Origin of the sequence: Salmonella sp. SAL04157, assembly GCF_046551635.1 — a bacterium.
Taxonomy (GTDB): Bacteria; Pseudomonadota; Gammaproteobacteria; order Enterobacterales; family Enterobacteriaceae; genus Salmonella; species Salmonella enterica.
Genome location: NZ_JBGDVS010000006.1, coordinates 113,908 through 228,078, shown reverse-complemented (window position 1 = coordinate 228,078; position 114,171 = coordinate 113,908). Strand labels below are relative to the sequence as shown.

Here is a 114,171-nt window from a genome sequence, read left to right as displayed (position 1 = left end):
AAATTAAAAGTGATACGGCCTTTTATTAATATGGTGACGATCCCTCGCCAGACAATGTTTACCGTCTATGTGACGACCTCTACCGGCGACGCGTTGAGCACGCCGGTATATACCATTAGCTACAGTGGCAAAGTAGAAGTGCCGCAAAACTGCGAAGTGAATGCCGGACAGGTCGTGGAGTTTGATTTCGGCGATATCGGCGCGTCGTTATTTAGTCAGGCGGGAGCGGGTAATCGTCCGCAAGGCGTCACGCCGCAAACGAAAACCATCGCTATCAAATGTACCAACGTCGCGGCGCAGGCCTATTTATCGATGCGGCTTGAAGCCGAAAAGGCCTCAGGGCAGGCGATGGTGTCCGATAATCCGGATTTAGGTTTTGTAGTTGCTAATAGCAACGGTACGCCGCTCACACCCAATAATTTGTCGAGTAAAATTCCGTTTCATCTTGATGATAACGCCGCCGCTCGCGTAGGTATTCGCGCCTGGCCGATCAGCGTGACGGGGAATAAACCGGCGGAAGGGCCGTTTACTGCGCGCGGCTATCTACGAGTCGATTATGATTAAGGAGGCATAATGATCCTTCGGCGCGTTTTCATCGCTATCGGTTGTGTTTTGTTAAGCCCGCTGAGTCAGGCCACCTCATCTCTGGGCGAAGTGAATATTGAACTGCGCGGTAACGTGGTGGATTTTACCTGCGCCGTGGTGGCGGGCGACAGTAACAAGTCGGTTAATCTCGGCACCTGGCCGACAAAACAGCTTCACGCCGTCGGTGACGCCACGCAACCGGTAGCCTTTAGCCTAAAACTTGAAGGCTGCCCGCCGGGGTCGGCGTCTATAACGTTTTCCGGGACGCCAGCGCCCGGCACGGCATTACTGGCGCTTGCTGATACGGAAATGGCGCAAAAACTGGCGATTGAAATTCGCGATGGCGATCAACGTCGATTGCCGCTTGAACAGGCCAGCAAGGCCGTCGATATTGACAACAACGGCAATGCTACCCTGAAATTCTATGCGAACTATATCGCCTTAGCCGATGGCGTGCAGCCCGGACTTGCTAACGCGGATGCGACCTTCCTGATCAATTACAATTAGTGTCCGTTATTGTGGCTCCCGAACGATAATTCGCCGGGAGTACATTTACAATAATTCGTGTGATTTGGCGTAATCGATAAGCTCAACGATAGAGTGAAGGCCAAGTTTAGAAAATATATTGGCCTTATGCGCGCTGATAGTCTTGTTACTCAATAAAAGTTGCTCGGCAATTTCTTTGTTAGACATTCCATTGGCCAGATAGCGCAGCACGGTGACTTCGCGGTTAGAAAGTGGCATATCATGGTGCCCGCCTTTGGGGGGACGGGTATTACTGATAAAGTTAAGCGTCTCAGATGGAAAAAAAGAATAGCCGGATAAAATCATTTTTACCGCATTATAAATATCATTGAGGTCTTTGCGTTTACTTACAAATCCGTTTGCGCCCGCTCTTATTGCTCTTCCGGCATAAAAAGCCTCTGATTTCGACGATAAAAAAAGTATCCGGGTATGTTCCTGGATAGATTTGATTCGTTTAAGTAAGGTAAAGCCGTCGGTGCCCGGTAATTCAATATCCAGAATGACAAGGTCAACAGGATAAGTGCGCAGATACTCTATCGCTGTTCGGCTATCATCCGTTTTCAGGACAACCTGAATATTGCTATTTTTACCGAGTAAAACTTCGATCGACATTCTTACAATAGGGTGTTCGTCCATAATGATAACAGATGCAGGTTTCATTGTTGTATGCCTCAGACTGTTATGCGTCCTTCGTTTTAGAATAAGCGTCAGACACCTTAAAGATTGTGAAATAGCCAGATCTACACACCACACAGTGGAGCAATAATAAAGAATGAGACTTCCCTGTTGACTGGCTATTTTGCGTAAGAGTAATAAATATGTGGAATGTCCATTTCGCACCAACAAAAAAGAAATTTCTGATTAAGTAAAAACAATATGGATTATACCTGGTCTGATTTCTCGGAAAAGTCTTGCGAAATGCGAATTATGGATAGCGGGTAGGATGTTCTGTGGCGTTATAGAAAATTTGTTCGTGGTGGAGCTATTTTCTTTGGAGTTGACATTGAGTAGTTTAAACTGTTGTTTTTAAGTATAAAAATAATATGAAAGACTAATTGTTTAGTATTTGTTATGTAATAACAGAAAGATGTTGACGCTGGAGACCTCAAAAAACGAGGAGGGACAGGGGACGATGTAAGAAAAAAATTTTTATCGCTTACCAGGACGAGTTGTAAATATTAATTTTATGTGAAATATTTACATTTAATGGAAGTGAAAATAAGTAATTTCTTAAAAAATCTTATTCGCCAAAACGTTACTCCGTTAAAAAATATCGTGGAAAGTAACGTTTAGCTGCTGGATCAGCCGAAGAAAACTTTGCCTGTGGGGAAGGTTAAGGAGGGTGATAAGTTGTTTAAGCCGGTAAACTACACGATGATAAGATACGCTTTGCTGACGTGCTATTTCTTTTAAAGAGGCACCTTGCGCTAAAGTTTCAATCATCAACCAGTCAGTACGGCTAAAGCTTTCCGATAAGCGAGGTTCGGCGGCTGATAACAAGGCTTCGCGTACTGAAGCCAGATTTTGTCGTCGTGACAGAACAAAAAAACGCCCAGCCATACGGATAAACTGTGTTATAGCGGCGGTTTTATCTGATACCAGCAGGTAAATCTGGATATCGCTTTGTTGCCAACTGAGCGCGCGTAGCTGGTTAAGCGCCTCAATACAGGAGACAGGTAGCGTCTCCATATCTACAATCAGTTGTCTGAGCGACCCCTTTTCAATCCACAAAGAAATGTCATCTAATGAGCGGAATGCTGCGGTACGTTTTCCGGAAAATAAGTAGTGACTCAATGAATAGCCGAGGTAGTTATCAGTTGTAATTATTGCCTGGGAAATGATACCAACCGGCAAGGCATAATTAAGCTGTTGGTCCAGTAACTCAAGGCGATCAAATATCTGCGGCGTTGGAGAGTGATAACGGCAGGCGCAGTCTTTGGCATTTCTTAAACGGCGGTGTCTTTCCCTGCGTGGTACGCTGCGCATCCTGCTTTTTCCATTGCTCTAATATATATCTGGTAATATGGCTGGCCATAAATAACCTTGTCCCATCGTTGCACCAGCGTAAAAAGCAATGCTTCGTTGCTCTGATGTTTCAATGCCTTCCATCAGCATTAACTGCTGAAAAAAAACTTCGCTATCATGTTCTGACGGAAATTGCGTCAGGTCCTCATAGCCGATTAATTGCGCAGTTGAGAGATGAACGATTGGCTCAGATTTTAACAATCCGCTGTTGAGATATGAATGGCGTGTTGGCGAAGATGCCAGGTGTGGGGGATTTATCCTTTCCTTTAATAAAGTACCCTGTGCCACCAAACACTCCTCCAGGCATTTATGATACAGTCATATATTTTCGACCCCTGAATCTATCAGGATATTATGAGCATCATTGTGGCAGCGTTAAAAAAATGCCTGTAGGTATCGTTACTTAATTATTGGTGAGATATTTCGTAAGCCTTGTAAAAAGTTAAGTGAGTTTACTTACTGAGTAAGAAATGAAGGTTAACTCTAATATACTTTAAAAACTGCTGCTCCGTTCTAACATGTAATTTGCGCATAATGCTCCGGCGGAGTGACTTTGTCTGCTCTTCAGAAAGTGAAAGTAAAGCAGCCGTTTCGCTTAAATGATAACCGCTGGCGATCAGTTTTAACAGGTGACGTTCTGTTACTGAAAAATGACGAGTCGTGCAGTAGTGGCAAATGCCAGAAGGGACGCTATGTCGAAGCGCTCGCTTATGTAAGATCAATATCATTTTCCGGGTAATTTCTTCAACATCATCTTCCCGATAAATATGCGGCAGCATATACAGACATGGTCTGAACATGAGCTTTTCTTTATCGCATTTATTACAAATAATTACCCGTAGCTGATGTTGGGTATGCATAGGTATCTGGTAACAGCCTGCGCTGAACCAATCATCATCCAGGGCCAGGAAAGCGATATCGGCATTATCTATCTCTTCTGGCGGCAGAAAGTCAATTTTCTGCTGCCATTGATTCGCCAGACGCGTCATGATGATTTTCAACCCATGCTCAAAGTGACTGTTTTGTTCCTTAATAGCGATACTCAGCATAAAAAATATCCTACACGGCAGGTGAATCATGGTGAAATATTAAAGAAACTGATTGATTATCTAAATACTGGCGGCCTTAATTCCCACTTTATGCGTGCTGAGATGTGTCCAGGCGATTTCCTGGAACCTGGCATTGCGCCAGAAAAGACGATATTCGTACACTTAGTCAGCAACCAGAACAAAAGCCATTGACTCAGGAGTACCTGACCGTATAATTCTCGCGTTTCGTCTACACGAAGTCTTCACTTCACAAGGCGCCCTTAGCTCAGTTGGATAGAGCAACGGCCTTCTAAGCCGTGGGTCGCAGGTTCGAATCCTGCAGGGCGCGCCACTTATATATCAACTGGTTACGCCTCTTTAATTCTCATATGGGACATCATCACCAAAAATGTCGTCTATTTTCCTCGCGTGTTCCGTTAAATGATTAGGCGCAAGGTGAGCATATCTGTGAATCACCACGGATAACCTGGACACTTCTGAGTCGTTGATGATATAGGTTTTCATATTCAGCCGGTGGCATCTGTTCGCTCGAACCATGCCGGCGTCTACTGTTATAAAACATTTCTATGTAATCAAAAATATCGCTTCTGGCTTCGTCTCTCGTTCCGTAGATCTTTTCCTTTATCCGTTCACGCTTCAGTAGCTGGAAAAAGCTTTCTGCAACCGCATTGTCATGACAGTTGCCACGACGGCTCATTCTGCTCTCCAGTCCGTGCGATTTCAGGATCGACTGCCATTCATAGCGGGTGATTACGTCGCCACACGGCCATCAGAAGCGCATTCAGGACTCTATCTTTTGTCATTCATGGTTGCAGTGACCAATTGAATCTATTGCGGCTTTTTTTAATATGTCCCGTTCGTCAGTAACCCGCTTCAACTCTTTCGGGAGTCGGCGGATTTCGGTCTGATCATCTGACTGCTCTTTATTTCTTTATTGGTGGAGGAGTTCGACCCGTACTTCTTTATCCTGGCGTAAAGACTGTGGGTAGTAATATCGAGATGTGTTGCGACGCTGGAAACAGAATGGCCACGCTCAACAACCTGTCTTACCGCTTCAATTTTAAACTCTTCGGGATAACGTTTACCGCTCATGGGCACCTCTCTTTAAGTCATCTTAAATGGCTCTGAGGTGTCTGTTAAACCTGTGGCGATTCACATTGACCGCAGATTGTCAGGTTCCTTTACCCGGTAGTGAAACCAGTAGGGGGCAGTTTATCCGCACTAAAAGACGGTGTTCCTGCATCTGTGGTGGAGTTGAACCGGATGGGCTTTGGGCACATGCGTATCCTTGCGTGTATTGGTCAGTTGCCGGAGTCTGGATTAATGCACTATGGCTCCGTTGGGTTCTTTTTTGGGACTGATGGTGCATTGCGACTTCTTGCTAAGAAACCTGATGGGGCATTTGTGACATACGATATGTAGGAATCCCCGCCGCCCGTTACCCATTGGTGGCGGGGAACATTAATTATACATGAATGTTATTTAATTATTTCCGTAATATTCTCATTTGTCCTCGCCCCTGTTCTAACGTCCCATGTCCCAGATGTAATTGATTCTAATTCATTTGAATCTATGCCGTTAATCGCCCGCCCGGAAAGCCATCTTCCGTCTATTTGGAATGTCTTCTTGTCGACATCTGCATTTATAATTTTTCCATCCTTTGTTTTAAAGCTAATGAACATCGCTGTATTCTCATCAAGAGAATCAGCAGGATTCTTATTAAACTCAAATATTACAAATGTTTTAATGCCCATTTGCTGTTTATATATCCATAATGATTTTATATAAACGTTGTTACATATTTTTGCGTTAATATTAAGAGGCTTGAAATTAAAGGCTCGTGAATAGTCGAAAAATCCTGGAGCAGTTATTTTCAAATCAATCCCGTAGTATCTAGACATTGCTTCACTGTTAAACGTATCAAGACTTGGGCCTGCATGCAGTACCGGTGGAAAGTAATAATCAGGAATTATCGCTTGATCTTGTTTGTTATGTTTCGCCCTGTCTATTATTTCTTCCCTAATCTCCGTTTGTTTGCTTATTGATTTAATTGATGAGTAATAGAGGATGTATGATGGAATGAAATATAAAAAAGCCATTGCATATGTAGTAACAGATAAATAAATGGAAGCCTTGTTAAATTTCGTAAATGCAGAATGAGCAACAAAGGAAATCGAAAGAATCATAAAGCAGAGTGCTCCATTGAGAGCCCTGCTGGGCATTGCAGGAGATGCAAGGAACGCAACATTTGCAGCAATTGCACCCAGTATGAATAAAAAGCTTCCAAACATAAGTTTGCTGCTACTATTCCTTGATAACACTACAGAGATTAGTAGTATTATAAATGCAATATAGACCTGCCAATATGCCCCCATTGCTGATGGCAGCCTTTCTGAAAAGTGCTCAAGAACCCTCCATGCAATTGGTTGATTGTACCAGTCTTGTATTGTAGACGCACGGGATAGGTTTCCCGGAGCCAGCAGGAGAACCCCCGCGCCTATTGCAGATCCGAATACGCCAATCAGTAAATATTTATTCCTATTCATTATAAAGAAATATACTACAGAAATTAATACAACTACAAGAGATGTATTTTCATTTGAGCAACCTGCAAATATCGATGATATGGCATATACAAAGAGTATTACATTGGATTTTTTACCATTGCTTAAATATATAGAAATTAGTATATAAATGGCAATGAACATGTTGGTCCATAAGTAATTTGCTGACCCAACAAGCCAGAAGTTAGTTTGACCGAGGGCTGGATTTGCAATGAAGTATAAGAAAAATAAGAAAATCATCACATATGGGGACGGTGACGACTTTGTTAATGTAGCTGGGATCATTGTCCAGCACAACACCATTAATGTTAGCGCTGCTGAGTTTATTGCATTGTAAATATGCGGGGAGAAAAACTTTAATAGAGATGTGCTGATCGTATCTGACACAACCCTTCCGCTCCATCCTAAATAGTGCATTTTTACGCTAGAAAGCGAAAGCTCTCTTAGGGCATAAGTATAGTCATCAGAGTTCATTGGTGTGATAAATCCTATTGAATACACCAACGAGAAAACTATAAGGATAGCAATTACCATTTTTAATCTATTGTTAACCATTTTTCTTCTCATTCTTAATTATGTACTTAGGCCTTTTTTTTGTTTCTATGTAAATCCTTCCAATATATTCCCCAAGAATACCTATTCCTATCAATTGAACGCCACCCAGAAAAAGTACAGAAACAAGAAGAGACGGGTAGCCAGGAACATTATTTCCAAATATTAATTTATCAATAATCATCCATGCACCGTAAAGGAATGACATACCTGCAATAAACAATCCAATGTAAGTCCATATACGGAGCGGAAATGTTGAGAAAGAAGTTATTCCTTCCAGCGCCAGATTCCATAATTTCCAGCCATTGAATTTTGAATCGCCGGCAATACGCTCAGCGCGGGCGTATTCAACTACATCAGTCTTGCCGCCCACCCATGACAGAACGCCTTTCATAAACAGATTACGTTCTGGCATCTGTTTAATATTTTCGACGACCTCACGGCTCATTAACCGGAAATCACCGACGTTCTCTTCAATTTTCGGATTGCTGATTTTATTATGCAGCTTATAAAACCATTCAGCTGTCTTACGCTTCATGCGCCCGTCAGTTGAGCGGTCTGAGCGCTTAGCCAGCACCATATCCGCGCCAGCCTGCCACTTCTCAATGAGATGAGGGATAACTTCTATCGGATCCTGTAAATCGACATCAATAGGAATGACCGCATCCCCGGTTGCATGGTCGAGACCCGCGAAAAGAGCAGGTTCTTTACCGAAGTTTCGCGTAAACGAAAGCGGAATAACGAGCGGATCAGATGCAGCTATTTTGTTAATTATTGATTCAGTCGCATCTTTGCTTCCATCGTTGATGAAAACAATCTCAACTTCATACGGTTTCAGCTCTTCAAACTCGCGAACCGTTTTATAGAAAATAGGTATCGTGGCTTCTTCATTGAAGACCGGAACGACTAACGAGATTTTCATTTCGCATCCCTAAAGACAATGAACTTTGAATAAATGAATCCGCATATCAGGCTGATAGCTGAAAAGGTGACAAGAGTAAGGAGTGGCGGCAGGGAACATTTGTCAGCCATCCAGCCAACAACGGCGCTCAGTGTTCCCATAAATCCCACGTACATCATGTAGCGAAGCGTGGTGGTGCTGGCGTTAAAGGTGAAGCGCGCATTGGCATAGAAGCTGAACGATACGGCGATAACAAAACCGGAAAAGTTCGCCAACGCCTGATGCGTATGCATCCCATACACACAAAAAGCAAATACGCCCCAATGAATAAGCGTGTTAAGAACACCGATCGATGTGTACTTAGCGAATAACTTCAACATTATGAAAATCAGCGGATTCGGAAAGGTCTGAAGTGTAGCACTACAAATTGCTTTGATCGATATAAACGATCAATAATGTGTTATTTGATAGTTTAAAGTTATTGTTATCTTATTAATTGATCGTTGTTACCGATCAATTGGGGCTGCTGATTGCTAAGTGGTTTGGGACAAAAACGGGACACACAAAGCTTTGCATCGGCTTGCAAGGCTTTGCATGTTTTTCGAGGATGGGACGAGTGTGAGTGCCGTAGTAATGGGATAACTTGTTGTTAGCTCAGGTAGTTCCAGAAACATCTAAGCCGTGGGTCGCAGGTTCGAATCCTGCAGGGCGCGCCATTTAACCTCTCAAAATTATGTTAATCCGTAAGCTTCTGCGGCGGCGACGTTGCGCCATCCGCAGTACGTGACGCTAATATGCAAATAACTAATTGCGTTTAATCTGTTTATGGTGCTCCTCAGCCTGGATCTCGTGGGCGAAAGAATGGGCATTATTCATCGATTGATGGATGACCATTGCTTTTTCATAGTCGTCCATTTCAGAAAAGGGTGTCGCATTTTCCACAGTAGCCGGGGCGCTGGGTTTCTGTGTCTGAGCCATTTGCTGATGCGCGAAGGCGTCACCGTTATTCATCATCTCATGCGCCGTGGCGGATAATTGGCGGGATTCCATTTTCTCTGCGGCGTTTACGCCAGCTGAAATAAAAAAACGACAGCTAAAAGGGATGTAAACTTATTTATCTTATTTCTCCGGTGTGGGTTAATAAGAGAAATAATAAAACAGTCGTTGGGTCTGGCGCGTGACGGGATAATGACGATGGATTTTACAATTGCCAGGCCTATACCGCTGCCTTCCCCTTTACGCTGGTGGGAGGGATCAATGCTATAAAAACAATCGAAAAGGCGCGGCAAATGTTCCGGCGCGATTGGCGTACCGGGGTTTTCAACAATAATATGTATCTGGTCGTCCGCTTCTTTTATCTGAAGAGTAATGGTTTTACCCGGCGGCGTATAGCGCATCGTATTAGAGAGTCAATTACTGATGGCTCTGCGCAGCATGATGGGATCGCCGGTGATCCAGTAGGCGCGGCCTTCAAAGCGCAAGCTCCCAACACCTTTTCGGCAGAAAAACTCGATGAGGCGCTTTACCACGGGGCGGTGCTCCGGGTGCGGCCAAAAGCCATGACGGTAGCGGTGATTATCGCCGGTCTGCTGCCTGTTTTATGGGGGACCGGCGCGGGTTCTGAGGTGATGAGCCGTATTGTCGCGCCGATGATCGGCGGCATGATTACCGCGCCGTTGCTGTCGCTGTTCATCATTCCGGCAGCCTACAAGCTGATGTGGCTGCGCAGGCATCGTCGCCTTGCGGCATAACGTGTGTCGCCCGCCTGCGGCGTCAAACTGCAGGCGGGTTCAGCCTACGTTTATCGTCCGAGTGCGTTGACCCGTTTGCGGTATTCGCCTGGTGTACAACCGAATTCACGGACAAAAGCTTTGTGAAAAGAAGATTCGCTCGCATAACCTACCGACTCGGCAATCACCATCACCGGCAGCGCTTCACGCGACAGGGTCTGGGCGGCGATTTGCAGGCGCAGCGTTGTTAACACGGCTAAGGGCGTCGTCGCGGACACGTCGCGAAATAGCTGGGCGAAGCTCGCCCGCGACATGTGTACCCGTTGCGCCAGCGTTTCGACCGTCCAGGGATGCGCCGGTGTTTCCAGCATGTGAAGGATCACGCGGCCCAGCCGGGGATGCAGCAATAAATTGAGCACGCTTTTCGCTGTGCCAGCCTGCGATAGCCAGTCGCGAACGGCGAGGGTAAACAGCGTGGCGCACTGCTGACTGTATAAGACATCAGCGCCAGGTAAATGGCCTTCTGACTCCTGCTGTAACAGCAAAATGGCGGCGTTAAGCCAGATACTGGCGGGGCTATGCGACGGCGGGGCAAGACATAACACTTCCGGCAACGCGGTAAGGAAATAACGCGACGTCGTGTGCAGACGTAGACTACCGCACACGATATGTGTCGGTGCTTCGCCAGACTGGCGCAAACGGTGGGCGGAGTTTTGCGGCAGAATCACCACCTTTCCCGGCGTAAGCGTCATGGCGTCGCCGGTAGGCATTTCCAGTTGCGCTTCGCCCTGCGTAACGGTATGCCAGCGAATCACCGATAGCTCGCCAGCGGCGTGCGGTAACTGCCAGTCGCCGCCTAACGGGCAATTCTTGTCGATTGAGCCCTGAGGGGCGTTAAGCGTCAATAGCCGACTAAGCGCATCCATATAGACTCCAGAACAGATTTATTTTCAAAAATAGGGATCACCATTTCTGTATCTGTTCACTATATTTCGGACTCAATGTCATTTCTACCCTTGTTTTTGCTAACCGCCAATTTAGACGATAAGACAAAAAATGACGCGTTGCGGATAACCCTGTCTTTTTTGACGTTATTTATACTTGTCCTGACAAACAGATGGTGATTTGGCGGAGAAAGAAGATGACACAGTATCAGGCGCTCATTATTGGTTTTGGCAAGGCAGGAAAAACGTTGGCGGCAACTCTGGCGAAGACGGGATGGCGCGTGGCGATTATCGAACAGTCCGCCAGTATGTTCGGCGGAACCTGCATCAACATTGGCTGTATTCCAACGAAAACGCTGGTGCATGATGCGGAACGTGAGGGCGATTTTTCTGTCGCCATGCAACGCAAAGCGGCGGTCGTAAATTTTTTACGCGACAAAAATTTTCATAATCTTGCCGACCTGGACAATGTCGATGTGATTGAGGGAAGGGCGGAGTTTATTGATAACCATACCTTACGGGTATTTCAGGCGGACGGCGAGCGGGTGTTACGGGGAGAAAAGATCTTCATTAATACTGGCGCAGAGTCGGTGATCCCGGCTATTACGGGCTTAACAACGACGGCGGGGGTGTTCGATAGTACCGGGTTACTCAGCCTGAGCCAGCGCCCGGCGCGGCTGGGGATTTTAGGCGGTGGTTATATTGGCCTTGAATTTGCCTCAATGTTCGCCAACTTCGGTACGAAGGTCACTATCTTTGAAGCAGCGCCGCAATTCCTGCCTCGTGAAGATCGGGATATCGCGCAGGCAATTATCCGTATTTTACAGGAAAAGGGCGTCGAGCTGATTTTAAACGCCAACGTACAGGCCGTATCCTCAAAGGAGGGCGCGGTACAAGTAGAAACGTCGGAAGGCGCGCATCTTGTGGATGCCCTGCTGGTGGCGTCGGGGCGAAAACCGGCGACGGCTGGCTTACAGTTGCAGAACGCCGGCGTGGCGGTGAACGAACGCGGCGGGATCATCGTGGATGATTACCTGCGTACCACGGCGGACAATATCTGGGCGATGGGCGACGTTACCGGTGGGTTGCAGTTTACCTATATTTCACTGGATGATTTTCGTATTGTACGCGACGGATTATTGGGAGATGGCAAACGCAGTACCCGCGATCGCCAGAACGTTCCGTATTCCGTCTTTATGACGCCGCCGCTCTCTCGTGTCGGGCTGACGGAAGAACAAGCGCGGGCAAGCGGCGCAACGGTGCAGGTGGTGACATTACCGGTGGCGGCGATCCCTCGCGCCCGTGTTATGAACGATACCCGTGGCGTACTAAAAGCGGTAGTGGACGTGAATACGCAGCGTATCGTAGGGGTGTCATTGTTATGCGTCGATTCTCATGAAATGATTAATATCGTTAAAACCGTTATGGATGCAGATTTACCTTATACGGTGTTACGCGACCAGATCTTTACCCATCCTACAATGAGTGAGTCTTTAAACGATCTCTTCTCTCTCATTAAGTAAAACATAAATAACGTAGCCCTGTTAATCAGGGCTTTTTTTTGCCTGTCAGGCTATAAAAATACGCCAGGACAAATATGCTGGCGTCTGAAAGAAAAGGCTTTAGTCAGGCGTAACGTATTATAACACCATTGAAATAACCCACGACTGGAAATCTCGATGTTAAAAGTTACCACACTTATTGTTTCATTATTGGCTGCGCCGCTGGCGTTTTCCGCCTCCGCCCAGCCGCTAACTGACGTTGAATATATCAGCGTTTCTGCGGTGTCAGCAACGCCGTCAATGCTTGAGGACGCTATTGCCAGACTGGCGCAAAGTAAACAGGCGTCGTCATGGAAAATTACGTCCATGCGTATTGATAATACGGGTTACGCCACTGCGATATTATATAAATAAGGAGAGCCTGAGATGGATAAATATCTTCGTCTGTTAAGTCAGGGGGATCGGCTGGGATTAACATTAATTCGCCTGAGTATCGCCATCGTTTTTATCTGGATTGGACTACTAAAATTTGTGCCCTATGAGGCAGACAGTATTACCCCGTTTGTAGCGAACAGCCCGTTTATGTCTTTTTTCTATGAACATCCGGAAGAATATCGTCAGCATCTGACTCATGAGGGCGAACTAAAACCGGAGGAACGCGCCTGGCAAACGGCCAATAATACGTATGCGTTTTCGGATGGTCTGGGCGTGGTGGAATTGATTATCGCGGCGCTGGTACTGGCTAACCCTGTTAGCCGCTGGTTAGGGCTGGCAGGCGGCGTGCTGGCATTCCTGACGCCATTTGTCACGCTGTCGTTTTTAATCACCACGCCGGAGGCCTGGGTTATGCCGCTGGGCGATGCGCATTATGGTTTTCCGTATTTATCGGGCGCCGGACGGCTGGTATTAAAAGATACGTTAATGCTGGCAGGTGCGGTGATGATCATGGCGGACTCCGCCCGTTCGTTACTTTTACAGCGACAGTAGCGACCCTCTTACCCTCTTTATGCCGCGATTCGTCGGATGGCGCTTGCGCCATCCGACAATGTGTTGATGAATGATGGACTACCCTGACAGAAGTTCCTGTTCCACCTGTTGAACCTGCGCCTCCAGCGTATTGCGAATTTCGGTTAGCGCCCGTTCCTGCTCGGAGAAATAGGCTTCCTTATCCGCAACGGAAGAGGCGAGCCGCCAGGCGTTTTCCGTTTCCAGTTGCGTTATCTCTTTCAACAGCGCGTCGATTTGCGTGCGGAGCTGGCGTATTTTATGGCGCAGATGTTCCAGGTTATTTAGCCTGTCGCTTGCCATCATCGGTTCCAGACCGCTTTGCAGCTGCGTCAATAACGCGCGAATTGCCGCCAGATCGGCATTCTGCCGCGCCTGATTAAGCTGTACCATCATCTGGTGCGCTTTTTCTTTTAATTCATCGGCGACCACATCCGGGTGACACAGGCGGCTGGCCTGACGCCACAAACGTTTTAATTCATTGCGTTCGTCAGCCGACAAACGTTGATCGCGGGCGTAGCGGAATTGCGCTTCCTGCTGCTGCTCCCGGTACTGGTGATAGTCCTGTTCCGCATTTTCCTGCGCCTGGCGGAATGCGCTGTCGTCCTGATGGGAAAAATCCGCTTCCAGCTCGCGAATTTCCGCCAGCAACGCGGTAATTAATTCCGTCTGCTGCTGGATTCGCTGACGGATGCCCACCGCTTCGCGCGAGGCGGCATTCAATCCTGTCCACTGCTGTTTTAGCGTTGCCAGTTGATCCACGGCCTGGGAAATAAATTGCAGGCAGGATTGATAATCCTTTTCCCGGCGTTTTATTTCGGCCTCTTGCTTACGCTGCATACTCACCGCGAGCTGTTTACGCAACTCCAGAATACGGCTCATCAACGGCCCGAGACGCAGATGATAGAGGTCGTTGAAATCGTCGAGGATTTGTACCCGCGCATTTCGTTTGTCAATCAGATCGCGAAGCTGGGCTTCAAGCGCTTTCAGCTCCAGTTTACTGGCGGCAATAGAGGGATCTTGCCACGTCGAGAGCGCCCGTTGAGCCTGTAGCCAGGCGGCGATCTCTTGCATGGCGTCACTGAATCGACGAGCTTCAATCGCCTGGGCAATCGCGCTGATTACGGCATCCTGCGGCTCATTTTTCAGGTAGATGAGCTGCTGACGGATAATCTCTTCGTCCTCAAGTTCAATGGCGCTTTTGATGATCTCTAAACGTTTGATGATCTTATTCATGACGTTGATGCCTAGCGTGGCTCAAAAACGGATAACAGATACCAGGTCTGATTCACCTTTTTGAAAATACTGAAAAAATACTAAATGTATTCTGTAGGGTGTCGTACTTTTCGTCCAGAGTTATTCACATGTTTTATACTCGGCGTCTGTCACCCGTAACGTTCTATATCGGCGCGCACTCTTTTCTTTTTACTCCCCGCGACATCTTTTTTTACACGATAACGTTAACGTCCGGAGTTGAGCCTTGACAAACGATTGCGCCTTGCGGCAGCGAGAGCGAAATGTTAAAAGGTGCCCCTCAATAAAAACGATACAGGGGTAGGACGTGAAAAACGCGTCAACTGCATCCGGCGCCAGCGTGTCGGATGCCGCGTCGAAGAATGAACCGACGCTTCAACGGGGGTTGCAAAACCGCCATATTCAGCTAATTGCGCTGGGCGGCGCCATTGGCACCGGACTGTTTCTGGGCATCGGCCCGGCGATTCAAATGGCGGGGCCGGCTGTTTTGTTGGGCTATGGCGTTGCCGGGATTATCGCTTTTCTCATTATGCGCCAGTTGGGTGAAATGGTTGTGGAAGAGCCGGTTTCCGGATCGTTTGCCCACTTCGCCTGGAAATATTGGGGGCCGTTTGCGGGCTTTTTGTCGGGCTGGAACTATTGGGTCATGTTTGTGCTGGTCGGGATGGCGGAGCTGACCGCGGCGGGCATCTATATGCAGTACTGGCTGCCTGACGTACCAACATGGGTATGGGCGGCGGTGTTTTTTATTATCATTAATGCCGTGAATCTGGTGAACGTTCGTCTGTATGGCGAAACGGAATTCTGGTTCGCGCTGATTAAAGTGCTGGCGATTATCGGCATGATAGGTTTTGGTCTGTGGCTGCTGTTCTCCGGCCACGGCGGCGAACATGCCAGCATTGATAACCTCTGGCGTTATAACGGTTTCTTCGCTACCGGTTGGCATGGTTTGCTTCTGTCGCTGGCGGTGATTATGTTTTCTTTTGGCGGACTGGAGCTGATCGGCATTACTGCGGCGGAAGCGCGCGATCCGCAAAAAAGCATCCCGAAAGCGGTGAATCAGGTGGTATACCGTATTTTGCTGTTCTACATCGGTTCGCTGGTGGTGTTGCTGGCGCTCTATCCGTGGGTAGAGGTGAAATCCAATAGCAGCCCTTTTGTAATGATCTTCCATAACCTGGACAGTAATGTGGTGGCTTCGGCGTTGAATTTCGTTATTCTGGTCGCGTCGCTTTCGGTGTATAACAGCGGCGTTTATTCGAATAGCCGAATGCTGTTCGGCCTGTCCGTACAAGGCAACGCGCCGAAATTTTTAACCCGCGTCAGCCATCGCGGCGTGCCGGTGAACTCGCTGATACTTTCCGGAGCGATTACCTCGCTGGTGGTGCTGATCAACTATCTGTTGCCGCAAAAAGCGTTTAGCCTGTTGATGGCGCTGGTTGTCGCGACGCTATTGCTAAACTGGATAATGATCTGTCTCGCGCATTTACGTTTTCGCGCGGCGATGCGTCGTAAAGGGCGCGAGACGCAATTTAAGGCGCTGTTCTATCCCGCCGGAAACTATTTGTGCATTGCGTTTCTGGCGCTGATTCTGGTGTTAATGTGTACGATGGACGATATGCGATTGTCGGCGATTTTGCTGCCGGTATGGATTGTATTCCTGTTTATCGCGTTTACAGTTTTGCGCCGTAAGGCTCATTAACTTTTTTGCCCGATCCCATGCTCATGCGATCGGGCAATCCATTAATGCCGCAATGTCCCTGACAGCGCGCGAATATCGCTGCCGGTCGGCGTCTGATGAATACGCAAGCCGAACTCTTCCACCACCGCAAATATATGGTCGAAAATATCGGCCTGAATGCTCTCATATTCCAGCCACACGACGGTATTGGTAAAGGCGTAGATCTCTATCGGCAAACCATGATCGTCAGGCGCCAGTTGGCGTACCATCAGCGTCATATCTTTACGGATGCGCGGATGGTGGCGTAAATATTCGTTCAGATAGGCGCGAAATGTCCCGATATTAGTCATTCGGCGGTGATTTAAGGCTGATTCCGGCGCATCCAGTTGTTTATTCCATTCATCGATTTCCTGATGACGGCTGGTAAGGTACGGCTTTAACAGTTGCGCGGTTAACAGCCGTTGTTTTTCATCATCATCCAGAAAATGGATACTGGTCGCGTCAATATTAATGCTGCGTTTAATCCGGCGTCCGCCGGACGCAGACATGCCGCTCCAGTTTTTGAACGAGTCGGAAACCAGCGACCAGGTGGGAATGGTGGTGATGGTATTATCCCAGTTGCGTACTTTTACCGTGGTTAAGCCAATATCAATGACCGCGCCATCTGCGCCATATTTTGGCATCTCCAGCCAGTCGCCCAGTTTGAGCATATCGTTGGCGGAAAGCTGTATACCGGCAACCAGGCCAAGAATCGGGTCTTTAAAGACCAGCATTAATACCGCGGCCATCGCGCCCAGCCCGCTGATTAAAATTGCTGGTGACTGGCCAATCAGCAGTGAGATCATCAGAATGCCGACGATAATTGCGCCGATGAGCTTAATACCCTGAAATATTCCTTTTAGCGGTAACTGAGAGGCGGCGGGCCATTTTTGCGATAGATTGAAAATCACGTCCAGCAGAGAAAATAACGACAGCAGGGCGTAGGTCATAATCCATAACTGCGCGCAGGTCGTCAGGATATCCGCAGCCTCACTGCCTTTTTGTAGCCAGAGCGCGGCCTGAATATTGACAATGATGCCTTGCAGCGTAAAAGCCAGACGATGGAATAATTTATTCTGGGTAATAATTTGCAGCCACAGGCGGGAACTGGCGCTGGCACGTTTTTCGAAAGCGCGCAGTACTATCCAGTGCAAAATAATATGCACGACAACTGCCGTCAGAAAAATAATACCAAATATCACCACCAGCGACGTGGTGTGATTCATTTCAATTCCCGCTAAATCTTCTACCTGGGATATCAATTCCTGCATAATCTCTCCTTTATAAACAGCAGCCTATGATGACTGCTGAATGGCATTTATGCAAATCAGGACGCTCGCGCTTCAGGCATAATCAGCAACAGACGGGTAAAAGCGCTTCAGGGGTTATCCATACGCTATATTTTATCCAGCGCCCCATAAACGTCGTTATTTTACGCCACCCCATTTTTTTGAACAGGCGCCAGTTCGTCAACAATGGATGAAAACATTTTAACCAGAATGCTTAAAACGATTGCAATGTTTCTGTCGGATGATGATTAGCACCGTCGTACCTCTCAACAATAACATTAAGGAACATCGGATGACCCAAAAGCGTACCCTGCTAAAATACGGCATACTCTCGCTGGCGCTGGCCGCGCCATTATCTGCCTGTGCGTTTGACTCTCTTACGGTATTTGGCGATAGCCTTAGCGATACCGGGAATAACGGTCGCTGGACCTGGGATAGTGGTCAAAATAAGCTCTACGACGAACAGTTGGCCGAACGATTTGGGCTGGCATTAAGCCCTTCCAACAATGGCGGTTCTAATTATGCCGCCGGCGGCGCGACGGCGACCCCGGAATTAAACCCGCAGGATAATACCGCGGATCAGGTACGGCAGTGGCTTGCCAAAACGGGGGGAAAAGCCGACCACAACGGTTTGTATATTCACTGGGTAGGCGGAAACGATCTGGCGGCGGCCATCGCGCGACCTGCCATGGCACAGCAAATAGCCGGTAATAGCGCCACTAGCGCGGCGGCGCAGGTAGGGATGTTACTGGATGCCGGCGCCGGGCTGGTCGTGGTGCCAAACGTACCGGATATTAGTGCGACGCCAATGCTTCTGGAGGCGGTAATCACCGCCGGGCTGGGCGCAGCGGCGCCCCCGGCGCTAAAAGCGGCGTTAGAGGCGCTGGCGGAGGGCGCTACGCCCGATTTCGCCAGTCGGCAACAGGCGATCCGCAAGGCGTTGCTGGCGGCGGCTGCAACGGTAAGCAGCAATCCGTTTATTCAGCAACTGCTCGTTGAGCAACTGCTGGCGGGCTATGAAAAGGCGGCAGGGCAGGCGTCAGCTCTGACCGATTATTATAATCAGATGGAAGAGAAGGGGCTGGAGCAACACGGCGGCAATATAGCCCGTGCCGATATCAACGGCCTCTTTAAGGAAATTCTTGCCAACCCGCAGGCGTTTGGTCTGACAAATACCGTAGGTATGGCCTGCCCGCCAGGCGTATCCGCTTCGGCGTGCTCCTCGGCGATGCCTGGATTTAATGCGTCGCAGGACTATCTGTTTGCCGATCATTTACATCCCGGTCCGCAGGTCCATACCATTATTGCGCAATATATCCAGTCGATCATTGCCGCGCCGGTACAGGCGACATACCTGAACCAAAGCGTTCAGTCGATGGCGCAAGGCAGTCGTACCACGCTTGACAGCCGTTATCAGCAGCTTCGCCAGGGGGAAAATCCTGTTGGTTCACTGGGCATGTTCGGCGGATACAGCGGGGAATATCAACGTTATGATAATAATGAGGCCGACGGGAACGGTAATCATAATAATCTGACGGTTGGCGTCGATTATCAGCTTAACGAGCAGGTACTGCTGGGAGGGCTGATAGCCGGTTCTCTGGATAAGCAACATCCTGACGATAATTATCGTTATGATGCCCGCGGTTTTCAGGCCGCCGTATTCAGCCATTTACGCGCCGGTCAGGCGTGGCTGGATAGCGATTTACACTATCTGTCCGCTAAATTCAGTAACATCCAGCGCAGTATAACGCTCGGTGCGCTAAGACGGGTGGAAGAGGGCGAAACCAACGGTCGGCTGTGGGGCGCGAGGTTAACCAGCGGTTATGATTTTGTCATGATGCCGTGGTTAACGACCGGACCGATGCTGCAATATGCATGGGATTACAGCCACGTTAATGGTTATAGCGAGAAGCTCAATACCAGTACATCAATGCGTTTTGGCGACCAAAACGCCCATTCGCAGGTGGGTAGCGCTGGCTGGCGTCTGGATCTTCGCCACAGCATCATTCACTCCTGGGCGCAGATTAATTATCGCCGTCAGTTTGGCGATGATACGTATGTGGCGAATGGCGGCCTTAAATCGACCGCGTTGACGTTTAGCCGCGACGGAAAAGCGCAGGATAAAAACTGGGTTGATATCGCGATTGGCGCAGATTTTCCGCTGTCGGCAACGGTGTCCGCTTTCGCCGGGCTGGCGCAAACGGCAGGGTTAAGCGATGGCAATCAAACCCGTTATAACGTTGGGTTTAGCGCCCGATTTTGATGACACGCCAGGGAGGGCCAACCTCGTGGTGACAATATCGCCATCGTAGGCGCAAACCGGTGTCACGCCGTTTTCTCCTTCATCCAGATAGGGGGTATCCAGATATGGCCAACGGCGTGCCAGTTTTAAATATTATTTATTTTCAATATGTTGAAAGATAAGGTTAACACTAGCGATGTAAAACCTGGCACTTCGCGCCATTGATCATTGGGGAACCTGGCAGAAAGGTGAAAAAAGCCGGACGGGCGTCCGGCTTAGGCAGGGGATTAGACTTCCGTCAGTGTGGTTTCAAGCGGCAGACGTGATTTCGGCAGCCCGGCGTTGAAATCCTCGACGCTATGATGGCCGACCGGCACCACGACCAGACTGGTATAGCCTTTTTCTTTCAGACCAAATTCAGCGTCGAGCACCTCGGCGTCGAAACCTTCAATGGGGACGGCGTCGAGACCCATCGCGGCGACGCCCAGCAGAAAGTTGCCGACGTTCAGATAGACCTGTTTCGCCATCCACTGGTGGTCATCTTTTAGCGAGACGCGGTGCATATCGGCGAAAAAGCGGCGACCTTTATCATTTGCCGCTTTAGCTTCCGGCGTAGCGAAACGGCCATCGGCATCTTCCTGATCGACCACCCGTTGCAGCCAGGCGTCGTCCATCGCGGTTTTCGCGCAGAAGACCACCACATGGGAGGCGTCCAGCATTTTGCGTTCGTTGAACGTGTAGTTTCCGGCAGCGGATTTTGCTACGCGCGCTTTGCCTTCTTCCGTACTGGCGACAATAAAGTGCCACGGCTGGGAATTGGTGCTGGAGGGGCTGTACTGTAGTAGTGTTTTTATTTTATCCGCTTCTTCGGCGGTCAGTTTTTTGCTGGGATCGAACGCCTTAGTGGAGTAGCGCTTTAAGGCGACAGAAACGATATCCATAAATGCTCCTGGTTGGTTTAGTACCCTTTTGTATCAGCAGGGTACCGGGTTATCGGTAAAAAGATAAGGGAGGAAAATGCGGAAACGGTTATTGCATCAGCGCGGCCGCAGGCGCAGTTGCTCTCTTTTAGGCAGCCCGTCTACGACCAGATTCCATGAGTCATTTATCAAATCGTTGAGTAGCGAGACGGTGATATCCTCGCCCGCATAGACTGAAATCCAGTGTTTCTTATTCATGTGATAGCCAGGCGCAATGCTGGGGTAAATTTGTTGATTTACCAGGGATTTTTGGGGATCCGACTTCAGGTTCACCACTGGACGGCAGTGATGTTCAGTGAAAAGCATGAATATTTTGCCGCCGACTTTAAACACATCGTACTGTGGGCCGAAAGGCCAGCAGTGTTCGGTAAAAGGCAGTTCCAGCGCAAAGCGTTTTGCACAGGCGTGCAGTGTTTGACCGTCCATTATTGCTCCTCGCGAGTCAGCGCGCGCCACATGGCTTCGAATCCCAGCGCAATATATTCGCCAGCGCGAGCGGGATCGCGCGCGGCGAAATCCATTGTTGTTTCAGCCAGCGCCAGAAAAAGGCCGTCGCCGAAGGCGCGGTACTCATCCGACATAAACACCATCAAAACGGAACGATGACATAAATCGCGCAATTCGGGGAACATATCGTCGGCCCGTTGTTCCGTCTCTTTGGTGAGCTTTTCGCTGACGGCCAGTTGACGGATCGCCCGATGGCGCGCGGGATGGTTCAGACCCCAACTGATGTAACTGTTCCAGATAAAACGAGTCATCATTTTGGCATCGGTAATGGATCGATCCAGCTCCATTATCATTGACTGGCAGAGATCCTGCTTTAAATGCAAATACAACGTGTTAATCAGCTCATCTTTGGTCGCGAAATAGCGAAACAATGTTCCTTCTGCAACACCTGCGTTACGCGCAATCACCGCCGTTGAGGCAGCGATGCCGGATTGCGCTATCGCCTGGGTTGCCGCTTCCAGTAATGCTTGTTTTTTGTCTTCACTCTTCGGACGAGCCACTACACGTTACCCTTATGTCTGGAAAAACATGATTGAATCATGCCCGTTGTCGCGTCGCAACGGTGAATGTCAACCTTTGAAAAGTACCTTGACGGCGTATCTTTGCTTTCTATAATGAGTGCTTACTCACTCATAATCAAGGGCTGCCGCATGAAGTGATAGAAAAGCATATTGCAGGCCATGCGATAAGCCGTCTCACAATTTGTGTGGTTATTACTATGCTTATTGCTGTTGCCGTAAATGTGCGGTGCGGGAGCCGCTGACGAGTTTGATAGAGGGGAGAGCACGATGACCATTTCCGCTCAGGTTATCGACACGATTGTCGAGTGGATTGATGATAATTTGAATCAGCCGTTACGTATTGATGATATTGCCCGTCATGCGGGGTATTCCAAGTGGCACCTGCAGCGCCTTTTTATGCAGTACAAAGGGGAGAGTCTGGGGCGCTACGTGCGTGAACGTAAGCTAAAACTGGCGGCGCGCGACCTGCGCGACACCGACCAGAAGGTGTATGATATTTGTCTAAAGTATGGTTTTGATTCGCAGCAAACCTTTACGCGCATTTTTACCCGCACGTTCAACCTGCCGCCAGGCGCTTATCGTAAAGAAAAGCATGGCCGTACGCATTGAAATGTTTAATCGGCCAGCGAAAACCAGCGCCGCCAGATAAAGCGAATAACATAATATTCCAGCGCGCCGAGCAAAAGAAACCATAAACAAAACAACAAAGTATAAAGCTGGTTGAGATCCATAAGATGAAAGATCCCGACCAGTTTTTGCGCCAGCGCAAGGCCGAGCGAAGGGGCGGGCAGCAGCAGGCTGGAGAGCAACGCCATCAGCAAAATACCGGCAGCGGTCATCAATGATTCAAGCGGGTGTTTCATGGCTTTGTTAAACGTAAGTTAAAACGCCATTGTCCGGGATATCGCCTGGTAAGGCAAATATGCTGTCTATTGTCCCGCCCAGATTTCACAATGTTTTTGTACCAGGCCTATCAGCGATCCGCCGTCGGCAATAAACTCCCGCATATATTGCGCTTCGTTACCGCCTTTTTTCACCTGCAGACGTAGTGCGTCAATGGCGCTGTCGGCGCCCAGCTTGCGCGCAGAGGGGGTAACGTTGTCCAGCAGACGCAGCGTATCATCTGCCAGGCGACGGCGGTCGCCGGTATAGGCATCGGTTAGCACGCCCTCCAGACCATAGCGGCAAGCCTGAAAACGGTTGAATTTATATAACAGATAGTCTTGTTCCTGCGGTTTAAAGGGACGCTCGGTCAGCAGCCAGTGCGCGGTCGCCTGAATCAACCCTGCCATATTGATGGCATGATCAAGGGTGAGCGGCGTATCCATCACCCGAACTTCTACCGTGCCAAAGGCCGGGCTGGGGCGGATATCCCAGTGCAAATCTTTGATGCTGTCGATCATCGTGGTGTAAGACAGACGACGAAATAGTCCGGCAAACTCTTGCCAGTTACTGACCCACGGCATGGGACCGTTATCGGGAAAAGCGGAAAAAATATTCAGGCGCGCGCAGGCAAAACGGGTGTCAGATCCTTGCATATAGGGAGACGCGGCGGAGAGCGCAATAAAGTGTGGCACAAAATGCGACAGCCCGTGTAAAAGATAAATCGCATCGTCGCCGTTCGCGCAGCCGACGTGGACATGCTGGCCGAAAACCGTCGCCTGTTGAATTAAGTAGCCGAAATTTTCCAGCGTGCGTTGATAGCGCTCATTATCACAGACCTCCTGACGCTGCCATTTTTGAAAAGGGTGCGTACCGCCGCCGCAAATGCCGAGATGGTGTTCCGACGCCGCCTGTAAAATAACGTGCTGCATGGCAGAAAGTTGGGCCGCCGCCTGGTCAATATCGCGGCAGACGCCCGTGGCCATCTCCAGCATACTTTCGGTGATATCGTGCTTAATTTCTCCCGCAGTAAGTTGGGGCTTAACGGCGTCGATCAGTGTAGAAGAGTCCTGACTTAAATCGTAGCCAGGTGGATTGATCACCTGCATCTCCAGCTCAATACCAAGCGTATAAGGTTCAGAAACGTGAAAATCATTCAGCGCCATAGTGATCTCATTTATCGGGGTATTGCGCTAAGTATAGAAGCGGGAGCGCTCCTGTCGTGGGGAAAGCGCGTTATTGCAGAAACAAGAGTAATAACGCTATTGCCACGTTGAAACCATTCTGTACGGACGGTACGTTCAGCCATCGTGGCGGCAAAGGCTGGCAGCAGATGTAACGAGATGTGCGTGGCGGTAAGCGAGGTAACTTTTGCGCTATCGAATCCCGGGAGCGTGACGCGGTCTGAAAAGGCTTTATAAACGCTCTCCTTGGCGGAGAAAGCCAGCGTCAGGGCAAGCGGAAAAGGGAGCGAGCTCGCCTGGAGAATTTGGCGCTCATCGCTATCAATAATGGACGGCGCCAGCTCTGTCGCCGTGTGCTGACTCATGATTTTTTCTATATCAATGCCGATACGCTGTCGGGATATGACGGCCAGCGCCGTTGACGCACAGTGGCTGATGCTGCCAAATAGGCCGTCCGGCCATAGCGGCTGTCGCTTGTCGCCAATACCGGGCACTGTCCTGACGCCCACCTCGCGTAGCGCATGAACGGCGGCGATGCGGCCTGCCAGATGTTCAGCTTTACGCTTGCGTCCGGCAGACCGGAGCCGATCGTGATGAGGCAGCCATAACAGGTCGTGCTCGTGAAAGCTGCTCGCATCAAAGTCGACGATATGCAGCCTGTGTCCGGCAAAGGGAAGGGGAAAATGAGATGTCCGCATCGTTTTTTGCTAATTCCCTCCCCGAATGAGGGAGGGAAGGTTGCCATCAGAAATGGGTATTAATGCTCATATACCACGTACGTCCCGGTTCGTTATAGGTGTACGCGCCAGCGCCCGCCATATAAGCGCCAGTTTGAGTATCCCTGACGGTTTGCGCGTTACCTTCACGCCACAGACGTTTGTCAAAGAGGTTATCCACGCCACCGGTCAGGCTGACATTTTTGGTCACGTCCCAGGTCGCGCTCAGGCCAACAATACTGTATGGGCTGACCGCTTGCTTATCTGTTCCGGTAACGGGGTTACCCTGATAATCATATTTCTTCGGCTCTTGTTTGCCGTACCAGGTGAAGGTCGATTGCAGAGAAACGTCCTGACGTACCTGCCAGCTCAGGGTTGAGTTAAGCGTGTACTGTGGAATAATCGACAGGCGTTCGCCGGTCTCTTTGTTTTTACTCTGCAGCATATACGTAACGTTATTCGTCCAGTTGACGGTGTCGCTAACCGGTACGTTTAACGTGCCTTCCAGACCTTCAACGACCGCTTTCGGCACGTTCTCCCACTGATAGACATCCGTTTTGCCGTTGTTGATACGCTGCAACGGCACCGTACCCGCTTCGATCTTATTGCGGTAATCATTGCGGAACCAGGTGATGCCGGCCAGCCAGCCATCGCGTTTAAATTCCAGACCGATCTCTTTATTGATGCTGGTTTCGGCTTTCAGATCATCGTTACCCATCATATAGCAGCCGATGCCGGTACCCGCGCCAGTCGCGTAGCAACCCTGACCTTTGCTATACAAAATATAGTTTGGGTTAGTCTGGTACAGACTCGGGGCTTTATAAGCGCGGGCGATCCCCATTTTCAGGGTAAAGTCATCCCCCAGACCTTGCGACAGGTTCAGCGACGGGCTCCAGTTATCCCCCACAATACTGTGATGATCGAAACGTAGCCCCGGCGTCAGCATGGTGCTGTCGGTCAGTTCCATGTTGTTTTCAGCAAACAGAGAGAAAATTTCCGCTTTTGAATAGGGGCTACGATTGGTACTGCTGTAACCCGGGATATTTCCCCCCATAAAGGTTTGCGAGTTGGAGAGCTCGTCTTTCATACGCTGTTGGGCCCATTCGGTACCCAGCGTCAGGTTTTGATTGACCAGCAGATCGAAAGGAAGGCTCACTTCGCTGTGTAGGGTGACGTCATTCAAATCGGCATCGGCATATTTTTGCGATGCTTTGGGATCGAAAATTCCTTCGGTGCCGCCTGCCAGGCCTTCCGGCATTCGGGAGTTACGGGTATGTTCGTATTGCACCCAGTTACTGGTGGTTACGCCATTATCCCAGCCGCCGTTCCAGGTCAGAGAGTAGTTCTGCCGATAGAGGCGGTTCGTCTCTTTTCCGTAATTATCTTTCACCAGTTGGTTCGTATTGGTGTTCTGAGTATCACCGGCATAGAGATTGCCCTGGCGACTGTATCCGGCCTCCAGCTCCAGAGACTGAAGCGGAGCAAAATCCCAACGAACTACGCCGTTGATATCTTTGTTAATGACCCCCTCGCGTCCTGCCGGTAGCGTGTCGGCGTAACTCCCGGTACGTTCAGACTGATGCCCCTGGTTAATATTACGCGCATCCGCCTGCGTTTTGTCGAGGTTGCCATACAGACGGAAGCTGAAATCCCCGCCCAGCGGGCCGTTCAGGCTAAAGTTAGTGCGTTTGGTCGCGCCTTCGTCTTTATGTTCCGGCGCGTTGAAATAGGTATTCCAGGAACCGTGCCACTCGCTACCGCCTTTTTTGGTAATGATATTGACCACGCCACCCGCCGCGCCGTTACCGTAGCGTGCGGCGGCAGGGCCACGCAGCACTTCAATGCGTTCGATCATCTCCGGCGGCACCCACGCGGTATCGCCGCGGGTATCGCGTTCGCCGCGCCAGCCCAGGCGCACCGAGTTACGGCTGGTGACGGGTTTACCGTCTATCAGGATGAGGGTGTTTTCCGGCCCCATGCCGCGAATATCGATTTGGCGGTTATTCCCGCGCTGACCGCTGGTGGAGTTGCCGGTCAGGTTTACGCCTGGCATGGTGCGGATGATTTCTGACACGTCGCGCGCGGGCGGATTTTTGCGGATCTCATCGGCGGTGATGGTGGATACGCCTGGCGCCTGTAGGTTTTGCTGGGCAGCGGTCACCACGATGGTGTCTTCATTGGTGAGCGCAGCGCTATCGGTTTTTTCTTCCGCCATCACGGGCAGAGCGGCCCCGTAAATCCCTAAATTGACCAGTAAGGTCAGGGAATGAATCTTCTTGTTCATTGTATATCCTGCTTTTCTTTAGCCACATAAGCCAAAGCGCCCGTCAAAGGCATTGGCCGGGTGGTGAAATTGTGTTCGCGCGTCCCATAGCGCGACAATACGCTATTGCAAATGCAAATAGTTATCAATAATATTATCAATATATTTCACCTTTTATATACAAAATTCATAATAAACACAGGGTTATAATGAAAGAGGCGCTGGCAACGGGAAGTGAGGCCTGGTGGAGGACGAAAACCGGGCCGGAATGGATACGGGAAAAAGACGGAAATTATCGGGTCACTTTTTGGTGGCGCGACCCGCAGGGAAACGAAACACACTCCCCGATACGGCATGTCTGGGTCTACATCACTGGCGTAACCGATCATCATCAAAACGCGCAGCCTCAGACGATGGCGCGTATTGCCGGAACGGATGTCTGGCGCTGGAGCACGGCGCTTAGCGCTAACTGGCGCGGCAGCTACTGTTTTATTCCTACCGAGCGCGATGACGCTTTTGCCGCTTTTGCGCCGGGCGAAACGCCCGATCGGAACGCACTGCGTGAAGGCTGGCGACAGCTATTACCGCAGGCAATTGCCGACCCGCTTAATTCGCAAAGCTGGCGGGGAGGACGTGGTCATGCGGTTTCAGCGCTGGAAATGCCGGATGCGCCCCTTCAGCCGGGATGGGATCGTCCTGAAACGCCGTACTCGCCGCCTTTGATGATGCAGTGGCATAGCGCACGTCTGGGCAATTCCCGCCGCGTATGGATATTGACGACCGGAGACGAGGCGCCGGAGGAAAAACCGTTGGCTATTCTGCTGGACGGTCAATTCTGGGCGGAAAATATGCCCGTCTGGCCCGCGCTCGCCTCGCTGACTCATCAACGCCTGCTTCCTGGTGCCGTCTACCTGCTGATTGACGCGATTGATACTCAACACCGCAGCCAGGAGTTGACCTGCAATGCCGACTTCTGGCTGGCGGTGCAGCAGGAACTGTTGCCGCAAGTCAGAGCCGTGACGCCTTTTAGCGATGATGCCGGGCGAACGGTGGTCGCCGGACAGAGTTTTGGCGGCCTGTCGGCGCTGTATGCCGGCCTGAACTGGCCGACGCGTTTTGGCTGTGTACTAAGCCAGTCAGGATCGTTCTGGTGGCCCCATCGCATCACCCCGCCGGAGGGGGAAGTCATTACCCGGCTGAAAACCGGCGCATTATGCGCGCACGGACTGCGTATCGTACTGGAAGCCGGCGTGCGTGAGCCGATCGTGTTTCAGGCGAATCAGGCGCTTTATGCCCAACTGAATACCTCGCAGCAGTCCATTTTCTGGCGTCAGGTTGACGGCGGACACGATGCGCTTTGCTGGCGCGGCGGGCTAACGCAAGGGCTGATGCTGCTTTGGCAGCCGCTTATCGACACGCTTTAACCGGGCACATGTCCATGACAGGAGTTGAGTATGGAATTCAGTAATCCCTTCGATAATCCGCAGGGACAGTTTTACATCCTGCAAAATGCGCAGCGTCAATTCAGCCTTTGGCCAGCGGCGTGCGCGCTTCCCGCAGGCTGGGACGTGGTATGCGAACCGCAATCGCAGGACGCGTGCCAGCAGTGGCTTAATACGCGCTGGACAACACTGAATCCGGCCCATTATGCCGATAAGCAGGAGGCGAAATGACGCAGCGTTTACCGTTAGTCGCCGCTCAGCCGGGGATCTGGATGGCGGAAAAACTCTCTGATTTACCCTCCGCCTGGAGCGTGGCGCACTACGTGGAATTGAATGGCGAGCTGGATGCCCCCTTGCTGGCAAAAGCGGTAGCGGTAGGGATGCAACAGGCGGATACGCTACGGATGCGTTTTACCGAAGAGAACGGCGAGGTCTGGCAATGGATAGATCCTGAGCACACCTTCGGCGAGCCCCCGATTGCCGATTTACGCGACCAGCCCGATCCGCATCACGCGGCGCTGGCGTTAATGCAGGCGGATTTACGGCAAAACCTGCGCGCAGATAGCGGTAAGCCGCTGGCGTTTCACCAGTTAATCCGCATTGATGATACCCGCTGGTATTGGTATCAGCGCTATCACCATTTGCTGGTGGATGGCTTTAGCTTCCCGGCGATAACCCGCCAGATTGCGGCGATTTATCGCGCCTGGCAGAGCGACGCCCCTACGCCGGAGTCGCCTTTTACCCCCTTTGCGGATGTGGTCGAGGAATATCAGCGCTATCACCAGAGCGAGGCCTGGCAGCGTGACGGCGCCTTCTGGGCGCAGCAGCGCCGCGAGCTGCCGCCGCCGGCGTCAATGTCTGCCGCGCCGCTGCCGGGGCGGTCGGCGAGTGCGGGTATTCTGCGTATGAAATTGAGCGCGCCAGCGGGGGCGTTTCGCCAGCTGGCGGCGCACATGCCTGAGATACCGCGAGCGGATCTTGCCCTGGCGCTGGTGACGTTGTGGCTGGGACGATTATGCGGGCGAATGGATTATGCCGCTGGATTTATCTTTATGCGGCGGATGGGATCGGCGGCGTTAACGGCGACCGGGCCTGTCCTTAACGTGTTGCCGCTGGCGGTTAACCTTCATGCGACGGAAGATCTGCCAACGCTGGCGAAGCGTCTTGCGGCGCAGTTAAAGAAGATGCGCCGCCACCAGCGTTACGACGCCGAACAGATTGTACGCGATAGCGGGCGAGCCGCAGGGGATACGCCGCTATTTGGCCCAGTGCTCAACATAAAAGTGTTTGATTATCATCTGGATCTTCCTGGCATACAGGCGCAAACCCATACCCTGGCGACGGGGCCGGTTAACGATCTTGAACTGGCGCTTTTTCCGGATGAAAACGGCGGTCTGGATATTGAATTGCTGGCGAATGCACAGCGTTACGATGACGCCACGCTCTCCCGCCATGCCTTACGGTTGATGGCGCTTATCACACAGTTTGCGGATAACCCGGCGCTGCGCTGCGGCGATGCGCAAATGCTGCTGGCGGAAGAACAAACGCAATTAGCACACCTTAATAATACAGCGGTAACGATTCCCGCCGCCACGCTTAGCGATTTGGTGGCGCAGCAGGCGCAAAAAACGCCAGAGGCTGCCGCGTTGGCAGATGCGCATTATCACTTTACCTACCGTGAAATGCGCGAACAGGTTGTGGCGCTGGCATACGCGCTGCGGGAACGCGGCGTTCAGCCTGGCGATAGCGTGGCGGTGGCGTTGCCGCGGTCGGTTTTCCTGACCTTAGCGCTGCATGGCATTGTCGAGGCGGGCGCCGCCTGGCTGCCGCTGGATACCGGTTATCCTGACGATCGGCTGCGAATGATGCTGGAAGATGCGCAGCCGAAACTGTTAATTACGACTCAGGCGCAGCTGGCGCGCTTTCACGATATTCCGGGGATGGAATATTTGTGTTATAGCCAACCGCTACCGGTCAGTGACGCCACTCCGCTGGGGCTGTCGTTACCGCATCATACCGCTTACATCATTTTCACCTCTGGCTCGACGGGCAGGCCGAAAGGGGTGATGGTGGGACAAACGGCGATAGTCAACCGGCTGCTGTGGATGCAGGATCACTATCCGTTGACGGCGGATGATGTAGTAGCGCAAAAAACGCCGTGCAGTTTTGACGTCTCAGTATGGGAGTTTTTCTGGCCGTTTATCGCCGGGGCGAAACTGGTGATGGCTGAACCGGAAGCGCACCGCGATCCGCTCGCGATGCAGCGGTTCTTTGCGCAATACGGCGTCACGACCACCCATTTTGTGCCGTCGATGCTGGCGGCCTTTATTGCCTCGCTCACGCCAGCGTCGGCTGGTAAAAGCTGCGCTTCCTTAAAGCGGGTTTTCTGTAGCGGCGAGGCCCTGCCGACGGCGCTGTGCCGCGAATGGGAGACGTTAACCAACGCGCCGCTACACAATCTGTACGGGCCAACGGAGGCCGCGGTGGATGTGAGCTGGTATCCGGCCTGTGGCGATGAGCTGGCGGCTGTTGACGGCAACAGCATCCCGATTGGTTATCCCGTCTGGAATACCGGTTTACGTATTCTCGATGCGCATATGCAGCCGGTGCCGCCGGGCGTGGCTGGCGATCTCTATCTTACCGGTATCCAACTGGCGCAGGGCTATCTGGGGCGTCCGGATCTTACCGCCAGCCGTTTTATCGCCGATCCTTTTGCGCCAGGCGAACGGATGTACCGTACCGGAGATGTGGCGCGCTGGCTGGATTCCGGCGCGGTAGAATACCTGGGGCGCAGCGACGATCAGCTCAAAATTCGGGGTCAACGTATTGAACTGGGCGAGATTGACCGCGTCATGCAAACGCTGCCGGATGTTGAACAGGCGGTAGCACATGCCTGCGTCTTTAATCAGGCGGCGGCGACGGGCGGGGATGCCCGGCAACTGGTCGGCTATCTGGTGTCGCACTCCGGTTTGCCGCTGGATTTACCAGCGCTGCAGGAAAAATTACGCCAAAAACTTCCCGCGCATATGGTGCCGGTTGTGCTGTTGCAACTTGCCAGCTTGCCGCTTAGCGCTAATGGCAAGCTGGATCGTAAAGCCCTGCCGCTGCCGGACCTGACGCCGCGCGTGAAAGGGTGTGCGCCGCAGTCCGCAACGGAGATTGCTGTCGCCGCGGCGTTTTCCCGCCTGCTGGGCTGTGAGATTAACGATGTTGAAAGTGATTTCTTTGCGCTGGGCGGACACTCGCTGCTGGCGATGAAACTGGCCGCGCAGCTAAGCCAGACGTTTAATCGCCAGGTGACGCCGGGGCAGGTGATGGTGGCGTCTGACGTGGCGCAGTTGAGTAAGCTGCTCGATACTGACGATGACGAACGCTCGCGCAATCTGGGGTTCGGGCCGCTGTTGCCGCTGCGTGAAAGCGATGGTCCAACGTTATTTTGTTTCCATCCGGCGTCGGGGTTCGCCTGGCAATTTAGCGTATTATCACGCTATCTCAGCCCGTCGTGGTCGATTATGGGGATTCAGTCGCCGCGCCCCGCTGGCCCTATGCAAACCGCAACCACCCTTGATGAGGTATGTGAACATCATCTGGCGACTTTGCTCGCCCGGCAGCCGCATGGCCCTTATTATTTATTAGGCTATTCGCTGGGCGGGACGCTGGCGCAAGGGATCGCCGCCCGGTTGCGCGCACGCGGCGAAACCGTAGCGTTTTTGGGGTTACTGGACACCTGGCCGCCGGAAACGCAAAACTGGCGGGAAAAAGAGGCGAATGGCCTCAATCCGGACGTATTGGCGGAAATTGAACGTGAACGCGCAGCGTTTGTCGCCGCTCAGCAGGGAAATGCCTCCGAAGCCTTATTTACCGCCATTGAAGGCAATTATGCGGATGCCGTCCGTTTGCTGACGACGGCGCATAGCGTACCGTTTGATGGACATGCTACGCTCTTTGTGGCGGATAAAACGGTGCCGGAAGGCGTATCGCCTGAACAGAGCTGGTCGCCGTGGATAGCGTCTTTGGCTATTTATCACCAGCCGTGCGCGCATGTAGATATTATTTCTCCCTCCGCTTTTGAAACTATCGGGCCCATCATCAGCGAGCTCATTAATAAATAACGGGCGTTGTTTCTGCCTTTAAAAAATTAAATCCTGAAACCCATAATAATTACTAATTATTATGGGTTTTTTATTGTAACGATTAATTCTTTTAACATAAGTGATACATGCTACAGGCAAGTTTAATTCCGAATATTTAGCTTTTCGGGCACTGGCGCGCAAAGAGTGTTTCGGATAATTCTGACTTGCTGTTAGAATCTCTGACAGGAATGTGTTCTTTCATTGGATAAAGTTTTCAGGTCATACGGCATGCCATCTCTTAATGTAAAACAAGAAAAACATCAGTCACTTGCAGGTTACTCACTGCCGCCCGCCAACAGTCATGAAATCGATTTGTTTAGCCTTATAGAGGTGTTATGGCAGGCGAAACGTCGTATTCTTGCTACCGTTTTCGCCTTTGCGTGCGTGGGGTTACTTCTGTCCTTTTTGCTGCCGCAAAAATGGACCAGCCAGGCGATTGTCACACCGGCGGAGTCGGTACAGTGGCAGGGACTGGAGAGAACGTTGACCGCGCTGCGCGTGTTGGATATGGAGGTAAGCGTTGATCGGGCCAGCGTCTTTAATCTGTTTATTAAAAAGTTTAGCTCGCCCTCGCTGCTGGAAGAATATCTTCGTTCTTCTCCGTATGTCATGGATCAATTAAAAGGCGCGCAAATAGACGAGCAGGATCTTCACCGGGCGATTGTCGTGCTGAGCGAAAAAATGAAAGCAGTGGACAGTAATGCCGGCAAGAAAAATGAAACATCATTATTCACGTCGTGGACGTTGAGTTTTACCGCGCCGACGCGGGAAGAAGCGCAAAAAGTGCTGGCTGGCTATATTCAGTACATCTCTGATATCGTCGTGAAAGAGACGCTGGAAAATATTCGTAACCAGCTGGAAATCAAAACCCGCTATGAGCAGGAAAAGCTGGCGATGGATCGGGTGCGTCTCAAAAACCAGCTTGATGCCAATATTCAACGTCTCCATTATTCGCTGGAAATCGCCAACGCCGCCGGCATTAAGAGACCGGTTTACAGTAATGGTCAGGCGGTAAAAGATGATCCGGATTTTTCTATTTCTCTCGGCGCGGATGGTATTTCCCGCAAACTGGAAATTGAAAAAGGGGTAACGGACGTGGCCGAGATCGACGGTGATTTGCGTAACCGTCAATACCATGTTGAACAACTGGCGGCAATGAATGTGAGCGACGTGAAGTTTACCCCGTTTAAATATCAACTGTCGCCGTCTCTGCCAGTGAAAAAAGATGGCCCGGGTAAAGCGATCATTATTATTCTGGCGGCGTTGATTGGCGGTATGATGGCCTGCGGCGGCGTATTACTGCGTCACGCGATGGTCTCGCGTAAAATGGAAAACGCGCTGGCGATAGATGAACGGTTAGTCTGATTTATATGAAAAGCCGGATAGCGATTATCCGGCTTTTTCATCTGTGTGAACGACTATCGCCGCCCCAGCGGTACCACCAGCGGCGTCCCGGCAACCGGATCGTCGATAATCATACAGCGCAGCCCATAGATTTTTTCGATAAGCTCTGCGGTAACAATCTCTTTCGGCGCGCCCTGCGCGACAATGTTACCTTCGCGTAATGCAATCAAATGCGTGGCGTATCGGCAGGCTTGATTCAGGTCGTGCAGGACGGCGGCGAGCGTATAACCTTTTTCGCGGTTGAGATCGCTTAACAATTCCAGCAAATCAATTTGATGGCTAATATCCAGCCACGTTGTCGGCTCATCCAGCAGCATGATGGACGTTTCCTGCGCCAGCACCATGGCTATCCACGCCCGCTGGCGTTGGCCGCCGGACAGAGTATCTACGCTTTGCGTCGCCAGTGAGGTGATACCTGTTGCACGCATGGCACTGGCGACGGCGTCGGCATCTTCCTTGCGCCAGCGGGTAAATAACGGCTGGTGCGGATAACGCCCTCTGGCGACCAGCTCTTGTACGGTGATATCGCCCGGCGTAGTGGCGTTTTGCGCCAGCAATCCGATGCGCCGCGCCACCTCTTTACTGGCGTAACGCTGTATTTGTTCGCCATCCAGCCAGACATGGCCGTCAACAGGCGTCATCAGACGGCTTAGCGTGCGTAGCAACGTTGACTTGCCGCAGCCGTTAGGGCCGATGATGGCGGTAAAATGGCCGTCCGGAATCGAAACATTAAGGTTTTTTGCGACGGTATAGCTGCCATAACCCAGCGTTAACTGGTCGCCGCGCAAACGGGCTACGGATTCGGTCATTTTTTGCGGGACTCCTGAATTAACAAGACGATAAGGTAAATACCGCCGAGGCTGACGGTGACCACGCCTACTGGAAGCTGATAAGGCATAAACAGTTGCTGCGCGCACGCATCGGCGGCCAGTAGTAACAACGCGCCGCACAGCGCCGACTGGGTTAATCCCCAGCGCGCTGTGCCGCTAAGACGGCGGGCGATGTGCGGCGCGACAAGGGCAATAAACGAGATGGGGCCAGCCAGTGCCGTTGCCGCAGCGGTGAGCGACACCGCCACCAGCATCAGCATCAGGCGTGACCGCTCCACGCTAACACCCAGCGCGCAGGCGCTGTCATCGCCCATCTCCAGCAGCCGCATACGACGCACCAGTAGCGCGGCGCCTGTCAGCATCACAATAATCAGCGGCGCCGAAGGCCAGGTTTTTGCCCATGTCAGACCGTTGAGCGACCCGGCGTTCCATAAGCCGGCGGTGAGCGCCGTTTCCAGCGACGCCTGCAACAGAAGCCAGGTATTAAAGGCGACTAACATCGCGCGGATGCCGATACCGATGATAATCAGCCGGAAAGTTTCAATCCCGTTACGCCAGGCGAGCAGCCAGACAAGCAATGACGTGACGATACCGCCCGCCATTGCCGCCAGCGCGATCGCGGTAAGATGCTGGCCAAACAGGACCATTGCGACCAGTACGCCGCTCCAGGCGCCGGTATTAAAGCCCATCACATCAGGGCTGCCTAGCGGGTTACGCATCAGCGACTGAAAAATCGCGCCACTGACGCCAAGCGCAGCGCCAATCAGCAACGCCATTAATACGCGCGGTAGTCGCCATTCGGTTACGACAAGGGTGATGTTACGCGGCGCGTCGCCCAACAGCGCGGCAATAATCTGCCCGGTCTCAAGAGGCACGGCGCCGCTTTGCAGGCTCCATAAACCAATGGCGAAGCAGCCAGCCGCCAGAAGCAGGCAGCTTACGATAAGCCGACGAGAAAGAAACATCACAGGCCGCCTCCGTTCGATTTACGGCGTACCAGAAAAATAAGTACCGGCGCGCCGATAAATGCACTGACAACCGATACGCGGAGTTCGCCCGGCACCAACAGACGACCAATAATATCGGCAAAAAGCAGCAGAGCAGGGGTTGCCAGTAGCGTCACTGGCAGCGACCAGCGGTGGTCTGCGCCCACCAGCCAACGCGCCATATGCGGCATCATCAGACCAATAAAGGCGATAGGGCCAACCAGCGCCGTTGCGCTGCCGCACAAGACGGTAATCGCCAGTAAACCGATAAGTTGGGTGCGCGCCACTTTACTCCCCAGCGCCGTCGCGGTATCGCTGCCGAGGCTCAGGCTGTTCAGCGCTCGGCTCAGAAATAGCGCCACGATCCCAGCGATAACCACGGGCGCAAGCGCGACTTTCAACGTTTGCAGGCTGCGAATGTCCAGCGATCCCGCCTGCCAGAAGCGAAGCTGGTCATAGACCTCTGGATTTAACAGCGCGATGCCGCTGGTCAGCCCTTCCAGTACCGCGCCAAGCGCCACGCCCGCCAGTGTCAGGCGGACCGGGCTTAACTGGCCGCCGCCCTGACTACCGGTGAAGGCGACAATCAGCGATGCGATAAGCGCGCCGCTAAATGCCATGAAAAGCTGTTCCAGCGGCGTGGAGAAACCAAACAGCGCCGCGCCCAGTACAATGGCGAAGCTGGCGCCGTTGTTAACGCCCAGAATCCCCGGGTCGGCGAGCGGGTTGCGAGTAAGTGTTTGCATGAGCGCCCCGGCGAGACCCAACGCGCCGCCTGCCAGTAATCCGGCCAGCGTACGCGGCAAACGCGCATCCAGGACGATGGTGCAATCGGCGCTTTGGCATACGCCGGTGAACGCCTCCAGCACGGCGGCGGCGGGCAGCGGTTTCGCGCCAATGACCAGGCTTAAAACCGCGGCGAGACTCAGTAATAACAACAATCCGGGCACGGCAAACGCGCGCGTCACGGAAAATGAGCATGACATAGTAACTTCCCTGATAATGATAGTAATTATCGTTATCTATCTTATTTGGTTATGTTAGCATGTGCAGCCATTGAATGGATATTTAAAAAAACTCGCATTAAGGCGTTGTAATGAATCGACAATCCTGGCTGCTCAATCTCAGCCTGTTGAAGACGCACCCTGCATTTCGCGCAGTATTTCTGGCCCGTTTTATCTCTATTGTCTCGCTGGGGCTGCTTGGCGTGGCGGTTCCGGTACAGATCCAAATGATGACGCACTCCACCTGGCAGGTAGGGCTGTCGGTAACGTTAACCGGCGGCGCCATGTTTATTGGCTTAATGGTGGGCGGCGTACTGGCCGATCGCTACGAACGTAAAAAGGTGATTCTGCTGGCGCGCGGTACTTGCGGTATTGGCTTTATTGGCCTGTGCGTGAACGCGCTGCTGCCGGAACCATCATTGCTGGCGATATATCTCCTTGGCCTGTGGGACGGCTTTTTCGCGTCTCTGGGCGTGACCGCGTTACTGGCGGCGACGCCAGCGCTGGTCGGAAGAGAAAATCTGATGCAGGCCGGCGCGATTACCATGCTGACGGTACGTCTGGGATCGGTTATTTCGCCGATGTTGGGGGGCATATTGCTTGCCAGCGGCGGTGTAGCCTGGAACTATGGGCTGGCGGCCGCCGGGACGTTTATTACGCTATTGCCGTTACTGACGCTGCCGCGACTGCCTGTCCCTCCGCAGCCGCGGGAAAATCCATTTATCGCGTTACTGGCGGCATTTCGTTTTTTGCTCGCCAGTCCGCTTATCGGCGGTATTGCGCTGCTTGGCGGCCTGGTGACGATGGCAAGCGCGGTACGCGTCCTCTATCCGGCGCTGGCGATGAGCTGGCAGATGTCGGCGGCGCAAATCGGTTTGCTGTATGCGGCAATTCCGCTGGGGGCGGCCATTGGCGCGCTGACCAGCGGACAACTGGCGCATAGCGTTCGTCCGGGGCTCATTATGCTGGTTTCGACAGTGGGTTCTTTTCTGGCGGTGGGGCTGTTCGCCATCATGCCGGTCTGGATCGCAGGTGTTATCTGTCTGGCACTGTTTGGCTGGCTTAGCGCCATCAGTTCGTTATTACAATATACCCTGCTGCAAACCCAGACGCCGGAAAATATGCTGGGGAGAATGAACGGCCTGTGGACTGCGCAAAACGTCACGGGAGACGCTATCGGCGCGGCGCTGTTAGGCGGTCTTGGCGCAATGATGACGCCGGTCGCTTCCGCAAGCGTGAGTGGATTCGGGCTGGTGATTATCGGTTTGCTGCTGTTGTTAGTGCTGGGCGAGCTACGTCGTTTTCGCCAGACGCCGCCGGTTAGCGATGCTGGCTGATAAAGAGGCGTTTATCCGACTGACCAAATCGTTCTGGTCAGTCGGATAAGACTCCGATAAGGCTAAAACAGGGCGGCCAGCCGGTTAAGCAGCAACGTTGCGCTGTAATAATCCAGACGGAACGTCTCCGTGCCCAGGGCATAGACGCGCTTATTTTGCACCGCTGGCAGGTGCGCCAGCAGCGGATTGGCGTAAAGGGCCGCGACATCTTTGTTGTCGCCGGCAAACAGGAAAAGAGATTGGCCGTTTAACCCAGCGGCCAGATTTTCACCGCCAAGCTGAATGATATCGTGGCGCTTACCCTGGCTTTTGCTGGTTTGCAGCCCTCGGGGCAATGTCGCCAGCGTAAAGCCTAACTGCGTCAATAGCTTGCCTTGTGCTGATTCTGGCGTCCACAAATTGGCGCTATGCGCGGCAGGGGTATACACCAGCGCGCTAACCGGTTGCGGCGGCAGGGCGATTCGCTGTTTAACCGTCGTCAGTTGCGCCTCAAATTCCGCTATTCGCGCGGCGGCCTGTTTCTCCTGGCCGGTGATCTCGCCAAGCTGCGTGAGCAAACTCTGCCAGCTTTTATCGTCATAATTGATGACGAGCGTCGGCGCGATAGCGGAGAGCTGATCGTAAAGCGCCAGCGCGGAGTCGCCGCCGGTGGCGCTAATCAAAATGAGATCCGGCATTTGCGCGGCGACCGTTTCGGCATTCGGTTCGCCGATATACAGCCGGGCGACATGGCGAGCCTTTGCTACGTCGCTCCACTGGCGCATAAACCCTTGATCGTCGGCAAAGCGGTTATTCGGCGTAGTGGCCCCGCTGGCGACGACGGGCGCATCAATCGCCAGCAGCGAGCCTGTTAACGTCACGCTGGTAGAGACGATACGCGCGGGCTTGTGGTCCAGAGTATGAACGCCGCGGCTGTCCTGGATTTGCCGGGGCCAACCGGCGTCCTGGGCTAAGGATATTCCTGAAATTGATAAACCAACCACTAAAAGCAGCCAACGATAAAAGGCGGGGAGTCTCACAATAGCGTCCTGTTATTAATAAAGTTAATGCTTCTCATTTTCATGTCAGCAGCAGCGAGATGCAAGCCTTAGTGCTATTTAACTCATGACCAGAGTTGACAGAGCGACGTTTTACTCTTAGGTTAGCGCACTAAAAATAGAAATAATAATCATTATTATACACAAAATCATTCAAGAAGCATCGCAACGGCAAGGGAAGAAATCCCCGCGAGCATAGATAACTGTGTGACCGGGGTTTCTGAGCGCAGCCAACAAAGAGGCAGCTTGAAAGATGAAGTGTATATAAGCCTTTATCATTGGAGGATGATATGGATATGTCACTGGCCGAGGACGCTCAGGAGACAATGGCAACGCTTGCTCCCGATCGCTTTTTCTTCATGTCGCCGTATCGCAGTTTTACCACTTCCGGGTGCTTCGCCCGTTATACCGAGCCTGCGGTTGCCGGAGATTCGCCGGATAGCCCTTTCCAGCAGAAATTGCGCCAGCAGTTTGCCGAGGCCAAATCGCAGGGCATCGCCAACCCTATCCTGGTGGGGGCGATCCCCTTTGATACCCGTCAGCCGTCGTCGCTATTTATCCCGATGGCGTGGCAGTCCTTTTCCCGCCAGCAAAAGCAGCGCACGGCGCGTTATTTTACTGACCATCAGCCACTGACGGTGACGGCGCGAAAGGCGATTCCGGAGCAGGATGCTTTTGAAGCAATGGTCGCACGCGCGGCTATGCTGACCGCCACGCCAGACGTCGATAAAGTGGTGCTTTCCCGGCTAATAGATATCACCACTGATGTGGCGGTGGATAGCGGAGCATTGCTGGAGCGGCTGGTTGCGCAGAATCCAGTTAGTTACAACTTCCATGTGCCACTGGCGGATGGCGGCGTTCTGCTGGGCGCCAGCCCCGAATTGTTGCTACGCAAAGAGGGCGAGCGGTTTAGTTCGCTGCCGTTAGCAGGCTCGGCACGCCGACAGCCGGATGACGTTCTGGATCGCGAGGCGGGAAACCGACTGCTGGCTTCACAAAAAGATCGCCATGAACATGAGCTGGTGACGCAGGCGATGAAGCAGATCCTGCGCGATCGCAGCACGGAACTGCAATTACCTTCCTCTCCGCAGTTGATCACCACGCCGACGCTATGGCATCTCGGTACGCCGTTTGAGGGCAAGGCCAACGCCGGAGAAAACGCGCTGACGCTGGCCTGTCTGCTGCATCCGACCCCTGCGTTAAGCGGTTTCCCCCATCAGGTCGCGAAAAAGCTGATTGCTGAACTGGAACCGTTCGATCGTGAACTGTTTGGCGGCATTGTCGGCTGGTGCGACGCCGAAGGAAACGGCGAGTGGGTAGTGACGATTCGTTGTGCGAAATTGCAAGGTAATCAGGTGCGCCTGTTCGCCGGCGCCGGGATTGTCCCTGCCTCTTCGCCAGTCGGCGAGTGGCGGGAAACCGGCGTCAAGCTCTCTACGATGTTGAACGTTTTTGGACTGCATTAAGGAACGATGATGCGTATACCTTTCACCCGTTGGCCGGATGAATTTGCCCGCCGTTATCGTGAAAAAGGCTACTGGCAAGACGTGCCGTTGACCGATATTCTGACCCGCCACGCTGATAGCGATAAGACGGCGGTCATTGAAGGCGAGCGCGCATTCAGCTATCGCCAGCTCAACCAGGCCGCGGATAATCTGGCCTGCTATTTACGCTGTCAGGGCATCAAACCTGGCGAAACCGCTTTGGTGCAACTGGGGAATGTACCGGAACTGTATATCACCTTTTTCGCCCTGTTGAAGCTTGGCGTAGCGCCCGTTCTGGCGCTGTTTAGCCATCAACGTACCGAACTTAACGCCTATGCGATGCAGATCGCGCCGACGCTGGTGATTGCCGATCGCCAACATACGCTGTTCGCCGGGGAGGACTTTCTCAACACGTTTGTGGCTGAACACCGCTCTGTGCGGATGGTGTTATTGCGTAACGACGACGGCGATCACAGCCTGGACGCGGCGATGCGGCAGGCGGCGGAAGATTTCACCGCCACGCCATCACCTGCTGACGAAGTGGCCTACTTTCAGCTTTCCGGCGGTACTACCGGCACGCCAAAGCTTATTCCCCGTACCCATAACGACTATTACTACAGCGTGCGCCGCAGCAATGAGATTTGCGGTTTCAACGAGGAGACGCGTTTTCTGTGCGCGATTCCCGCCGCGCATAACTACGCCATGAGTTCGCCGGGCGCGCTGGGCGTTTTTCTCGCCAAAGGAACGGTAGTGCTGGCGACTGATCCCAGCGCCACGCTCTGTTTCCCGCTGATCGAAAAACACCAGATTAATGCCACGGCGCTGGTGCCGCCCGCGGTCAGTCTATGGCTACAGGCTATCCAGGAGTGGGGCGGCAATGCGCCGCTGGCGTCATTAAGGTTATTGCAGGTTGGCGGCGCGCGGCTTTCTGCGACGCTGGCCGCCCGTATTCCGGCTGAAATTGGCTGTCAGTTGCAGCAGGTCTTCGGTATGGCGGAAGGGTTAGTGAACTATACCCGGCTGGACGATAGCCCGGAACGGATTATCAATACCCAGGGAAGACCCATGTGTCCGGACGACGAAGTGTGGGTGGCGGATGCCGACGGGAATCCACTGCCGCCGGGCGAGATTGGTCGTCTGATGACGCGCGGCCCCTATACTTTTCGCGGCTATTTCAACAGTCCGCAACACAATGCCAGCGCCTTTGACGCCAACGGTTTTTACTGCTCCGGCGATCTGATCTCCATTGATCAAGACGGCTACATCACCGTTCACGGGCGTGAAAAAGATCAGATCAATCGGGGCGGCGAGAAGATAGCCGCCGAAGAGATAGAAAACCTGTTACTGCGCCACCCGGCGGTGATCCATGCGGCGCTGGTCAGCATGGAAGATGAACTGCTGGGGGAAAAAAGTTGCGCATATCTGGTGGTAAAAGAGCCGCTGCGAGCGGTACAGGTACGCCGTTTCCTGCGAGAGCAGGGCGTGGCGGAATTTAAATTACCGGATCGCGTGGAGTGCGTTGCGTCACTGCCACTGACGCCGGTTGGTAAAGTCGATAAAAAACAATTACGCCAGCGGTTGGCGTCACGTTCACCGCTCTGAAGGAGAAAGAGAGATGGCCATTCCGAAACTACAGTCTTACGCGCTGCCCACCGCACTGGATATCCCGACCAACAAAGTGAACTGGGCATTTGAGCCGGAGCGCGCGGCGCTGCTCATCCACGATATGCAGGATTACTTTGTCAGCTTTTGGGGCCGCAACTGCCCAATGATGGACCAGGTGATTGCCAATATCGCCGCTCTGCGCCAGTACTGTAAGGAACATCATATCCCGGTCTATTACACCGCTCAGCCGAAAGAGCAAAGCGATGAAGATCGCGCGTTACTCAATGATATGTGGGGACCGGGACTGACGCGCTCTCCGGAACAGCAGAAGGTGGTAGAAGCCTTAACGCCGGATGAGGCGGATACGGTGCTGGTGAAGTGGCGTTATAGCGCGTTTCACCGCTCGCCGCTGGAACAGATGTTAAAAGATACCGGACGCAATCAGCTCATCATTACCGGCGTGTATGCGCATATTGGCTGTATGACCACCGCTACCGATGCGTTTATGCGCGACATTAAGCCGTTTATGGTGGCGGATGCGCTGGCGGATTTCAGCCGGGAAGAGCATCTGATGGCGCTGAACTATGTGGCGGGGCGTTCAGGTCGCGTCGTCATGACTGAATCGCTGCTGCCGACACCGGTTCCTGCCAGTAAAGCGGCGCTGCGGGCGTTGATTCTGCCGTTGCTGGATGAGACTGACGAGCCGCTGGATGATGAAAACCTGATTGATTATGGCCTGGATTCAGTACGCATGATGGGGCTGGCGGCGCGCTGGCGTAAAGTACACGGCGATATCGACTTCGTGATGCTGGCGAAAAATCCGACCATTGACGCCTGGTGGGCGCTGCTTTCTCGCGGGGTAGAGTAATGGCCAGCTTTGATTTTTCAGACAAAACGGTATGGGTGACCGGGGCGGGGAAAGGGATCGGTTACGCGACGGCGCTGGCGTTTGTTGACGCCGGGGCGCGGGTGTTCGGCTTCGATCGTGAATTTACGCAAGAGAATTATCCCTTTGCTACCGAAGTCATGGATGTGGCGGATGCCGCACAGGTTGCGCAGGTGTGTCAGCGTGTGTTGCAAAAAACGCCACGGCTGGATGTGCTGGTCAACGCCGCCGGTATTTTGCGTATGGGAGCGACCGATGCGCTTAGCGTCGACGACTGGCAGCAGACATTTGCGGTCAATGTGGGCGGGGCATTTAACCTGTTTTCGCAGACGATGACGCAGTTTCGCCGTCAGCAGGGAGGGGCGATTGTTACCGTAGCCTCAGATGCGGCGCATACGCCACGTATCGGTATGAGCGCCTACGGCGCCTCTAAAGCGGCGCTGAAAAGCCTGGCGCTAACCGTAGGGCTGGAGCTGGCGGGCTGCGGGGTGCGCTGTAATGTGGTGTCGCCCGGTTCGACTGACACCGATATGCAGCGCACTTTATGGGTGAGTGAAGATGCCGAACAGCAGCGTATCCGCGGTTTCGGCGAACAGTTTAAGCTCGGTATTCCGCTCGGTAAAATCGCCCGTCCGCAGGAGATAGCCAATACCATTTTGTTTCTTGCCTCCGATCTGGCCAGCCACATTACCTTGCAGGATATCGTGGTGGACGGTGGTTCAACATTGGGAGTCTGACGATGATCTGGAAACGGCATTTAACGCTGGATGAATTGAACGCTACCAGTCAGAACACGCTGGTGGCGCATCTGGGCATTGTTTACACCCGTCTGGGCGATGACGTGCTGGAGGCGGAAATGCCCGTCGATGCCCGCACTCATCAACCGTTTGGTCTGCTACACGGCGGCGCATCGGCAGCGCTGGCGGAGACGTTAGGATCAATGGCGGGTTATCTGATGACCCGCGACGGGCAGTGCGTGGTCGGGACCGAGTTAAACGCCACTCACCACCGCGCCGTCTCGCAGGGGAAAGTACGCGGCGTTTGCCTGCCGCTGCATCTGGGGCGGCAGAATCAAAGCTGGGAAATTACGCTCTTTGACGAGCAGGGGAGGCGCTGCTGCACCTGTCGCCTGGGAACGGCGGTAATGGGATAGTTCTGGCAAAGTAAAATGCAATTGCAGCGTCAACGAAGAAAGGAAGTGATCTGGTTAACACTGTAATGTAAAAAATGGGTAACGATACGGTTTTATCATGTTGTTGTGTTGTTAATTACGGTAAAGGTGTTATAGAAACAAAATGTAACATCTCTCTGGAACACCCAAACGGACAACAACTATGAATAAATCAGGGAAATACCTCGTCTGGACAGCGCTCTCAGTATTGGGTGCGTTTGCCCTGGGCTATATTGCGTTAAATCGTGGGGAACAGATCAACGCGCTATGGATCGTGGTGGCGTCGGTCTGTGTCTATCTTATTGCGTATCGTTTTTATGGGCTCTATATCGCCAAAAAAGTGCTGGCGGTTGACCCAACGCGTATGACGCCCGCGGTACGTCATAATGATGGTCTGGATTATGTCCCGACCGATAAAAAAGTGCTGTTCGGTCACCATTTTGCGGCCATTGCTGGCGCAGGTCCGCTGGTCGGGCCGGTACTGGCCGCGCAGATGGGCTATCTGCCGGGGATGATCTGGCTGCTGGCGGGCGTTGTGCTGGCGGGAGCGGTGCAGGACTTTATGGTGCTGTTCGTCTCGACCCGGCGCGATGGGCGTTCGCTTGGCGAGCTGGTTAAAGAGGAGATGGGCGCGACGGCCGGGGTGATCGCGCTGGTGGCCTGCTTTATGATCATGGTGATCATTCTGGCCGTCCTGGCGATGATCGTGGTGAAAGCGCTGACCCATAGCCCGTGGGGAACGTACACTGTCGCGTTCACCATTCCACTGGCGATTTTTATGGGCATCTACCTGCGTTATCTGCGTCCGGGGCGCATCGGCGAGGTGTCGGTCATTGGGCTGGTATTTCTTATTTTCGCTATTATTTCCGGCGGATGGGTGGCGGCAAGCCCAACCTGGGCGCCGTACTTTGATTTTACTGGCGTGCAGCTTACCTGGATGCTGGTGGGTTATGGTTTTGTCGCGGCGGTACTGCCGGTCTGGCTGCTGCTCGCGCCGCGTGATTACCTCTCTACCTTCCTGAAAATTGGTACGATTGTCGGTCTGGCGGTTGGGATTCTGATCATGCGTCCAACGCTGACTATGCCAGCGCTGACCAAATTTGTTGATGGTACAGGGCCGGTCTGGACAGGCGACCTGTTCCCGTTCCTGTTTATCACCATCGCCTGCGGCGCGGTATCCGGTTTCCATGCGCTCATCTCCTCCGGCACGACGCCGAAGATGTTGGCCAACGAAGGCCAGGCCTGCTTTATCGGCTACGGCGGGATGTTAATGGAATCTTTCGTCGCCATTATGGCGCTGGTCTCGGCCTGTATTATCGATCCGGGCGTTTACTTTGCGATGAATAGCCCGATGGCGGTACTGGCGCCAGCGGGGACTGCGGATGTCGTTGCTTCTGCTGCGCAGGTGGTCAGCAGTTGGGGTTTCGCTATCACGCCGGATACGTTACACCAGATTGCCAATGAAGTCGGCGAACAATCCATTATCTCCCGCGCAGGCGGTGCGCCAACTCTGGCGGTAGGGATGGCCTACATTTTACATGGCGCGTTGGGCGGCATGATGGATGTGGCGTTCTGGTATCACTTTGCCATTCTGTTTGAAGCGCTGTTTATTCTGACGGCGGTGGATGCGGGTACCCGTGCGGCGCGCTTTATGTTGCAGGATTTGTTGGGCGTAGTGTCGCCAGGGCTGAAACGTACCGATTCGCTGCCAGCGAACCTGCTTGCTACGGCATTGTGCGTGCTGGCGTGGGGGTATTTCCTCCATCAGGGCGTGGTCGATCCGTTGGGCGGTATTAACACCCTGTGGCCGCTGTTTGGCATCGCTAACCAGATGCTGGCGGGGATGGCGCTGATGCTTTGCGCCGTGGTACTGTTCAAAATGAAGCGTCAGCGTTATGCGTGGGTCGCGCTGGTGCCAACGGCCTGGCTGCTGATTTGTACGCTGACGGCGGGCTGGCAGAAAGCGTTTAGTCCGGATGCGAAAATCGGCTTCCTGGCCATTGCCAATAAGTTCCAGGCGATGATCGACAGCGGCAATATTCCGCCGCAGTACACCGAATCGCAGCTCGCGCAGTTGGTATTCAATAACCGTCTGGATGCCGGGCTAACCATCTTCTTTATGGTGGTGGTCGTGGTGCTGGCGATCTTCTCTATTAAGACGGCGCTGGCCGCTCTGAAGATTGATAAACCGACGGCGAATGAAACGCCGTATGAGCCGATGCCGGAAAATGTGGATGAGATCGTGACGCAGGCGAAAGGCGCGCACTAATCTTTTTACATCAATAGCCCTCTCCAGAATAAGGAGAGGGCATTTGAATGACAGGTGACAACGATGTTCGATACGCTTTCGAAAGCCGGAAAATATCTGGGACAGGCCGCAAAAATGATGATTGGCGTGCCAGACTACGACAACTATGTGGAACATATGCGCATAACGCATCCGGATCAGACGCCGATGACCTATGAAGAATTTTTCCGCGAGCGGCAGGATGCGCGCTATGGTGGAAAAGGCGGCGCGCGTTGCTGCTGAGTGTTGCCAGGCCTGATAAGCGCAACGTCACCAGGCTATATTCTGAAAAATTCAACTTTTTCAAACGCCGCACGCAGGGTGTCAGGCGTTAACGTCACCGGTAAATAGTGGATGGATTCGACCGGGCGCAGGGTATGTGCGATTACCCTATCGATCTCGGCGGTGTTATGAATATCCACGTCCAGTTCGCTAAGCTTGGCCGGCAGATGAAATCGCCGGTACGCTGTAATCAATTGCGCCAGCACGTCATCTTGTCCCAGTAGCGCGCTTTGCACCAGAATGCCATAAGCCACTTTCGTTCCGTGCAGGAATTTTTCCGTTTGCGGCAGGACGGTCAGACCGTTGTGTACCGCATGGGCGGCGGCGACACGGGTATAGCGTTCCCCGAGGCCGCCGACCATACCGCCGCCAGCGATAATCGCATCCACCACGTCGCAAAATGCCTGGGTCAGCCGACGCTGCTGTTTATCCGCTAATGCTTGTTCGCTGCTGGTCAGCAGGAGATCGCGAATAGCGCACGCGCTGTTAATGCCCAGTCTTACGGTCAAAGGCAACGTTTCAGGCTGCGGCGCAAGCACAACGGCTTCATACCATTTTGCCAGCGTATCGCCAATGCCAGCTAACAGATAGTCATCGGGCGCCTGCAGAATAATGCGCGGTTCGACCAGCACCAGAAAATTGGCATCATCAAAAATTTCGAACTGTAACGCCTGTCCCGCGTCGTTATACCAGACGGAAAGCGGTGTCCAGGCGGCGCAGGTCGCCGCGATGGTCGGGATAGCGACAAACGGCAGCGCCAGACGGCGGGCGAGCGCTTTGGCGGTATCGAGCAGCGCGCCGCCGCCGACGCCTATCACCACCTGACGATCGTCGTTGCAGGCGTGCGCCAGTTGGGCAACATGGCGTTCGCTACAATGGCCGGTAAACTGCAGATGTTTTGCGCCAGCACGTTCAAACGCTTCCGGCAGGTAAGGACGGGCGGCGGCAATCGCGCGTTCGCCGTACACCCAAACGGCGTGGGAAAGCTGTTCCGGCGTGAAAAAGTCTGTCAGTCTTCCGAGGCTTCCGGCATGGGAAAAATAATTCGCCGGGCCAGTAACGACGCGGATTTCAGTGTGGTTCATGTTGTGTTGTCCTTAGGGTCTTCTCACCGTTGTTATTATATTTAGACATCTAAACGTCTTGATTGCCAAATACTAACACCCTGTGATAGTGTGTCAACAACCACATCACTGGCGGGTATGAAGATAATGAGAAATAACCCACTGATTCCAAAAAGCAAATTGCCCAATCTTGGTACCACGATTTTTACGCAAATGAGCGCGCTGGCGCAGAAACATCAGGCAATAAATTTATCGCAAGGCTTCCCTGATTTTGATGGTCCTCGTTATTTGCACGAGCGGTTGGCTTATCATGTCGCGCAGGGCGCGAATCAATATGCGCCGATGACGGGCGCGCAGGCGCTGAGGGAGGCCATAGCCGATAAAACGGCGGAAATATATGGTTATCGACCCGATGACGTCAGTGATATCACCGTCACGGCGGGCGCGACAGAAGCGCTGTATGCGGCGATTACCGCGCTGGTGCGGGCAGGGGATGAGGTTATCTGTTTCGATCCCAGTTATGACAGCTATGCCCCGGCCGTGGCGCTTTCCGGCGGAGTGTTAAAACGCATAGCGCTCACGCCGCCGCATTTTCGCGTCGACTGGCAGGCGTTTTCGGCGTTGCTTAGCGAGCGCACGCGGCTGGTGATCCTCAATACGCCGCATAATCCCACCGCTACCGTCTGGCGTCAGGCGGATATCGAGGCGCTGTGGCAGGCTATCGGCGAGCGGGAAATTTATGTGTTAAGCGATGAAGTGTACGAACATATTTGTTTTGCCGTCGAAGGTCATGCCAGCGTATTGGCGCACCTTCAGTTACGAGAGCGGGCGGTTGCCGTTTCATCGTTTGGTAAAACCTTTCATATGACAGGATGGAAGATTGGTTACTGCGTTGCGCCTGCGGCCATTAGCGCCGAAATACGCAAAGTTCACCAGTACCTGACGTTTTGCGTCAATACGCCGGCGCAACTGGCGCTGGCGGATATGCTGCGCGCCGCGCCGGAACACTATCGCGCGTTACCCGATTTTTACCGGAAAAAACGCGATGTGCTGGTTAACGCGCTGGCGCAAAGCCGATTAAAAGTGCTGCCCTGTGAAGGTACCTATTTTCTTTTAATCGATTACAGCGCAGTGTCGACGCTAAATGACGTGGAGTTTTGTCAGTGGCTAACCGAAGAAGTCGGCGTCGCCGCTATTCCGCTCTCTGTCTTTTGCGCCGCCCCTTTCCCGCATCAGCTTATACGTTTATGTTTCGCTAAACAGGAATCAACGCTGCTGGCCGCCGCAGAGCGCCTGTGTAAACTGTAGTTATTTAACCGTCCACGCTCTGGAGAATCGACGGTCTGCAAAAAGCTCCTGCAGGCCGTTGATCTGTTTCAGGCGCAGGACTTCATCGGCGTCCATACCTAACTCCTGGCCGATTTTGCTTTCGTCCCAGCCTAGCAGAGAAAGTTCGCGCACGATTTCTGACATGGCGTGGATCTGGTGGCGTCCGCGCGCGCGGTTATGCCGAATGGTTGCCGCCATGCGTTCGTGACGTTCTCTGTCCAGACACGTTATCGGCAGGTAGCCTTTCAGACGCCTTTTCAGGACCGTTTTTCCTTTGCCCAGCTCATGACGGTGAAAACCGTCCACAATCTCGTACTCCTCCGCATCGGCCTTTACCACCACTATCGGCTGAGTAAACCCATCTTGTTCAATCGATTTAAGCAGCAGTTTTTTCTCCGGCGGCGCAACGTTATTCGGGTTGTAGTCATTAGGCGAAATATGATCGTTTTTCACCCACAGGACACAATCGACAGGCTCATCGCGAAAAGGACTAACGTTATGTATCGCCATTCTAAATTCATTAATGGCGGCGATTCTCTCTTCTTCAGGCAGTTCAGAGAGAAAGTGAGTTATTTCGGTTGTGAGTCGGTGTTGCATAAGATCCCCCATTCCTGGCGTTTAGCTTTCATACGTTCGTTATAACGCTGGTAATTCTTAGGTTTTGTCGGACTGAATGACAGCGCCCGGCACCAGTAATCATTGTTCAGTAAAACTTTGCAGATCCGTCGCCACGACGGAATATCGCGCGATCCGATATCGCCCTGCTGCGTCTGTGGGATGGTGTTCATGCCTTTTTTCTTATACCACTGCAAATAAACGGCGATTTTATTACGGTAATGTTCGGCAGTGACTTCAGGCATACTGTGTAGCAGGAGCAGCGCGTACTCTTCCCAGTTAAGGTGATCGGGTTTTAAAATTTTCCGGTGGCCATAAAAATGGTTGTCTTGTCCAGCGTAAATACCTCCGCTGAGCACGCCGCTGACTCTGGCGCACATGGCCGCCCAGCGCTCAGGTTCGATAACATGATACAGCCATAACCCCTGTCGTTGTTCCGGGCCGAACGGTTCGCAAATACGCATGTAACGGGGCGGTACGCCAGCCTGATACATCAAATTATACAAAGGGTTACATGGTTTACCTGTTTTGGCGAACCAGGTCCAGATATCTGCGGTTTTCCAGTCATAGATGGGGTAGATATACCAGGTGTGACCCTTAGGGGCTAACGTGGTCCAGGGCTTGTCGTCGGCAAAGCGCAGCTTATGCGAGTTAGCGATAGCGGCAAATCGGTTATAGGATTCGTCGGAACGAATACCGACCAGCATAGCGGCAGGACGCTTTTCTGAAAACCAGTCGGCAAAATCGCGAACGAACTGTTCAAAGGTCATGCCGTGTTGATAAAAGGAAAAAAAGGCCGGATCGGTAATCGCATCTTCTGGCGGTTGTCGTACCCAGTCGGCACCCGGCTGCCAACACTGCCACTCCGGCTGGTATTGTGAAAGGGAATTTTGTGTGGTTAAGGGTAATGCGACCCAATAAAAACGCTCGATAACGTCCGCGTAGTATTCACGTAATGATTCAATATAGGCGATGGTACAGGAGAATTGCGCTTCCCAGTCAATGAAGAGAACGTGGATCTTTTTATTCATTTTGCGCGCCAACGTTGCCGTCAGGTGCAGCATAAGTCCTGAATCTTTACCACCGGAAAATGAGACGCAGACCCGGGGTAAGGTTTCCAGGGTCCACATTATACGCTCTTGAGCCGCTTCCAGAACATTTTGCTCAAGCGGAACTTTATAAACCGACATCTCTGGATAGTCTCCGATGTGTTAACTACAGTATATTCGAAATAATTAACATAAAGGATAAGCAGATTAGATGAACTTGCAATGCTTTATTATATTTACTAAATAAATGCATTCTATAAATATATAGATTGAATTTATGTTAATGCCCGTTACCTGACCTTTTTATTCATGCTTTTTTGTAATGTACTCAATGAGCTCAGTAAATCCGCTATTATTCATCGAAGCTCTATTATACATAAGATAGAGTTGTACAGGAGCAATGGTAAAAGGTATGGAGACTTTTTTAAGTTTGATAGTGGATGAGTAATAGTCAACAAGTGATTGTGGTAAAAAACCAATAAGCTCCGTGGCGCTGATGGCGTTGGCGATGGTTATCAGCGATTTGCTTCTGAAACCAATTATTCTTTCCCCCAGCATATCATGGATAACTGAATGATGCTCTTTTATATCGTTTTTCCGGGCGACGAATTGCGTAAATGACTCTTGTAGAATTTCGTCGATAGTTGCGGTTTCACCTAGCCGGGGATGGTTTTCACTGCAAGCCAGGATACATTCCACCTTATTAAAGTGAGTACAAACAATAGAACGATTATTGAGTGGGGCCATTGAAACCACAATATCTGCTTTGCGGTAGGCAAGAAGATCTTCAGGCTGTTCGTCAGTGGTCAAAATGTCGTGATGTTCAATTTCAACCTGTGAATCTTTGCGAATATATTCAACTAATTTCATCACATATTGGGTGATCAACAGCTGTGGGCTATAGATAATAAACTTTTTCTTCAGACTGGACTGATTCATTATATTAATAGTTTGTTCCAGACTGTTAAGGTTATTTTCTAAATGATAATGTAAATTAATGCCTGTTACGGTAGGCGTAATTCCTTTACCTGAACGAATAAATAAAGGGTCATTGAATTGCGTGCGCAGGCGTTGCAATGACTGGCTTACGGCAGAAGGTGTAATATAGAGAGTTTCTGCCGCTTTGCTAATGCTTAAATGTTGATAAATACATTCAAATATAACCAACAAGTTAAGATCAAATTTTTTAAGGTCGTAAAGATTAGCCATAGTATCTTCCAGGCATAATCATGGTATCTTCCATGATTATGACTTAATCTCAATAATTTACCAGAATTATGTTTATTAAACTTAATGTAGAGTTTATTTAAACTAAAATACCACAGTTATGAATATTTTAGCGAGTAAATAATCACAGTAAAGACGAACATAACTTACACTTTTATAATCACGCCGTTAGTCTAAAAAAGCTGTGCTGGATGATATGCTGGTCTGGCGTCGCGTTAATGCCAGGAGGAGGTTGGCCCGACAAACGCAGCGCTATCGGGCGTGGTACGGTTAAGCTTCTGCCTTGCTAATTTCTGCGTTAAGGCTGCCCCATCATGGCGTCCAGTTGCGCTTTTTCCGGTAAACCCACAACCTGTTGCAACGTCTTATCTTTATTCATGTAATAAATTGCTGGCGTCGCGTTAGCGCCAAGATCGTCCATTAACTGCTGATTCTGATTAATGACTTTCATCTGCGCCGGGGGGATGGACGCCGGAACCTCCAGCTTCATCTTTCCTGCGGAGGCTTCATAGTCATGCCATGTTTTCGCCGGGTCTTTCGCGCCTAAAATCGCTGCGGCTGTGGCCGGGCTTTCCGGTTTAATCACGCCGACCAGTAACGTACGTAATTGTACCTTGCCGGATTCGACCCACGGGCGAGCTTGCTGCCAAAACTGCTTACAATAGGGGCAGAAAGGGTCGGCGAAGACATACAGCACCACCGGCGCGTCTTTTTTACCGTCGAGTATCCATGACGCCTTTTCCATTTTCTGCCACATTTCTCGTCCGGCCGGCGCATAGATCTCTTTTTCTATCAGGGCGTTGCTAAGATTTTCACCTTTTTCATTATACATATAGCCGGAAATCGCGTGTTTGCCGTCCGGCGTCAGGTAAATCGTGACGCCCATATCCTGATACTTTCCGAGATAGCCCTTCATGCCCCCCGGCGCCTCGAAGGATTTCAGGATTGTTATGCCCTGTTTTTCAATGGCTTTAACCGGCGCAGGCAGTTCTTCCGCGTGGGCGAGAATGGGCAGCATAGCAAGCAGCAATGTACGTTTAATCATATTTTTTCCTTTTAAGATCAAAGCGAAAAGAGTATTAATGATGATGCCTATCACAGACATAGGTAAGAGCTGGCGTGCCGGGATTGCCCTTTCTATGCTGGGGTGATGTAATCCTTTTCGCTGTTACAGCCTTTGTTAAGGTAATGTAGAGCGCAACACTTAGCCAGCATATACGCTATGGATTTCGAGTTGCAGACAATACGTCTGTAATTTGCAAGACGAGTCGTACTGGCTCTGAAGTTACCTACGGGTAGTTCAGGTAATGGGGCCGCCTGTCAGGCGGCCTTTTTACTTTAGATGGCTGACAGGGCGCAGTGTTCACAATGTCGCCCGAATCGGGTTGTTAGTTAACGCTTATTGATTTGATAATGGAAACGCATTAGCCGAATCAGCAAAATTTCGTTAACTTACTCCTCAACGAAAACACGGAGGAAGTATAGATGTCCTTAATTAACACCAAAATCAAACCTTTCAAAAACCAGGCGTTCAAAAACGGTGAATTCATTGAAGTCACCGAGAAAGATACCGAAGGCCGCTGGAGCGTCTTCTTCTTCTACCCGGCCGATTTTACCTTTGTTTGCCCGACTGAACTGGGTGACGTTGCCGACCATTACGAAGAACTGCAGAAGCTGGGCGTAGACGTTTATTCCGTCTCAACCGATACTCACTTCACGCACAAAGCATGGCACAGCAGCTCTGAAACTATCGCAAAAATCAAATATGCGATGATCGGCGACCCGACTGGCGCCCTGACCCGTAACTTCGACAACATGCGTGAAGATGAAGGTCTGGCAGACCGTGCGACCTTTGTTGTTGACCCGCAGGGTATCATCCAGGCGATCGAAGTTACCGCTGAAGGTATCGGCCGTGACGCGTCTGACCTGTTGCGTAAAATTAAAGCAGCACAGTATGTTGCCGCTCACCCAGGCGAAGTATGCCCGGCGAAATGGAAAGAAGGTGAAGCGACTCTGGCTCCATCTTTAGACCTGGTCGGTAAAATTTAAATTTCCGTCGTCTTTCACGCCATAGCTGCGTTGGCGTCGCCTGCTCACCCCGGTCACTTACTTCAGTAAGCTCCCGGGGATTCTCAGGCTAGCCGCCTTACTCTGACGTGAAATACTTTGGAAATTGTTTCAGTCATGGGCGCACCCGCGCCCATTTCATTTCAGCACCATGACGCAAGTTGTATTAATGCAGTCCCGCGAAGTCGGCTTGCATGATGATGTTTTCAGAGAGGGAAGAAGAATGCTCGACACAAATATGAAAACCCAGCTCAGGGCTTACCTTGAGAAACTGACCAAACCTGTTGAGCTGATTGCCACGCTGGATGACAGCGCTAAATCGGCGGAAATCAAGGAACTGCTGGCTGAAATCGCCGAGCTGTCCGACAAAGTCACGTTTAAAGAAGACAATACTCTGCCGGTGCGCAAGCCGTCTTTCCTGATTACGAATCCAGGTTCTCACCAGGGGCCGCGCTTTGCCGGTTCTCCGTTGGGCCACGAATTTACCTCGCTGGTTTTGGCGCTGCTGTGGACCGGCGGTCATCCGTCAAAAGAAGCGCAGTCGCTGCTGGAGCAGATTCGCGATATTGACGGCGATTTTGAATTCGAAACTTATTATTCACTCTCCTGCCATAACTGCCCGGATGTAGTGCAGGCGCTGAACCTGATGGCGGTGCTGAACCCGCGTATTAAACATACGGCAATTGATGGCGGCACCTTCCAGAACGAAATTACCGAACGTAACGTGATGGGCGTTCCGGCGGTGTTTGTCAACGGTAAAGAGTTCGGCCAGGGACGTATGACTCTGACCGAGATTGTCGCTAAAGTAGATACTGGCGCAGAAAAACGTGCGGCGGAAGCGCTGAACAAACGCGATGCGTATGACGTGCTGATTGTTGGCTCCGGCCCGGCGGGCGCGGCGGCGGCGGTCTACTCGGCGCGCAAAGGTATCCGTACCGGTCTGATGGGCGAGCGCTTCGGCGGTCAGGTGCTGGATACCGTGGATATCGAAAACTATATCTCGGTGCCGAAAACCGAAGGCCAGAAACTGGCGGGCGCGCTGAAAGCGCATGTCAGCGATTACGACGTTGACGTTATCGACAGCCAGAGCGCAAGTAAACTGGTTCCGGCAGCGACAGAAGGCGGCCTGCATCAGATTGAAACGGCGTCCGGCGCAGTCTTGAAAGCGCGCAGTATCATCATCGCCACCGGCGCGAAATGGCGCAATATGAATGTGCCGGGCGAGGATCAGTATCGCACCAAAGGCGTCACCTATTGTCCGCACTGCGACGGTCCGTTATTTAAAGGGAAGCGTGTGGCGGTCATCGGCGGCGGCAACTCCGGCGTTGAGGCGGCTATCGATCTGGCAGGTATTGTAGAACACGTTACGTTGCTGGAGTTCGCGCCGGAGATGAAGGCGGATCAGGTGCTACAGGACAAAGTGCGTAGCCTGAAAAATGTCGATATCATTTTGAATGCGCAAACGACAGAAGTGAAGGGCGACGGTTCGAAAGTGGTGGGGCTGGAGTATCGTGACCGTGTCAGCGGCGATATTCATAGCGTCGCGCTGGCAGGGATTTTTGTGCAGATTGGTCTGTTGCCGAATACCCACTGGCTGGAAGGCGCGCTTGAGCGTAACCGCATGGGCGAGATCATTATTGACGCCAAATGTGAAACCAGTGTTAAGGGCGTCTTCGCCGCAGGCGATTGTACCACCGTTCCTTACAAACAGATTATCATCGCCACAGGCGAAGGGGCGAAAGCCTCGTTGAGCGCCTTTGATTATCTGATTCGCACCAAAATCGCATAAAAAGAAGTAAGCACACCTGCAAGGTCAGTTAACTGGCCATCGTAAATGGCCCGATAGTGTAAGCTATTCGGGCCTGCGCTGTTTATGCCTGGGGCACGCCGCCAGCTAAAACACATTCTTCATTATCAATACTCTGAAACCGTCTGTTAATAACAGACGGTTTTTTATTTCAACGGTCTTCTGTTTTTAAACTTTGAAACAATAAAAACCTCTTCTACGGATTTAACGGGAATTTTTCTGTTTTTTTATCAAAGAAAGATTAAGCGCTTCCGTTAACATGCCCATTCTTTTTTCTTGATTTATATTGCATTTGTATGTGAGGTTATTTATTCATGGATTCAATCTATGAATCACTGACGGAATTAGAAAAAACAGGGCTTACATTGCGTGATTTTTTTAATTCTCATGATAGTCGTTCACTGAAATCTGCCTACGTGAGATTAAATCCCACTGCTGCGGTAAACCTTACCGATCGGGCGTGGCTGGAGGCGGAGTATGACTTTAATGCGCTATTCGTTGGTCCTGGCAAGCTGCTGGCTGCGCCTTTCGCTTCAGTGTATCTGGAAGATGATGCGCTGGTGATGGGAAAGGCGACGCTGGAGATACGGGATTTTATGGCAGCGTTGGGATTATCGGTTAATCAGGAGAGCAATATCCCTGACGATCATATTTCCTGCGTGCTGGAATTGACCACACTATTACTGGCTAATATCCGGCAAACGTCACAATACCGAACTACTCTCACTCAATATATCAATAACTATTTAACAAAATGGGTGCCATTATATATCGAAAAAATAAAAACTCATGCGCAAACGACCACGTTATATACGGTGGCGGACATCTTATTTTATTGGCTTGATGAATTAAAACGAGAGTATCAATATGAGTAATGAGACAGGACATCTGAACAGACGTTCTTTTTTAAAGGGGATAGTGGCACTGGGCGCCGTTGCGGCTTTACCCGAAGGATTACTGACCTCCCGATGCGCGCTTGCGCAGCCGCCTGTTCCCTTTAACCCTAAAACGTACAAAATTTATCGTAACGCGTGTCCGCGTAACTGCTATGACACCTGTAGCCTCAAGACATGGGTAAAGGACGGGGTCATTACTTTCGTGGAAGGCGCGCCGGAATCAACATTTACTCACGGTACCCCTTGCGTCAAAGGGTTAAGCTATCCGCGCCGGGTTTATAGCCCCGATCGTATTAAATATCCCATGGCGCAGGACGTTCGCGGTAGCGGCAACTGGCGTCGCATCTCATGGGAAGAGGCGATGCAGCGCATTGCCGCCAAAATGCTGGAGATTAAGAAAAAAGACGGTTCTATGCTCGGTCTGGCGCTGACCAAATATTCCGGTAAGTTTGGCGTGCTGAACTATGCCGTTGAAGGGATGATGTCCTCGCTTGGCTACACCACCCGTTTCGCCGGTACGCCGTGCTGGCCTGCCGGTATCGACGCGCAAAACTACGACATGGGCGACATGTGGTGTAACGACCCGGAAGATATGGTGAAAGTGAAATACATCATTATCTGGGGCGCGAACCCTGCCTGGTGCTCAATGCACAGCATGAAGTACATCTATCAGGCGCGCGAGAAAGGGGCGAAGGTCGTGGTTATCGACCCGCTGCTGTCGCAAACTGCCGCCAAAGCCGATCTCTACCTGCGCGTACGGCCTGGCTCAGACGGCGCGCTGGCGCTGGGAATGGCGCGCCACCTGGTGGATAAAGGGTTGGTGGATCAAGATTTTGTCAACAACGATGCTCACGGCTATCCGGAATTTGAAGCCTATCTGCGTAACCATGTGACCGTGGAGTGGGCATCAGAAATCTGCGGCCTGTCTGCGGATGTCATTCGCCAGCTGGCAGAAGAGTTTACGGTGGTTAAGCCGGCCACGGTCTGGATTGGTTACGGGATGCAGCGTCATGTCAACGGCGGCGCCAACGTTCGCGCTATCGATGCCTTTGTCGCTATGTCCGGCAACATCGGTGTCGAAGGCGGCGGCGCGCGTTATGGTCATCTGCACACCTGGGGCTTTAACTACAACGCCATGCTGCAGAAGCCGCCGGAGGGCGCTATTGGCATACCGGGAGCGGCGGGCACCACCAGTGAATTCGGGGCTGCCGCTGGCAGCGACGCCGTGCAGTACTCCGATCGCTCTCTGAATATCAACCAAACGGCGCAGGGGATTCTGGAGGCCAACGATCCGCCGGTTCGTATGCTGTGGGTCGCCTGTAAAAACCCGTTTGCCCAGGATTTCGATCGCAGCAAGATGAAGAAAGCGTTTGAAAAACTGGAAATGGTGGTCTGCGCCGATCAGTTCTTCAACGAAACGGTGCAACACGCTGATATCGTGCTGCCCGTTACCACCGCGTTTGAAGAGTGGAACGTGGATGCTTCTTACTGGCACTACTGGCTTTCCATTAATCAGCCGGCGATTAAGCCGATGTATGAAGCGAAATGCGACCTTGAAATCGCTACCATGCTGTCGCGCGCCATTAATAAGATGGCGCCGGGTTCCTGTACTTTCCCGCAAGAGTTCGATCATAAGCGCTGGCTGGATCAGGAGTTCAACGACGGTATGGCGAAAATGTTCGGCATCTCTTCCTGGGACGATCTGCTGGACGGGCCGAAAAAAGCGATCCTGCCAAGCTCTGCCTCCTGGTATGACCGCAAGTTCAAAACGCCGTCAGGCAAGTATGAATTTAAATCTGAACTGGCGGAGAAAAACGGCCACACCGCGCTGCCGGAATACAAACCGGAAGCCGAGAGCAAACTGCCGTTCCATCTGTTTACGCCGCACGTGCAGTTTGGTCTGCACTCGCAGTTTATCAACCTGGACTGGATGCAGGTGTTCTACCCGGAACCGTTCGTTTATATCCATCCTTCTTCCGCACAGAAAAAAGGCATCAGCGAGAACGATCTGGTCAAAGTTTTCAATGGCACCGGTGAAGTTGAGCTGCGGGCAAAAGTCACCACCAACGTGCCGGAAGATTTTCTGGTGATGTATGAAGCCTGGTTCCCGAAACGGCAGTACAACGTGCAAAACGTCGTGGCTGATACGCCTGCTGATATGGGGCTGATGAAAACTGGCGCGCCGGGCGCCGCTATCCACAGTCAGTTTGCTGACGTTGTATTGATCGGTAAAGGGGAGTCCGTAGCATGAGACGTGCGTTTTTAGTGAATAGCGATAAGTGCATCGGCTGCCGCGGCTGTGCTATGGCGTGTAAAAGCTTTAACCAACTGGAGCCGGATCGCTTCTGGCGCTACGTTTATCCGTTGGATAAAGACATCTATCCACATGAAGAGCGGGCGTTTTACTCGCTGGCCTGTAACCACTGCGAACATCCGGCCTGTGTCGCCGCCTGTCCGGTCGAAGCCTATACCAAACGTGAAGATGGCGTGGTGGTGCATAACCCTGAGCGCTGCATCGGCTGTAAAAACTGTATTCGTAACTGTCCTTATGGCGCGCCGCGTTTTAATGAAGAGACGCGTAAAGCGGAAAAATGCAGTATGTGCTACGAGCGTCTTGATATCGGTATGAATCCGGCGTGCGTGAACGCCTGTCCGGTGGGCGCCTTGTCGATTATCGATTTGGATGTCGATCCTGTGCCCGATAATGCGGTGCAGTATCCGCCAGGGTTCCCGCATATGCCACAGCTCAATCCAGGAACGCGCTTTATTCTGGCGCGCCAGCCTAAGCAGCCGGAGGACAAGTAATGGAAAAATATGAACTGCCGCTGGTGTTTTTTACGGTATTAAGCCAGATGTCTGTCGGGATGGCTTTGGTACTGACATGGCGTACGCTGCGTGGTGAAGTGGAAGGCCAGCGTTTCTATTGGTTGGTCACTGGGCTGGTGCTGGCACTGGCGTCTATTGCCGCGATTCTGCATCTGGCGCATCCCGATCGCGCTTATAATGCGCTGATTAATCTGCGACATGCCTGGTTAAGTCGGGAAATCCTTGGTGCTACGTTGTTTGGCGCAGCGGTCGGCGTAACGTTCCTGGCAAAGGGACATAAAGCGATGACTCTTATCGCCTCCGTGTTCGGCGTGTTACTGGTGGCGGTGCAGGGGATGACCTACGCCGCGCCAGCGATGGTGGCTATCGCTAATGGATTTACCATGCTGTTATTTTTTATTACGGTATGGGTCATGGGTTGCGCGGCGATTCCGCTGTTAAAACTCAGGCCTGCCGTTCCTGCGTTACGCCAGGGAATTGTGGTGTGTATCGCGGTACTTATCGCGGCGCCGCTGGTGTGGTTAAGCGGGGGAACGGTCATGCAGATGACGGCGCATTCATGGCTGGCTTCACCGTTTTATCTGGCAAGCCTGGTTTGCCTTGCGCTCGCTTTTGTCGCCAGCCGTCACGGTGATTCGCGCCCGAAACTCCTGTTCGTCTTGTTATTCGTTGGTGTATTTCTGAGTCGGCTGGTCTTTTTTGGCGACACGGTGAGTACTATTGTGAATATCGGGCATTTGTACTAACGATGATGCAATAAAAAGCCCTGCCAGGCGCGACCTGGCAGGGCGTGTCAGTTTTTAGCCACCAGAGTTAACGCACAACCAATACCGGCAGCGTCGCATGGCGCACCACGCTTGAGGCGTTAGACCCCAACAGGTGTGTCGTGATGGACGGATTACGCGAACCGATTACCACGACATCCGCATCCAGTTCTTCGCCCATCTCATTGACGACATCGCGCACGCTACCAAAGCGAACATGCGTTTTAATTCGTGAAGGATCGATACTGAAGTGTCCCACCATCGTTTGCAGACGCGTTTCCGCCTCATGCTGTAAATGTTCTTCAAAGCGACGCACGTCGGCGGCAAAGCGGTGCAGACTCATGCTCGCGGACCCAGGCAGTACATGCAACAGATGAATGACGCCATCCTGTTGCGCCAGAAACTCAGCGTGGCGAATAGCTTTATCGCTAAGTTCCATTTCAAAAACATCAACCGGCATAATGATTGTCTTATACATACCCGTTACTCCCTGTTAATCAATACTGAATTTATTCAAGCATATAATAATGTTTCTTTCTGCTATTTGTCTGGCAATTTTAAATATTGCGACAACCTGGCGCTAAAAAATCGTGTATTTTCCAGGAAAAATCCTAAAGCCGCCTGTTTTGCCGGCAGTCTCTCCGGGATAGCTACCCTTTTATAGTCGAACGCAACATTCACCGTTACCCCGGAGGCTGCATGAAAGCATTGACGTATCACGGTCCACATCACGTAAAGGTTGAAAACGTACCCGATCCCGGCATTGAGCAGCCTGACGATATCATTTTGCGTGTTACCGCCACCGCGATTTGCGGATCTGATTTGCATCTCTATCGCGGCAAGATCCCACAGGTAAAACATGGCGATATTTTCGGCCATGAGTTTATGGGCGAGGTGGTGGAAACCGGACATGATGTAAAGAATATTCGGAAAGGGGATCGGGTCGTTATCCCGTTTGTCATTGCCTGTGGTGACTGCTTTTTCTGTCGGCTACAGCAGTATTCAGCGTGTGAAAACACTAACGACGGACACGGCGCGGCGATGAATAAAAAACAGATCCCGCCACCGGCGGCGCTGTTTGGGTATAGCCATCTGTATGGCGGCGTTCCCGGCGGACAGGCCGAATATGTTCGCGTGCCAAAAGGTAATGTCGGTCCATTTAAGGTGCCGCCGCTGTTATCTGACGATAAGGCGCTGTTTCTTTCTGATATTTTGCCTACCGCCTGGCAGGCGGCAAAAAATGCCCAGATTCAGCAAGGTTCCAGCGTGGCGGTTTTTGGCGCAGGGCCGGTAGGATTACTGACCATCGCCTGTGCGCGCCTGCTGGGCGCGGAGCAGATCTTCGTCGTTGATCACCACGCCTGGCGCTTGCGTTTCGCCGAAGAACGCTATGGCGCGATACCGATCAACTTCGATGATGAGAACGATCCGGCGGAAAAAATCATCGAGCAGACGGCAGGACACCGCGGCGTGGACGCGGTAATTGATGCCGTAGGCTTTGAAGCGAAAGGCAGTTTGACGGAGACGGTGCTGACGAACCTTAAACTGGAAGGCAGTAGCGGCAAAGCGCTGCGACAATGTATCGCGGCGGTCAGACGCGGCGGCGTGGTCAGCGTACCCGGCGTGTATGCCGGTTTTATTCACGGCTTTTTATTCGGCGACGCCTTTGATAAGGGGCTAACTTTTAAAATGGGTCAAACCCATGTTCACGCGTGGCTGGGGGAGTTATTACCGCTTATTGAAAAAGGGTTGCTGAAGCCGGAGGAGATTGTCACGCACTATATGCCGTTTGAAGAGGCGGCGCGCGGCTACGAAATTTTCGAAAAACGCGAAGAAGAGTGCCGGAAGGTTATCCTGGTGCCAGGAGCGACGTCGGCACAAGCGGCGCAGAAACAGGCGACGGGAGTAATCAACCCGATGCCAGGCGGCGTTGTCTGAAACAGGCAGAAATGAAAGGGCTAACGGAAAGAGGATGCGTAGGCATCCTCTGTGTAAACGCATTAACGCTTATGCAGATGGGGTTTAACGCAGGAAGTCGCCCGCGGCTTCAGGCTGATATTCGAGTTCCAGCACTTCGAGATGGGTGGAGGCGCCGCCCGGCAGTTCCCAGTGAATAGTGTCGCCGACGCGCAGTCCCAGCAACGCCGCGCCGACGGGCGCCATTACCGAAAGCTGGGTACTGCTGTCCGTCATATTGGCGGGGTACACCAGCGTCCGCACGCGTGTTTCACCATCGCTCAAATTGCGGAATTTAACGCGGCTGTTCATGGTGACGACATCGTTCGGCATCTCTTGTGGCGAACACATTTGCGCGCGATCCAGTTCGGCGTTGAGCGCGTCGGCAATCGGCAGATCCGCATACGCAGGCTGTTCCAGAAGACGATCAATACGTTCGGCGTCAAGGTCGTTAATGATAATAGTGGGTCTGGACATTTCTTACTCCATGTCATCGATACTGCGAGTAGTGCAGGTAAATGGTCCCAAAAGAAAACCCTCACCGTCTGGCGGCGAGGGTTTAACTCTCATGATGATACTGAGACTTCCCCCGTCTTTGAAGTGATTTAGTTCACATTCGGGTAAATCCTCAAACGTCATAGCCTTGAGTGAATTTTAGTCTACATTCGGGCGTGTTCTCAAATGTGGCTACGGTTTTAAACCTCTGCTTCGTCAATAACCGGCTTTATCGATAATAAACTGTTTCCCGCAGTTGCCGGGATGCGGCTGCGGCTGAAATGAGGCAGAGGAGAGCGGGGCGTTAATCATCGACGCCTTTAATGAAAACTGAATCTCTGTTAAATAGGCGGGGTTGCCATGGCAGTTTACTTTAACGGCTTTGACATTATCCTGGCCCCACATTTGTGCGACGACGCTATCAAACTCAGCGCGGCTAACGGTTTTGCCGTAATTATCCGCCAGAAACTGCCCCAGCGAGCTGTCTTTTATCGCCTTATCCAGCCGTATCATGGTGCCGAAATAGGCATTGGGATCAAACCCGAAACAGGCGCCATGTTTGGCATATTCGTAGCGCTCCAGACAGGAATTCCCCCCCGCGCCGGGCATCACTTCCTTAAGCGCTGCCGCGATGTCAGGCGAAAGTCCGGGGGCGGGGGCGGAGCATTTCCGGCTGGCCTTGACTTCAGGCAGATTCGGGATTGGCCGCGTCGCACAACCAAAGCGCTGCCAGCGTCGCTGGTCAACACCGCGTGCGGCGATAGATTTGGGTAATCCAGGCCACAGGCCGTGGACGGTCAGAAAGTCTGCTTTGTTGGCTGGCTCTTTTTGCAGACGGCACTCATCGGGCTCCCGATGGCGGCGTTCATGCTGGCTTTGACAAAAACCGGTTTGCCAGGAAAGCGCCAGCACATAGTCAGTGAAATCACCGTACTGTTGCGCCTGAAGTTCGTCGGCGTTGGCGGCAAAAATCGGGGTTAAGAGGGCAGCCAGCAGCGGGCTGTAATGCCATATTGTGTTCATGGTGAATTCGATAATTTATACACATTATGAATGTTACCCATTTAATCATAAAAAATGCCGCTCAGGTGAACCTGAACGGCATCATTTTTAACCTACGTTGGCGTAATGTTTAATTCCACATTGCCAGAATCGGCCAGCCCACCAGCAACAGCATCGCGATATAGATAACGCCAAAGATTGCGCCAAGCCGCCAGTAGTCTTTGGATTTCACGTAACCGCAGCCGTAGATAATCACACCAGGGCCGGTGGCATACGGCGTCAGACAGCCCATGATACCGATAGACAGCACCAGCAGAATACACAGTTGTTCCATCGGAACGCCCGGAATGCCTTTACCCACCGCCAGAATGACCGGCAGCATGGTCGCGGTGTGAGCGGAAAGGCTGGCGAACAGGTAGTGCGCGAAATAGAACACCAGTACCAGTACAATGACGGTTGCATCCGGCGAGAAACCTTCCAGATGTGTACTCATGGTATTGGCGAACCAGTCAATAAAGCCGGAGCGGGTTAAGCCATTGGCCATGACCACCAGCGTAGCGAGGTTCACCAGGGTGTTCCAGGCGCTGTTGTAGCGCGTAATGTCTTTCCACGGCACAACATGCAACGCCAGCATCAGCGAGACGGCCAGCAGACCCACGGCAGTGGCGTTGATGATTTTTCCACCAAAAACCCACAATCCTAAGCTAAGCAGCACCAGGCCAATCAGCGTCCACTCTTTGCGGGACAGACGCCCCATGTTTTTTAACTCGCCGCCAGCCCAGGCTGCGACTTCCGCACTGTGGGTCACTTCGGGTTTATAAAGCACATAGGAGAGCCACGGCGCAACGATCAGTAAAATAATCCCTACCGGCAGAAAGCTGAGAAACCACTGCAGCCAGCTAATCTGGACGCCGGCGATCTTGCTGACGAACTCCAGACCTAACACGTTTGGCGCCGCGCCAGTGACAAACATCGAAGAGCTCAGGCTGGTACTGATCACCATCATCCACATCAAATAACCGCCGATGCGGCGTGCGGAAGGATCGTTTGGAAACGATTTAAACAGCGGCGGCAGGTTCTTGATGACCGGGAAGACAGTCCCGCCGGTACGAGCCGTATTGGAGGGAGTAAATGGCGCCAGCAAAATATCGATAATGACAATCGCATAGCCGAGCGTCAGCGTGCGTTTACCCATGAATTTTACCAAAAACAGCGCAATGCGGCGCCCCAGCCCGGTCACTTCGTAGCCCAGCGCGAAAATAAACGCGCCGAAAACCAGCCAGACCGTGGTGCTGGAGAAACCGGCAAGCCCCCATTTCAGCGCCTGTTTACTGGCGTTAAACGCCGGATCGGCCAGTTCTGAAGCGTCAAATAGCAGGTAATTGCTGCCGATAACGCAAATGGTTACGGCGATAAAACTGATCGCTGTCGCCGGGATCGGCTCCAGGATCATACCGACAATCATCGCGACGAAAACCGCAAAATAGTGCCAGGCCTGCGGCGGCATACCATCTGGAACAGGAATTAGCAACATGACGCCCATCACCACTAATGGGGCCAACAACTTCCATATATTATCTTTGGATAAAGACATAAATGACTCTCCGGAAAGGATATTTTCTATAATTGTGTTAATGATTAACTTGCGAAATTTGCGCTAAAAACCAGGTCACGATCAGCAGATCGGCGCTACCGCCTGGGCTGAGATTGCGTTCAATGCATTGCTGATCGAACCGGTGGAGATAAACGAGATCGTCAGGCGTCCGTATGCCGCCCTGATGTAATAAGAAAGCCGCCTGCTGCTGTAACCAGCGCAGACCGTCCGCCCCGCCGCGCGACGCGACGTTGGTATCGCCGTTAAGCGACATCAGCAGCAGTAAGGTATCAAGCAGCGCCAGTTCGGGATCGCGCCCCTGCGCCAGCAATGCGCGGTAGTGCGGCAACGCGTGGCGGATGACCAGCGGATAGCCTGCTTCCGCTTCGCCGCGCGCGCCGGTTAATCCCAGTTGCTGATACAACCGCTGACCTGCGGTGAGCTGTAGGTTGTTCTGGCGCAGTTCGCGCGTGGTCAGGCCGCGGCAAAAATCGGCGGCGGTAGCGCAGAGTGTTTCTGCGGCGATCGGCTGGCGTAGCTGATACAGGCGGCCAATGGCGGCGCACAGTAACCCCAGCGAGAAAATGCTGCCTTTATGGGTATTGACGCCCGCCGTTGCGCGAAACATCGCTGCTTCACAGGCCATCCCCAATGGACGCAGGCCCGCCAGAACTGACTCTGGTGGCAGGCGCGTGCAGCTGGCGCCATATTCCATAAAGCGCGGCAGCCAGTGTCGAATCGCCTCCGCGCTGCGGTGAAAATCCGCCAGCGCCATATCTTTGTGCGCGCCGCAGTTTAGTCGGTCTACCAGACCGGGTTTTGGCGATAAATTTACCTCGGTCAGCATGGCGCGCCAAGCCAAATCGGCCCAGGCGTCATACAGCGACTGAGGCTGAATGGAGGCGTTAGTCGGGTTGACGGGAATCGGCATCATGCAGCAGCGCCTCCATATGAGTCAGTAAATCAGTCAGCGCGTGGGTTTTACCCCGCGCGCATTCAGCCGCGCTTTGCCCGCACAGCAGACAGCGGCGAGCGGGAAGCGCGAAATGGCGGCGAGAGAGTATTTCGCCTTCCGCCGTCAGGACATCGATATCCCACAGGCGCCCCAGTGGATAACGCTGTTCCAGCGCGATGGTCGCCTGTTTGAGCGCCTGAGCGGGCGCGTCAATCGCCAGCAGTCCTTCCGGCCCGCTGGCGGAAGCCAGTGCAGCCTGCTCCCGGATGGTCCAGCCATACTCTTCTGCCAGCGTGTGCAGGGCAGTCACGCCGTGATTAAAGATCCGGCGGGTTAACGCGCTGTCTTTCATCGGGCCTGGCGCCACCACGGTAAAGGAGACCAGCGGAGTAGCGTGGCGCGTTAGCCAGGCGCGCTGTCTTGCTTGTCTCTCATCCCGGCTGGCGAGCAGCTCAGGAATAGAAACGTTGTGACAGGCGGCGAGTTCCGGAAGCAGGCGCATGGCTTATTCCTTCACCTGATGCACCACATCGATCACTGAACCGTCGCGATAACGCACGACAGCAATCACGCGGTCAGTGAATTCGATAGGGCGGGGCTGACCGGTAAGCAGTTGCGCGCGTTCGCGCAGCCACTCAATCGATACCACTTTCATTCCCGCAGCTTTCAGGCGTTCAGCCAGCTCCGGACGCGCCGGATTGACGGCGATACCGTGATCGGTGACCAGAATGTCAACGCTGGAGCCCGGTGTGACGCAGGTGGTGACGTTATCAACCAGCGTTGGGATGCGACCGCGCACCAGCGGCGCGACGATGATGGACAGCGCCGCCGCGACGGCGGTATCGCAGTGGCCGCCGGACGCGCCGCGTAGAACGCCGTCGGAGCCGGTCAGCACGTTAACATTGAAGTGGGTGTCTACTTCCAGCGCGCTCAGCACCACCACGTCCAGACGGTCGACGGAAGCGCCTTTAGAGCCCCAGTTGGCGTACTGGTTAGCGCTGATTTCGATATGGTTCGGGTTGCGGGCCAAAGATTGCGCAGCGTTACGATCGAAGCTCTGCACGTCAAGCAGTTTGCGGATTAGGCCCTTTTCATGCAGGTCGACCATGGTGGCGGTGATACCGCCCAGCGCGAAATTAGCCACAATGTTGCGGCTACGCATTTTGTCTTCCAGGAAGCGGGTGACCGCCAGCGATGCGCCGCCGGTGCCGGTTTGTAGGGAGAAACCTTCGTTGAAGTAGCCGGAGTGAGCAATGACTTCCGCCGCGCTGCGGGCGATCAGCAGTTCACGCGGATTAGTGGTCATGCGGGTCGCGCCAGCGCCGATTTTGTTTGCATCACCGACTTCTTCGATTTGCACGATCAGATCAACCTGATCCTGAGCGATGCTTGCCGGGTTATGCGGATACGGCAGCAGTTGCTCCGTCAGCATTACGACCTGTTTCGCGCTGTCGGCATCCACCATCGCGTAGCCCAGTGAACCGCAGCAGGCCTTGCCGGTATAACCGTTAGCATTACCGAATTCATCGCAGGAGGGCACGCCAAGAAACGCAACATCAATATTGAGTTCGCCGCTTTGTACCAGATGTACACGACCGCCGTGGGAGTGAATCTGAACCGGCTCAGCCAGCAGGCCGCGAGAAATTTCTTCCGCCAGTGGGCCGCGCAGGCCTGACGTGTAGATGCGGCTGACCACCCCGTTACGAATGTGTTCAACCAGCGGCGCGTGGCAGTCGCTCAGCGAGCTGGAGGCCAGGGTCAGGTTTTTGAAGCCCATCTTCGCGATGGTTTCCATCACCAGGTTAATCGTCAGATCGCCGCCGCGAAACGCGTGGTGAAAAGAGAGCGTCATGCCGTCGCGTAAACCGGAACGGCGGATGGCCTCTTCCAGGCTGGCGCACAGTTTGTGGTCGCGCGGTTTTTGCGCTTGTAGATCCAATTTTGCCGCACTTTGGTAAGCGCTCAGTTCGCTTTCAGCGCGACGGCTCCAGGCGGCTACGCGATCCTGGCGTTGAGATTCATTTTTCTGCGTCATTGTTTTGCCTTATTCTTCGCGAATACCGGAAAGTTCTGCACGGGAGAGCACCAGACGGGCGCGTTCAATCACCGGGCTGTCGACCATCTTGCCGTTAAGGGAAACGACGCCAAGACCTTCGCGGGCGGCGGCTTCTGCGGCTTCAACGACCAGACGCGCATGGGCGACCTCTTTACGCGTCGGCGCATAAAGGTTGTGCAGCAGCTCTATCTGGCGGGGGTTGATCAGTGACTTACCGTCAAAGCCCAACTGTTTAATGTGGGCGGCTTCTTGCAGGAAACCGGCTTCGTTGTTGGCGTCGGAATAGACGGTATCGAAGGCCTGAATGCCGGCGGAACGCGCGGCCTGCAAAATGGAGCAGCGGGCGAACAGCAGTTCGGTGCCTTCCGGAGAGCGTTCGGTGCGCAGGTTGCGAACATAGTCTTCCGCGCCCAGCGCAATCCCGATCAACCGTTCAGAGGCGTGGGCGATTTCTACCGCGCGGGTAATACCCAGCGGCGATTCCACGGCGGCTAACAGGCCGGTACTGCCCGGTTCGCGACCGCAGGCGTTTTCAATGCGCAGAATTTCGTTTTCGATATCAATGACGTCCTGCGCGGTGTCGGTTTTCGGTAAACGCACCACGTCCGCGCCGCCGCGCACGACCGCTTCCAGATCGTTGACGCCCCATTCGGAGTCCAGCGCATTCACGCGGACGATGGTTTCGACGTCACGGTAAAGCGGATGTTGCAGCGCGTGATATACCAGACGGCGCGCCGCGTCTTTTTCGCGTAATGCAACGGAGTCTTCCAGGTCGAACATCAGCGCGTCGGCCGGATAGATAAACGAATTGCTCACCATCGCCGCGTTGGCGCCCGGTACGAATAACATACTGCGGCGGGTGCGGGTTTTACGTTGTTGCAGAGAGGCGGAAATCATTGGCGATCCTCCCAGGGCAGAGCGGCAATACCGCTGGCGCGCGCCAGTAGCGTTTCCAGTCGGGCGCGCAAAATGCAGTCCAGAGCGCCTTTATCATCAACGTTCAGTTGTACGCCGCGCACGTCGTAGCGAGAAAGCACCTCCAGGATGGTGGCGCGAATGGCCTCGCCAAACTGTTTTTCAACGCTACTGTTGATTTGCAGGTCAATATCCTGCGTATCGAGCGGCGCAATGCGTATCATCACATCGCCGGACTCAAGCGTGCCTGCGACGGCTAGCTGGTTTATTTTCATTTTTCACCTGTTGCTAATACGGGGGACTTTTGACGGGCTGCCGCGCTGCCCGGATGGCGTTCGACCATGCCCTGCAAATAGCGCAGGGTGGCGTCGGGAACCAGCGGCGCGATAGCCGTGAGATCGTGTTTAACCAGCAGCTTGCGTACCCAGGAGGCGGATATCGGCGTCTCCTGGAAGCAAAGCCGCTCTATTTCCACCAGCGTAATGGGTGGGGCGGGAAGCGTTGGCGTCTCCAGCCAGAAACGCATATCAAGGTTGTACTGGGCGGTAACGGTGCAAAATGGCTCCGTACCGACAAAGCGGTGTGTGATGCCAAGCGCGGGCGCCAGATACTGGCGGAAAATCTTCAGGTCGATTTCGGTATAACAGTGATTAATGACGCTCTGCTCTTTAATGAAATAGCAGGGGAACGTTGCCCGAGAGATAATGTATTCGGAGCCGCGGTGAACGGTTAAGCGCGGGATATCGGTGGTCCCTTTAAGGACCAGATCGAGTCGGTCTTCATAGGGAAAGCGTGACGTATCTTCTTTGACCAGGAACAGATGCAGCCAGTCGCACTGCGCAGCCGCCTGTTGGATCAGATAGCGGTGGCCGTTCGTGAAAGGATTGGCGTTCATCACAATACAGCCAATTTTCTTTCCCTCGTGACGTAATGTCGCCAGCGATTCCGCATACCGTTTCAACCGGGTCGCGCTATTTTCCATTAAGACCATCACGCCGGGGACGCTGGCTATCGTCGAAAAGCTGCACTGTTTAAACAGCGCTTCGTATTCCGTTTTGGTATAAATAAAAAGATGGGTGCAGTGCCGTTCCCAGGCGAGATTAATCAATTCCGTCGCTAGCGTTAACGCTAAGCCTTCGCCGCGTACTGATTCGCTAATGGCCACGCATTTAATGATATTTCCAGCAATACCGCCGCAGGCAATAAGACGGTCATCACGGCTGACGGTAATAAACACCTCTACAGTGGTATCGACGCTTAAATCATTCTCTTTGAGAAAGTGAGCGATCTCCGCCATTTTTTTATTTTCAGAGCGTTTTACCCGAGTGAATACATTATTGCCAAACATAGTAAGAAATATCCTGGTGATATGCTTGTTGCCACTTTTCTGTATATGTTGCGCTGTGTTGCAACTTGATAACTTTTTCTTTTCAGTCAGAGTAGGAGTATTTTTATGACGAGTTATTTATTTTTTCTCACTGACGTATACATCGTAAGGAGTATTTTGGTGGTAAATTTTGATTTATTTCACAAAGCGTTAGATGGTTTTTAAGTGTTTTATGGTTTTAAGTTTTTTAATTAATTTAATCGCCATTCCGGCGATGGGTTTTAGTTGTTTAATTGATTTAATGTGGGGAATCTGTAACGATTGGTTTTTATAGGCTTCAAGATGCTCAAAACATTTTTATTACATTTGCGATAAATCTGCAGAGAAATACCCATAAGGAACCTTAATGTCCTATCAGAAAAATAAAAAGCTGTTTCCTTTTTTTCGGCAACTCGCGTTTCCGTTACGTATTTTTCTGCTCATTCTGGTGGTTTCTGTTTTCATCGTGGCAGCGTTAGCACAATATTTGTCTGCCAGTTTCGAAGATTATCTGGCGTCCCATGTTCGTGATATGGCGATGAATCAGGCAAAAATTATTGCTTCTAACGACAGCATTATCGCCGCCGTAAAAAACCGGGACTATAAACGCCTGGCGATAATTGCGAATAAACTGCAGCGCGGGACGGATTTTGACTATGTGGTGATAGGCGATCGCCACTCGATCCGGCTTTACCATCCGAATCCGGAAAAAATCGGCTATCCCATGCAGTTTACGAAACCCGGCGCGTTGGAAAGAGGAGAAAGTTATTTCATTACCGGTAAGGGCTCAATAGGGATGGCGATGCGCGCCAAAACGCCTATCTTTGACAACGAAGGCAACGTGATCGGCGTTGTTTCAATTGGCTATCTGGTCAGTAAAATCGACTCCTGGCGGCTGGACTTCTTATTACCGATGGCGGGGGTTTTTGTCCTGTTGCTGTTGGTATTAATGCTGCTTTCCTGGTTTTTCGCCGCGCATATCCGCCGACAAATGCTGGGCATGGAGCCGAAACAGATTGCGCGCGTGGTACGCCAGCAGGAGGCGTTGTTTAGCTCGGTTTATGAAGGGCTGATCGCCGTTGATCCGGAGGGACATATCACCGCGATTAACCGCAATGCGAGAAAAATGTTGGGGCTGCCGTCGCCGGGGCGTCAGTGGCTGGGCAAGCTGATAGCGGAAGTCGTCAATCCGGCAGACTTTTTTACCTGCCAGATCGCAGAAAGACGCCAGGACGTGATGGCCAACTTCAATGGCCTGAGCGTCATCGCCAATCGTGAAGCTATCCGTTCCGGCGAGGAGTTGCTGGGCGCTATTATTAGTTTTCGCAGCAAAGATGAAATCGCGACGTTGAACGCGCAGCTAACCCAGATTAAACAGTATGTTGAGAGCCTGCGCACGCTACGCCATGAGCACCTGAACTGGATGTCGACTCTGAACGGCCTGCTGCAAATGAAGGAGTATGATCGGGTCAGAGAGATGGTGCAGGGTGAGTCGCAGGCGCAGCAGCAACTTATTGATAGTTTACGCGGCGCCTTCGCCGATCGTCAGGTGGCCGGTTTGCTGTTTGGCAAAGTTCAGCGCGCGCGTGAACTGGGGCTCAAGATGGTGATTGTTCCCGGCAGCCAGCTACATCAACTGCCGGAGGGGCTGGATAGCACGGAGTTCGCCGCCATCGTCGGGAATCTGCTGGATAACGCGTTTGAAGCGAGTTTGCGTACACAGGAAGGCGACAATACCATCGAACTTTTCCTGAGCGACGAGGGCGACGAGGTGGTGATAGAGGTCGCCGACCAGGGCTGCGGCGTTCCTGAAGCGCTGCGGGAAAAAATTTTTGAACAGGGCGTAAGTACCCGAACCGACGAACCCGGTGAGCATGGTATCGGGTTATATCTGATTGCAAGTTATGTGGGGCGCTGTGGCGGGGTCATTACGCTGGAAGACAATGATCCTTGTGGCACCTTATTTTCTTTATTCCTTCCGAAAGTGAAAAAAAACGATGACAGAACCATTAACCCTATTGATCGTTGAGGATGAAACGCTGCTGGCGGAGATGCACGCAGAATATATCCGCCATATTCCTGGCTTTAAGCAGATATGGCTGGCGGGCAATCTGGCGCAGGCGAGAATGATGATTGACCGGTTCAAACCTGGATTAATTCTGTTGGATAATTATCTGCCGGATGGGAAGGGGATTACGCTGCTGCATGAATTAATGCAGTCGCGCTATCCCGGCGGCGTCGTGTTTACGACCGCCGCCAGTGACATGGAGACGGTAGCGGAAGCGGTACGTAGCGGCGCGTTTGATTATCTGGTCAAACCTATTGCTTATGAACGTTTGGGACAGACGCTGACCCGCTATCAACAGCGCAGACGTATGCTGGCGAGCGCGGATAGCGCAAGCCAGAAGCAGATAGATGAAATGTTCAACGCCTATGCGCGCGGCGAACCGAAAGGGGATTTGCCGACCGGTATTGATGCCTTAACCCTTAATGCGGTGATGAAGCTGTTTGCCGATCCAACCGTACGCCACACGGCTGAAACGGTCGCGCAGGCCTTAACAATAAGCCGCACCACATCCCGACGCTACCTGGAATATTGCGCGAGTCAGCACCTGATTGTCGCAGAGATTATTCATGGCAAAGTGGGCAGGCCGCAGCGTATTTACCACGGCGGCTAAGCCTGGTTTAAGATGCCGGGGCGATGTTTTCCCTCGCCCCGGCTTACCGGCTATCAGCCGCCAGTAACGGCGGAAGAGGCGCCTGGCACCATAATTTCCGTGGCGATAATGACGATCAACAGACCGACGATGACCGGAACGGACGTGCGCTTCACCACTTCAAACGGTGATATTTTAGCCATCCCGGCGACAGCGACCACCACGCCGGAGACCGGCGAAATCGTGCGCCCCAGGTTTGAGGCTTGCAGCATTGGGATGGATAAATAGGCTGGGTTGATGCCGGAGGAGTGCGCCAGTTTAGGGATCATCTCAACAAAGGCGTAAAAAGGCGCATTGCCTGAACCGGTGGTCATCGCGGCCAGCATGGTTAAAATCACTAATACCAGCATCAGAATAATGCTGGCGGAGCCAAAAGAAGTGGCAATCGAGATCAGACTTTGGATAAAGCCAATGGTGCTCAGCCCCTGGGCGAAAACGCCCGCCGCGACCAGCAGCATCACGACGCCGGCAAACGCATCCGCCATGCCGCGATAAGCCACTTCCAGGCCGGAAAACACATTTTGCGTGTTGAAGCCGCGCACGAATTCCAGCACGGCGGCCAGCAGCATACAGATCACCAGAATGGTAATAATGTGCAACTGCGGCCCCCATTTACCGTCAAAAATCAGTACGCCGATAATGGGCGTGAACGGCAAAAGGGCATAAAACGCCGGGGCCGTGGTGGTAATCTCCGCAACGTCCAGCATCTCATGTGAAATGTTCTCTTTTTTATCCAGATAGCGTTGCCAGAAAAAGTGCGCAATCGCCATACCGATAATTGCGGCGATGGAAATCGGCAGCGTGGTTTTGAACGCGAAATCGATTAACGGCATCTCCGCCGCTTTTGCGGCTAAAACCACATCGCCAGACGTTGGCGAGAGGATGATGGCGGCCGGAGAGGCGCAAATAGCCGCCGCCGCGCCGCGGCTAATGCCGACGTTGACCATCACCGGGAAGAGAGTAGCCATGAGCAGTACGCCAAGCCCCGTCGCGGAAGAGACGGCCAGCGACATCAGGCAGGCGACAAAATAGGCGGCAATCATCAACAGGTAGGGCGAGTTTATGTACTGTAAAGGTTTCGACGCCAGCTTCACGACCATATCATTCGCGCCGATATGCGTCATATAAGCGGCAAAGCCGCACAGCATCATGATCATCATGCCAAGATCGCCGCCGCGACTCATGAGCAAAATTTTGATGTATTCAACAATATCTGTTGCGGTATAGCCGGTACTGGTTTCGCTGGCAGGTAATACCTTATGCCCCATCAGTGCGCTGATAATAAGCAGAACCAGACCGCCGACAAATAAAACGCCAGTGGCGGAATATCCCTTAATGATGTAGCGCGCTACACCCACAATAACGACGACTCCGATAAGGAGCTCTATAACTGTTAGCATTGTTTCCCCTGTCTTATCGACACCCAGAGTAAAAATAAGAACCACAAAAGTGGTATAAAAATGTACCGAATAAAGGATGGCGCCTTACTGATTAAAATCACGGCGCGGTTATTTTTTCATGTCATCGCTAAAGATGAAATATGCTTATACGAATTTTCTGTAGCGCTATAAGTATTAATTTATTGTTATTTTATTGTTTTGTTTGTTGTGCTTTGTTTTGTGTTTTTGTGAAAGTTTATTAAGGAGCGCGCGACGGTTCTGAGTGCTAAATCAAACGCCGTTAACCCGATACTTTCTCAGATTATTCTCTGTTTATAGTTTGTTAAGATTTTATTCAGGTTAATGTTGTTATTATCACGGTCGAATTTTTGAACGGTATGGCTGTTGTGATGATTATCAGAAAGTATTTTCTTATTATTGCTCTCCTTGTTATGCCATGGCTGGCTATTCCTTCAGTCTCTGCGGCGGATAAAGGGTGGTTTAACACGTTTACCGATAACGTCGCAGAAACGTGGCGACAGCCTGAGCATTATGATTTGTATGTCCCCGCCATTACCTGGCATGCGCGCTTTGCCTACGATAAAGAGAAAACGGATCGCTATAACGAGCGGCCGTGGGGCGTTGGTTTTGGTCAGTCGCGCTGGGACGACAAAGGCAACTGGCATGGCCTCTATATGATGGCCTTTAAAGATTCATTTAACAAATGGGAACCCATAGGCGGTTATGGCTGGGAAAAAACCTGGCGACCGCTGGAAGACGATAATTTTCGTCTGGGACTGGGCTTTACCGCAGGCGTTACCGCGCGCGACAACTGGAATTATATTCCCATCCCTGTACTGTTGCCTTTAGCGTCGATAGGCTATGGTCCCGCTACCTTTCAGATGACCTACATTCCGGGTTCGTATAACAACGGAAACGTCTATTTCGCCTGGATGCGTTTCCAGTTTTGACGGGGAAGGGCATGCTTCAGTTGTGAATAAAAAAGCCTTAAAAAACAATAAGTAGACAGGGTTAGCTAAAAATTAACGCGATATTTATCACTTTTTCGCAAAGTTCGACTGGACAAAATGCATCACAATTGTTGTACTGGTATCCGACACAGCATTTGTGTCTATTTTTCATGTAAAGGTAATTTTGATGTCTAAGATTAAAGGTAACGTTAAGTGGTTTAATGAATCCAAAGGATTCGGTTTCATTACTCCGGAAGATGGCAGCAAAGACGTGTTCGTACACTTCTCTGCAATCCAGACCAATGGTTTTAAAACTCTGGCTGAAGGTCAGCGCGTAGAGTTCGAAATCACTAACGGTGCCAAAGGCCCTTCCGCTGCAAACGTAACTGCTCTGTAAGCATACGTCCGACAGCAAGATTTCAAAACCCGCCCTTTCGGCGGGTTTTTTTTTTGCGCTTAACGCGCCGCTGCGGCGGAAAATAGCCAGAATGCCAGCGCTGTCATGGCAAACGAACCCAACAGGTTAATCAGCACATTCAGCAGCGCCCAGCCAAAGCGCCCCTCTTGCAGCAAGAATACCACTTCAGCAGAAAAAGTAGAAAAGGTCGTCAGGCCGCCGCAAAAGCCGGTTGTGATGAGCACTTTCCACATCGGATCGATATGTGTCATGCGGTTAAACCAGGCGAACCCCATGCCGATAATAAACGCGCCAAGCAAATTTGCTGTTAGCGTACCGATGGGAATCGCCTGATGAAGCGGATTAAAACGCATACTTAGCATCCACCGGGCTACGCTCCCCGTTCCACCGCCGATAAAAACTGCTAAAAGAAGCTGTAACACTGCCGAATCCTTTATTTAATTGCTATACAGGAGGAGTGTAACGCCGAACACGCATAATTGGCGAGTCCTGACAGAGGTGTGGGAGGGGATATGTTCGTTGCAGCCGGGCAGTTTGTGGTGAGTTCTGTATGGGAAAAGAATGCGCAAGTTTGCGTTTCGTTAATGGCTCAGGCGGCGGGCCGCGGCGTATCGCTTCTGGTGCTGCCTGAGGGGATATTAGCGCGAGATGACATCGACCTTGACCTGCCGATTCGCGCCGCGCAGCCGCTGGATGGCGCGTTTATGACGCGGCTTCAGGAAGAAAGCGCTCATAATAATATGACGACGATATTCACTATCCTTGTCCCGTCAACGCCTGGACGGGCGGTTAATATGCTGGTGGCGCTACGGGCAGGTCACATTGTCGCGCGTTACGCGAAGCTGCATCTCTATGATGCGTTTTCGATGCAAGAATCCCAAAGTATTGATGCCGGAACCGCTATCGCGCCTGTGCTGGACGTGGAGGGGGTTAAGGTGGGGCTTATGACCTGTTATGACCTGCGCTTTCCTGACATGGCGTTAGCGCTGGCTTTACAGGGGGCTGACGTATTGGCGCTGCCGACGGGCTGGGTTCGCGGCCCGTTGAAAGAGCAGCAGTGGTCGACGCTGCTGGCGGCGAGAGCGCTGGATACCACCTGCTATATGATTGCGGCCGGGGAGTGTGGTAATCGTAATATTGGTCAAAGTCGTATTATCGATCCGTTGGGGGTAACGATAGCCGCAGCAGCCGATCGTCCGGCGCTGATCGTCGCGGAAATATTCAGAGAACGAATAGACCAGGTGCGGGAGCAACTTCCTCTTTTGCAGCAACGACGATTTGCGCCACCGCAATTATTATGATGTTTTTTTACGCAAAGCTTGATTCACCTTGTTACAGATTGCTATTGTGTGCGCGCGTCGAAAGACCGTTAATATTCTCAGGTTAATCCGGCGCGTTACGCAGCCTGTTTTTAGTGAAGAAGGTATCTATGGGTGAGATTAGTATTACCAAACTGCTGGTGGTTGCCGCACTGGTTGTTCTGCTGTTTGGTACCAAGAAGTTACGTACGCTGGGCGGAGACCTGGGCACGGCGATTAAAGGATTCAAGAAAGCAATGAACGATGAAGACGCGGGCGTTAAGAAAGACGTCGACGGTAGCGTTCAGGCTGAAAAACTCTCGCACAAAGAGTAATAGCGCGATGCGCTTGCTCCGCAGAGTAAAAAAACCGGCAAGTTGCCGGTTTTTTTTGCCTGAAATGTAAGCGTCTATTACACGATCATTTCACTTCCATGCCTTTGGCCTGGAGATCAGCATGGTACGAAGAACGTACAAAGGGGCCACAGGCGGCATGGGTAAAGCCCATCGCCAGGGCTTCCGCTTTCATCTCGTCAAACTCTTCCGGGCTGACATAACGCTGTACCGGCAGGTGATGGCGGCTTGGCTGTAGATACTGACCAAGCGTCAGCATGGTGACGCCATGACGGCGTAAGTCGCGCATAACCTCAATGATTTCCGCATTGGTTTCGCCTAAGCCCACCATCAGGCCCGATTTTGTCGGAATTTCCGGGTGCGCTTCTTTGAAGCGTTCCAGTAATTTCAGCGACCAGTTGTAATCGGCGCCCGGACGAACCTGGCGGTAAATACGCGGCACGTTTTCCAGGTTGTGGTTAAACACATCCGGCGGCGTCGCGTTAAGAATATCCAGCGCGCGATCCATACGTCCACGGAAGTCTGGCACCAGGGTCTCTATTTTTATCTCCGGGCTTTTGGCACGGATAGCGGTGATGCAGTCAGCAAAATGCTGGGCGCCGCCGTCACGCAGATCGTCACGGTCGACAGAGGTGATGACCACATAGCGTAGCGCCATGTCGGCGATCGTTTGCGCCAGTTTCTGCGGCTCTTCCGCATCCGGCGCAACGGGGCGGCCATGGGCGACATCACAGAACGGACAGCGGCGAGTGCAAATGGCGCCAAGGATCATAAACGTAGCGGTGCCGTGGTTGAAACATTCAGCCAGGTTTGGGCAAGACGCTTCCTCGCAGACAGAATGCAGGCCATTTTTGCGCATTGCGGCTTTGATGCCCTGGATACGGGTAGAATCCGCCGGAAGTTTTATTTTCATCCATTCCGGTTTACGTAGTAGAGCGTCGCGCTCTGTGACCACATTTTTAACTGGGATAAGAGCCATCTTATCGGCATCGCGGTATTTTACACCGCGTTCCATCACAATGGGTTTACTCATAGCGTGCGTGTTCCAGTTGCGAATAACGAAGGAAAGCGTTTCAATTCAAGGGAAAGTTGTATTTATCAACTATTTTTGAATTTGTGACACGCAGTATATCATTGATAAGGGCCATAAAGCAGCCTGACAGCCCGGCAAAATGTAAAATAGTTGTTGTTTTGTGCTGTTTGCCCATATCTTCCGTGACCTGAATGCAACATTTTTGTCAGAACGCCTCACGAATGATATCAATGACGTTCTCCAGCACCGGATCGCGCAGACTCAGTTTATTGTAATGCAGCGAGAACTCGACCTGTTCACTATTCACCGGCGCGTAGGGAAGGCGTTCAAGCGGCCAGCAGCGGCTAAATAAGTCGTAGAAGCGGGTGGGCATCAGTCCCAGCAGATCGCTGCTGGCGATCAGCGAGGCAATGGTAAAAATATTGTAGCTGCTAAAACTGATTTGCTGATCGGGAAATGTCTCCTGCAGTCGCTGGCGCAGTAGGGAAAGATGTTGTCCCTCCAGCATCAGAAAGGTGTGATCCGCGCTGTTCAGTCTCTCTTCAGTAATGGCGTTCGCCAGACATGGGTGATGCTGGCGGCAGACAATCTCAAGCGTATCGCTAAACAGGACGTGATGCTGGATGCTCCGGTTGTTATAGCTATGGGTATTGATAATGAGATCGGTCTGAAACTGACTAAGCTGGCTTTCGGCATCGTCTACCGGAATATTGCGCAGCAAAAGCTGAGGATAACGCGGCCTGATGGCCTGGTAAATAATCGGCATCACTAGCGCGCCGACCGAAGGCGTCGTGCCAATTGTAATGGTACGCTGCTTATCATAGCTGCCCGTAAGATCCAGGGCGCCAAGAATAGATTCCAGCCCCTGGCTGATGTATTCGTGCAGATGCGTAGCATACGTCGTGGGCGTTACGCCCTGGCCTTTGCGAATAAACAGCGGATCGGGAAATATAGTCCGTAATTTTTGAATGGACTGGCTGATGGCTGACGGCGTCAGGTTAAGAATTTTCGCTGCATTGACGATCCCTTTATGGACATATACGGCCTCAAAAATCGTCAACAGATTGAGGTCAATATTTCTCAGTGTTCTGAAAATTTGCGGTTTGTCTTGTAGGTGTTGATCGGCCGGTTGTCTTTCTGCCTGATTATTATCACTCACGCTCTGGCTCCGAATTCATTCGTATTATGAATAATAGATGAAATAGTATATTTTGCATTTATGAGTTGGTTTTAAAATTACTCTTATGAATGTATTTTAAGTCATTTCAATAAGATAAGTAACAGCAAGGCCGGGATTTTGTTCACGGAAAATTCCTCATCATGAGGACTGAAGAGGCCATGCCGCCTGGCGGCTACAGCAGGGATATAACGAAAATATAGAAAGCGGGGGGAGAAGTAAAGCATTCAAATCATATATGATTAATGACCCATAAATTTCTTGGGCCATTATATTTTACGCATTAAGCAGCAATATATTCATACGGTGGATTATTTAGCAGAGCTAAAATATTCGCCAGCAAGCGGGGCGCAATATTATCCGTGGTAGCGTCTTTCTTCCACTGCGTTATTTTAGCCATTTCCATGCCGGCATAACCACACGGGTTGATACGTAGGAAAGGAGAAAGATCCATGTTAACGTTTAGCGCTAAACCGTGGAATGAGCAGCCGCGACGGATACGTAAACCCAGCGAGCAGATTTTCTTTTCACCCACATAGACGCCCGGCGCATCGGCGCGCGGATGCGCCTCAATACCAATTTCAGCCAGCGTATTCACCACGGTCTGTTCAAGTAGGGTGACTAAATCACGCACGCCCAGTTTACGTCGTTTCAGGTTAAGTAAAACGTACATTACCTGTTGGCCCGGACCATGATAGGTCACCTGTCCTCCACGATCGCTCTGCACAACGGGAATATCGCCAGGCATCAATATATGTTCCGCTTTACCGGCCTGGCCCTGGGTAAACACCGGGTAATGCTCAACCAACCAGATTTCATCATGGCTGTTTTCATCGCGCATATCGGTAAAGTTATGCATGGCCTGAGAGATAGCTTCATAGGGCTGAAGGCCGAGCTGGCGGACAAGGATTTTATCCTGATACAAAACGGCATCTCCGTAGAGAATGAAAAAAGAGAGGAAAGTATATCACAGCGGGGGAGGCGGGGAGTTACCCGGATAAGACCGGGTAACCGTCTGGATGTATTACAATACCATTCGCACGATATCAATATTGCCCAGTTCTTCGTACAGCGTTTCAACCTGTTCAATATGGGTGGCATTAATGGTGATAGAGACCGAGTGGTAGTTGCCTTTGCTGCTCGGTTTTACCGTCGGAGAGTAATCACCAGGCGCATGGCGCTGTACCACTTCAACCACCTGATCAACCAGCTCAGGTAACGCCTGCCCCATTACTTTGTAAGTAAATGGCGTAGGGAATTCAAGCAGTTCGTTAAGTTTGGTTTTCATGTCAGCTCCGGCATTACGTAAAAAAAATAACAACTCCCGCCACAGGGCGGGAGTTTTACTGATGCATAGTATATGGGGACGAAAATCACACTTTCAAGCGTTCAATTTTTATCCAAACCAGTGATGGAACATTAATTTAATGTAATCAATGATTTTACCGAAGAAGTTCCCTTCCGGGATCTCTTGCAGTACGACCAGCGGACGCTGCTCGATGGTTTTACCGTCCAGCTGGAAGTTGATGGTGCCGACCACCTGGTTTTTCTGCAGCGGCGCGTGCAGTTCTGCGGTATTCAGTACATAGCTCGCTTTCAAATCTTTCATGCGACCACGAGGGATCGTCAGGTAAACGTCTTTATCGACGCCCAGCGAGGCGCGATCGGTATTACCAAACCAGGCGGGTTCAGAGGCGAACTCTTTACCAGCCTTCAGCGGATTAACGGTTTCAAAGAAACGGAAGCCCCACGTCAGCAGTTTTTTGCTTTCTGTTTCACGGCCTTTATAGGTCCGTCCGCCCATCACGGCGGAAATCAATCGCATCTGGCCTTCGGTTGCGGAAGCGACCAGATTATAGCCCGCTTTGCTGGTATGGCCGGTTTTGATGCCGTCCACATTCAGGCTGTTATCCCACAGCAGACCGTTACGGTTTAACTGGCGAATGCCGTTAAAGGTGAACTCTTTTTCTTTATAAACGGCATATTCGTTAGGCACATCGCGAATTAACGCCTGACCAATCAGCGCCATATCGCGAGCTGAACTGTATTGTCCGTCGGCGTCCAGGCCGTGTACGGTCTGGAAGTGGGTATTTTTCAGCCCCAACGCGTTCACATAGCTATTCATCAGCCCGACGAAAGCATCCTGGCTACCGGCGGCGAAATCAGCCATTGCCACACAGGCGTCATTGCCGGATTGCAGATTGATGCCGCGTATCAACTGAGAGACCGGTACCTGCATTCCCGGCTTGAGGAACATCAGCGAGGAGCCTTTAAATACCGGATTGCCGGTGGCCCAGGCGTCATTACCGACGGTAACCAGGTCGGTTTCTTTAAATTTACCCGCTTTCATTGCCTGTCCGATGACGTAACTGGTCATCATCTTCGTCAGACTCGCCGGGTCGCGACGTTCGTCGGCGTTTTGTTCCGCCAGAACTTTACCGGAGTTGTAGTCGATCAGGATGTAGGATTCCGCATCGATCTGCGGAACACCCGGGATCATAGTTTTGATATTCAGGTCATCGGCATGTGCGGTTGAGATAAACGCGGCACAAAGCGCCGTGGTGAGCGCCATGCGCTGCATAAAACGAGCGGAAAAAGTGGTCTTCATGGTCTGAACTACGACGTCCGTGATGAAATTAAAAAAAGAGCCCTACTATAGCAAAAGCATAACTGGCAGGCATCTGACTTTCCGCGTGACTTTGTTAATGTCATTTACAGAAATTGACAGTACAGATACCTGCGATCGGTTACTGCGCGCTGGCGATAAAGGACTGTAATTGTGCTTCTGTTTGCAAACGTTGCTGTAACGCGCTGGCTTCGGCTTTACTGGCAAAAGGCCCCAGTTGAATACGCCAGACCGCGCCGTTTTGTATTACGCGTCCTGGTACGCTGAACTGCTGGCTTAAACGCTGTTGGTATTGCTGCGCACGCGTTTGATCGCTGACGGCGCCGACCTGGACGACGAAACGGCCGCTCGCCGCGGCGACAGGCGCGCTCACCGGGGCAGATACCGGGGCCGTGGCGGCAGGCGCGCTCACCGGCGTCGCAGTCGCTGGAGCCGTCACCGGCGCGGAAACCGGCGCTGGCTGTGGCGCCGGCGTCGGTTCATTACCCTCCAGCACGCCAGGCGCCAGCGTGGTCGGCGCGCCGAGGAAGCCGCTGCTGCTCACCGGCGCGCCGGTGGTATCGTCACTTTTCAACGTGGCATTGCTGACCGGAAGCACGTCGCCTTGCGGTAGCGCAGGCGCTGAAGAGGCGCTTCCCATTCCGCCGCTTAAATCAGGGCGCGGGGGCAGAGCGTAGGTCTGTTTCGCCACCGTCGTACAGGCCATCCCCGGGCCGGAGAGCGAACCATCCGGCGCCACGATAATGGGGTCAATCCGTACTTTAGTATTATTCGAGGTATTCAGACGATCCGCCGCTGCGCGGGACAGGGAGATGACCCGATCGGTGCCATAGGGGCCGCGATCGTTAATACGCACGACGATCATGCGACCGTTGGCCAGGTTGGTGATTCGCGCATAGCTGGGGATAGGCAGTGTCGGATGGGCGGCGGTAAGCTGCATCGGATCGAACATCTCCCCGGAGGCGGTTAAATTACTGCCGGGTTCCGCATCATAAATAGCGGCCAGGCCAGCCTGGCTAAAGCGGGACGGGTCCTGAACGATTTTATAACTTTTACCGTCACGCTGATAATCCTGGTTTGCGGTCGGATTCAGAGGTTCATAACGCGGTTCCGCTCCGCTGATTTCCACAGTCGGACCATTACATACCGCAGGTTGCGGCGCGACGGTGGTTTGCTGCTGACCGCCGTCATTAGTACATGCCGCGAGTAGTACTATCCCTGCCGCGACGCAGATTACAGGCAACTGCTTACGCATTGCGCACCCCTTATACGCTTTTCGACAACATTTTTCTGTGGGTGTGGATCGACATCACAATCCCGAACCCGGCCATCAGCACAATCAGTGCGGAGCCCCCGTAGCTGACCAGGGGTAAAGGTACTCCAACCACAGGCAGAATACCGCTCACCATACCAATATTTACGAAGACATAAACGAATAATATTAACATTAATCCGCCAGCCATCACGCGACCAAATGTAGTTTGCGCTCTGGCGGCAATCCACAGACCGCGCATTATCAGCAAAATATAGAGCGCGAGCAGAATCAGGATGCCCACCAGACCGAGCTCTTCCGCCAGTACCGCGAAGATAAAGTCGGTATGGCGTTCGGGTAAAAACTCCAGCTGCGACTGGGTGCCGTGGAGCCAGCCTTTACCGCGCAGGCCGCCTGAGCCAATGGCGATTTTAGACTGAATAATATGATAGCCCGCGCCCAGCGGATCGGTCTCCGGATCAAGGAGCATCATGACGCGCTGGCGTTGGTAATCGTGCATCAGGAAAAACCACAAAATAGGAATAAATGCAGCGATCAATACAATGGCGACCCCAATTAAGCGCCAGCTCAGACCAGACAAAAATAGGACAAAGAGACCGGAAAGGGCGACCAAAATAGACGTCCCGAGGTCCGGCTGGGCGGCAACCAGCAGGGTAGGCATAAAGATTAATACCAGGGCGATGGCGGTATTTTTCAGCGAGGGCGGGCAGACGTCGCGGTTAATAAAGCGGGCGACCATCAGCGGCACGGCGATTTTGGCTATTTCCGAAGGCTGAAAGCGAACGATTCCCAGATCGAGCCAGCGCTGCGCGCCTTTGGATATTGCGCCGAAGGCATCAACGGCGACCAGCAAAATGATACAAATGATATAGAGATAGGGCGCCCAGCCTTCATATACGCGCGGCGGGATCTGCGCCATCACCACCATAACCACCAGCCCCATCGCAATCTGACCGATTTTACGCTCCATCATGCCGATGTCCTGGCCGCTGGCGCTCCAGATGACCAATGCGCTGTAAACCAGTAACGCCAGCAGAATGAGTAGCATCGTGGGATCGATATGAATTTTATCCCAGAAGGTTTTTTTGTTCGGATTATCCGTCATGATTATTGGTCCTCCGCCGCTGCAACCACCGGGTTTTCCGCAGGCAAATGGGTGTTGTTGTCGCCCAGCATGATGTGATCAAGGATTTGGCGCATGATCGTGCCTACTGCCGGGCCTGCGCCGCCGTTTTCAAGGATGATCGCGACGGCGACCTGGGGATTGTTATACGGCGCAAAGGCGGTCATTAATTTATGGTCACGCAGGCGCTCGGCGATTTTATGCGCATTGTACGTTTCGTTGGCCTTCAGGCCAAAGACCTGCGCGGTGCCCGACTTCGCCGCGATTTTGTAGGGCGCGCTGGCAAAATATTTATGCGCCGTGCCGTTAGGGCGGTTGGCGACGCCATACATGCCATCTTTCGCAATTTCCCAGTAGCCGGAGTGAATATCGCCCACTGGCGGCTCATGCGGCTGTACCCACGGCACCTGTTTACCGTTTTCCGCGGTGCTCATTAACAGATGCGGGACTTTAACTACACCGTCGTTAATAAGGATCATCAGCGCCTTACTCATCTGAATCGGCGTTGCCGTCCAGTAGCCCTGGCCGATGCCCACCGGAATCGTATCGCCCTGATACCACGGTTTTTTAAAGCGTTTCTGTTTCCACTCGCGGGTCGGCATATTACCAGAGCGCTCTTCTGCGAGATCAATTCCCGTATAGTGCCCATAGCCAAACTTACCCATCCATTCTGACAGGCGGTCGATTCCCATGTCATAGGCCACCTGATAGAAGAAGGTATCCGCCGACTCTTCAAGGGATTTGGTGATATTCAGATGCCCGTGGCCCCATTTTTTCCAGTCGCGGTAGCGTTTCTCAGACCCCGGCAACTGCCACCAGCCAGGGTCGAAAAGACTGGTGTTACGGGTGATGACGCCAGCGCTTAACGCCGATACGGCGACGTAAGGCTTAACGGTAGAAGCGGGTGGGTAGACACCCTGAGTCGCGCGGTTCACTAATGGCGTGTTCGGGTCGTTAAGCAGCCCGGAGTAATCTTTGCTGGAGATGCCATCCACGAAAAGGTTAGGGTCGTAACTTGGCATGGAGACCAGCGATAGCACGCCGCCGGTACGCGGATCGGTGACAATCACCGCCGCGCGACTGCCTGCCAGCAGCGTTTCAATATACTGCTGGAGCTTGAGATCCAGCGTCAGGTAGATATCGTGTCCGGCCTGCGGCGGCACCTCTTTGAGCTGGCGAATGACGCGGCCGCGGTTGTTGACTTCAACCTCTTCATAACCGGTTTGCCCATGCAGAATATCTTCATAGTAGCGCTCAATGCCCAGCTTGCCGATGTCATGGGTGGCGGCGTAGTTTGCCAGTTTGTTTTCTCTGTCGAGACGCTCGACGTCTTTATCATTGATTTTCGATACGTAGCCGATAACGTGGGTCAGCGCCGATCCGTATGGATAATAGCGGCGTTTATAGCCTTTGACTTCAACGCCCGGAAAACGGTACTGGTTGACGGCAAAGCGCGCGACCTGAACTTCCGTCAGGTTTGTTTTCACCGGAATAGAAGTAAAGCGATGGGATCGGGCGCGCTCTTTTTTAAAGGCGGCGATATCGTCGTCGTTTAAATCGACCACACTGCGTAGCGCATCCAGCGTTTGCTGAACGTTATCCACCTTTTCCGGCATCATTTCAATCTGATAGATAGTGCGGTTCAGCGCAAGGGGAATGCCGTTACGGTCGTAGATTATCCCGCGGCTTGGCGCAATTGGCACCAGCTTGATACGGTTTTCGTTCGAGCGGGTCTGGTAATCGGTAAAACGAAGGATTTGCAGATTATACAAATTGGCGATCAGTACGCCGGTCAGCAGCAAAATACCCAAAAAGGCGACCAGCGCCCGACGCACAAACAGTGCGGACTCAGCCGTATAGTCACGAAAAGAATTTTGTCGTTTCATCCGCTGCTTAATCTTCTCAAGACTTCACGATCACTCACGGTGATAAGGGTGGTTGGTTGTGATGCTCCACGCCCGGTACAAACTCTCCGCAACCAGAACCCGAACCAGCGGGTGAGGGAGCGTTAACGCCGAGAGCGACCAGCTCTGTTCCGCTGCCGCTTTGCAGGCGGGAGATAATCCTTCCGGGCCGCCAATCAGCAAACTGACGTCGCGCCCGTCCTGTTTCCAGCGCTCCAGCTCATTGGCTAACTGCGGCGTATCCCACGGCTTGCCTGGAATATCCAGGGTAACAATGCGATTCTTACCGGCGGCGGCCAGCATCTGCTCGCCCTCTTTGTCGAGAATGCGTTTGATATCCGCGTTCTTGCCGCGTTTGCCCGCAGGGATTTCGATCAGCTCAAAGGGCATATCTTTCGGAAAACGACGCAGATATTCCGTAAATCCCGTTTGAACCCAGTCGGGCATCTTCGTGCCGACAGCGACAAGTTGCAGCTTCACGCATTAACTCCAGAGTTTTTCCAGTTCATACAGGCGGCGACTTTCTTCCTGCATGACATGCACAATCACATCGCCCAGATCGACGACAATCCAGTCAGCCGCATTTTCGCCTTCGACGCCCAACGGCAGCATACCGGCCGCGCGCGACGACTGCACCACGTGGTCGGCAATAGACATAACGTGACGGCTGGAGGTGCCGGTACAAATAATCATACAGTCGGTGATACTGGATTTACCCTGAACATCTAAGGCGATGATGTCCTGACCTTTCAGGTCATCAATTTTGTCGATAACAAAATCCTGGAGTGCTTTACCCTGCAAGTTTTCCCCCTGGGTGAATAATTGCGTTATAACGATAGAAAAAAGGCCAACAGGCTGGACCGGTAAGGCGTTGCGAGTTAACGCTAACCTTCCGGCGGGACGCCGTGTAGTATACCTGAATCAGCGGCGATACCGGGACTTATGTCGCCGGATCGGCGTTTAAAACCAGATTATCATCCCATCCCACGTCACAGAAAGCATCGCCATTTTTGTAAAACAATTTCTGCAAAGCTCTGCAAGGTGAAAAAAGCCTGGCTGCGGAGAATAACAGCCTGTCGGGGGCTGTCAATGGGCGAAACCGCTGCGGCGAGAAAAAACGGAAAATTCATCACTCAGGCCGCCAGACGGCACGACTATTTAATACTTTCAGGGTGGCGAACCCTTCGCATATGTCGATTGCGCTCCAGCATCCCTGTTCTACCCGGAAATGCCATAGCGAGGCGGCGGGCATCGCGAGCAGACGGGCAATCAACAGGCTGAGTACGCCCTGATGGCTGACGATCAGCAGGTTCTGGCAATCGCTGAACGCGTCGAGTCGCGAGATAAAGCGCTCTACGCGCCGGGTAAAAGCCTGAAAACCCTCGCCATTGGTCGGAACCGCATTCTGCCAGTCCGTACACCAGGCGGCATAGCTTTCGGCATCTTCATGGGTGAGGTCGCGGTGATGGCGCATTTCCCAGTCGCCGAAGTACATCTCATTAAGCTCAGGTAAGATGTGTTGCGGCGTATCCCGGCCCTCCAGTACGAGCCGGGCGGTATGGCGCGCGCGCTCCAGCTCGCTGCATAACACCCGGTCAAATGGCGCGTGGCGCAATAAAGTATGTAGCGTTTTCGCCTGGCCAATCCCTTTTTCCGTTAACGGCGTGGGAGCATGTCCGCTATACAACCCGGCGACATTGGCCTCGGTTTCGCCATGACGCACCAGCCACAATCGCATGGTATTCCTCATGAGGTTAAATGCGCAAAACATGATAATGCCCCTGATTGCGCAACGTTTTTTTCACTAAAATAGCGTTTTTTGGCCGGAGGCATAATGGCGTTATTCAACAGCGCGCATGGCGGTAATATTCGGGAAGCCGCGACGGTGTTGGGCATCTCGCCTGACCAGTTACTGGATTTTAGCGCAAACATTAATCCGCTGGGTATGCCTGTCAGCGTGAAACGCGCGCTTATCGACAATCTGGACTGCATTGAGCGCTACCCGGACGCCGATTATTTTCATTTGCACCAGGCGCTGGCGCGTCATCATCAGGTGCCGGCATCGTGGATACTGGCGGGAAATGGCGAGACGGAGTCAATCTTTACCGTGGCGAGCGGTCTTAAACCGCGTCGTGCAATGATTGTCACGCCAGGTTTCGCGGAGTATGGCCGGGCGCTGGCGCAAAGTGGCTGTGAAATTCGTCGTTGGTCTCTACGCGAAGCGGATGGCTGGCAGCTTACCGATGCCATTCTTGAGGCGTTGACGCCCGATCTGGACTGCCTGTTTCTGTGTACGCCCAATAATCCTACCGGCCTGCTGCCGGAGCGGCAGTTATTACAGGCCATTGCCGATCGCTGCAAATCGCTGAACATTAACCTGATCCTGGATGAAGCGTTTATCGATTTTATTCCGCATGAGGCGGGCTTTATTCCTGCTCTTAAAGATAATCCACATATCTGGGTGCTGCGTTCGCTGACCAAATTTTATGCCATTCCCGGCCTGCGGTTGGGATATCTCGTCAACAGCGATGACGCGGCGGTGGCGCGGATGCGTCGCCAACAAATGCCGTGGTCGGTTAACGCGCTGGCGGCGCTTGCCGGTGAGGTAGCGTTACAGGATAGCGCCTGGCAACAGGCGACCTGGCATTGGTTACGGGAGGAGGGCGCCCGGTTTTATCAGGCGCTTTGTCAGCTCCCCCTGCTGACGGTCTATCCCGGGCGGGCAAACTATCTGTTGCTACGCTGTGAGCGAGAGGATATTGACCTGCAGCGACGGTTGCTGACGCAGCGGATTTTAATCCGTAGCTGCGCTAACTACCCGGGGCTGGACAGCCGCTATTATCGTGTGGCGATACGCAGCACTGCGCAAAACGAGCGTCTGCTGTCGGCGCTGCGCAATGTGCTTACTGGTATAACCCCTGCTGATTGATGTAGTTCAGCACGTTTTCCGGCAACAGATCGTCGCAGGATTCGCCTTTTTCCAGACGTTCGCGGATGAGGGTTGCGGAGATATTAAGCCAGGGCGTTTCCGCCAGGTAAATTTTACCGGCTGGCAACTGGTGCAGATCGTCCGGCGTATGGGTCAGATGCTGTTCCAGCCACTGCTGGTGTTGCGCCTGCGTCATTTCAAGGGGATAGCCCGGACGACGACAAACGATCAGGTGAGTGTTATCAAGGATGGTGTCGTAATCATGCCAGGTGGGGAAGTTAAGCAGAGAGTCCTGGCCGATAATAAACGCCAGCGGCGCTTCGGGACCCTGTTCTTCGCGCCATGCTTTCAACGTTTGCGCAGTGTAAGAGGGCGCGTTTCGCTGTAGCTCGCGTTCATCCAGCGTAAAAAGCGGCTTATCGGCGATAGCCAGCTCCAGCATATATTTACGCTGCGCGCTGGAAGCTTCCGGCTGGGGGCGATGCGGCGGCACATTGTTAGGCATAATAATCACCCGCGATAAGCCGATCAGATTCGCCAGCGTTTCAACAGGTTTAAGATGTCCATAATGCACCGGATCAAAGGTGCCGCCGAATAAAGCCTGTAACGATTTCATATCACCCATCAATAAATACGTCTGCCAGCGCCTTATGGCAGAGCAGGAGCGATAGCCCTTCAAGATCTGCCCATACTGACTGACCATAATCCTGTTTGAGCGTAATTTCTGTACGCGTCAGTAACTGCACGGCCTGGCGAAGCTGTGCAGGATGGAGACGCTGCAACGCGTCGCCGATCATGGGGCGACGGTTTTGCCAGACCCGGTGTTTATCAAACAGCGCGCGTAACGGCGTATGCGCGGACTGACGTTTGAGATTTACCAGTAGCAGCAACTCTCGCTGGAGGGTCCGCAGCAGAATGACCGGCTCGCTGCCTTCAAGGCGTAGCTGTTGCAGAATATGCAGCGCGCGTTTGCTTTTCCCCATCAGTAACGCATCCACCCAGTGGAAAGGGGTAAAGTGGGCGGCGTCATTGACGGCCTGCTCCACGCGAGGAAGCGTTAACTTACCGTCAGGCCAAAGCAGCGACAGCCGTTCCAGCGCCTGCGCCAGCGCCAACAGATTGCCCTCATAGCAATAGCACAGCAGTTGGTTCGCGGCGTCATCCAGTTGCAAATTCTGTGCTTTCGCTCTGGCGGCCACCCAGCGGGGAAGCTGCGCCTGCTCCGGCGTTTGACAACTGACCTGAACGCTACGGTCTGCCAGCGCGGTATACCAGGCGGCGTTTTCCTGCGCTTTGGTGAGCTTGTTTCCGCGTACTATTAATAACAGGTCGTCATGCAGCAGCTCGCTCAGCGTGGCGAGTTGCTCATTCATTGCCGCGTTAGGCCCGTTTTCCGGCAGTTGCAGCACCAGCGTTTGACGGCTGGCGAACAGGCTCATCGCCTGGCAGAGTGAGAAAAGCGATCCCCAGTCGGTACTGGGATCGAGAGTAAAAGCGTGGTGCTCTTCGAAGCCTTGCGACGCAGCCGCCAGACGAATAGCGTCCTGACTTTCCTGCAGCAGCAGCGGATCGTTGCCCAATAGCAGATATGCCGCACGCAGCCCTTCGTTGAGCTGCGCGCGGAGTTGTTCAGGATACAACCTGATCATTAGTTACTCAGCGTAGTGGAGACGCGTGCTGGAGTAGAGGCGGGCGCCGCCGTCTCATTGTCGGCGGTAGCCTCCTCTTTCGTCGCCTGAATATCCGCCGCGCGGACGCTGGTCAGCTTACGAATCAGCTGTTCAGCGGCTTTGTCGTACATCTCCTGAACGATCATGGCCTGCTCGTTATCCTTCGCCAACGCCATCTGCGGGTTATCGAAGAACGAACGGTACACTTTCGTGCTGATAGGATAGATGTCATGGCCCGGAATCAATACCGAGGCATTGACGGTCATTACCATCTGATATTCCGCCGTCTGGCCATCCTGGAACACTGACGCCGTATCCTGCGAAATAGTCACCGTTCCAAGCCGCAGAGACGGAACGTCTTTGCGCGTTGTGTCTTTATCAAGCAGGTTTACGTTATTCAGCCGTAACTGATTACGTACCGCACGGCTTAGCGGACCGTTCGGATCGCCTGAATCGAGGATCATCGTTTTCATTGAAGCCGGAACCTGCGTAGTGCTACGCAGATGCCAGCCGCATCCGGCGGTGACCAGCACCGCCAGAGATAACAACAGTGTTACCAGATATCGCACGCTTCCTCCCGCGCTTAGCCAACAACCAGATTGAGGAGTTTACCCGGAACGTAAATCACTTTACGCACGGTAACGCCATCAAGATATTTTGCCACCAGATGTTCCTGGCCTGCACGTTCACGCACCTGTTCTTCGGTGGCATCCACCGCAACGGTGATCTTACCGCGAACTTTACCGTTAACCTGCACGACAACCAGCGTGGTGTTTTCCACCATTGCCTGCTCGTCGGCAACCGGCCACGGCGCGTTGTCGATATCGCCTTCGCCGCCCAGTTCCTGCCACAAGGTAAAGCAGACGTGCGGGGTGAACGGGTTAAGCATACGCACGACGGCCTGCAGCGCTTCCTGAAGCAGTGCGCGGTCTTGTTCGCCTTCCTGCGGGGCTTTCGCCAGTTTGTTCATCAACTCCATGATCGCCGCAATGGCGGTGTTGAACGTCTGACGGCGGCCGATATCATCGGTCACTTTGGCAATGGTTTTATGCACATCGCGACGCAGCGCTTTTTGATCTTCGCTCAGCGCATCGACGTTCAGCGCCGCGACAGGACCTTTAGCGGTGTGTTCGTAAACCAGCTTCCAGACGCGTTTAATAAAGCGGTTTGCGCCTTCTACGCCGGACTCCTGCCATTCCAGAGTCATATCCGCCGGAGAAGCGAACATCATAAACAGGCGTACCGTGTCCGCGCCATAACGTTCAACCATTACCTGCGGATCGATACCGTTATTTTTCGACTTGGACATTTTACTCATGCCAGTGTAGACCAGCTCATGACCCGCTGCGTCTTTTGCTTTGACGATGCGGCCTTTTTCATCGCGCTCGACGATAGCGTCAACTGGCGAAACCCAGTTACGTTCGCCGTTCTCGCCGACATAATAGAACGCATCCGCCAGTACCATGCCCTGGCACAGCAACTGTTTAGCCGGCTCGTCAGAGGTGACCATGCCCGCATCGCGCATCAGCTTATGAAAGAAGCGGAAGTAGAGCAGGTGCATGATGGCATGTTCAATACCGCCGATGTAGATATCGACTGGCAGCCAGTAGTTTGCCGCTTTCGAATCCAGCATTCCTTCCTGATACTGCGGGCAGGTGTAACGCGCGTAGTACCATGACGATTCCATAAAGGTGTCGAAGGTGTCGGTTTCACGCAGCGCCGGCATACCGTTAACGGTGGTTTTCGCCCACTCAGGATCGGCCTTGATCGGGCTGGTGATGCCGTCCATGACGACGTCTTCCGGCAAAATAACCGGCAGTTGATCTTCCGGCGTCGGCAGCACGGTGCCGTCTTCCAGGGTGACCATTGGGATCGGCGCGCCCCAGTAACGCTGACGGGAAACGCCCCAGTCACGCAGACGGTAGTTCACTTTACGCTCGCCGACGCCTTTTTCCGCCAGTTTATCGGCAATGGCGTTAAACGCTGCTTCAAAGGCCAGGCCGTCAAACTCGCCGGAGTTAAACAGCACGCCTTTTTCGGTCAGCGCCTGTTCGGAAAGATCCGGCTCGGAACCGTCGGCGGCCAGAATCACCGGCTTGATGGTCAAACCGTATTTGGAGGCAAATTCGTAGTCGCGCTGATCGTGACCCGGAACGGCCATCACCGCGCCAGTGCCGTACTCCATCAGGACAAAGTTTGCCGCCCAGACCGGGATCTCTTCGCCAGTTAACGGATGAATCGCTTTAAAGCCGGTGTCGACGCCTTTTTTCTCCATGGTCGCCATTTCGGCTTCGGCCACTTTGGTGTTACGGCATTCGTCGATGAACGCCGCCAGCTCGGCGTTGTTCGCCGCCGCTTTTTGCGCCAGCGGATGACCGGCGGCCACCGCCAGGTAAGTGGCGCCCATAAAGGTATCCGGACGGGTGGTATAGACGGTCAGGGTGTTATCGTAACCCTTCACATCGAAGGTGATTTCCACGCCTTCAGAGCGGCCAATCCAGTTGCGCTGCATCGTTTTTACGGTATCAGGCCAGTGGTCCAGCTTATCCAGATCGCGCAACAGCTCGTCTGCGTAAGCGGTGATTTTGATAAACCACTGTGGGATCTCTTTACGCTCAACTTTGGTGTCGCAGCGCCAGCAGCAGCCGTCGATCACCTGTTCGTTGGCGAGAACGGTCTGATCGTTCGGGCACCAGTTAACGGCAGAAGTCTTCTTGTACACCAGGCCTTTTTTATACAGCTCGGTGAAGAACTTCTGTTCCCAACGGTAGTATTCCGGGGTGCAGGTCGCGATTTCACGGCTCCAGTCATAACCAAAACCCAGCGTTTTGAGCTGGTTTTTCATGTACGCGATGTTGTCGTACGTCCACGGCGCCGGCGCGGTGTTGTTCTTTACCGCCGCGCCTTCCGCCGGCAGGCCGAAGGCGTCCCAGCCGATTGGCTGCAGCACGTTTTTGCCCAGCATACGCTGGTAGCGGGCAACCACGTCGCCGATGGTGTAGTTACGTACGTGGCCCATGTGTAGTCGGCCAGAAGGATAGGGAAGCATCGACAGGCAGTAATACTTCTCTTTGCTCTCGTCTTCGGTCACTTCAAATGTGCGCTTCTCATCCCAGTGAAGCTGTACTTTGGATTCTATCTCTTCCGGGCGGTATTGCTCTTGCATGGCAGCCAGTAGTCCTGTTTTCGATACAGCTACAAATGTAGCTTTAGAGGTGGTGTTTAGATCCGCATAGCATAGCCCAAACACGCACGTCAAAACAGGGGGTAGAACATTTGTCGCGCCAGGCATTCATGAGGAGGTGACGCAAAATGCGACACGACTGAGGCAAATTACCGCAGTTCCTGTCACCGCCAGATCGGCCCATAAAAATAAAGTCATATAAACCATGCAGTTAAAAAATGGCACGCCTTTTGATTAGGGAAGACAGGACTAAAGCAAAGGAGTTAATCGTGAAAAAAAATGCAGTGGTGATTCACCCTCAGGATTGCGTCGCGACGGCTATTACGGCGCTCAAGGCCGGCGAAACCGCCACAATGTTCATTGGCGAACGCGAGATAAGCGTTGTGTTACATCAGGATGTGCCATTTGGCCACAAATTCGCCATCTGCGATGTGCCTTTTCATGGCGAAGTTTATAAATATGGCGAATCCATTGGCCGCGCCACTCAGGAAATAAAAAGTGGCGACTATGTGCACGTCCACAATGTGGAAAGCGAACGCGGACGTGGTGACTGGAAATAATATAAAACAAGGGAAAATGATTATGAGCAATGAGACTTTTTTGGGTTTCCGCCGCCCTGACGGCCGTTTTGGCATCCGTAATTATGTACTGATTTTACCTACCAGCGTTTGTGCGAATAAAGTCGCCCAGGATATTGCCCGGCAGGTAAAAGGCGCGACATGGGTGAATAACGATTTTGGCTGCTGCCAGGTGGCAGGCGATGCGCGTCTGACGGAAAAAACATTGATTAATGTGGCGAATAATCCCAACGTCGGCGCTATTGTGGTTGTGGGCTTAGGCTGTGAAGGCGCGGAGCCGCTACGCATCGCAGAAGAGATTACCGCATTTGGCAAACCGACCTCCTGCATTACCATTCAGGAAGAGGGCGGCACGCTTAAATGTCAGGCCAGGGGGATTTCGCTGGCCCGCGACTATGCGCAACAACTCTCCATGCAAAAACCGCAGCAAGCACCGGTTAGCGAGCTGCTGCTGGCGATGGAGTGCGGCGGGTCAGATACGACATCGGGGCTGGCGTCTAACCCTTCCTGCGGGGTCGCCTCGGATAAGCTGATACGCTGCGGCGGAAGCTCAATTCTTTCTGAAACGACGGAATTTATTGGCGCCGAGCATGTGATGGCGAAACGTGCGGTGACGCCGGAGGTTGGTCAACAGCTCATTGATTTAGTGGTCGGCTGCGAGGCGCGAGCAAAAGCGTTGGGCGAGGATATTCGCGGGGGACAGCCGACGCCGGGCAATATTAAAGGCGGGTTGACTACCATTGAAGAAAAATCGTTAGGCTGTATGCATAAAGCGGGTCATGCGCCGCTACAGGGCGTACTGGAATATGCCGATAGACCAACGCATCCGGGCCTGTGGATTATGGATACCCCGGGGCAGGATATTGAATCTATTTCCGGCATGGTGGCGGGTGGAGCGCAGATCGCTATTTTTACTACCGGTCGCGGAACACCTGCCGGTAACCCAATAGCGCCGGTAATAAAAATTACGGGTAATAAAGCAACGTGGGAAATGATGCAGGACAATATTGATATTGATGTGTCCGCCATTATGTCTGGCGAGGCTTCTATTACGCAAATGGGCGAGGAAATTTATCAGGAAATTTTACGCGTCGCGAATGGGAAAACGACTAAATCAGAAGATTTAGGTCATAACGAATTCTCTATTTATAAGATCGCGCCGACGTTCTGATACCAAATCGGGCAGCACCAGCTGTCCGGTTATCTCCTGGGAATAAGCTATGAAAATTAAAAAAACACTGGAACGTTTTCCTGGTGGTATGATGGTTGTACCGCTAATCATCGGCGCATTGTTTAAAACTTTTGCGCCGGAGGCGCTGGAAATAGGCGGTTTTGTCACCTCTATTTCGCATGGCGCAATGGCGATTTTAGGCATGTTTTTAGTCTGTATGGGCGCGGATATCCAGTTTAAAGCCGCGCCGAAAGCGCTGAAAAAAGGCGCTGCGATCACCTTTGCGAAATTTGCCAGCGGCGTGATTATTGGCATTCTGGTCGGAAAATTTTGCGGCCCGGATGGGTTATTAGGTCTGTCGGCTTTAGCGATTATTTCGGCGATGACCAACTCGAACAGTGGGTTATATGCCGCGTTGGTGGGGGAGTACGGCGATGAAACCGACGGCGGCGCGATTGCGGTAATATCGTTGAACGATGGTCCCTTTTTCACCATGCTGGCGTTAGGATCGGCAGGCATGGTGTCGATACCCTTTATGAATCTGGTGGCGGTTATTATTCCCATTATCATTGGCATGATTTTGGGTAATCTGGATGAGGACATGCGCAAGTTTCTTAAACAGGGCAGCGTGGTAACGATTCCCTTTTTTGCCTTTGGGTTAGGATACGGTATTGATTTCGCAAGACTTATCACGGCAGGTTCTTCAGGCATTTTACTGGGACTCATGACGGTGGCGATTGGCGGATTTTTTAATATTTTCGCTGATCGTCTGACGGGAGGCAGCGGCGTGGCAGGTGCGGCGGTATCCACTACCTCTGGCAACGCCGTCGCGACGCCAGCGGCAATCGCGCTGCTCGATCCGCATTTTACCGACCTGGCGTCGACGGCGGCGGCGCAGGTGGCGGCCTCGACGATTATTACCGCTCTGTGCGCCCCCTTCCTGACCGTATGGATAAAAAAACGCTACGATCGTAAACTGAACCCAGCCGCCGCAGGCGGTTAGCGTTTCGGCGGAAAATAAATCACGACGGGCGGTCTCGCCCGTTCATAAACCAACAGGATGGTGAGTGATGAATAAGACGAAAGATATAGCCGCATCTCCTCTCTGTTTTGTCTCTCCTTACCCTCAACTGGCAAAGGCTGCCGAGGCGCTGGTCGCGCGGTTGGATTACGCCGTCACTATTCATCAAACGACGCTTAATCGTATCCTGGATGAGCTACCTTTATTAGAGTCTCGTGGGCACCAGGTACTGATTAGTCGTGGCGGCTGTGCGGAAATATTAAAAAAGCACAGTAAATTACCGGTAGTCGAAATTAAAATGTCCGGCTACGACATTCTTGATGCGCTTATCCCTTTTAAAGGACAAAAAGGCACTGTCGGTATTGTCGGCTTTTCCAGTGTGATCAAAGGATGCGCGCGCGTAGCGGAACAGTTAAATATTAACTATAAAATTTTTACCTTACAGGGAAATGATAAAGAAACGATTTCTTGCCTGAAGCAACAATTAGCGTCCACGCCATTAGATTGCATTGTTGGCGATACCGTTTGTCAGGATTATTTTTCACCGCTGGGTTCGCAATTCCGTTTGCTTGATTCCAGCCCCGCCTCAATAACCGAAGCTCTGGAAGAGGCCCGCTCATTATATCTGGCTTTTCGCAGCCAATTACTGGAGCGTCATCATCTGCAGCTGATTCTCGATCAGTTTGATAAAGCTGTTATCACGCTTGATGATACCGGCGCGTTACTGCATTACAATAAATATGCGAGCCAACTTTTTAAAGTTAACGCCTCCGGTGAAATTTATGACGCGTCTTTCCTGAAACAGGTATTGCACCAGGAGCGGCATACATTACGTGAGGGAAAAACCGTCAGCGCGAAAGTCGTCGATACGCCGCAAGGCGCGATGGTGGTTAATCTGTATCCGGTATTCGCGGCCAGACAGTTAAGCCGGGTAGTGTTGACGATGCAAACCGTCTCCAGTTTACAGGGGGCGGAACATCATGTTCGCCGCCAGGAACTGTCTCGCCGCGGCTTGAGCGCCCGCTATCATTTCGACGATCTGCTTACCGAAAACCCGGAAATGCTGCGTCGTCTGGCGATCATTAAAAATTATGCCGGTACGGACGCGACTATCTTAATTAATGGCGAAAGCGGGACGGGGAAAGAGGTGCTGGCGCAAAGTATTCATAATGCCAGCCAACGCGTTAACGGCCCGTTTGTCGCCATTAACTGCGGCGCGATGGCCCCTCAGATTCTGGAGAGCGAACTCTTTGGCTATGTCGCCGGCGCATTTACCGGCGCGTCGCCGAAAGGCAAAATAGGCCTGTTTGAATTAGCGCACCACGGTACCATTTTTCTGGATGAGATTAGCGAACTGGATAAACCGCTACAGACGCGCTTATTACGGGTATTGCAGGAGCGGCAGATTATGCGGCTGGGCTCAGACCAGATGATACCTGTTGATATTCGCGTGATTGCAGCGACCAATCAGACATTAACGAAGCTCATTGCGGACGGGACATTTCGCGAAGATCTTTACTATCGGCTTAACGTATTAAAAGTGACCACCATCCCGCTACGCAAACGTCCGGAGGATATCAAAGCCATCGGCCTGTCGCTGCTTACCAGTTTCAGCCAGCATTATAAACGCCCGGCACTAACGTTAACCCCGGCGCTGTGGCAAGAGCTTCAGCGCTTCGCCTGGCCCGGAAACGTCAGGCAGTTAAGCAATATTATCGAACGGCTGGTGCTCTCTATTGATCACTCCCCGGCAACGCTGGATGAGGGCCGCCTCTTGCTGGACGATCTGGAAGAGGGGAGCCGACGCGAGCCAAGTACCTGCCACGACTGCCAGATGTTGGCTGGCGATTATAAAACGATTCGCCTGCGTATTTTGAGAAAATTATTAGAGGCGGAAAGGGATAATAAATCGTTAGTGGCGAAACGATTAAATGTCGATCGTACCTCGCTGACGCGCTGGATACGCGAGTCGGCCTGACAAGAATTTACAGACTCTGTGGGCAGCCTTGCAAAGCGTAACGCAAATAACGTCTATTATTATAGGCAGTTAACGATCCAAGAGGTGAAGTGATGAACAAGGTTGCTCAATATTACCGTGAACTGGTGGCCTCATTAAGCGAGCGTTTACGCAATGGCGAGCGCGACATTGATGCGCTGGTGGAGCAGGCGCGCCAGCGCGTGATGCAAACAGGGGAGTTAACGCGAACCGAGGTGGACGAACTGACGCGCGCTGTCAGACGCGATCTGGAAGAGTTCGCCATGAGCTACGAAGAGAGCCAGGAAGATAGCGTCTTCTTGCGGGTGATTAAAGAGAGTCTCTGGCAGGAACTGGCGGACATTACCGACAAAACCCAGCTGGAATGGCGCGAGGTATTCCAGGATTTGAATCACCACGGCGTGTATCACAGCGGTGAGGTGGTGGGATTGGGGAATCTGGTGTGCGAGAAGTGCCACTATCATCTGGCGGTTTACACGCCGGATGTGTTGCCGCTGTGCCCGAAGTGTGGGCACGACCAGTTTCAGAGAAGACCGTTTGAGCCGTGAGAGGAAGAGCGCCGGTGCGTCTTATCCGGCCTACCAAAAATCGTTCACGTAGGCCGGATATGGCGAAGCTGCCATCCGGCAAATATTACGCGTAAAACTTCAGCCGTTCCGCCAGCAAATCGACAAATCCCTGGCGGTCTACATCGACCATCACCGTTGCATTCGGCTTATTCCCCGTCAGGAAATAATAATCCACCACCGTCATCCCCTGGGTGTATTTCCCTTGGGTTTCCACGCCAACCCAACGCTCAACGGTGGTGAAAATCTCGGGTTTCAGCAGCCAGGCGATGGTGCATGGGTCATGCAGCGGCGCGCCGACAAATCCCCATTTTTCGTCTTTGTGGTACTCCATAAAGAAGTCCAGCAGTTCGGCAACGATGGTGGAAATCGGGTTGCCAATAGCGCGAAAGCGTTCGATATCGGCGGCGTGAATCTGCGCCTTATGGGTGACGTCCAGCCCGGCCATCACCACCGGAATGCCTGACTGGAAGACAATTTCTGCCGCTTCCGGGTCGACGTAAATATTAAATTCCGCAGCGGGCGTCCAGTTACCCAATCCCATTGCTCCGCCCATGATCACAATGCGGGCGATTTTCGTATGCAGTTCCGGATGGCTATTCAGCAGCAGCGCCACGTTGGTCTGTGGGCCAGTGGAGACGATGGTGACTGGCTGTGAACTCTCACGCAGTGTTTTTGCCATCAGCTCAACGGCAGTGCCGCTTTGCGGGGCGAATGACGGCTCGGGCAGCGCCGGGCCGTCAAGACCACTTTCGCCGTGAACGTTATCGGCGATAATCAGTTCGCGCATGAGAGGTTTCACCGCGCCGCCCGCCACCGGAATATCCGGGCGTTTGAGCAGTGTCAGCATCCGCAGCACGTTGCGCAGGGTCTTATCCGGCGTCTGGTTGCCGGCGGAAGAAGTGATCGCTTTCACTTCCAGTTCAGGGGAGGCGAGGGCGAGAACGAGGGCGATCGCGTCATCATGACCCGGATCGCAATCAATAATAATGGGCAGTGCCATAGCGGTTCCTTGTAAGCGGTACTTTGTGACAAGGTTAACGCCCGGCTGGATACGTTTCGAGAAGCGAAGCGGTAAAGCGTGAGATAGCGCGCACTCTGACGTGCGCGCCGGGAAGATTAGTGCAGGATTTTCGCAAGGAAGTCTTTTGCGCGATCGGAACTGGGGTTAGCGAAGAACTCCTCTTTTGGCGAATCTTCGACGATTTTACCTTCATCCATAAAGATCACCCGGTTAGCCACTTTACGGGCAAAGCCCATTTCGTGCGTCACCACCATCATGGTCATCCCTTCGTTCGCCAGTTCGACCATCACGTCCAGTACCTCGTTGATCATTTCCGGATCGAGTGCGGAAGTCGGTTCATCGAATAACATGGCAATGGGGTCCATACATAGCGCACGGGCGATGGCGACACGCTGCTGCTGACCGCCGGAAAGCTGCGCCGGGAACTTGTTGGCATGTGCAGACAGACCAACGCGCTCCAGCAGCTTCAGGCCTTTATCGCGGGCGGCGGCCTTATCGCGTTTCAGCACTTTCACCTGCGCCAGCGTCAGGTTTTCGATGATCGACAGGTGGGGAAATAGCTCGAAGTGCTGGAATACCATGCCCACGCGGGAACGCAGTTTCGCCAGATCGGTTTTTTTGTCGTTCACAATAATGCCGTTAACGGTAATTTCGCCTTTTTGCACCGGTTCCAGACCGTTGACGGTCTTAATTAGCGTGGATTTACCGGAACCCGATGGCCCGCAGACTACCACCACTTCACCTTTTTTCACTTCTGTTGAACAATCGGTCAGCACCTGAAAGTGACCATACCATTTTGAAACATTTTTCAGGGTAATCATTAAACTGTCCTTTTCTTCAAATAGCTGACCAGCAACGACGCGCTCAGGCTGATAACAAAATAAACGGCGCCGGCGAACAGAATCATTTCGACCTGAGTACCGTCACGCTCGCCGATAGTCGACGCGGTGCGGAAGAAGTCCGCCAGGCTGAGTACATAAACTAAAGAGGTGTCCTGAAATAGCACGATGCCCTGTGTAAGCAACAGCGGCACCATCGCCCGAAACGCCTGCGGCAGAATAATGAGCTTCATCGACTGCCAGTGGGTCATCCCCAGCGCCAGCGCGGCGCTGGACTGCCCGCGGGAAATACTTTGAATACCGGCGCGAATAATCTCGGAATAGTAGGCCGCTTCAAACATGGAGAATGCCACCATCGCGGAGATCAGGCGGATATCGGTTTTCGGCGATAGTCCCAGCACGTTTTGCAGAAAGCCGGGGACAATCAGATAAAACCACAGCAAGACCATGACCAACGGGATGGAACGGAAAACGTTAACATACGCTTTAGCAAACCAGGCGATAGGGGCAAAGCTTGAGAGGCGCATGACGGCCAGAATGGTTCCCCAGACTATCCCCACGACAACGGCGGTGACGGTAATCTTCAGCGTGATGACCAACCCGGCCAGCAGGTAAGGCAGTGAGGGGATAATCGAACTCCAGTCAAATTCGTACATTATTTGCTCCCCACGTTGCCCGGCAGGCGGACTTTGCGTTCAACCAGACTCATGACCAGCATGATAACGGCGTTAATCAGCACATAGGCCAGCGTAATGGCGGTGAAAGATTCCCAGGCGTGCGCCGAGTAATCCAACAGTTTGCCTGCCTGCGCCGCCATATCCACCAGGCCGATGGTTGAGGCAATAGCCGAGTTTTTCACCAGGTTCATCATCTCTGACGTCATTGGCGGCACGATAACGCGATAGGCATTCGGCAGCAGGACATAGCGATAAGCCTGCGGCAGCGTTAGCCCCATCGCCAGCGCCGCGTTCTTCTGCCCGCGAGGCAGAGACTGAATCGCGGCGCGCACCTGTTCGCAAACGCGGGCGGCGGTAAACAGTCCCAGACAGATCATTGAGGAGAGGAAAAACTGAATATTGGGATCGAGTTCCGCCTTAAACCACATGCCAAGATCTTCCGGCAACAGTTCAGGCACCACCAGGTACCAGGTGAAGAATTGCACGATCAGCGGCACGTTACGGAACAGTTCTACGTACAACGTGCCCAGTCCGGAGAGGAAACGGTTGGGAACGGTACGTAAAATGCCGAAAATAGATCCTACCAGGAAAGCGATAATCCAGGCGGTAATCGAAAGGGCTACGGTGACCTGAAAACCACTCCATAGCCAGCCGAGATAGGTGGTATTGCCGAAGGGGGCTTCCTGTAAAAAAATACCCCAGTTCCAGTCTATTGACATACATCTACTCCGAAAAAAAAGGGTAGCAGCGCTACCCTCGAAGATTGTTGCCCGGCGATTTGCGGTTTCAGGCCCGAGGGGGAACGACCATCAGGCTTATAGTCTGTCCGTGCTGAGCGACAATCGAGAGGACAGGAGTCCCGTCCCATTTAGTTTTAGTTAGTTAAGCGCTTTATCATTCGGTGCTTTGAACAGGGCTTTCATCTCGTCAGACAACTCGAAATTCATGTTCAGGTTTTTCGGTGGGATCGGATTTTTAAACCACTTATCAAACCACTTTTCCGCTTCGCCGGAGGTTTGCGCCTGGGCGATGGTATCGTCCATCAGCTTTTTAAACTCAGGGTCGTTTTTACGCAGCATACAGCCGTAGGCTTCCTGGGACTGCGGTTTACCGACAATCTCCCAGTTATCCGGTTTCTTGGCTTTGGCGCGCTCGCCGGCCAGCAGCGCGTCATCCATCATAAAGGCGACGGCGCGGCCGCTTTCCAGGGTGCGGAACGAGTCACCGTGGTCTTTCGCGCTAATAATACGCATCCCCATCTTTTGCTCTTCGTTAAGCTTATGCAGCAGAATTTCAGAGGTCGTCCCGGAGGTGACGACGACCGCTTTGCCTTTCAGATCCGGGAAATCTTTAATATCGCCGCCTTTTTTAGTCAGCAGTCGCGTCCCGACGACGAAAATCGTATCGGAGAAGGCGGCCTGTTTCTGGCGCTCAAGGTTGTTAGTCGTTGAACCACATTCAAAATCGAAGGTTCCGTTTTGCAACAGCGGAATACGGTTTTGCGAGGTGATCGGAATCAGCTTCACCTGCAGATCCGGCTTGTTAAGTTTCTTTTTTACCGCTTCCACAATGGCGTTGGAGTAGTCCTGGGAATAGCCGACCACTTTCTGCTGGTTGTCGTAATAAGAAAAGGGCACAGAAGATTCGCGATGCCCGACGACGATCACGCCATTTTTAGCGATCTTGTCCAGGGTGCTACCAGCGGCAGGCGCGCCATCTTCTGCGTGCGCAAGGCCCGCAGACAGTCCCATGACCAGCATTGCTGTGGTTAGCTTACGTAATTGCATATCCAACTCCTTTATCATCTGCGCCGTCGACGCATTGATAGCTATTGTGATGTTGTTATTGCCTGCAACTTGCGCGTGCAGTGTTATGTGTGTTTGTTAACATTTAGTGTGGCTTGTTGTAAATATTTTGCTGCGATATTGTTTATTTTTGCGAAGTGCGCCGCACCGTTCAGAGGCAAAAATCCTACATTGCACCGTTCAGGTGCTACCGATGATCGATTTTGGTGCGACCCGGTTGCACAAGCAGCCAGAACAGGTTTGCCATGTTTAACAAAGCAATAGACGTGCCAGAATGGGGGATAAAGGAGAATTTTCAGGCCGGATAAATGAAGCGCTATCCGGCCTGGGGAGAGATTATTTCCGTCGTTGTCGCAGACTCATCACTACCGCGCCAAAAGCAAACAGCGCGGTCAGTACCCATAGCGGCCAGTTGCCGGTACGGGCATAGGGAGTTAACCCCGTGGTTGGCGTGACATTGGTGGTCAGTACCTGGCGTGTGAACTGCGGGATCATCGCCTGAATTTCGCCCTGCGGGCCAATCACCGCCGTAATACCGTTATTAGTACTGCGCAGTAACGGACGCGCCAGCTCCAGCGAACGCATCCGCGCCATCTGGAAATGTTGCCACGGGCCAATGGACTTACCAAACCAGGCGTCGTTAGAAATCGTCAGCAGATAGTCGGTGTCCGGGCGGAAGTTATCCCGCACCTGTTCGCCAAGAATAATTTCATAACAGATTGCCGCCGTCAGCTTATAGTCGTGCGCATGTAACTGCGGCTGGATATAAGGGCCGCGGCTAAAGGAGGACATGGGCAGATCGAAGAACGGCGCCAGCGGACGCAGGATAGACTCCAGCGGAACGAACTCGCCAAAGGGCACAAGGTGATTTTTATTGTAGCGATTGGGCGAGTCATAACTGTATGGATTATCCTTGCCCAACGTAATAATCGTATTGTAGGTGTCGTATCGATTCTGTTTATTGAGACGCGCATCGACAATACCGGTGATCAGCGTGCTATTTTTTTCGCGTAACATCTCGTCCAGCGAACGAAGGAAGGGCTGCTGATTGATTTCGAGATCCGGAATCGCCGACTCAGGCCAGATAATAATCTGTGATTTGCCTAACTCTGGGCGAGTTTCGTTGAGATAAATTTTTAGCGTATTCAGTAGCTGGTTTTCGTCCCACTTCAGCGACTGCGGGATATCGCCCTGCACCAGCGATACCTGGGTCGCTTTGGCCGGTTCCAGCGTAAACCACTGGATATAACGTAGCGGAAAGGGCAAAGCAAACAGAATCACGGCGACAGCCAGCGGACGCCAGTTCCGCGTCGCCAGTGCCAGCGCTAACAGGCCGCTGACCATCATCAGCAGGAAGTTGATCGCTTCGACGCCCATTACCGGCGCCAGGCCTTTTAGCGGGCCGTCGACCTGACTATAGCCAAATTGCAGCCAGGGGAAGCCGGTCAGCACCCAGCCGCGTAAAAATTCGGTGATTTGCCATATTGCAGGCGCGGCGATAGCGACGCGCAGCCAGTTGGTTTTTGGCCACAGGCGCGACAAAATCCCGGCAAACAGTCCGGTATACAGCGAGAGATAAGCTGCAAGCAGCACCACCAGAAAAACGTTAACCGGGCCCGGCATGCCGCCAAACTGCGCGATACTGACATAAACCCAGTTAATCCCGCTACCGAAAAGTCCGAGTCCCCAGCAATAGCCGATGGCGGCAGACTGGAGCGGGCGGCGATTAAACGTTAAGGCCTGCAGCCCGATAAGCGACACTATCGCTGCGGGCCAGACGTCATACGGAGAGAAAGCCAGTGTTCCGCAGGCGCCGAATAATAACGCCAGCAGCAGGCGAATACGCTGGCGTTCAATTAACGAGGCAAATGCCATTTTTAGTCCACTATTGCTGTTATTCGTCCAGTTTTGGCTGGGGCGAGTCATCCGGGATCCTGACATGCACCTGAATAATACGACGACTATCGGCCATCGCCACTTTGAACTGGTAACCATCAATGTCGATGGTTTCGCCGCGGGCCGGTAAATGGCCGAACGCCTGCATCACCAGTCCGCCGATGGTATCGACTTCTTCATCGCTGAAGTGGGTGCCGAAAGCGTCATTGAAGTCTTCAATCGACGCCAGCGCGCGAATCGTCCAGGTATGGCGGCTAAGCTGACGGAAGTCGATATCGTCTTCTTCGTCATACTCATCTTCAATTTCACCGACAATCAGTTCGAGGATGTCTTCGATAGTCACCAGGCCGGAAACGCCGCCAAACTCATCGATAACGATGGCCATATGGTAGCGCTGGGAGCGGAACTCCTTGAGCATACGGTCAACCCGTTTGCTTTCCGGTACGACAACCGCGGGGCGTAACACTTTGTCCATGCTGAAGGCTTCGGCATCGCTGCGCATAAACGGCAGCAAATCTTTGGCCATCAGAATCCCTTCAATGTGATCTTTATCTTCGCTGATCACCGGAAAACGCGAGTGGGCGGACTCGATGATAACATCGAGACATTCGTCCAGCGTCTGGTTGCGTTTCAGGGTAATCATCTGGGAGCGCGGGATCATAATATCGCGAACGCGCTGGTCGGCGATGTCCATTACGCCTTCGAGCATATCGCGCGTATCTTCATCGATAAGCTCGTTCTGCCCGGAATCACGGATCAGCGCCAGCAACTCATCGCGGTTTTTAGGTTCACCGTGGAAAAGCTGGCTGAGTAGCAGGGAAAAAAATCCCTTTTTACTGTTTACTGTGTCACTACTGTGTGAATTGTCGTCGCTCATGGCGTCGTATGGGTTCTCATGTTAGTTAATACAAAGCTCGTCATGCGTATACTCAGCTGTGACGGCATGTTTTGCCTGATGGCGCTACGCTTATCAGGCCTACAAAAGGCATGAATGTAGGCCGGATAAGGCGCAAGCGCCGCCATCCGGCAAGCTACTATTCTGCAATCTTCTCGGCAATGTACGGATCCTCATAGCCCATAGCAAGCATAATCTCCGTTTCGAGAGACTCCATCTCTTCCGCTTCGTCATCGTCGATATGATCGTAACCCAGCAAATGCAGGCTACCGTGCACGACCATGTGCGCCCAGTGCGCCTCCAGCAGCTTGCTCTGTTCCTGCGCTTCCTGCTCCACGACCTGACGGCAAATAATCAGATCGCCCAGTAGCGGCATTTCAATGCCGGGGGGCGCTTCAAACGGGAAGGAGAGAACATTAGTGGGTTTATCTTTCCCGCGGTACGTTAAATTAAGGTCGTGGCTTTCGGCCTCATCCACCAGACGGATTGTGACTTCCGCCTCTTCCTGAAACTGCGGAATAACGCCGTCCAGCCAGCGTTGAAACTGAGCTTCATCCGGCAGGCCCGCGTGGTTTTCACAGGCCAACTGTAAATCGAGGATCACCTGGCTCATTTCTGTTCCTGCTCCTGGGCTTCACGCTTACGCTCCGCCGCCAACGCCGCTTTGCGTTTTTGTTCTGCCTCTTCCCAGGCTTCATAGGCGTTAACAATGCGGGCAACGACCGGATGGCGCACCACGTCTTCGCTGTGGAAGAAGTTAAAGCTGATTTCATCGACTTCCGCCAGCACTTCAATGGCATGACGCAAGCCGGATTTGGTGTTGCGTGGCAGGTCAATCTGCGTCACGTCGCCGGTGATCACCGCTTTCGAGTTAAAGCCGATACGCGTCAGGAACATCTTCATCTGTTCGATAGTGGTGTTCTGGCTTTCATCCAGAATGATAAAGGCGTCGTTTAATGTGCGTCCGCGCATATAGGCCAGCGGCGCGACTTCAATCACATTGCGTTCAATCAGCTTCTCGACTTTTTCAAAGCCGAGCATTTCGAACAGCGCGTCATACAGCGGACGCAGGTACGGGTCCACTTTCTGACTTAAATCGCCTGGCAGGAAGCCCAGTTTTTCGCCCGCTTCCACCGCCGGACGGGTCAGCAGAATACGGCGAATCTCCTGGCGCTCCAGGGCGTCTACCGCAGCGGCGACCGCAAGATAAGTTTTACCGGTACCCGCCGGGCCGACGCCAAAGGTAATATCGTGATCGAGAATATTGGCGATGTACTGCGCCTGGTTCGGGGTACGCGGTTTAATCACGCCGCGCTTAGTTTTGATATTAATCGCTTTGCCATAGTCAGGCACGCTTTCCGCGCTCTGTTCCAGCACCCGCGCTTCTTTGATCGCCAGATGAATTTGTTCCGGTTCGATATCCTGAGTCTGGCCGCGCATCGGTGCGGTATCGACATACAGACTTCGCAAAATATCTGTCGCCGCGGTCACGCAAATCGGACGACCGGTCAGTTTAAAGTGATTGTCACGGCGGTTGATTTCAATACCGAGACGACGTTCGAGCTGTTTAATATTGTCATCAAACGGCCCGCAAAGGCTCAACAGACGGGCGTTGTCTGCGGGCTCAAGGGTAATTTCGCGAGTGTCTATATTCAAACTGTTCCTCTTGTATCTGTATCGCCGGACGCTGAACATTTACCGGCATCTAAGGAAATTATTCACGCCATAGGGAAAAGGCGCAAGCATTGCAATGAAGATGGGGATGAAGAGAGAAAATTGCAAGGCCCGTCGGGCGACAGGCCATGACCAGGAAGCCCGACAGGCGTAGCGCCATCGGGCATTATTGCCTTTCCAGCAGGATTAAGGCTGGTAGAATCCTACCCCCAGCTCATTTTCTTTACGGGTACGGGCAATGACGGACTCCGGCGTTTCGGCGACGCGCAGCCCCATTTCATCTTCGGTACGCACCACTTTTCCGCGCAGGGAGTTCGGATAGACGTCAGTAATTTCCACATCGACAAACTTACCAATCATCTCCGGCGTGCCTTCAAAGTTCACCACCCGATTGTTTTCGGTACGGCCAGACAGTTCCATAATGTTTTTACGTGACGTGCCTTCCACCAGAATGCGCTGTGTCGTGCCGAGCATACGGCGGCTCCATGCCATCGCCTGCTGATTGATACGCTCTTGCAGAATATACAGACGCTGCTTTTTCTCTTCTTCCGGTACGTCATCAACCATATCGGCAGCCGGCGTTCCCGGACGCGCAGAGAAGATAAAGCTGTAGCTCATATCAAAGTTGACGTCAGCGATAAGCTTCATGGTTTTTTCGAAATCATCGGTAGTTTCGCCAGGGAAACCGACGATAAAGTCAGAGCTTATCTGAATGTCCGGCCGCGCCGCGCGCAGTTTACGGATGATTGCTTTATATTCCAGCGCAGTGTGGGTGCGCCCCATCAGATTCAACACGCGATCGGAACCGCTCTGTACCGGCAGATGCAGGAAACTGACCAGTTCCGGCGTATCGCGGTACACCTCGATAATATCGTCGGTGAACTCAATCGGATGGCTGGTGGTAAAGCGAATACGGTCAATGCCGTCGATGGCGGCAACCAGACGCAGCAGATCGGCAAAGGTGCCGATGGTGCCGTCGTAGTTTTCTCCGCGCCAGGCGTTAACGTTCTGGCCCAACAGGTTGACCTCACGCACGCCCTGCGCCGCTAACTGGGCGATTTCGAACAGGATATCGTCTGAGGGACGGCTGACTTCTTCACCGCGGGTATACGGCACCACGCAGTAAGTACAATATTTATTGCAGCCTTCCATGATAGAAACGAAAGCGGTCGGGCCTTCTGCGCGCGGCTCCGGCAAACGATCGAACTTCTCGATTTCCGGGAAGCTGATATCGACCACCGGGCTGCGGTCGCCACGCACGGAGTTAATCATCTCCGGCAGGCGGTGTAAGGTTTGCGGGCCAAAAATAATGTCGACGTAATGGGCGCGTTGACGAATGTGCTCGCCTTCCTGGGAAGCCACGCAGCCGCCGACGCCGATAATCAGATCGGGATTTTTCTCTTTTAACAGTCTCCAGCGACCTAATTGATGGAAGACTTTTTCCTGAGCCTTCTCGCGGATTGAGCAGGTATTCAACAGCAGCACATCCGCCTCTTCCGCCACGTCGGTCAGTTGATAGCCGTGGGTGGCGTCCAGCAGATCGGCCATCTTCGATGAATCGTACTCGTTCATCTGACAGCCCCAGGTTTTAATATGGAGTTTTTTAGTCATCGACTTGCTCTTGCGAAATAGTGGCTGAAAAGCAGGGCGCATAGTGTAATGCTTTGGCGCGGTTGTGACCAGTATGACTGACGTCAGCCCTAATGGGTAAAAAATCCTGTAAACTTGTCTAAAACGTAACAGGATGAATGACCATGACAAATCAACCAACGGAAATTGCCATTGTCGGCGGGGGAATGGTCGGCGGCGCGCTGGCGCTGGGTCTGGCGCAGCAAGGGTTTACGGTGATGGTAATAGAACATGCCGCGCCTGCGCCGTTTGTGGCTGACAGCCAGCCTGACGTGCGGATTTCGGCCATTAGCGCGGCATCCGTGGCGCTGCTCAAGGGGCTGGGCGTTTGGGAGGCGGTGCAGGGGATGCGTAGCCATCCTTATCGGCGACTGGAGACCTGGGAGTGGGAAAACGCCCATGTGGTGTTCGACGCCGCTGAACTCAAGCTGCCGCTGTTAGGCTATATGGTAGAGAACAACGTCCTGCAACAGGCGCTGTGGCAGGCGCTGGAAGCGCACCCCGGCGTGACGCTGCGCGTTCCGGCTTCACTGGCGGCATTGCACCGCCGCCACGATGGTTATGCGCTGGAACTGGCCGACGGCGAATGGGTAACGCCGAAGTTAGTGATTGGCGCCGACGGCGCGAATTCGCAGGTTCGGCAAATGGCGGGAATTGGCATTCATGCCTGGCAATATGCGCAGTCGTGTATGCTTATCACCGTCAAGTGTGAAAATGCGCCAGGCGACAGCACCTGGCAGCAGTTTACGCCAACGGGGCCGCGCGCTTTTTTGCCGCTGTTCGACGATTGGGCGTCGCTGGTGTGGTATGATGCTCCGGCACGTATTCGCCAGCTACAGAGTTTATCGATGACGCAATTGCAGGTGGAAATTAACCAGCATTTTCCGGCGCGTCTGGGGGCGGTGATGCCGGTCGCGGCGGGCGCGTTTCCGCTAACCCGTCGTCACGCGTTGCAGTATGTACAACCGGGGCTGGCGCTGGTAGGCGACGCGGCGCATACCATTCATCCGCTGGCCGGGCAGGGCGTCAACCTGGGGTATCGGGATGTTGATGCGTTGATTGATGTGCTGGCGAGTGCCCGTAGCTATGGCGAGTCCTGGGCCAGCCATTCGGTGTTGAAACGCTATCAGACGCGGCGCATGGCAGATAATTTTATGATGCAAAGTGGAATGGATCTGTTTTATGCCGGGTTCAGCAATGAATTGCCGCCGCTGCGTATTTTACGCAATATGGGGCTGATGGCGGCGCAGCGCGCAGGCGTGCTAAAACGTCAGGCGCTGAAGTATGCGTTGGGGGTGTAGTTTGTGTTATGCCGGGTGGCGGCAATACCTTACCCGGCCTGTATTCGCCCGTAGGCCTGATAAGCGTAGCGCCATCAGGCAGTCCGAATTACCAGAAAAGCAAAAAGCTCGCCGAAGCGAGCTTTTTAAAGGTGGCTGGGGTACGAGGATTCGAACCTCGGAATGCCGGAATCAGAATCCGGTGCCTTACCGCTTGGCGATACCCCAATTGTCGTACTTCTTGCGCTCATTAGCAGAGCGTCTTTAAAACTGGCTGGGGTACGAGGATTCGAACCTCGGAATGCCGGAATCAGAATCCGGTGCCTTACCGCTTGGCGATACCCCAACAAATTATTTTCGAACCGGTCGAATACCTCGACGCATTCTGAATATGGTGGCTACGACGGGATTCGAACCTGTGACCCCATCATTATGAGTGATGTGCTCTAACCAACTGAGCTACGTAGCCAGATGATTTCTTCGATGGCTGGGGTACCTGGATTCGAACCAGGGAATGCCGGTATCAAAAACCGGTGCCTTACCGCTTGGCGATACCCCAATACCGTCGCGGTGAACCGCAAACTCGAAGAAATATGGCTGGGGTACCTGGATTCGAACCAGGGAATGCCGGTATCAAAAACCGGTGCCTTACCGCTTGGCGATACCCCATCCGTACAACGCTTATCGGTGAATGGTGCGGGAGGCGAGACTTGAACTCGCACACCTTGCGGCGCCAGAACCTAAATCTGGTGCGTCTACCAATTTCGCCACTCCCGCAAAAAAGATGGTGGCTACGACGGGATTCGAACCTGTGACCCCATCATTATGAGTGATGTGCTCTAACCAACTGAGCTACGTAGCCATCTTTTTTCGCGTTACCTTATCGGCGTTGCGGGGCGCATTATGCGTATTGAGCCTTGAAGCGTCAACCTCTTTTTCATCGAAAAACGTCGGAAAGTGTCTGTTTGGTTAGGTTGCGAACAGCGTGGCGCAATATTCGGCAATTATTGGTTATTAATCGTTTTTCTGAAAGTGGTTTGCTATAAAAAAAGAGCCCCTAAGGGCTCTTTCGTCATCGTTAATTTACTGGTACGCCGACTGATGCACGCCGACCGCGCGGCCTGACGGGTCATCCATCGTTTTGAATGCTTCATCCCACTCAATGGCTTTGGCGGAAGAACAGGCGACGGACGGGCCGCCGGGTACGCATTCCGCCGCGCTTGGCACCGGGAACAGCTCTTCAAAAATTTCCCGGTACAAGTACGCTTCTTTAGACGACGGCGTGTTGTATGGAAAGCGGAAGCGGGCGGTTTCCAGTTGTTGATCGGAAATCTGTTTCGCCGCCACCTCTTTTAGCGTATCAATCCAGCTGTAGCCTACGCCGTCAGAGAACTGCTCTTTCTGACGCCACGCGACGCTTGCCGGCAGATAAGACTCGAAGCACTCGCGCAGCACGTGTTTTTCCATCTTGCCGTTGCCGCACATTTTATCCTGTGGGTTGATACGCATCGCCACGTCGAGGAATTTTTTATCCAGGAACGGTACGCGCGCTTCCACGCCCCAGGCGGACATCGCTTTGTTGGCGCGGGCGCAGTCATACATATGCAGCGCCTGTAGCTTACGGACCGTCTCTTCATGTAACTCTTTGGCGTTCGGCGCTTTATGGAAGTACAGGTAGCCGCCAAACACCTCATCGGAGCCTTCGCCGGAGAGCACCATTTTGATGCCCATCGCTTTGATCTTACGCGACATCAGATACATCGGCGTTGAGGCGCGGATAGTGGTCACGTCATAGGTTTCGATGTGGTAGATAACATCACGAATGGCATCAAGGCCTTCCTGCACGGTGAAGTGAATTTCATGATGCACGGTGCCGAGGTGGTTAGCCACTTCCTGGGCCGCCTTCAGGTCAGGCGAACCTTCCAGACCGACCGCAAAAGAGTGCAACTGTGGCCACCAGGCTTCGGAGCGCTCCTGATCTTCGACGCGACGGGCGGCGAATTTTTTGGTGATAGCCGAGATAATCGACGAGTCCAGACCGCCGGAGAGCAGCACGCCGTAAGGGACGTCGGACATCAGGTGGCTTTTCACGGATTCTTCCAGCGCCTGGCGCAGCGCGTTTTTGTCGGTAACGTTGTCTTTTACCGCATCGTAATCGAACCAGTCGCGCTGATAGTACTGACGAATTTCGCCGTCTTTGCTCCACAGGTAGCTGCCCGCCGGGAACTCTTTAATGGTGCGGCAGACCGGGGTC

At 52.7% G+C, this 114,171-nt stretch carries 107 protein-coding genes, 8 tRNA genes and 4 pseudogenes (2 of these 119 cut by a window edge); 43 read left to right on the top strand and 76 right to left on the bottom strand.

The window, feature by feature from the left end; all coding sequences use genetic code 11:
- Both fimH and sfmF read left to right on the top strand, forming a co-directional pair.
- Positions 1-564: the 3' portion of a type 1 fimbria D-mannose specific adhesin FimH gene (fimH, locus tag ACLJRE_RS15210; RefSeq protein ID WP_023212913.1), read on the top strand. The gene continues 444 nt to the left of window position 1, outside the view; only the last 564 of its 1,008 coding nucleotides appear in the window; the start codon falls outside the window, past its left edge; the stop codon is at positions 562-564.
- A 9-nt stretch (positions 565-573) separates the two neighbouring features.
- On the top strand, positions 574-1,092 hold the full coding sequence (gene sfmF / locus ACLJRE_RS15205; protein WP_023212914.1) for a fimbria assembly protein: 519 nt from the start codon (positions 574-576) through the stop codon (positions 1,090-1,092).
- A gap of 45 nt (positions 1,093-1,137) precedes the next feature.
- Here the strand turns inward: sfmF and fimZ are convergent, their stop codons facing one another.
- The 4 genes from fimZ to fimW all read right to left on the bottom strand — a co-directional run bounded on the left by fimZ (position 1,138) and on the right by fimW (position 4,184).
- On the bottom strand, positions 1,138-1,770 hold the full coding sequence (fimZ, locus tag ACLJRE_RS15200; RefSeq protein ID WP_000801272.1) for a fimbria biosynthesis transcriptional regulator FimZ: 633 nt from the start codon (positions 1,768-1,770) through the stop codon (positions 1,138-1,140).
- Positions 1,771-2,373: 603 nt separating this feature from the next.
- On the bottom strand, positions 2,374-3,096 hold the full coding sequence (fimY, locus tag ACLJRE_RS15195; RefSeq protein WP_001258112.1) for a fimbria biosynthesis regulator FimY: 723 nt from the start codon (positions 3,094-3,096) through the stop codon (positions 2,374-2,376).
- An 18-nt stretch (positions 3,097-3,114) separates the two neighbouring features.
- Positions 3,115-3,426 carry a hypothetical protein gene (locus ACLJRE_RS15190; protein ID WP_023197011.1) on the bottom strand — a complete coding sequence of 104 codons (312 nt, stop codon included), beginning with the start codon at positions 3,424-3,426 and terminating at the stop codon, positions 3,115-3,117.
- Between the two features lie 161 nt (positions 3,427-3,587).
- Complete coding sequence (gene fimW, locus ACLJRE_RS15185; protein ID WP_000948630.1) at positions 3,588-4,184, bottom strand: fimbria biosynthesis transcriptional regulator FimW; 597 nt, start codon at positions 4,182-4,184, stop codon at positions 3,588-3,590.
- A gap of 254 nt (positions 4,185-4,438) precedes the next feature.
- Between fimW and ACLJRE_RS15180 the strand changes: the two genes are divergently transcribed.
- Positions 4,439-4,515: transfer RNA gene (locus tag ACLJRE_RS15180), tRNA-Arg, on the top strand.
- A gap of 26 nt (positions 4,516-4,541) precedes the next feature.
- Here ACLJRE_RS15180 and ACLJRE_RS15175 read toward each other — a convergent pair.
- The 8 genes and pseudogenes from ACLJRE_RS15175 to ACLJRE_RS15140 form a co-directional block, all read right to left on the bottom strand.
- Positions 4,542-4,640 (bottom strand): annotated as a pseudogene (locus ACLJRE_RS15175) (hypothetical protein); the annotation flags it as partial.
- Positions 4,609-4,987: pseudogene (locus ACLJRE_RS15170) on the bottom strand (IS3 family transposase); the annotation flags it as partial. The pseudogenes ACLJRE_RS15170 and ACLJRE_RS15175, both read right to left, overlap by 32 nt.
- 70 nt (positions 4,988-5,057) lie before the next feature.
- The gene (locus ACLJRE_RS15165; protein ID WP_001575776.1) at positions 5,058-5,276 is read right to left on the bottom strand and encodes an IS3 family transposase; all 219 of its coding nucleotides are present in this window, start codon (positions 5,274-5,276) and stop codon (positions 5,058-5,060) included.
- Between the two features lie 386 nt (positions 5,277-5,662).
- The gene (gtrC1, locus tag ACLJRE_RS15160) at positions 5,663-7,315 is read right to left on the bottom strand and encodes a putative glucosyltransferase GtrC1 (RefSeq protein WP_077912240.1); all 1,653 of its coding nucleotides are present in this window, start codon (positions 7,313-7,315) and stop codon (positions 5,663-5,665) included.
- Positions 7,296-8,222: a glycosyltransferase family 2 protein gene (locus tag ACLJRE_RS15155; RefSeq protein WP_001528973.1), complete on the bottom strand. Its 927-nt coding sequence runs from the start codon at positions 8,220-8,222 to the stop codon at positions 7,296-7,298. Before ACLJRE_RS15155 ends, gtrC1 begins: the two co-directional genes overlap by 20 nt.
- The gene (locus tag ACLJRE_RS15150; protein WP_000915523.1) at positions 8,219-8,581 is read right to left on the bottom strand and encodes a GtrA family protein; all 363 of its coding nucleotides are present in this window, start codon (positions 8,579-8,581) and stop codon (positions 8,219-8,221) included. Before ACLJRE_RS15150 ends, ACLJRE_RS15155 begins: the two co-directional genes overlap by 4 nt.
- Before the next feature lie 424 nt (positions 8,582-9,005).
- Positions 9,006-9,251 (bottom strand): copE1, encoded by a 246-nt coding sequence (locus ACLJRE_RS15145; RefSeq protein WP_023212915.1) that lies wholly within the window; start codon positions 9,249-9,251, stop codon positions 9,006-9,008.
- A 137-nt stretch (positions 9,252-9,388) separates the two neighbouring features.
- Positions 9,389-9,682, bottom strand: a pseudogene (locus tag ACLJRE_RS15140) (ATP-binding protein); the annotation flags it as partial.
- A gap of 3 nt (positions 9,683-9,685) precedes the next feature.
- On the opposite strand from ACLJRE_RS15140, the pseudogene ACLJRE_RS15135 reads away from it, so the two are divergent.
- A pseudogene (locus ACLJRE_RS15135) lies at positions 9,686-9,952 on the top strand (efflux RND transporter permease subunit); the annotation flags it as partial.
- 50 nt (positions 9,953-10,002) lie between these two features.
- On the opposite strand, the gene rclR reads toward ACLJRE_RS15135, so the two are convergent.
- Entirely contained in the window at positions 10,003-10,857 is an 855-nt protein-coding gene (gene rclR / locus ACLJRE_RS15130) for a reactive chlorine-specific transcriptional regulator RclR (protein ID WP_023212917.1), read from the bottom strand.
- Between the two features lie 215 nt (positions 10,858-11,072).
- Here rclR and rclA point away from each other — a divergent pair, with 215 nt between their 5' ends.
- The 3 genes from rclA to rclC all read left to right on the top strand — a co-directional run bounded on the left by rclA (position 11,073) and on the right by rclC (position 13,364).
- Entirely contained in the window at positions 11,073-12,398 is a 1,326-nt protein-coding gene (gene rclA / locus ACLJRE_RS15125; protein WP_023212918.1) for a reactive chlorine resistance oxidoreductase RclA, read from the top strand.
- A 156-nt stretch (positions 12,399-12,554) separates the two neighbouring features.
- Complete coding sequence (rclB, locus tag ACLJRE_RS15120) at positions 12,555-12,791, top strand: reactive chlorine resistance periplasmic protein RclB (protein WP_023212919.1); 237 nt, start codon at positions 12,555-12,557, stop codon at positions 12,789-12,791.
- A gap of 12 nt (positions 12,792-12,803) precedes the next feature.
- Positions 12,804-13,364: a reactive chlorine resistance membrane protein RclC gene (gene rclC / locus ACLJRE_RS15115; protein WP_000362177.1), complete on the top strand. Its 561-nt coding sequence runs from the start codon at positions 12,804-12,806 to the stop codon at positions 13,362-13,364.
- A gap of 78 nt (positions 13,365-13,442) precedes the next feature.
- Here rclC and ACLJRE_RS15110 read toward each other — a convergent pair whose 3' ends face one another.
- Complete coding sequence (locus ACLJRE_RS15110) at positions 13,443-14,618, bottom strand: DnaJ family molecular chaperone (protein WP_001033453.1); 1,176 nt, start codon at positions 14,616-14,618, stop codon at positions 13,443-13,445.
- Between the two features lie 325 nt (positions 14,619-14,943).
- Between ACLJRE_RS15110 and pheP the strand changes: the two genes are divergently transcribed.
- On the top strand, positions 14,944-16,338 hold the full coding sequence (pheP, locus tag ACLJRE_RS15105; RefSeq protein ID WP_000786291.1) for a phenylalanine transporter: 1,395 nt from the start codon (positions 14,944-14,946) through the stop codon (positions 16,336-16,338).
- Positions 16,339-16,379: 41 nt separating this feature from the next.
- On the opposite strand, the gene ACLJRE_RS15100 is transcribed toward pheP, so the two are convergent.
- The gene (locus ACLJRE_RS15100; RefSeq protein ID WP_001156971.1) at positions 16,380-17,627 is read right to left on the bottom strand and encodes a mechanosensitive ion channel family protein; all 1,248 of its coding nucleotides are present in this window, start codon (positions 17,625-17,627) and stop codon (positions 16,380-16,382) included.
- 310 nt (positions 17,628-17,937) lie between these two features.
- Here ACLJRE_RS15100 and ACLJRE_RS15095 point away from each other — a divergent pair, with 310 nt between their 5' ends.
- Positions 17,938-19,908, top strand: coding sequence for an autotransporter domain-containing esterase (locus ACLJRE_RS15095; RefSeq protein WP_023212920.1), 1,971 nt, complete (start codon positions 17,938-17,940; stop codon positions 19,906-19,908).
- 266 nt (positions 19,909-20,174) lie between these two features.
- On the opposite strand, the gene nfsB is transcribed toward ACLJRE_RS15095, so the two are convergent.
- From nfsB to ACLJRE_RS15080, 3 genes are all read right to left on the bottom strand, one after another.
- A complete protein-coding gene (nfsB, locus tag ACLJRE_RS15090) occupies positions 20,175-20,828 on the bottom strand; it encodes an oxygen-insensitive NAD(P)H nitroreductase (protein ID WP_001529050.1) in 654 nt (217 codons plus the stop codon).
- A gap of 96 nt (positions 20,829-20,924) precedes the next feature.
- Positions 20,925-21,293 (bottom strand): MmcQ/YjbR family DNA-binding protein, encoded by a 369-nt coding sequence (locus ACLJRE_RS15085; RefSeq protein WP_000348989.1) that lies wholly within the window; start codon positions 21,291-21,293, stop codon positions 20,925-20,927.
- Positions 21,293-21,874, bottom strand: coding sequence for a TetR/AcrR family transcriptional regulator (locus ACLJRE_RS15080; RefSeq protein ID WP_000113609.1), 582 nt, complete (start codon positions 21,872-21,874; stop codon positions 21,293-21,295). The genes ACLJRE_RS15085 and ACLJRE_RS15080 overlap by 1 nt, the downstream gene beginning before the upstream one ends.
- A 288-nt stretch (positions 21,875-22,162) precedes the next feature.
- On the opposite strand from ACLJRE_RS15080, the gene ACLJRE_RS15075 reads away from it, so the two are divergent.
- Complete coding sequence (locus ACLJRE_RS15075) at positions 22,163-22,504, top strand: RamA family antibiotic efflux transcriptional regulator (RefSeq protein WP_000155633.1); 342 nt, start codon at positions 22,163-22,165, stop codon at positions 22,502-22,504.
- A 5-nt stretch (positions 22,505-22,509) separates the two neighbouring features.
- Here the strand turns inward: ACLJRE_RS15075 and ACLJRE_RS15070 are convergent, their stop codons facing one another.
- The 4 genes from ACLJRE_RS15070 to ACLJRE_RS15055 form a co-directional block, all read right to left on the bottom strand.
- Positions 22,510-22,758, bottom strand: coding sequence for a DUF1158 family protein (locus tag ACLJRE_RS15070; RefSeq protein WP_000682497.1), 249 nt, complete (start codon positions 22,756-22,758; stop codon positions 22,510-22,512).
- Positions 22,759-22,824: 66 nt separating this feature from the next.
- The gene (locus tag ACLJRE_RS15065; RefSeq protein WP_001196908.1) at positions 22,825-23,943 is read right to left on the bottom strand and encodes a YbdK family carboxylate-amine ligase; all 1,119 of its coding nucleotides are present in this window, start codon (positions 23,941-23,943) and stop codon (positions 22,825-22,827) included.
- A gap of 11 nt (positions 23,944-23,954) precedes the next feature.
- Positions 23,955-24,659 carry an enterobactin synthase subunit EntD gene (entD, locus tag ACLJRE_RS15060; protein ID WP_001260564.1) on the bottom strand — a complete coding sequence of 235 codons (705 nt, stop codon included), beginning with the start codon at positions 24,657-24,659 and terminating at the stop codon, positions 23,955-23,957.
- Positions 24,660-24,705: 46 nt separating this feature from the next.
- Positions 24,706-26,961 (bottom strand): TonB-dependent siderophore receptor, encoded by a 2,256-nt coding sequence (locus tag ACLJRE_RS15055; RefSeq protein ID WP_001034966.1) that lies wholly within the window; start codon positions 26,959-26,961, stop codon positions 24,706-24,708.
- A 188-nt stretch (positions 26,962-27,149) separates the two neighbouring features.
- Here ACLJRE_RS15055 and fes point away from each other — a divergent pair, with 188 nt between their 5' ends.
- The 4 genes from fes (at position 27,150) to wzz(fepE) (ending at position 33,880) form a co-directional block, all read left to right on the top strand.
- Complete coding sequence (fes, locus tag ACLJRE_RS15050) at positions 27,150-28,364, top strand: enterochelin esterase (protein ID WP_000656586.1); 1,215 nt, start codon at positions 27,150-27,152, stop codon at positions 28,362-28,364.
- 30 nt (positions 28,365-28,394) lie between these two features.
- On the top strand, positions 28,395-28,613 hold the full coding sequence (locus ACLJRE_RS15045) for an MbtH family protein (RefSeq protein WP_000396006.1): 219 nt from the start codon (positions 28,395-28,397) through the stop codon (positions 28,611-28,613).
- Positions 28,610-32,494 carry an enterobactin non-ribosomal peptide synthetase EntF gene (entF, locus tag ACLJRE_RS15040; RefSeq protein ID WP_023212921.1) on the top strand — a complete coding sequence of 1,295 codons (3,885 nt, stop codon included), beginning with the start codon at positions 28,610-28,612 and terminating at the stop codon, positions 32,492-32,494. The genes ACLJRE_RS15045 and entF overlap by 4 nt, the downstream gene beginning before the upstream one ends.
- Positions 32,495-32,743: 249 nt before the next feature.
- Positions 32,744-33,880, top strand: a complete 1,137-nt coding sequence (gene wzz(fepE), locus ACLJRE_RS15035) for an LPS O-antigen length regulator Wzz(fepE) (protein WP_001139570.1) — start codon at positions 32,744-32,746, stop codon at positions 33,878-33,880.
- Between the two features lie 53 nt (positions 33,881-33,933).
- Here wzz(fepE) and fepC read toward each other — a convergent pair whose 3' ends face one another.
- The 3 genes from fepC to fepD are packed head-to-tail and all read right to left on the bottom strand — an operon-like array spanning position 33,934 to position 36,721.
- On the bottom strand, positions 33,934-34,728 hold the full coding sequence (gene fepC / locus ACLJRE_RS15030) for an iron-enterobactin ABC transporter ATP-binding protein (protein WP_000140622.1): 795 nt from the start codon (positions 34,726-34,728) through the stop codon (positions 33,934-33,936).
- Positions 34,725-35,714 (bottom strand): iron-enterobactin ABC transporter permease, encoded by a 990-nt coding sequence (gene fepG / locus ACLJRE_RS15025; RefSeq protein WP_000480068.1) that lies wholly within the window; start codon positions 35,712-35,714, stop codon positions 34,725-34,727. Before fepG ends, fepC begins: the two co-directional genes overlap by 4 nt.
- Positions 35,714-36,721 carry a Fe(3+)-siderophore ABC transporter permease gene (gene fepD / locus ACLJRE_RS15020; RefSeq protein WP_001277869.1) on the bottom strand — a complete coding sequence of 336 codons (1,008 nt, stop codon included), beginning with the start codon at positions 36,719-36,721 and terminating at the stop codon, positions 35,714-35,716. The genes fepG and fepD overlap by 1 nt, the downstream gene beginning before the upstream one ends.
- 110 nt (positions 36,722-36,831) lie before the next feature.
- Between fepD and entS the strand changes: the two genes are divergently transcribed.
- Positions 36,832-38,076 carry an enterobactin transporter EntS gene (gene entS / locus ACLJRE_RS15015; RefSeq protein WP_001081661.1) on the top strand — a complete coding sequence of 415 codons (1,245 nt, stop codon included), beginning with the start codon at positions 36,832-36,834 and terminating at the stop codon, positions 38,074-38,076.
- 62 nt (positions 38,077-38,138) lie between these two features.
- Here entS and fepB read toward each other — a convergent pair whose 3' ends face one another.
- Complete coding sequence (fepB, locus tag ACLJRE_RS15010) at positions 38,139-39,095, bottom strand: Fe2+-enterobactin ABC transporter substrate-binding protein (protein ID WP_001238994.1); 957 nt, start codon at positions 39,093-39,095, stop codon at positions 38,139-38,141.
- Between the two features lie 308 nt (positions 39,096-39,403).
- On the opposite strand from fepB, the gene entC reads away from it, so the two are divergent.
- The 7 genes from entC to ACLJRE_RS14975 all read left to right on the top strand — a co-directional run bounded on the left by entC (position 39,404) and on the right by ACLJRE_RS14975 (position 46,789).
- Positions 39,404-40,579, top strand: coding sequence for an isochorismate synthase EntC (gene entC, locus ACLJRE_RS15005; protein WP_000367597.1), 1,176 nt, complete (start codon positions 39,404-39,406; stop codon positions 40,577-40,579).
- Between the two features lie 9 nt (positions 40,580-40,588).
- Entirely contained in the window at positions 40,589-42,199 is a 1,611-nt protein-coding gene (gene entE / locus ACLJRE_RS15000) for a (2,3-dihydroxybenzoyl)adenylate synthase EntE (protein WP_023212924.1), read from the top strand.
- A gap of 13 nt (positions 42,200-42,212) precedes the next feature.
- Entirely contained in the window at positions 42,213-43,070 is an 858-nt protein-coding gene (locus ACLJRE_RS14995) for an isochorismatase (protein WP_001007166.1), read from the top strand.
- Positions 43,070-43,825 (top strand): 2,3-dihydro-2,3-dihydroxybenzoate dehydrogenase EntA, encoded by a 756-nt coding sequence (entA, locus tag ACLJRE_RS14990; RefSeq protein ID WP_000135723.1) that lies wholly within the window; start codon positions 43,070-43,072, stop codon positions 43,823-43,825. The genes ACLJRE_RS14995 and entA overlap by 1 nt, the downstream gene beginning before the upstream one ends.
- Positions 43,826-43,827: 2 nt before the next feature.
- Entirely contained in the window at positions 43,828-44,241 is a 414-nt protein-coding gene (entH, locus tag ACLJRE_RS14985) for a proofreading thioesterase EntH (RefSeq protein WP_000637966.1), read from the top strand.
- 181 nt (positions 44,242-44,422) lie between these two features.
- Positions 44,423-46,528, top strand: a complete 2,106-nt coding sequence (cstA, locus tag ACLJRE_RS14980) for a pyruvate/proton symporter CstA (protein ID WP_001043107.1) — start codon at positions 44,423-44,425, stop codon at positions 46,526-46,528.
- Between the two features lie 63 nt (positions 46,529-46,591).
- Positions 46,592-46,789, top strand: a complete 198-nt coding sequence (locus ACLJRE_RS14975; protein ID WP_000460619.1) for a YbdD/YjiX family protein — start codon at positions 46,592-46,594, stop codon at positions 46,787-46,789.
- Between the two features lie 35 nt (positions 46,790-46,824).
- On the opposite strand, the gene ACLJRE_RS14970 is transcribed toward ACLJRE_RS14975, so the two are convergent.
- On the bottom strand, positions 46,825-47,913 hold the full coding sequence (locus ACLJRE_RS14970) for an oxidoreductase (protein ID WP_001016872.1): 1,089 nt from the start codon (positions 47,911-47,913) through the stop codon (positions 46,825-46,827).
- Positions 47,914-48,039: 126 nt separating this feature from the next.
- Here ACLJRE_RS14970 and ACLJRE_RS14965 point away from each other — a divergent pair, with 126 nt between their 5' ends.
- Positions 48,040-49,200, top strand: coding sequence for a pyridoxal phosphate-dependent aminotransferase (locus ACLJRE_RS14965; protein WP_001245594.1), 1,161 nt, complete (start codon positions 48,040-48,042; stop codon positions 49,198-49,200).
- Here the strand turns inward: ACLJRE_RS14965 and ACLJRE_RS14960 are convergent, their stop codons facing one another.
- The 4 genes from ACLJRE_RS14960 to dsbG all read right to left on the bottom strand — a co-directional run bounded on the left by ACLJRE_RS14960 (position 49,201) and on the right by dsbG (position 53,157).
- On the bottom strand, positions 49,201-49,818 hold the full coding sequence (locus ACLJRE_RS14960; protein WP_001164754.1) for an IbrB-like domain-containing protein: 618 nt from the start codon (positions 49,816-49,818) through the stop codon (positions 49,201-49,203).
- The gene (locus ACLJRE_RS14955; protein WP_000118134.1) at positions 49,791-51,026 is read right to left on the bottom strand and encodes a phosphoadenosine phosphosulfate reductase; all 1,236 of its coding nucleotides are present in this window, start codon (positions 51,024-51,026) and stop codon (positions 49,791-49,793) included. The genes ACLJRE_RS14960 and ACLJRE_RS14955 overlap by 28 nt, the downstream gene beginning before the upstream one ends.
- A gap of 162 nt (positions 51,027-51,188) precedes the next feature.
- Positions 51,189-52,094, bottom strand: a complete 906-nt coding sequence (gene citR / locus ACLJRE_RS14950) for a DNA-binding transcriptional repressor CitR (protein ID WP_000002494.1) — start codon at positions 52,092-52,094, stop codon at positions 51,189-51,191.
- 316 nt (positions 52,095-52,410) lie between these two features.
- Positions 52,411-53,157: a thiol:disulfide interchange protein DsbG gene (gene dsbG / locus ACLJRE_RS14945; protein ID WP_000597129.1), complete on the bottom strand. Its 747-nt coding sequence runs from the start codon at positions 53,155-53,157 to the stop codon at positions 52,411-52,413.
- 440 nt (positions 53,158-53,597) lie between these two features.
- On the opposite strand from dsbG, the gene ahpC reads away from it, so the two are divergent.
- From ahpC to ACLJRE_RS14915, 6 genes are all read left to right on the top strand, one after another.
- Positions 53,598-54,161, top strand: coding sequence for an alkyl hydroperoxide reductase subunit C (gene ahpC / locus ACLJRE_RS14940; protein WP_000052802.1), 564 nt, complete (start codon positions 53,598-53,600; stop codon positions 54,159-54,161).
- Positions 54,162-54,402: 241 nt separating this feature from the next.
- Positions 54,403-55,968, top strand: a complete 1,566-nt coding sequence (gene ahpF, locus ACLJRE_RS14935) for an alkyl hydroperoxide reductase subunit F (protein WP_000887635.1) — start codon at positions 54,403-54,405, stop codon at positions 55,966-55,968.
- 332 nt (positions 55,969-56,300) lie between these two features.
- A complete protein-coding gene (locus tag ACLJRE_RS14930; RefSeq protein WP_000377437.1) occupies positions 56,301-56,861 on the top strand; it encodes a molecular chaperone in 561 nt (186 codons plus the stop codon).
- A complete protein-coding gene (locus ACLJRE_RS14925; RefSeq protein ID WP_410957439.1) occupies positions 56,854-59,133 on the top strand; it encodes a molybdopterin-dependent oxidoreductase in 2,280 nt (759 codons plus the stop codon). The genes ACLJRE_RS14930 and ACLJRE_RS14925 overlap by 8 nt, the downstream gene beginning before the upstream one ends.
- Positions 59,130-59,687, top strand: coding sequence for a 4Fe-4S dicluster domain-containing protein (locus ACLJRE_RS14920; RefSeq protein ID WP_001250387.1), 558 nt, complete (start codon positions 59,130-59,132; stop codon positions 59,685-59,687). Before ACLJRE_RS14925 ends, ACLJRE_RS14920 begins: the two co-directional genes overlap by 4 nt.
- On the top strand, positions 59,687-60,454 hold the full coding sequence (locus ACLJRE_RS14915; RefSeq protein WP_000417108.1) for a dimethyl sulfoxide reductase anchor subunit family protein: 768 nt from the start codon (positions 59,687-59,689) through the stop codon (positions 60,452-60,454). Before ACLJRE_RS14920 ends, ACLJRE_RS14915 begins: the two co-directional genes overlap by 1 nt.
- A 67-nt stretch (positions 60,455-60,521) precedes the next feature.
- Here ACLJRE_RS14915 and uspG read toward each other — a convergent pair whose 3' ends face one another.
- Positions 60,522-60,950: a universal stress protein UspG gene (gene uspG, locus ACLJRE_RS14910; protein ID WP_000278499.1), complete on the bottom strand. Its 429-nt coding sequence runs from the start codon at positions 60,948-60,950 to the stop codon at positions 60,522-60,524.
- 221 nt (positions 60,951-61,171) lie between these two features.
- Here uspG and ACLJRE_RS14905 point away from each other — a divergent pair, with 221 nt between their 5' ends.
- Positions 61,172-62,410 carry a zinc-dependent alcohol dehydrogenase gene (locus tag ACLJRE_RS14905; RefSeq protein WP_000646115.1) on the top strand — a complete coding sequence of 413 codons (1,239 nt, stop codon included), beginning with the start codon at positions 61,172-61,174 and terminating at the stop codon, positions 62,408-62,410.
- A gap of 84 nt (positions 62,411-62,494) precedes the next feature.
- Here ACLJRE_RS14905 and rnk read toward each other — a convergent pair whose 3' ends face one another.
- The 9 genes from rnk to citC form a co-directional block, all read right to left on the bottom strand.
- Positions 62,495-62,905, bottom strand: coding sequence for a nucleoside diphosphate kinase regulator (rnk, locus tag ACLJRE_RS14900; protein WP_000089748.1), 411 nt, complete (start codon positions 62,903-62,905; stop codon positions 62,495-62,497).
- Between the two features lie 234 nt (positions 62,906-63,139).
- Entirely contained in the window at positions 63,140-63,946 is an 807-nt protein-coding gene (gene rna, locus ACLJRE_RS14895; RefSeq protein ID WP_001092571.1) for a ribonuclease I, read from the bottom strand.
- Between the two features lie 109 nt (positions 63,947-64,055).
- A complete protein-coding gene (gene citT, locus ACLJRE_RS14890) occupies positions 64,056-65,519 on the bottom strand; it encodes a citrate/succinate antiporter CitT (RefSeq protein WP_000059039.1) in 1,464 nt (487 codons plus the stop codon).
- 37 nt (positions 65,520-65,556) lie between these two features.
- Positions 65,557-66,453 carry a triphosphoribosyl-dephospho-CoA synthase CitG gene (citG, locus tag ACLJRE_RS14885; protein WP_000982668.1) on the bottom strand — a complete coding sequence of 299 codons (897 nt, stop codon included), beginning with the start codon at positions 66,451-66,453 and terminating at the stop codon, positions 65,557-65,559.
- A complete protein-coding gene (citX, locus tag ACLJRE_RS14880; RefSeq protein ID WP_001238275.1) occupies positions 66,425-66,976 on the bottom strand; it encodes a citrate lyase holo-[acyl-carrier protein] synthase in 552 nt (183 codons plus the stop codon). The genes citG and citX overlap by 29 nt, the downstream gene beginning before the upstream one ends.
- Before the next feature lie 3 nt (positions 66,977-66,979).
- Positions 66,980-68,509 (bottom strand): citrate lyase subunit alpha, encoded by a 1,530-nt coding sequence (citF, locus tag ACLJRE_RS14875; protein WP_000192340.1) that lies wholly within the window; start codon positions 68,507-68,509, stop codon positions 66,980-66,982.
- Positions 68,510-68,518: 9 nt separating this feature from the next.
- Positions 68,519-69,427 (bottom strand): citrate (pro-3S)-lyase subunit beta, encoded by a 909-nt coding sequence (citE, locus tag ACLJRE_RS14870; RefSeq protein WP_000622347.1) that lies wholly within the window; start codon positions 69,425-69,427, stop codon positions 68,519-68,521.
- Entirely contained in the window at positions 69,424-69,720 is a 297-nt protein-coding gene (citD, locus tag ACLJRE_RS14865) for a citrate lyase acyl carrier protein (protein WP_000700679.1), read from the bottom strand. Before citD ends, citE begins: the two co-directional genes overlap by 4 nt.
- The gene (gene citC, locus ACLJRE_RS14860; RefSeq protein WP_000467874.1) at positions 69,717-70,793 is read right to left on the bottom strand and encodes a [citrate (pro-3S)-lyase] ligase; all 1,077 of its coding nucleotides are present in this window, start codon (positions 70,791-70,793) and stop codon (positions 69,717-69,719) included. Before citC ends, citD begins: the two co-directional genes overlap by 4 nt.
- 385 nt (positions 70,794-71,178) lie before the next feature.
- Between citC and dpiB the strand changes: the two genes are divergently transcribed.
- A complete protein-coding gene (gene dpiB, locus ACLJRE_RS14855) occupies positions 71,179-72,840 on the top strand; it encodes a sensor histidine kinase DpiB (protein ID WP_000121807.1) in 1,662 nt (553 codons plus the stop codon).
- Positions 72,809-73,489 carry a two-component response regulator DpiA gene (gene dpiA / locus ACLJRE_RS14850; protein ID WP_000138778.1) on the top strand — a complete coding sequence of 227 codons (681 nt, stop codon included), beginning with the start codon at positions 72,809-72,811 and terminating at the stop codon, positions 73,487-73,489. The genes dpiB and dpiA overlap by 32 nt, the downstream gene beginning before the upstream one ends.
- Before the next feature lie 53 nt (positions 73,490-73,542).
- On the opposite strand, the gene dcuC is transcribed toward dpiA, so the two are convergent.
- A complete protein-coding gene (dcuC, locus tag ACLJRE_RS14845) occupies positions 73,543-74,928 on the bottom strand; it encodes an anaerobic C4-dicarboxylate transporter DcuC (RefSeq protein WP_000958619.1) in 1,386 nt (461 codons plus the stop codon).
- Between the two features lie 377 nt (positions 74,929-75,305).
- On the opposite strand from dcuC, the gene pagP reads away from it, so the two are divergent.
- Positions 75,306-75,878, top strand: a complete 573-nt coding sequence (gene pagP / locus ACLJRE_RS14840; protein ID WP_001623090.1) for a lipid IV(A) palmitoyltransferase PagP — start codon at positions 75,306-75,308, stop codon at positions 75,876-75,878.
- Positions 75,879-76,065: 187 nt separating this feature from the next.
- Complete coding sequence (gene cspE, locus ACLJRE_RS14835; RefSeq protein WP_000034826.1) at positions 76,066-76,275, top strand: transcription antiterminator/RNA stability regulator CspE; 210 nt, start codon at positions 76,066-76,068, stop codon at positions 76,273-76,275.
- Positions 76,276-76,334: 59 nt separating this feature from the next.
- Here the strand turns inward: cspE and crcB are convergent, their stop codons facing one another.
- Complete coding sequence (crcB, locus tag ACLJRE_RS14830) at positions 76,335-76,718, bottom strand: fluoride efflux transporter CrcB (protein ID WP_000939753.1); 384 nt, start codon at positions 76,716-76,718, stop codon at positions 76,335-76,337.
- A 90-nt stretch (positions 76,719-76,808) separates the two neighbouring features.
- On the opposite strand from crcB, the gene ACLJRE_RS14825 reads away from it, so the two are divergent.
- Both ACLJRE_RS14825 and tatE read left to right on the top strand, forming a co-directional pair.
- Positions 76,809-77,597, top strand: a complete 789-nt coding sequence (locus ACLJRE_RS14825) for a deaminated glutathione amidase (protein WP_000495793.1) — start codon at positions 76,809-76,811, stop codon at positions 77,595-77,597.
- Positions 77,598-77,725: 128 nt separating this feature from the next.
- The gene (gene tatE / locus ACLJRE_RS14820) at positions 77,726-77,929 is read left to right on the top strand and encodes a twin-arginine translocase subunit TatE (protein ID WP_000503938.1); all 204 of its coding nucleotides are present in this window, start codon (positions 77,726-77,728) and stop codon (positions 77,927-77,929) included.
- 85 nt (positions 77,930-78,014) lie between these two features.
- Here the strand turns inward: tatE and lipA are convergent, their stop codons facing one another.
- The 11 genes from lipA to ACLJRE_RS14765 form a co-directional block, all read right to left on the bottom strand.
- The gene (gene lipA / locus ACLJRE_RS14815) at positions 78,015-78,980 is read right to left on the bottom strand and encodes a lipoyl synthase (RefSeq protein WP_000042640.1); all 966 of its coding nucleotides are present in this window, start codon (positions 78,978-78,980) and stop codon (positions 78,015-78,017) included.
- 205 nt (positions 78,981-79,185) lie between these two features.
- A complete protein-coding gene (locus ACLJRE_RS14810) occupies positions 79,186-80,139 on the bottom strand; it encodes a YbeF family transcriptional regulator (RefSeq protein WP_001282817.1) in 954 nt (317 codons plus the stop codon).
- 301 nt (positions 80,140-80,440) lie between these two features.
- Positions 80,441-81,082, bottom strand: a complete 642-nt coding sequence (lipB, locus tag ACLJRE_RS14805; protein ID WP_000284012.1) for a lipoyl(octanoyl) transferase LipB — start codon at positions 81,080-81,082, stop codon at positions 80,441-80,443.
- Positions 81,083-81,181: 99 nt separating this feature from the next.
- The gene (ybeD, locus tag ACLJRE_RS14800; protein WP_000850547.1) at positions 81,182-81,445 is read right to left on the bottom strand and encodes a DUF493 family protein YbeD; all 264 of its coding nucleotides are present in this window, start codon (positions 81,443-81,445) and stop codon (positions 81,182-81,184) included.
- 108 nt (positions 81,446-81,553) lie between these two features.
- Entirely contained in the window at positions 81,554-82,765 is a 1,212-nt protein-coding gene (gene dacA / locus ACLJRE_RS14795; RefSeq protein WP_000858711.1) for a D-alanyl-D-alanine carboxypeptidase DacA, read from the bottom strand.
- A gap of 139 nt (positions 82,766-82,904) precedes the next feature.
- Complete coding sequence (rlpA, locus tag ACLJRE_RS14790; RefSeq protein ID WP_410957438.1) at positions 82,905-84,038, bottom strand: endolytic peptidoglycan transglycosylase RlpA; 1,134 nt, start codon at positions 84,036-84,038, stop codon at positions 82,905-82,907.
- Between the two features lie 10 nt (positions 84,039-84,048).
- Positions 84,049-85,161, bottom strand: a complete 1,113-nt coding sequence (mrdB, locus tag ACLJRE_RS14785; RefSeq protein ID WP_000131713.1) for a peptidoglycan glycosyltransferase MrdB — start codon at positions 85,159-85,161, stop codon at positions 84,049-84,051.
- A 2-nt stretch (positions 85,162-85,163) separates the two neighbouring features.
- Entirely contained in the window at positions 85,164-87,065 is a 1,902-nt protein-coding gene (gene mrdA / locus ACLJRE_RS14780; protein WP_000828700.1) for a peptidoglycan DD-transpeptidase MrdA, read from the bottom strand.
- Between the two features lie 30 nt (positions 87,066-87,095).
- Positions 87,096-87,563 (bottom strand): 23S rRNA (pseudouridine(1915)-N(3))-methyltransferase RlmH, encoded by a 468-nt coding sequence (rlmH, locus tag ACLJRE_RS14775; RefSeq protein ID WP_000776107.1) that lies wholly within the window; start codon positions 87,561-87,563, stop codon positions 87,096-87,098.
- A 3-nt stretch (positions 87,564-87,566) separates the two neighbouring features.
- On the bottom strand, positions 87,567-87,884 hold the full coding sequence (rsfS, locus tag ACLJRE_RS14770) for a ribosome silencing factor (protein ID WP_001161670.1): 318 nt from the start codon (positions 87,882-87,884) through the stop codon (positions 87,567-87,569).
- Positions 87,885-88,212: 328 nt separating this feature from the next.
- A complete protein-coding gene (locus ACLJRE_RS14765) occupies positions 88,213-88,821 on the bottom strand; it encodes an adenosylcobalamin/alpha-ribazole phosphatase (RefSeq protein WP_001241918.1) in 609 nt (202 codons plus the stop codon).
- Between the two features lie 96 nt (positions 88,822-88,917).
- Between ACLJRE_RS14765 and cobD the strand changes: the two genes are divergently transcribed.
- On the top strand, positions 88,918-90,012 hold the full coding sequence (gene cobD, locus ACLJRE_RS14760) for a threonine-phosphate decarboxylase CobD (protein ID WP_023212926.1): 1,095 nt from the start codon (positions 88,918-88,920) through the stop codon (positions 90,010-90,012).
- Here cobD and nadD read toward each other — a convergent pair.
- Genes nadD through leuS form a run of 4 tightly spaced genes read right to left on the bottom strand, consistent with a single transcriptional unit; the run spans position 89,987 to position 94,848 of the window.
- Positions 89,987-90,628, bottom strand: coding sequence for a nicotinate-nucleotide adenylyltransferase (gene nadD, locus ACLJRE_RS14755; RefSeq protein ID WP_023137128.1), 642 nt, complete (start codon positions 90,626-90,628; stop codon positions 89,987-89,989). The two genes, cobD and nadD, sit on opposite strands and share 26 nt — an antisense overlap.
- Position 90,629: 1 nt before the next feature.
- The gene (holA, locus tag ACLJRE_RS14750; protein WP_000620491.1) at positions 90,630-91,661 is read right to left on the bottom strand and encodes a DNA polymerase III subunit delta; all 1,032 of its coding nucleotides are present in this window, start codon (positions 91,659-91,661) and stop codon (positions 90,630-90,632) included.
- The gene (gene lptE / locus ACLJRE_RS14745; RefSeq protein ID WP_001269950.1) at positions 91,661-92,251 is read right to left on the bottom strand and encodes an LPS assembly lipoprotein LptE; all 591 of its coding nucleotides are present in this window, start codon (positions 92,249-92,251) and stop codon (positions 91,661-91,663) included. The genes holA and lptE overlap by 1 nt, the downstream gene beginning before the upstream one ends.
- A 14-nt stretch (positions 92,252-92,265) precedes the next feature.
- Entirely contained in the window at positions 92,266-94,848 is a 2,583-nt protein-coding gene (gene leuS, locus ACLJRE_RS14740) for a leucine--tRNA ligase (RefSeq protein ID WP_001157912.1), read from the bottom strand.
- Positions 94,849-95,084: 236 nt separating this feature from the next.
- On the opposite strand from leuS, the gene ACLJRE_RS14735 reads away from it, so the two are divergent.
- The 5 genes from ACLJRE_RS14735 (at position 95,085) to ACLJRE_RS14715 (ending at position 100,180) form a co-directional block, all read left to right on the top strand.
- On the top strand, positions 95,085-95,426 hold the full coding sequence (locus ACLJRE_RS14735) for a UxaA family hydrolase (RefSeq protein WP_001574029.1): 342 nt from the start codon (positions 95,085-95,087) through the stop codon (positions 95,424-95,426).
- Positions 95,427-95,442: 16 nt separating this feature from the next.
- The gene (locus tag ACLJRE_RS14730; protein WP_023212927.1) at positions 95,443-96,615 is read left to right on the top strand and encodes a UxaA family hydrolase; all 1,173 of its coding nucleotides are present in this window, start codon (positions 95,443-95,445) and stop codon (positions 96,613-96,615) included.
- 49 nt (positions 96,616-96,664) lie between these two features.
- The gene (locus ACLJRE_RS14725; protein WP_000694477.1) at positions 96,665-97,618 is read left to right on the top strand and encodes a 2-keto-3-deoxygluconate permease; all 954 of its coding nucleotides are present in this window, start codon (positions 96,665-96,667) and stop codon (positions 97,616-97,618) included.
- Between the two features lie 67 nt (positions 97,619-97,685).
- On the top strand, positions 97,686-99,614 hold the full coding sequence (locus tag ACLJRE_RS14720) for a sigma-54 interaction domain-containing protein (protein WP_001044197.1): 1,929 nt from the start codon (positions 97,686-97,688) through the stop codon (positions 99,612-99,614).
- Positions 99,615-99,706: 92 nt separating this feature from the next.
- Positions 99,707-100,180: a zinc ribbon-containing protein gene (locus ACLJRE_RS14715; protein ID WP_001044885.1), complete on the top strand. Its 474-nt coding sequence runs from the start codon at positions 99,707-99,709 to the stop codon at positions 100,178-100,180.
- Positions 100,181-100,265: 85 nt separating this feature from the next.
- Here the strand turns inward: ACLJRE_RS14715 and rihA are convergent, their stop codons facing one another.
- The 10 genes from rihA to miaB form a co-directional block, all read right to left on the bottom strand.
- The gene (rihA, locus tag ACLJRE_RS14710; RefSeq protein WP_001207417.1) at positions 100,266-101,201 is read right to left on the bottom strand and encodes a pyrimidine-specific ribonucleoside hydrolase RihA; all 936 of its coding nucleotides are present in this window, start codon (positions 101,199-101,201) and stop codon (positions 100,266-100,268) included.
- A 116-nt stretch (positions 101,202-101,317) separates the two neighbouring features.
- The gene (gltL, locus tag ACLJRE_RS14705) at positions 101,318-102,043 is read right to left on the bottom strand and encodes a glutamate/aspartate ABC transporter ATP-binding protein GltL (protein ID WP_000631369.1); all 726 of its coding nucleotides are present in this window, start codon (positions 102,041-102,043) and stop codon (positions 101,318-101,320) included.
- A complete protein-coding gene (gltK, locus tag ACLJRE_RS14700; protein ID WP_000272799.1) occupies positions 102,043-102,717 on the bottom strand; it encodes a glutamate/aspartate ABC transporter permease GltK in 675 nt (224 codons plus the stop codon). The genes gltL and gltK overlap by 1 nt, the downstream gene beginning before the upstream one ends.
- Positions 102,717-103,457: a glutamate/aspartate ABC transporter permease GltJ gene (gene gltJ, locus ACLJRE_RS14695; protein WP_000020930.1), complete on the bottom strand. Its 741-nt coding sequence runs from the start codon at positions 103,455-103,457 to the stop codon at positions 102,717-102,719. The genes gltK and gltJ overlap by 1 nt, the downstream gene beginning before the upstream one ends.
- A 159-nt stretch (positions 103,458-103,616) precedes the next feature.
- Positions 103,617-104,525: an amino acid ABC transporter substrate-binding protein gene (locus tag ACLJRE_RS14690; protein ID WP_001518176.1), complete on the bottom strand. Its 909-nt coding sequence runs from the start codon at positions 104,523-104,525 to the stop codon at positions 103,617-103,619.
- Positions 104,526-104,879: 354 nt separating this feature from the next.
- A complete protein-coding gene (gene lnt, locus ACLJRE_RS14685) occupies positions 104,880-106,418 on the bottom strand; it encodes an apolipoprotein N-acyltransferase (RefSeq protein ID WP_001575804.1) in 1,539 nt (512 codons plus the stop codon).
- A 19-nt stretch (positions 106,419-106,437) separates the two neighbouring features.
- Entirely contained in the window at positions 106,438-107,316 is an 879-nt protein-coding gene (corC, locus tag ACLJRE_RS14680; RefSeq protein WP_001278612.1) for a CNNM family magnesium/cobalt transport protein CorC, read from the bottom strand.
- A gap of 157 nt (positions 107,317-107,473) precedes the next feature.
- The gene (gene ybeY / locus ACLJRE_RS14675) at positions 107,474-107,947 is read right to left on the bottom strand and encodes an rRNA maturation RNase YbeY (protein WP_023212928.1); all 474 of its coding nucleotides are present in this window, start codon (positions 107,945-107,947) and stop codon (positions 107,474-107,476) included.
- On the bottom strand, positions 107,944-108,990 hold the full coding sequence (locus ACLJRE_RS14670) for a PhoH family protein (RefSeq protein WP_001018045.1): 1,047 nt from the start codon (positions 108,988-108,990) through the stop codon (positions 107,944-107,946). The genes ybeY and ACLJRE_RS14670 overlap by 4 nt, the downstream gene beginning before the upstream one ends.
- Before the next feature lie 204 nt (positions 108,991-109,194).
- Positions 109,195-110,619 carry a tRNA (N6-isopentenyl adenosine(37)-C2)-methylthiotransferase MiaB gene (miaB, locus tag ACLJRE_RS14665; protein ID WP_023212929.1) on the bottom strand — a complete coding sequence of 475 codons (1,425 nt, stop codon included), beginning with the start codon at positions 110,617-110,619 and terminating at the stop codon, positions 109,195-109,197.
- A gap of 143 nt (positions 110,620-110,762) precedes the next feature.
- Here miaB and ubiF point away from each other — a divergent pair, with 143 nt between their 5' ends.
- On the top strand, positions 110,763-111,938 hold the full coding sequence (gene ubiF, locus ACLJRE_RS14660) for a 3-demethoxyubiquinol 3-hydroxylase (protein WP_023212930.1): 1,176 nt from the start codon (positions 110,763-110,765) through the stop codon (positions 111,936-111,938).
- 132 nt (positions 111,939-112,070) lie between these two features.
- Here the strand turns inward: ubiF and ACLJRE_RS14655 are convergent.
- The 8 genes from ACLJRE_RS14655 to asnB all read right to left on the bottom strand — a co-directional run.
- A tRNA-Gln gene (locus tag ACLJRE_RS14655) sits at positions 112,071-112,145 on the bottom strand.
- A gap of 43 nt (positions 112,146-112,188) precedes the next feature.
- A tRNA-Gln gene (locus ACLJRE_RS14650) sits at positions 112,189-112,263 on the bottom strand.
- A gap of 46 nt (positions 112,264-112,309) precedes the next feature.
- Positions 112,310-112,386: transfer RNA gene (locus ACLJRE_RS14645), tRNA-Met, on the bottom strand.
- A gap of 15 nt (positions 112,387-112,401) precedes the next feature.
- Positions 112,402-112,476 (bottom strand) — tRNA-Gln (locus ACLJRE_RS14640).
- 35 nt (positions 112,477-112,511) lie between these two features.
- Positions 112,512-112,586 (bottom strand) — tRNA-Gln (locus tag ACLJRE_RS14635).
- A gap of 23 nt (positions 112,587-112,609) precedes the next feature.
- A tRNA-Leu gene (locus ACLJRE_RS14630) sits at positions 112,610-112,694 on the bottom strand.
- Between the two features lie 8 nt (positions 112,695-112,702).
- Positions 112,703-112,779: transfer RNA gene (locus ACLJRE_RS14625), tRNA-Met, on the bottom strand.
- A 221-nt stretch (positions 112,780-113,000) separates the two neighbouring features.
- Positions 113,001-114,171, bottom strand: partial view of an asparagine synthase B gene (gene asnB / locus ACLJRE_RS14620; protein ID WP_000337032.1) — the 3' portion only. The gene runs 494 nt beyond the window's last position; 1,171 of the gene's 1,665 nt are visible here — the last part of the coding sequence; its start codon lies beyond the right edge, outside the window; its stop codon occupies positions 113,001-113,003.

Excerpts from the sequence above, each read along its gene's own strand:
- nadD (WP_023137128.1), bottom strand. The coding sequence starts at position 90,628 with ATGAAATCGTTACAGGCTTTATTCGGCGGCACCTTTGATCCGGTGCAT.
- ACLJRE_RS14715 (WP_001044885.1), top strand. The coding sequence starts at position 99,707 with ATGAACAAGGTTGCTCAATATTACCGTGAACTGGTGGCCTCATTAAGC.
- ACLJRE_RS15070 (WP_000682497.1), bottom strand. The coding sequence starts at position 22,758 with ATGAAACACCCGCTTGAATCATTGATGACCGCTGCCGGTATTTTGCTG.
- gtrC1 (WP_077912240.1), bottom strand. The coding sequence starts at position 7,315 with ATGAGAAGAAAAATGGTTAACAATAGATTAAAAATGGTAATTGCTATC.
- dcuC (WP_000958619.1), bottom strand. The coding sequence starts at position 74,928 with ATGCTAACAGTTATAGAGCTCCTTATCGGAGTCGTCGTTATTGTGGGT.
- rlpA (WP_410957438.1), bottom strand. The coding sequence starts at position 84,038 with ATGCGTAAGCAGTTGCCTGTAATCTGCGTCGCGGCAGGGATAGTACTA.
- fes (WP_000656586.1), top strand. The coding sequence starts at position 27,150 with ATGAAAGAGGCGCTGGCAACGGGAAGTGAGGCCTGGTGGAGGACGAAA.
- ACLJRE_RS15155 (WP_001528973.1), bottom strand. The coding sequence starts at position 8,222 with ATGAAAATCTCGTTAGTCGTTCCGGTCTTCAATGAAGAAGCCACGATA.
- ACLJRE_RS14915 (WP_000417108.1), top strand. The coding sequence starts at position 59,687 with ATGGAAAAATATGAACTGCCGCTGGTGTTTTTTACGGTATTAAGCCAG.
- fepD (WP_001277869.1), bottom strand. The coding sequence starts at position 36,721 with ATGTCATGCTCATTTTCCGTGACGCGCGCGTTTGCCGTGCCCGGATTG.
- ACLJRE_RS14965 (WP_001245594.1), top strand. The coding sequence starts at position 48,040 with ATGAGAAATAACCCACTGATTCCAAAAAGCAAATTGCCCAATCTTGGT.
- ACLJRE_RS15085 (WP_000348989.1), bottom strand. The coding sequence starts at position 21,293 with ATGGACGGTCAAACACTGCACGCCTGTGCAAAACGCTTTGCGCTGGAA.
- ACLJRE_RS14825 (WP_000495793.1), top strand. The coding sequence starts at position 76,809 with ATGTTCGTTGCAGCCGGGCAGTTTGTGGTGAGTTCTGTATGGGAAAAG.
- dacA (WP_000858711.1), bottom strand. The coding sequence starts at position 82,765 with ATGAAGACCACTTTTTCCGCTCGTTTTATGCAGCGCATGGCGCTCACC.
- entD (WP_001260564.1), bottom strand. The coding sequence starts at position 24,659 with ATGCGGACATCTCATTTTCCCCTTCCCTTTGCCGGACACAGGCTGCAT.
- dsbG (WP_000597129.1), bottom strand. The coding sequence starts at position 53,157 with ATGATTAAACGTACATTGCTGCTTGCTATGCTGCCCATTCTCGCCCAC.
- ACLJRE_RS14735 (WP_001574029.1), top strand. The coding sequence starts at position 95,085 with ATGGCACGCCTTTTGATTAGGGAAGACAGGACTAAAGCAAAGGAGTTA.
- rna (WP_001092571.1), bottom strand. The coding sequence starts at position 63,946 with ATGAACACAATATGGCATTACAGCCCGCTGCTGGCTGCCCTCTTAACC.
- ACLJRE_RS14920 (WP_001250387.1), top strand. The coding sequence starts at position 59,130 with ATGAGACGTGCGTTTTTAGTGAATAGCGATAAGTGCATCGGCTGCCGC.
- corC (WP_001278612.1), bottom strand. The coding sequence starts at position 107,316 with ATGAGCGACGACAATTCACACAGTAGTGACACAGTAAACAGTAAAAAG.
- ybeD (WP_000850547.1), bottom strand. The coding sequence starts at position 81,445 with ATGAAAACCAAACTTAACGAACTGCTTGAATTCCCTACGCCATTTACT.
- ACLJRE_RS14690 (WP_001518176.1), bottom strand. The coding sequence starts at position 104,525 with ATGCAATTACGTAAGCTAACCACAGCAATGCTGGTCATGGGACTGTCT.
- lipA (WP_000042640.1), bottom strand. The coding sequence starts at position 78,980 with ATGAGTAAACCCATTGTGATGGAACGCGGTGTAAAATACCGCGATGCC.
- cobD (WP_023212926.1), top strand. The coding sequence starts at position 88,918 with ATGGCGTTATTCAACAGCGCGCATGGCGGTAATATTCGGGAAGCCGCG.
- nfsB (WP_001529050.1), bottom strand. The coding sequence starts at position 20,828 with ATGGATATCGTTTCTGTCGCCTTAAAGCGCTACTCCACTAAGGCGTTC.
- cspE (WP_000034826.1), top strand. The coding sequence starts at position 76,066 with ATGTCTAAGATTAAAGGTAACGTTAAGTGGTTTAATGAATCCAAAGGA.
- entC (WP_000367597.1), top strand. The coding sequence starts at position 39,404 with ATGGATATGTCACTGGCCGAGGACGCTCAGGAGACAATGGCAACGCTT.
- fepG (WP_000480068.1), bottom strand. The coding sequence starts at position 35,714 with ATGTTTCTTTCTCGTCGGCTTATCGTAAGCTGCCTGCTTCTGGCGGCT.
- citC (WP_000467874.1), bottom strand. The coding sequence starts at position 70,793 with ATGTTTGGCAATAATGTATTCACTCGGGTAAAACGCTCTGAAAATAAA.
- citF (WP_000192340.1), bottom strand. The coding sequence starts at position 68,509 with ATGACGCAGAAAAATGAATCTCAACGCCAGGATCGCGTAGCCGCCTGG.
- gltJ (WP_000020930.1), bottom strand. The coding sequence starts at position 103,457 with ATGTCAATAGACTGGAACTGGGGTATTTTTTTACAGGAAGCCCCCTTC.
- ACLJRE_RS15065 (WP_001196908.1), bottom strand. The coding sequence starts at position 23,943 with ATGGCGCTGAATGATTTTCACGTTTCTGAACCTTATACGCTTGGTATT.
- fimW (WP_000948630.1), bottom strand. The coding sequence starts at position 4,184 with ATGCTGAGTATCGCTATTAAGGAACAAAACAGTCACTTTGAGCATGGG.
- citG (WP_000982668.1), bottom strand. The coding sequence starts at position 66,453 with ATGATGCCGATTCCCGTCAACCCGACTAACGCCTCCATTCAGCCTCAG.
- rclC (WP_000362177.1), top strand. The coding sequence starts at position 12,804 with ATGGATAAATATCTTCGTCTGTTAAGTCAGGGGGATCGGCTGGGATTA.
- rihA (WP_001207417.1), bottom strand. The coding sequence starts at position 101,201 with ATGGCACTGCCCATTATTATTGATTGCGATCCGGGTCATGATGACGCG.
- ACLJRE_RS14720 (WP_001044197.1), top strand. The coding sequence starts at position 97,686 with ATGAATAAGACGAAAGATATAGCCGCATCTCCTCTCTGTTTTGTCTCT.
- dpiB (WP_000121807.1), top strand. The coding sequence starts at position 71,179 with ATGTCCTATCAGAAAAATAAAAAGCTGTTTCCTTTTTTTCGGCAACTC.
- ACLJRE_RS14905 (WP_000646115.1), top strand. The coding sequence starts at position 61,172 with ATGAAAGCATTGACGTATCACGGTCCACATCACGTAAAGGTTGAAAAC.
- citD (WP_000700679.1), bottom strand. The coding sequence starts at position 69,720 with ATGAAAATAAACCAGCTAGCCGTCGCAGGCACGCTTGAGTCCGGCGAT.
- uspG (WP_000278499.1), bottom strand. The coding sequence starts at position 60,950 with ATGTATAAGACAATCATTATGCCGGTTGATGTTTTTGAAATGGAACTT.
- citE (WP_000622347.1), bottom strand. The coding sequence starts at position 69,427 with ATGATTTCCGCCTCTCTGCAACAACGTAAAACCCGCACCCGCCGCAGT.
- tatE (WP_000503938.1), top strand. The coding sequence starts at position 77,726 with ATGGGTGAGATTAGTATTACCAAACTGCTGGTGGTTGCCGCACTGGTT.
- ACLJRE_RS15045 (WP_000396006.1), top strand. The coding sequence starts at position 28,395 with ATGGAATTCAGTAATCCCTTCGATAATCCGCAGGGACAGTTTTACATC.
- rclB (WP_023212919.1), top strand. The coding sequence starts at position 12,555 with ATGTTAAAAGTTACCACACTTATTGTTTCATTATTGGCTGCGCCGCTG.
- ACLJRE_RS15095 (WP_023212920.1), top strand. The coding sequence starts at position 17,938 with ATGACCCAAAAGCGTACCCTGCTAAAATACGGCATACTCTCGCTGGCG.
- ahpF (WP_000887635.1), top strand. The coding sequence starts at position 54,403 with ATGCTCGACACAAATATGAAAACCCAGCTCAGGGCTTACCTTGAGAAA.
- pagP (WP_001623090.1), top strand. The coding sequence starts at position 75,306 with ATGGCTGTTGTGATGATTATCAGAAAGTATTTTCTTATTATTGCTCTC.
- ACLJRE_RS14995 (WP_001007166.1), top strand. The coding sequence starts at position 42,213 with ATGGCCATTCCGAAACTACAGTCTTACGCGCTGCCCACCGCACTGGAT.
- ACLJRE_RS14765 (WP_001241918.1), bottom strand. The coding sequence starts at position 88,821 with ATGCGATTGTGGCTGGTGCGTCATGGCGAAACCGAGGCCAATGTCGCC.
- citR (WP_000002494.1), bottom strand. The coding sequence starts at position 52,094 with ATGGCTAATCTTTACGACCTTAAAAAATTTGATCTTAACTTGTTGGTT.
- ACLJRE_RS14930 (WP_000377437.1), top strand. The coding sequence starts at position 56,301 with ATGGATTCAATCTATGAATCACTGACGGAATTAGAAAAAACAGGGCTT.
- fimZ (WP_000801272.1), bottom strand. The coding sequence starts at position 1,770 with ATGAAACCTGCATCTGTTATCATTATGGACGAACACCCTATTGTAAGA.
- fimY (WP_001258112.1), bottom strand. The coding sequence starts at position 3,096 with ATGCGCAGCGTACCACGCAGGGAAAGACACCGCCGTTTAAGAAATGCC.
- sfmF (WP_023212914.1), top strand. The coding sequence starts at position 574 with ATGATCCTTCGGCGCGTTTTCATCGCTATCGGTTGTGTTTTGTTAAGC.
- ACLJRE_RS15100 (WP_001156971.1), bottom strand. The coding sequence starts at position 17,627 with ATGCAGGAATTGATATCCCAGGTAGAAGATTTAGCGGGAATTGAAATG.
- cstA (WP_001043107.1), top strand. The coding sequence starts at position 44,423 with ATGAATAAATCAGGGAAATACCTCGTCTGGACAGCGCTCTCAGTATTG.
- ACLJRE_RS15145 (WP_023212915.1), bottom strand. The coding sequence starts at position 9,251 with ATGGAATCCCGCCAATTATCCGCCACGGCGCATGAGATGATGAATAAC.
- lnt (WP_001575804.1), bottom strand. The coding sequence starts at position 106,418 with ATGGCATTTGCCTCGTTAATTGAACGCCAGCGTATTCGCCTGCTGCTG.
- mrdA (WP_000828700.1), bottom strand. The coding sequence starts at position 87,065 with ATGAAACGACAAAATTCTTTTCGTGACTATACGGCTGAGTCCGCACTG.
- dpiA (WP_000138778.1), top strand. The coding sequence starts at position 72,809 with ATGACAGAACCATTAACCCTATTGATCGTTGAGGATGAAACGCTGCTG.
- entE (WP_023212924.1), top strand. The coding sequence starts at position 40,589 with ATGCGTATACCTTTCACCCGTTGGCCGGATGAATTTGCCCGCCGTTAT.
- ubiF (WP_023212930.1), top strand. The coding sequence starts at position 110,763 with ATGACAAATCAACCAACGGAAATTGCCATTGTCGGCGGGGGAATGGTC.
- ACLJRE_RS15110 (WP_001033453.1), bottom strand. The coding sequence starts at position 14,618 with ATGAATAAGATCATCAAACGTTTAGAGATCATCAAAAGCGCCATTGAA.
- rclR (WP_023212917.1), bottom strand. The coding sequence starts at position 10,857 with ATGGATGCGCTTAGTCGGCTATTGACGCTTAACGCCCCTCAGGGCTCA.
- ACLJRE_RS15150 (WP_000915523.1), bottom strand. The coding sequence starts at position 8,581 with ATGTTGAAGTTATTCGCTAAGTACACATCGATCGGTGTTCTTAACACG.
- entF (WP_023212921.1), top strand. The coding sequence starts at position 28,610 with ATGACGCAGCGTTTACCGTTAGTCGCCGCTCAGCCGGGGATCTGGATG.
- ACLJRE_RS15165 (WP_001575776.1), bottom strand. The coding sequence starts at position 5,276 with ATGAGCGGTAAACGTTATCCCGAAGAGTTTAAAATTGAAGCGGTAAGA.
- ACLJRE_RS14955 (WP_000118134.1), bottom strand. The coding sequence starts at position 51,026 with ATGTCGGTTTATAAAGTTCCGCTTGAGCAAAATGTTCTGGAAGCGGCT.
- entA (WP_000135723.1), top strand. The coding sequence starts at position 43,070 with ATGGCCAGCTTTGATTTTTCAGACAAAACGGTATGGGTGACCGGGGCG.
- entS (WP_001081661.1), top strand. The coding sequence starts at position 36,832 with ATGAATCGACAATCCTGGCTGCTCAATCTCAGCCTGTTGAAGACGCAC.
- rclA (WP_023212918.1), top strand. The coding sequence starts at position 11,073 with ATGACACAGTATCAGGCGCTCATTATTGGTTTTGGCAAGGCAGGAAAA.
- leuS (WP_001157912.1), bottom strand. The coding sequence starts at position 94,848 with ATGCAAGAGCAATACCGCCCGGAAGAGATAGAATCCAAAGTACAGCTT.
- ACLJRE_RS14970 (WP_001016872.1), bottom strand. The coding sequence starts at position 47,913 with ATGAACCACACTGAAATCCGCGTCGTTACTGGCCCGGCGAATTATTTT.
- ACLJRE_RS14975 (WP_000460619.1), top strand. The coding sequence starts at position 46,592 with ATGTTCGATACGCTTTCGAAAGCCGGAAAATATCTGGGACAGGCCGCA.
- ACLJRE_RS14960 (WP_001164754.1), bottom strand. The coding sequence starts at position 49,818 with ATGCAACACCGACTCACAACCGAAATAACTCACTTTCTCTCTGAACTG.
- miaB (WP_023212929.1), bottom strand. The coding sequence starts at position 110,619 with ATGACTAAAAAACTCCATATTAAAACCTGGGGCTGTCAGATGAACGAG.
- ahpC (WP_000052802.1), top strand. The coding sequence starts at position 53,598 with ATGTCCTTAATTAACACCAAAATCAAACCTTTCAAAAACCAGGCGTTC.
- mrdB (WP_000131713.1), bottom strand. The coding sequence starts at position 85,161 with ATGACGGATAATCCGAACAAAAAAACCTTCTGGGATAAAATTCATATC.
- rnk (WP_000089748.1), bottom strand. The coding sequence starts at position 62,905 with ATGTCCAGACCCACTATTATCATTAACGACCTTGACGCCGAACGTATT.
- citX (WP_001238275.1), bottom strand. The coding sequence starts at position 66,976 with ATGCGCCTGCTTCCGGAACTCGCCGCCTGTCACAACGTTTCTATTCCT.
- ACLJRE_RS15075 (WP_000155633.1), top strand. The coding sequence starts at position 22,163 with ATGACCATTTCCGCTCAGGTTATCGACACGATTGTCGAGTGGATTGAT.
- holA (WP_000620491.1), bottom strand. The coding sequence starts at position 91,661 with ATGATCAGGTTGTATCCTGAACAACTCCGCGCGCAGCTCAACGAAGGG.
- ACLJRE_RS14925 (WP_410957439.1), top strand. The coding sequence starts at position 56,854 with ATGAGTAATGAGACAGGACATCTGAACAGACGTTCTTTTTTAAAGGGG.
- fepC (WP_000140622.1), bottom strand. The coding sequence starts at position 34,728 with ATGACCGAATCCGTAGCCCGTTTGCGCGGCGACCAGTTAACGCTGGGT.
- ACLJRE_RS15055 (WP_001034966.1), bottom strand. The coding sequence starts at position 26,961 with ATGAACAAGAAGATTCATTCCCTGACCTTACTGGTCAATTTAGGGATT.
- ACLJRE_RS14725 (WP_000694477.1), top strand. The coding sequence starts at position 96,665 with ATGAAAATTAAAAAAACACTGGAACGTTTTCCTGGTGGTATGATGGTT.
- ACLJRE_RS14730 (WP_023212927.1), top strand. The coding sequence starts at position 95,443 with ATGATTATGAGCAATGAGACTTTTTTGGGTTTCCGCCGCCCTGACGGC.
- citT (WP_000059039.1), bottom strand. The coding sequence starts at position 65,519 with ATGTCTTTATCCAAAGATAATATATGGAAGTTGTTGGCCCCATTAGTG.
- gltL (WP_000631369.1), bottom strand. The coding sequence starts at position 102,043 with ATGATTACCCTGAAAAATGTTTCAAAATGGTATGGTCACTTTCAGGTG.
- ybeY (WP_023212928.1), bottom strand. The coding sequence starts at position 107,947 with ATGAGCCAGGTGATCCTCGATTTACAGTTGGCCTGTGAAAACCACGCG.
- entH (WP_000637966.1), top strand. The coding sequence starts at position 43,828 with ATGATCTGGAAACGGCATTTAACGCTGGATGAATTGAACGCTACCAGT.
- gltK (WP_000272799.1), bottom strand. The coding sequence starts at position 102,717 with ATGTACGAATTTGACTGGAGTTCGATTATCCCCTCACTGCCTTACCTG.